The organism is Streptomyces sp. NPDC001568 (genome assembly GCF_042893755.1).
In the GTDB taxonomy this organism is placed as follows: Bacteria; Actinomycetota; Actinomycetes; order Streptomycetales; family Streptomycetaceae; genus Streptomyces.
Genome location: NZ_JBIAVF010000015.1, coordinates 115,344 through 230,686, shown reverse-complemented (window position 1 = coordinate 230,686; position 115,343 = coordinate 115,344). Strand labels below are relative to the sequence as shown.

Here is a 115,343-nt window from a genome sequence, read left to right as displayed (position 1 = left end):
GACCCGTACGGGCGCTCCTGGCCGAGCCGGCCCCGCGCGTCAGCCGCGCGGCGCCGCCCCGCGCTGCTTCAGCATGTCCGCCATCAGGGTGAGCTCGGACTGCTGGGCCTCCACCATGCCCTGGGCCAGCGCCCGCTCCGCCGGGGTCTGGCACTGGCGCGCACAGCCCTCCGCCATCGCGACGCCGCCCTTGTGGTGGTCGGTCATCAGCTGGAGGTACAGCACCTCGGCGTCCCGACCGCCGGCGGCGCCGAGCCGCGTCAGCTCCTCCTTCGTGGCCATGCCCGGCATGATCGCGCCGGACCCGGCGGACCCGGCGGACCCGGCGGAACCGGCGGACCCGGTCGCCGCCCCGGTGGGCGTGGCGCCGTGACCCGAGTGCGCGCCGTGCCCGGACGTCCCCGCGGAACCCGCGCCCCGCGTCCCCATCCACGACATCGGCGGCTCGTCGGACACCACCTTCGGCAGCCCCCACAGGTCCAGCCAGCCCAGCAGCATGCCGCGCTGGTTGGCCTGGGTGTTGGCGATGTCGTAGGCGAGGCTGCGGACCGCCTCGTCCTGGGTGCGGTCGCGGACGACGAACGACATCTCCACCGCCTGCTGGTGGTGCACCGCCATGTCCCGGGCGAAGCCCGCGTCCGGCGAGTGCAGCCCCGGAGCGCGGGCCGCGCCGCCGCCCGAACCGCCGCTCGCGGTGGCGACCGTGGCCCCGACCGCGAACAGCACGGCCAGGACGACGGCCGCGCCCGCGGCCCAGTACGTACGGTTCACTTGCCGGTCAGCCCGTTCGTGCAGGCGGCGCCCGGCTCGGGGGTCTGCGCGCCCATCACGTACTTGGTGAAGAACTGCTCGACCCGGGGGTCGGCCGCGCTCTCCACCGTCACCTGCTTGCCCCACGCGCTGAGCATGATCGCGCCGGTCTGCTCCTTGACCGGGCTCATCAGCGTGTACGGGAGCTTGCTCACCTTCGCGGAGAGCTTCTCCAGGTCATCCTTGGGAGCCTTGTCGTTGTACGTCACCCAGACCGCGCCGTGCTCCAAGGAGTGGACGGCGTTCACCTCGGGCACCGGCTCCGTGTAGACGTCGCCGTTGCAGTTCATCCAGCGCGGGTGGTGGTCCCCGCCGACGGGCGGGTTCATCTCGTACTTCACCGGCGTCTCGACGTGGTTGCGGCCGAGCTTCTTCGCGTCCCACTCCTGCTCGCCGCTGACCGGGTTCTTGACGGCCGCGGCCTTGGCCTTCGCCGCCGCCTCGTCCTTCTGCTTCTGGTCGATCAGCACCCACGCGCCGAAGCCGACGAGCCCGGCGACGATCGCCGTCGAGGCCGTGATCGCGATGATCTTGTTACGCCGGTCGCGTGCTTTGTCGGCGCGGCGCATCTCGGCTATGCGCGTCTGGCGGGAGTGCTGGTCTGGCGTCCTGCTGGCCATGTGCCCTGGTTCCTTCTGCTGAGGGGGGTGTCGGGGTCGAACCTGTGGTGCGGCGCGGGACCCGTCAGGTCCGCAGCACCTGCAGGGCGTGCAGGTCGGGGGCGCGGGCGAGCGTCCCGGGCGTGCGGACCGGCCCCGTGGCAGCCGTACGGGCGACGTGCCCCGGACCGGCCCCCGCCACGGCCACGGCGGGCGGCGGGGCCGGTGGTACGGCCGGCGTCATCCGGGACAGCGGCGAGCAGCCGGGCAGGTCGTACGGGGACACGCAGACGGCGTGCGCGGGCTGCGCCCCTACGGGGGCGGACTGCGCCCGTACGGCGTCCGGGACGTGCGCGTCGGCGGGCCGCACGCACAGGAAGGCCACCCCGGCCGCCACCGAGAACGCGATCAGCAGGAGGACGGCAGCGCGGCGCACGGGCGTACGCCCGCGTTCCCCGCGCCCGATGTGCTCCCCGGCCCCCATGGGCGCCGATGGTAATGCTCATGACCGGTCCGCGGTCAGTGCGGGGTGTCATCACCTTTCGGGGGTGCGTAATGTGGCGGAAACCACCGCTGGCGATACTGGGCCGGCCCGACTGTGCCCACCCGCTCCTCGGGGCGGTGGTGCACAGGCCGTCTGAACTGCGAGGATGAAGGCATGGACAAGCAGCAGGAATTCGTCCTCCGGACGCTCGAGGAGCGCGACATCCGCTTCGTGCGCCTGTGGTTCACCGACGTACTGGGCTTTCTGAAGTCCGTCGCGGTCGCACCGGCCGAGCTGGAGCAGGCCTTCGACGAGGGCATCGGTTTCGACGGCTCGGCGATCGAGGGCTTCGCCCGGGTCTACGAGTCCGACATGATCGCCAAGCCGGACCCGAGCACGTTCCAGATACTGCCGTGGCGCGCCGAGGCCCCCGGGACCGCCCGGATGTTCTGCGACATCCTCATGCCGGACGGCTCGCCGTCCTTCGCGGACCCCCGCTACGTCCTCAAGCGCATCCTCGCCAAGACCTCCGACCTGGGCTTCACCTTCTACACCCACCCGGAGATCGAGTTCTTCCTGCTGAAGGACAAGCCGCTGGACGGGTCCCGCCCGGTCCCCGCGGACAACTCCGGCTACTTCGACCACACCCCGCAGAACGTCGGCATGGACTTCCGCCGCCAGGCGATCACCATGCTCGAATCGATGGGCATCTCGGTCGAGTTCAGCCACCACGAGGGCGCCCCCGGCCAGCAGGAGATCGACCTCCGCTACGCCGACGCGCTCTCCACGGCCGACAACATCATGACGTTCCGCCTGGTCATGAAGCAGGTCGCCCTCGAACAGGGCGTCCAGGCCACCTTCATGCCGAAGCCGTTCTCGGAATACCCGGGCTCGGGCATGCACACCCACCTCTCCCTCTTCGAGGGTGACCGCAACGCCTTCTACGAGTCGGGCGCCGAGTACCAGCTCTCGAAGGTCGGCCGTTCCTTCATCGCCGGCCTGCTGAAGCACGCCGCGGAGACCGCCGCCGTGACCAACCAGTGGGTCAACTCGTACAAGCGCATCTGGGGCGGTTCCTCCCGCACGGCGGGCTCCGGCGGCGAGGCGCCCTCGTACATCTGCTGGGGCCACAACAACCGCTCGGCCCTGATCCGCGTCCCGATGTACAAGCCGGGCAAGACGGGCTCCTCGCGCGTCGAGGTCCGCTCGATCGACTCCGGCGCGAACCCGTACCTGACGTACGCCGTCCTCCTCGCGGCGGGCCTCAAGGGCATCGAGGAGGGCTACGAACTCCCGGCGGGCGCCGACGACGACGTCTGGGCCCTCTCCGACGCCGAACGCCGCGCGATGGGCATCGAACCCCTCCCGCAGAACCTCGGCGAGGCCATCTCCCTGATGGAACGCAGCGAACTGGTCGCGGAAACCCTCGGCGAGCACGTCTTCGACTTCTTCCTGCGCAACAAGAAGCAGGAGTGGGAGGAGTACCGGAGCGAGGTCACCGCCTTCGAACTCCGCAAGATGATGCCGGTGCTGTAGGCGCGGCCCAGCCCCTCCGGGCCGGCGGTCGACGACCGCCGGCCCGTAGTCGTCCGTCGTACGGGTTCGCGCCCCCGCACCCGAGGAGCCGCCCGTGGTCGTGCACACCGCCGCACCGCTCGTCGGGGCGGTCCCCGTACCCGAACGGGTCTGGTACGCCTCCTACGGTTCCAACATGCACATGGACCGCCTCGCCACGTACCTCGCGGGCGGCACCCCGCCCGGAGCGACGCGCACCTACCCGGGCTGCCGGGACCACCGGGCGCCGGAGCGTTCGATCGCGCTCGAACTGGACGGCTGCCTCTACTTCGCGACGGAGTCCCTGGTGTGGACCGGGGGCCGCGCGTTCTACGACCCGACGGCCCCGGGCCGCACGCGCGCCCGCGCCCACCTGCTGACGACCGGCCAACTGTCCGACATCGCCGCCCAGGAGATGTACGGGCGCCCCGGCACGGACCTGGACCTGACGGCGGTCCTGCGCGACGGCCGCGACGAAGTCGGCACCGGCCGCTACGAGACCCTGATCTGCCCGGGCACGATCGAAGGCATCCCGGTGGTCACGTTCACCGCCCCGTGGACCCTCCAGGACGTCGAAGTCCGCGCCCCGTCGGCCGCGTACCTGCGCCACCTGGCCGGAGGCCTCCTGGAAGCCGGCCCCTGGCAGGACCACGACATCGCCGCCTACCTCGCGTCCCGCCCGGGCGCCGCCGACACCTGGACCCCGGCCCGGATCCACACCCTCCTGACGACCACCCCGGGCGAAACGACCGGCAACGCCCCCCGCCCAGGTCCGCGGCCCTGAAGACCGCCCGGGTCCGTTCGTCCGATGGGCCGGACTCGGTGAAAGCGCTGCGACCGAGCGGCTGAGCCGAACAACGCCCCAGCCCACGAAGCTGCTCCCCGCATCCGCGGGGATGGTCCTCGGGTGCGGGTGCGGGTGCGGGTGCGGGTGCGGGTGCGGGTGGGCGGGGATCGGGCGTTACGGGGTCGGGTCGGGGGTTGCCGGGTGCCAGGTGGGGGTGGGGCCGGCCGTGGTGGTGTGGAGGCGGGCGTCCAGGCCCAGGACCGCCGTCGTGACGCCGCCGCCGGGCTCCTGGACGGCCGCGGGGGCGCCCGCGTAGAGCATGCGGGACTCCGTCCACGCGGGCGGTCCGCCCAGCGGGGCCGCGGCGATGGTGCCCGTGTCGGCGCGGCCCGTGACGAGGCGGCCCGCGACGCCGACCGCTCCGTAGCCGGCCCGGCCACCGGCCTCCGCGAGGGCGGAGACCTGCGGGGCGGCGGGGCCCGCGGTGACCAGGGCGCTGCGGACGACGCCCGAGTCGGGGCGGCGGAACCAGAGGCGGACGCCCGCGCCCTCGGGGGTCGCCGTGAGGGGGACCGTGGTGGCGGGGAGCGCGGTGGGGAAGGGACCGGCGAGCGGGGCGCCGGGGGAGGGCTGCGTCCAGGCGAGTACGGACTTGGCGGTGGTGGCGTAGACGTGGCGCCGCCCGGCCGCGTCCACCACGGCCACCGGGTCGCTCTGCAGGTCCTCGCCGCCCAGGCGCTGCCAGTCGGTGAAGCCGCCCGACGGTTGCTGGGTGCTCGCGCGCAAGGTGCGGCGGGTGTCGCGGAGGTAGACGGTGAGCCGGCCCGCCGGGTCGACGGCGGCGGCCGGGGCGCTGATCGCCGAGGTGCCGGGTTCGTCGCCCGTCTCGGGGGTGCCGAGCGACTGCCACTGCGCGAACGGCCCGTCGGGGGCGGTCTGGACGGCGAGCACGACCTCGCGCCGGTAGTCGGCCGGTCGGGGCCCGAGCGTGGTGCGGGTGGCGAGGACCGCGACGCGGCCGTCGGGCAGGCGGGCCGTGGTGGCGCCCGGGTCGATGCCCGTTCCGGGGAGCAGGGCGGGGCCCGTCCAGGCACCGGCGCGGTCGCGGGTCCAGACGGCCATCCGGCCGTCCAGCGCGGTGAAGGCCCAGAGCCGGCCGGGCGTGCCCTCGGTCAGCCAGGAAGTGGTGTCGGCGCGGGCGTAGCGCAGGGACTGGGCCCAGTTGCGACCGGTGGGGCTGCCCGCCACCTTGCGGTCGCCGCAGCCCGACGGGCTGCCGCAGTGGTCCGAGCGGTCCTGCCACGCGTACGTCCGCAGGTAGCCGGTCTTCGTCTCGGCCGTCTGCGGGTCCAGCGAGTGGGGCAGGGCGCCGTTGTGGTAGCCGAGGTAGTTCTGCACGGAGAAGCGGGGGCGGTCCGTGACCCGCTCCGCGTACGCGGCGGTGGCGGCCTGTACGAAGCGGGCGCCGTACATGTGGTCCTGGTGGTCGGTGTACTTGCCGGTCTGCTCGTACCGCCCGGGCGTCGGGTCCTGCATCCGTATCGTCGTCGGCCGGTACTGCTCCAGAACTCCGGATATCGCCTGTATCGCCTGGTCCTTGGTGTACGTGAACGGCTGCTTGACCGGTGTTCCCGACGCCAGTTGGGCTTCGAGCGCGGGTATGTCCCCGTTCCACAGGCCGCGCAGGCTGTCCGGGTTCTTCCCGGCCGGGCTGCGCGCCTCGCGCAGTTGGAGCCAGACGAGGTGGATCTCCGGCCGGGCGACGAGGACGTCGAGCTCGGCCTCTCCGCCGCCCGCGGTCGGTATGACCGTACGCTTCCACGCGCCGGCGCGGTCGCCGGTGGCCATCTGGGAGTAGGCGGAGCGGATGCCGTTCTGCCGGGCCTCCGCGTAGTGGGCGCGGTCGGCCGGCTGCTCCGGGTCCTTGGCCTCGCCGCCCCGGGCCTCGTTGCGACCGTCGGCCTCGCCGGAGGTGAGGTAGGCGGTGGTGACCCGGGTCCCGGCGGTGAGGGACCGGCTGAGGTCGGGGTTCATGAAGAACAGGTCGTCGTCCGGGTGGGCGACGACCTGCACCACCGTTCCGGCCGTGGTGCTCGCCGGGACGAAGGGCAGCGTGCCGCGCGCGTCGGTCGCCTCGGCGGAGGTCTGTTGGCCCGAGGCGACGGCGAGCACACCGGTGGCGCCCAGGGTGAGCATGGGCAACACGGCCGCGAGGAGGAAGCGGCGGCGGGAAACGGGCATCGGGCACGCCTTGAAGTCGTTCCGGGCGGGAAGAACCGCTGTTCAGTCAATGAGAGGCGAAATCGGGGGAGTTGGTTCACCGATTCCGCCGATGACGCATGCTTTCCGAAAACGACCGGGTGTGATGATGCCCGTTGGGGTCCGGAGCCGCGCATGCGCCCGGATGGTGGACCGGACCGATCGGCGGCCGAACAGCAAGGAACGCCCCCCCCGAAGAGGGGCGTTCGTCGCGATCGGTGCGGAAGCGGAAAGCCGTCGCGATCGGTGCGGAAGCGGAGGTTTCGGGCGATTCCTACGGCGCGGTGTTGCTCGGTCCCACCGGCATCCACGGCGCCAGGTAGGCGTTCGCACCGCCGGAGGCCCCGGCGCCCCGGGAATCATCCACGCCGCCCGTGTCCCCCGCCTCGCCCGAACCCCCGGCGCCGTCCGGCCCGTCCTGCCCGCCCGAACCGTGCGTCGAGTCCGTCGAGTCCGCCGAGTCTCCGTAGTCCGCCGAGGATGTGACGTACAGCCGCGCGTCGAGCCCGACGACCGCCAGGCTGACCATGTTCTTCCCCGTCATCGTGCTGGACGGCGCGCCGACGAACATCAGCGGCGAGCGCCGCCACAGGTGCCCCGGCCCGAGGTCCGAGCCCAGCTGCCCGCCCGCCGACCGGCCGGCGAGGAGGTGTCCGCTCGCCGTCACGGCGCCGAAGCCCTGGAGCCCGCCGAGGTCGGTGACGCCGTTCACCTTCAGTCCGTCCTCCGCCGTCATCAGGGCGGTGCGAACGTTGCCCGAGCCCGGCTTGCGGAACCACAGCCGCACCCCGTCCTCGCGGCCCGCGGCCGTCAGTGGCACCGTCGTCTCCGGCAGGCCGGTGGCGGTGGCCGGGCCCAGCGCCGCGCCCGGCTCCGGCTGCGCCCAGCCCGTCACGGACCGGGTGGTCGCGGCGAACACCATCAGCCGCCCGGCGTCGTCCGTCGCCGTGACGGGGGTGCCGTGCAGGTCGGCGCCGCCGTGCCGCTCCCACGGCCCCCAGTCGCCGTCCGCCCCCTGGGTCCGGCCGCGCAGGGTGTACGCGCCGTCGCGCACGTACACCGCCATCCGACCGGCGCCGTCGACCGACACGGCCGGCGCGCTGATGTCGGACGTCCATTCCTCGTCGGTGGCCTCCGGCGTGCCCAGCGACTCCCACTCCCCGAACTGCTCGGAACCCGGCTCCCGTTGGACGGCGACGACGACCTCGCGCCGATAGTCGGAGGGCGCCTCCCCGAAGGTGGTCCGGGTGCCGAACGCGGCGATCCGGCCGTCCTTCAACGTGGCCGTCGATATGCCCTGGTCCATCCCGGTTCCGGGCAGCAGTCGCGGCCCGCTCCAGCGGCCTATCAGCCCGGTCCGGTGCCAGAGCGCGACCTGGCCGTCGAGCACCTTGAAGGCCCAAAGGCCCTGCTGCGCGTCCGAGGTCAGCCAGGAAGTCCCGGTGCCGCGCGCGTAGTTGATGGAATCGGTCCAACGGTTGCCCGCCGGCCGGTCGGCGACCTTGAGGTCCCCGCAGCCGGCCTCGCTGCCGCAGTGGTTCTGCCCGTCCAACCAGGCGTACGTGTCCAGGATGTCCAACTTCGCACGGGCCTCGGCGGGGTCGAGGGAGCTCGGCAGCGAGCTGTTGAAGTAGCCGACGTAGTTCTGCGTCGCGAAGTGCGGCCGGTCCTTGACCTCCCGCGCGTACGCCGCGCTCGCCATCTGCACGAACCGGGCGCCGTAGAAGTGGTCCTGGTGGTCGGTGTACCGCTTGGTGTCCGGGGTCCGGCCGGGCGTGGGGTCCTGGGTGCGGATGGTGGTCGGCCGGTAGCGGGCGAGGATGCCCGCGAGGGTCCGTACGACCTGGTCCTTCGTGTACGTGAACGGCTGCTTGACGGGGGTCCCGGAGGCCAGCATCGACTCCAGGTGCGGGACCTTGCCGTCCCACAGGCCGTGCAGGCTGTCGGGGACGTCCCGGTAGACGTGGCCGGCCTCGCGCAGTTGCAGCCACACGAGGTTGACCTCGGGCTTCGCGACGAGGACGTCGACCTCGGCGTGCGCGCCGCCGACGGTCGGTACGACGGTCCGCTTCCAGGCGCTGCTGCGGTCGCCGGTGGCCATCTTGGCGTAGGCGGCGCGGATGCCGTTCTGGCGGGCCTCGGCGTAGGCCGGTTTGTCGGGGCGGGTGGAGGCGCCCTTGGTGGAGCCCGCGTTGACGCCGTCGGCCTCGCCGGAGGTGAGGTAGACGGAGGTCACGGGGTGGCCGGCGGCTATGGAGTACCGCAGGTCCGGGTTCATGAAGTACAGGTCGTCGTCGGGGTGCGCGACGACCTGGAGCACCCGGCCCGGATCCGGGAGCCCCGCGGCGGTGGCGGTGGTGGCCCGGGAGTCGGCGGTGGTGGGCGTGTCGAGACCGGCGAGGGCCTCGTTGCCGCGCAGGACGAGCATGCTCCCGGCGACGGTGGCCGCGCAGAAGGCGACCACCTTGACGATCCGGCCGAGCCGACGGTGGTGGGCGAGGGCGTGCCCGTCCACGTGCCCGTTGCCGTGGCCCTCCACGTACGCGCTCGGAGCGTGCTCGCCGGACGCGGCCGGCTCGGCCACGGACCCCTCGCTGCCGCTCCGTCCCCCGGCGCAGTCGCCCCGAGGGTGCCACGCGCAGGTGTCCGGCGCCGTGCGCGGCTTGATCACGGACGGACGGGTGGTCGGGGACGGCTCGTGCCCGGGCCGCTTTCCGTCCGGTGCGGCCGACGGCGTCCCGGCCCGGTCCGAGGCCCGACCCGCGAGCCGCTCCGAGCCCCGACCCGCGGTCCGGACCGCGGTCGGTGCCGCGCCCCGTGACCCGGCGCCCGGGGGCGCCCCGGTGCGGGCGGCGGGTACGGGACCGGCGGGACCCTTGGGGCAGGGGGGATCGAGGAGGGGGCGTCCTTCGGACATGGGGCTCCTCGTGGCCGGTCAGCCGGGGACCGGGCCCCTTGGCGCATAGATCTACAAGTATTCAGAAAATCTGATAATCCGCCTCATGATGTGCGCCACGGCGCGCCGGTGAATCGAACGCCGCTCCGGCTAGGCTCACCACAGACCTGGCCGGGCCACCGGCCGCGACGGACGCGGGAGGCGGCGGGATGACAGTCCCGGGACGCAGGAGCAGCACCTTCATCAGGCTGCTGCGCAGCGGTTTCACCGACCCCTCCGCCGCGGCCCGGCTCCTGGACGCCGACGCGCTGGCCTCCGTACGCACCGACCCGGTGCTCCTCGACGCCCTCGGTGCGACCGCCGACCCGGACCTCGCCCTGCGCGGCCTCGTACGCCTCGCGGAGGCGCAGCCGCCGGACCAGCTGCCGGGGCTCCTCGACACCCTGGTCAGCGCCAAGCCCCTGCGTGACCGGCTCCTCGGCGTGCTCGGCGCCTCCGAAGCGCTCGCCGACCACCTGGCGCGCCACCCCCGGGACTGGCTCGCCCTCGTCACCTACGAGGCCGCCGACCTGCACCCGGGCCTGCCGGAGTTCGAACAGGGGCTCGCCGACGCGCACGACCCCGTCGCCCTGCGCGTCGCCTACCGCCGCTGCCTCCTGTCCATCGCGGCGCGCGACGTCTGCGGCACCACCGACGTCGCCCAGACCGCCGCCGAACTCGCCGACCTCGCCACCGCCACCCTGCGCGCCGCCCTGCGCATCGCGAGCGCCGCCGCCCCCGAGGACGCCGCCCGCTGCCGGCTCGCCGTCATCGCGATGGGCAAGTGCGGCGGCAACGAACTCAACTACGTCTCCGACGTCGACGTGATCTTCGTCGCGGACGCCGCCCCCGGCGCCGACGAGGGCAAGGCCATCCAGTCCGCCACCCGGCTGGCCTCCCACCTCATGCGGATCTGCTCCGAGACCACCGTCGAGGGCACCATCTGGCCGGTCGACGCGAACCTGCGCCCCGAGGGCCGCAACGGCCCCCTGGTGCGGACCCTGGCCTCCCACCTCGCCTACTACCAGCGCTGGGCGAAGACCTGGGAGTTCCAGGCCCTGCTCAAGGCCCGCGCGGTCGCCGGCGACCCCGGCCTCGGCGTCCAGTACATCGCGGCCATAACGCCCCTCGTCTGGCAGGCCGCCGAACGCGAGAACTTCGTCGCCGACGTCCAGAAGATGCGCCGCCGCGTCGTCGACAACATTCCCGCCGCCCAGGTGGACCGGGAGCTGAAACTCGGCCCCGGCGGCCTGCGCGACGTCGAGTTCGCCGTCCAGCTCCTCCAGCTCGTCCACGGCCGCGGCGACGCCACCCTGCACTCCGGCACCACCCTGGACGCCCTCCACGCCCTGGCCGCCGGGGGGTACGTGGGCCGGACCGACGCCGCCCAGCTCGGCGACGCCTACCGGTTCCTGCGCGCCATGGAGCACCGCATCCAGCTCTACCGGCTGCGCCGCACCCATCTGGTCCCCGAGGACGAGAACGACCTGCGCCGCCTCGGCCGCTCCATGGGCCTGCGCACCGAACCGGTCGCCGAGCTCAACAAGGCCTGGCGCCGGCACGCCTCCGCCGTCCGCCGGCTGCACGAGAAGCTCTTCTACCGGCCGCTCCTCGACGCCGTCGCCCAGCTCACCCCCGGCGAGACCCGGCTCTCCCCGCGCGCCGCCGGCCAGCGCCTCGAAGCCCTCGGCTACGCCGACCCGGTCGGCGCGCTGCGCCACCTCGAAGCCCTCGCCTCCGGAGTCAGCCGCAAGGCCGCCATCCAGCGCACCCTGCTGCCCGTCCTCCTCGGCTGGTTCGCGGACTCCGCCGATCCGGACGCCGGCCTCCTGAACTTCCGCAAGGTCTCCGACGCCCTCGGCAAGACCCCCTGGTACCTGCGCCTGCTGCGCGACGAGGGCGCAGCCGCCGAGAACCTCGCCCGCGTCCTGTCCGCCGGCCGCCTCGCCCCCGACCTGCTGATGCGCGCCCCCGAGGCCGTCGCCCTCCTCGGGGACCCCGAGAACCTCCGGCCGCGTACGCACGAGGCCCTGGAGCAGGAGGTACTGGCCGCCGTCGGCCGCGCCGAGAGCGGCGAGGCGGCCGTCGCGGCCTCCCGCGGGGTCCGGCGCCGCGAACTCTTCCGCACCACCGCCGCCGACATCATCGCCTCGTACGGAACGGAGGACAGCCCGGCCGAGACGGACCACGGCGCGCTCGTCGACCGGGTCGGCGAAGCCGTGTCCGACCTCACCGCCGCCACCATCGCCGGAGCCCTGCGCGCAGCCGTCCGCGACCACTGGGGCGAGACCCTCCCCACCCGCTTCGCCGTCATCGGCGTCGGCCGCTTCGGCGGCCACGAACTCGGTTACGGCTCCGACGCCGACGTCCTGTTCGTCCACGAACCCCGCGAGGGCGTCGACGAACAGGAAGCGGCCAAGGCCGCCCAGACCGTCATCTCCGAGATGCGACGGCTCCTCCAGCTGCCCACCGCCGACCCGCCGCTGCTCATCGACGCCGACCTGCGCCCCGAGGGCCGCTCCGGCCCCCTCGTGCGCACCCTGTCCTCGTACGCCGCCTACTACCGCCGCTGGTCGCTCACCTGGGAGAGCCAGGCGCTGCTGCGCGCCGTGCCGGTCGCCGGGGACGACGAACTCGGCAGCCGCTTCATCGACCTGATCGACCCCCTGCGCTACCCGGTGGAGGGCCTCGGCGAGGAGGCCGTCCGGGAGATCCGCCGGCTCAAGGCGCGGATGGAGACCGAGCGGCTGCCCCGCGGCGCCGACCCGACCCTGCACACCAAACTCGGCCGCGGCGGCCTCAGCGACGTCGAGTGGACGGTCCAACTCCTCCAGATGCGGCACGCCTGGGCCGAGCCGGGCCTGCGCACCACCCGGACCCGCCGGGCGCTGTCGGCCGCCCACGCCGCCGGGCTGATCCCGACCGAGGAGGCCCAGATCCTCGACGAGGCCTGGGTGCTCGCCACCCGGGTCCGCAACGCCGTCATGCTGGTCCGCGGCCGGGCCGGGGACACCTTCCCGTCCGAGGCCCGCGAACTGGCCGCCGTCGGCCGGTACCTCGGCTATCCGGAGGGCAGGGTCGGCGAGATGCTGGACGACTACCGCCGTACGACGCGCCGCGCGCGGGCCGTCGTCGACGACCTCTTCTACGGATCCTGAGCCGCCGGCCCCTCTACGCCCGCGCCGCCCGCAGGGCCCGGGCGTGCGCGAGCAGCGCTTCGAGGCCCAGGTCGAACGCCGCGTCGGCCCGCCCCGGCCCGCCCGCGGCGAGCGCCCCGGCCAGCAGCGGGGTCTGCGGCGAGGGCTCCCACATGGCTTCGGGGGCCGCCAGGTCCAGCGCGGAGCCCAGCACCAGGTTCTCCAGCGCGGTCAGCAGTGGCATCACCTGCTCCTCGCCGAACCCGGCCGCGAGGAGCAGCGCGACCGCCCGCTCGTACTGGGCGAGCACGGCCGGGGCCCGTACCGGCGTGGTCATCAGCAACGGGATGGCGCGCGGGTAGGCGGCGAACGCCGCCCGGTAGGAGCGGGCCCACTCCTCCAGCGCCCGGTCCCAGGGGGTCAGGGCCAGCGCGGAACCGGCGATCGAGGCGCACACCCGCTCCCGGATCAGCTCCACCACCGCGGCCCGGCCGTCCACGTGGTGATACAGCGAGCCCGTCTGCACCCCGAGTGCCCGGGCAATCTGCGGAACACTGAATTCCCCTTGTTCCGCCACCAGTTGCAGGGCGGTCGTGGCGATCCGCTCCCGGTCGAGCAGGGGGGTGCGCGGCCGTGCCATCGGTGTTCTCCCGCCGTGAGGTCTTCCCGTACGCCAGAACCGGAGGCTACATTGCCGCAAACCGAAAGCCTTTAGGTTTTCGGATTCCCGCCGCCTGCCGTTCGCAGAAGGGTGCCCCCGCATGCCCGAAACGCCGGAACCCGCGCCGAGACCAACGCCCGACCCCGGTCCGTCCACCCCCGCGCCCGCCGGGTCCGCCCTGCGCCGCGGCGCCCTCGGCACCGCCGACATCTCCTTCTTCGTCGTCTCCGCCGCCGCACCGCTGACCGTCATGGCCGGCGTCGCGCCCGTCGCGATTCTCCTCGGCGGCATCGGCGCCCCCGCCGGATACCTCCTCGCCGGCCTCACGCTCACCGTCTTCGCCGTCGGCTTCACCGCCATGAGCCGCCACGTCAGGAACGGCGGCGCCTTCTACGCCTACATCGCGCGGGGCCTCGGCAAGCGCGTCGGCATCGGCGCCGCCCTGCTCGCCCTCATCGGCTACAACGGCATGGAGATCGGCGTCTACGGCCTCCTCGGCACCACCACCGCCGACACCGGCCACGCCCTCGCCGGCGTCGACATCCCCTGGCTACCGGTCTCCCTCGCCGGGCTCCTGCTCATCTGGTACGGCGGTTTCCGCTCCATCGACTTCGGCGCGAAGCTCCTCGGCGTCCTCCTCGTCGCGGAGACCGGGATACTCGTCCTCCTCGCCGTCGGCGTCCTGGCCGAAGGCGGCGCCCACGGCCTGTCCGCCGCCTCCTTCACCCCCGACGCGGTCCTCGTCCCCGGCACCGCCGCCGTCCTGGCCTTCGCCTTCGCCGCCTTCACCGGCTTCGAGTCGACCGTCATCTACCGCCGCGAGGCCCGCGACCCCGACCGGACCATCCCGCGCGCCACCTACATCGCCGTCGCCTTCCTCGGCCTCTTCTACGCCTTCATCGTCTGGACGGTCATCCAGGCCTTCGGCGCCGAGGAAGTGGTCACCGCCGCCGCCGAGGACCCGGGCGGCCTGTTCTTCGCCGCGATCACCACCTACGTCGGCCCGTGGGCGGCGGACCTCATGCACGTCTTCATCGTGACCAGCGTCATCGCCTCCCTCCTCGCCTTCCACAACGCCATCAACCGCTACGTCCTCGCCCTCTCCGAGGAGGGCGTCCTGCCCGCGGCCCTCGGCCGCGTCCACCCCCGCCACGGTTCCCCGTACCTCGCCGGAGCCGCCCAGACCGTCCTCGGCGCGGTCATCGTCCTCGCGTTCGCGCTCGCCGGGGCCGACCCGTACCAACAGCTCCTGCTCTGGGTGAACACCCCGGGCATGATCGGCCTCATGGCACTGATGCTGCTCGCCGCCATCGCCGTACCGGTCCACTTCCGGCGCCACGCCCACGACGAGGGACCCTGGCGCACCCTGGTCGCGCCGGTCACGGCGGCCGTCCTGCTGGCCGTCGCGATCTTCCTCGTCGTCTCCAAGGTCGGCCTCTTCACCGGAGCCTCCACCACCGTCAACACCGTCCTCGTGGCCGTCGTCCCCGCCGTGTTCCTCATCGGTCTCGGCCTCGCCCAGCGGCTCAAGGCCCGCCGCCCCGAGGTCTACGCCCGCTTCGCCGAGGACCCGGCGGAAGCGGAGGCCGCAGCCGCAGCCGCAGTCGACGTCGAAACCGAAGTCCCCCTCACCTCCCTCGAAGGAGCAGAGCCGTGCCCGCTGCCGACACCGTCCTCACCGGAGCCCGAGTCCGCACGCTCGACCCCGCCCGCCCCGAAGCCGGTGCGGTAGCCCTCCGCGACGGACAGATCGTCGCCGTCGGCCAGGAGAGCGACGTACGCGACTGGAGCGGACCCGGCACCGAGGTCGTCGACCTGGCCGGAGCCACCCTCACCCCCGGCCTGACCGACGCCCACAGCCACCCCGTGTGGGGTGTCGAGATGGCCGCCGGAACCGACCTGTCCGCCGTCCGCGACCTCGACGAACTGCGCGCCGCCCTGCGCACGGCCGAGCGCGGCCCCGGCGGCTGGGTCCTCGGCCACGGCCTCGACCACAACGCCTTCGGCGGCCGTCCCGTCGACCGCGCCCTCGTGGAGGAGGCCCTCGCCGGCGCCCCCGCCTTCCTGCGCCTCTACGACGGCCACTCCGCCCTCGCCACCGGCCCGGCCCTCGCCGCCGCGGGCATCACCGGACCCCGCGCGTTCGCCCAGCGCTCCGAGATCGTCTGCGACGCCGACGCCACGGGCGCCGTACGCCCCACCGGACACCTCGTCGAGCACGCCGCGATGGCCCTCGTCGGCGCCGTCGCCCCCAAGCCCACCGCCGCCACCCGCCGCGCCCGTCTCCTCACCCTGCTCGACGAGATGGCCGCCACCGGCCTCACCGGCGCCCACGTCATGGACCTCGGCGACGGCGACGTACCCGCCCTCCTCGCCACCGTCGAGTACGAGGGCGACCTGCCGCTGCGGCTGCGCCTGGCCCCCTGGTGCATGCCGGGCGCGAGCGACGAGGAACTGGCCGAACTGATCGAGCTCCAACTCGCCGGCGGCCGCCACTGGCAGGTCGGCGGCGTCAAGTTCTTCATGGACGGCACCGTCGAGGGCGGCACCGCCTGGCTGGAGCACGCCGACTGCCACGGACAGGGCACCGACGCCTTCTGGCCCGACCTGCCCGCCTACGCCCGCGCGGTACGCATCCTCGACACCGCCGGGGTCCGCACCGCCACCCACGCCATCGGCGACGCGGCCGTCCGGCACGTCCTGGACACCGTCGCCTCCCTCGGCGCGCACGGCGCGATGCGGCACCGCGTCGAACACATCGAGACCGTCCCCGACGACCAGCTCAAGCGGTTCGCGGAACTCGGCGTGATCGCCTCCATGCAGCCCCCGCACACCGCCTACACCCGCGCCGACCACACCGACGAATGGTCCAAGCGGCTCGGCGACGAGCGGGCCGCCCGGGCCTGGCGCTGCCGAGACCTACGGGACGCGGGCGCGGTCCTGGCCCTCGGCTCCGACTGGCCCATCGCCCACCACGACGCCCGCCAGGTCCTCGCGACGGCGCTGCGCCCGCGCGGCGCGGCAGCCGCCGGTCGCTACCTGACGGGGCTGATGGCACTGGAGGGCATGACCTCGCACGCCGCGCTCGCCGCGGGGGAGCAGCGCGTGGCCGGCCGGATCGCCCCCGGCTACCGGGCGGACCTGACGGCCTTCGCCCTCGACCCGGTCACGGCCGCACCGGACGAACTGGCCGAGGCCCCGGTCCGCCTCACGGTCTCGGGCGGCCGGATCACCCACCGAGACCAAGGGCGCTGACCCGGCCGGGGACCGCAGCCGCAGCCGGGCGGCGGGCACCGGACCCGGTGCCCGCCGTCCGGCAGGCACTGTTGCGCATGCGAGCGAACTGACGGATGGTCGGCAGCGAACTCCACCGGAATACGGCTGCCGTTCGCCTGGTGTACGCGCCGCCGCCATACCCGGCTCCCGCCCCGGTTTCCCCGGGGCGCTGTCCTTGGGAACGGTCAACACCCTCGAAGCAAAGCAGAGGTCACTCTCGCCATGGCAGAACTCAACCGCCGCCGTTTCCTCCAGCTCACCGGTGGCGCCGCCGCCCTGAGCCTGCTCAACGAGAGCATCGCGCGCGCCGCCTCCATCCCCGCGCAGGGGACGACCGGAACCATCGCCGATGTCGAGCACATCGTGGTCCTGATGCAGGAGAACCGTTCCTTCGACCACTACTACGGAGCCCTGCGCGGCGTCCGCGGCTTCGGTGACCCCCGCCCCGTGACCCTGCCGAGCGGCAAGTCCGTCTGGCACCAGAGCGACAATGCGGGCAAGGAGACACTGCCCTTCCGCCCGCCGTCGGACGACCTCGGCATGGAGTTCCTCCAGGGCCTCAACCACGACTGGGCCGGCGGACAGAGCGCCTTCAACAAGGGCAAGTACGACAACTGGGTGCCCGCCAAGACACCGGCCACGATGGCCCACCTGACGCGCGAGGACATCCCGTTCCACTACGCCCTCGCCGACGCGTTCACCATCTGCGACGCCTACCACTGTTCGTTCATCGGCTCGACCGACCCCAACCGCTACTACCTCTGGTCGGGCCACACCGGCAACGACGGCAAGAACGGCGGCCCGGTCCTCAACAACGCCGAGGCCGGTTACGACTGGACCACCTACCCCGAGCGCCTGGAGGAGGCCGGCGTCTCCTGGAAGGTCTACCAGGACATCGGCAACGGCCTCGACGCCGCCGGCTCCTGGGGCTGGATCAACGACGCCTACCGCGGCAACTACGGCGACAACTCGCTCCTCTACTTCAACAAGTACCGCAACGCCCGACCCGGCGACCCGCTCTTCGACAAGGCCCGCACCGGAACCGACGCCAGGACCGGCGAGGGCTACTTCGAGCGGCTGCGCGCGGACGTCACCGCCGGCACGCTGCCCCAGGTCTCCTGGATCGCGGCCCCCGAGGCCTTCAGCGAGCACTCGAACTGGCCCTCCAACTACGGTGCGTGGTACATCGCGCAGGTGCTGGACGCGCTGACCTCCAACCCGGACGTCTGGGCCCGTACCGCGCTGTTCATCACCTACGACGAGAACGACGGATTCTTCGACCACGTCGTCCCGCCGTACGCCCCCGCGGACGCGGGCCAGGGCCTGTCGACCGCGCCGACCGCACTGGACGTCTTCCCCGGCAAGGCCGGCTACGTCGCCGGACCGTACGGTCTGGGGCCGCGCGTGCCCATGCTCGTCGTCTCCCCGTGGAGCACCGGAGGCTACTCCTGCTCCGAGACGTTCGACCACACCTCCGTGCTGCGCTTCATGGAGCAGCGCTTCGGTGTGCACGAGCCCAACATCTCGCCCTGGCGCCGCGCCGTCTGCGGTGACCTGACCTCGGCCTTCGACTTCGCCCGCAAGGACACCGCCACGGTGTCGCTGCCCGACACCGGTGCGTGGGCGCCGCAGGACCGCGAGCGCCACCCCGACTTCCGGGCCACCCCGCCCGCCGTGGGCGCCATGCCGCGCCAGGAGAAGGGGGTGTGCCGCACCCGCCCGCTGGGCTACGCCCCGTACGTGGACGGCTCGGCGCTCACCGGCGAGGGCAAGTTCCGGCTGACGTTCAGCGGCGGCCCGGACCTGGGTGCGCAGTTCTACGTCACCGCGGGCAACCGGACCGACGCCCCCTGGACGTACACCACCGAGGCCGGCAAAACGATCTCGGACACCTGGAACACCCGCTACTCGGCCGGTCGCACCGACCTGACCGTCCACGGCCCGAACGGTTTCCTGCGCGGCTTCCGCAACCCCGGCACCACCGCGGGCCCCGAGGTCTCGGCCCGCCACAACGCCACCACGGGAAACCTGGACCTCACCCTCACCAACGCGGGCGCCTCGACGGCGACGCTCACGGTCACCAACGCCTACGGCGGCGGCCCCAAGCGCCTCACGGTCGCCAAGGGCGCCACCGTCACCCACAGCGTCTCCCTGAAGAACACGAAGCGCTGGTACGACGTGACGGTCACCTCATCCGAGGTCGCGGACTTCGGCCGCCGCTTCGCCGGCAAGGTGGAAACCGGTGCGGCCGGCCTGTCGGACCCGGCGATCCTCACGGAGCAGTCGTCCTGATCCCGGCGCTCGTGGAGCAGCCGGCCCGCGGGCCCGCGGCGCTCGTGGAGCGCCCGCAAGGGCGGCGCCGACGCCCGTACCCGCCTCAGGCGCGGGTGCGGGCGCGGAAGCGGGTCAGCAGCGCGGCGGCCGGATGCGGTCCGGTGTGCACGGGGTGGCGCGGCAGCCGGTGCGGCAGTGCGCCGTACCAGGCCCGCGAGACGCCGTAGCCGAAGGCCAGGCAGATCATCCCGCCGACCGCGTCGAGCCAGAAGTGGTTGGCCGTGGCCACGATGACGACGAGGGTCGCCGTCGGGTACAGCAGGCCCAGGATCCGGGCCCAGGGGGCCGAGGCGACCGCGAAGATCGTCAGCCCGCACCAGAGCGACCACCCTATGTGCATGGACGGCATCGCCGCGTACTGGTTGGACATGTTCTTCAGGTTCCCCGAGGCCATGGAACCCCAGGTGTGGTGCACGAGCACCGTGTCGATGAAGTCCTGCCCGTTCATCAGCCGGGGCGGCGCGAGCGGGTACAGGTAGTAGCCGACCAGGGCGACGCCCGTGGTGGCGAAGAGGATCAGGCGGGTCGCGGCGTACCGCCCCGGATGAAAGCGGTAGATCCACACGAGCACGCCGATGGTCACCACGAAGTGGAGGGTGGCGTAGTAGTAGTTCATGCCGACGATCAGCCACGTCACCGAGTTGATGCCGTGGTTGACGCTCTGCTCCACGGCGATGCCCAGGCTGCGCTCCAGCTCCCAGATCCAGTCGGCGTTCGCCAGCGCGGCGGCCTTCTGCTCGGGCACGGCGTTGCGGATCAGCGAGTACGTCCAGTAGCTGACGGCGATCAGCAGGATCTCGAACCAGATGCGGGGCCGGCGCGGGGCGCGCAGCCGCGTCAGGAGGGTGCGTTCGGACGCCGGACGGGCCTCGTGCTCGGTCACGGGGGGTGACGAGAGGTCCGTCCGGGTTTCCAGTGTCTTCACGCTCGCTTCACCCATGGGGAGAGAGTCTGCCAGATGAGATCTCCCCTCCGATCATCCCTCGGGACGGTCTTGGGGACGGGGGGATCCGCCCTGCGGACTACACCCCGGCTCCTACCGGTTCCCACCGGCTCTCAGGGGGCGGGGGCTTCCCGCAGCCTGCGCTGACCGGGCCCCGAGGCGGTCGAACCGCGGACCACCAGCTCGGGCAGGAAGACGAACTCGCTGTGCGGGGCCGGCGTACCGCCGATCTCCTCCAGGAGGGTCCGTACCGCCGCCTGCCCCATCGCCTGGACCGGCTGCCGGATCGTGGTCAGCGGCGGATCGGTGAACGCTATGAGGGGGGAGTCGTCGAAGCCCACGACCGACACGTCCTGCGGGACGCGCAGTCCCTGTTGCCGGGCGGCGCGGATCGCGCCCAGCGCCATCATGTCGCTCGCGCACACCACGGCGGTGCAGCCCCGGGAGATCAGCGCCGACGCCGCGGCCTGACCGCCCTCCAGGGTGTAGAGGGAGTGCTGGATCAGCTCCTCCGCCTCGGCCTCGTCGAGCCCGAGCCGCTCCTTCATGCCCAGCCGGAACCCCTCGATCTTGCGGAGCACCGGTACGAACCGCTTCGGGCCGACCGCCAGACCGATCCGAGTGTGCCCGAGCGCCGTCAGGTGGGTCACGGCGAGCTGCATGGCGGCCCGGTCGTCGGGGGAGACGAAGGGGGCCCGCACCTTGTCGGAGAACCCGTTGATCAGGACGTACGGGACGCCCTGGCCGCGGAGTTGGTCGTAGCGGCCCATGTCGGCGGTGGTGTCGGCGTGCAGCCCCGAGACGAAGATGATCCCGGAGACGCCGCGGTCGACCAGCATCTCGGTCAGCTCGTCCTCGGTGGACCCGCCGGGCGTCTGCGTGGCCAGCACCGGGGTGTACCCCTGCCGGGTCAGTGCCTGCCCGATGACCTGGGCGAGCGCCGGGAAGATCGGGTTGTCCAGCTCGGGCGTTATCAACCCGACGAGCCCCGCGCTGCGCTGCCGCAGCCGTACGGGACGCTCGTAGCCGAGGACGTCGAGAGCGGCCAGCACGGACTCACGGGTGCCTGCGGCCACACCGGGCTTGCCGTTGAGCACGCGGCTGACTGTGGCTTCGCTGACCCCCGCCTGGGCTGCGATGTCGGCTAGCCGTGCGGTCACGGGATTGGACTGTACCGGGCGCGCGTTCAGATTGCCCACCACGTGCAGGAATCCGCGGGGAGCAGGACCGTACGCCCGTCCGTCCGCACCGGCGAGCTCGACAGGACGGGCCGCCCCGGGGCCGGCAGCTCCACCGGCTCCGGCCCGGTGTTGACGGTGCAGGCGAAGCCGGGCCGGGTGAAGAGGAGGACGCCCTCGGGCGCCGGCAGCCACTCCATGCCGCAGGGGGCGGGGGCCCCGGGAGCGCGGGCGCCGGGAACGGCGGCCTCCGCCGCGCGGGACGACGGTTCGGGGGCGTCCGCTGCCGGCCGGCCGGCTTCCGGGGCGCCCAGGCCCGGCATCGCCCGGCGCAGTTCCAGGGCGGCCCGGTAGAGCTCCAGGGTGGAGTGCGGGTCCCCGGTCTGGGCGGCCAAGCTCAGCCCGGCCCAGTCGGCGGGCTGCGGGAGCCAGCTGCCGGAGCCGCCGAAACCGTACGGCGGCTCCTCGCCGCACCAGGGCAGCGGGATCCGGCACCCGTCACGGAGCCCGTCCTGCCCGGCGGCCTCGCTGTCGCCCCGGTCGTCGGCGGCATCGCCGCTCCCCGACGCGACGGGGGAGCCCGCCTGGCGCGGGATCCGGCCGCGGCGGAACGCCGGGTCGCGGCGGACCCCGTCGGGCAGGTCGGTGACCTCGGGCAGCCCCAGTTCCTCCCCCTGGTACACGTACGCCGAACCGGGCAGGGCCAGCATCAGCAGCGCCGCCGCCCGCGCCCGGGCCAACCCCTGGGGCCCGCCCCCGTACCGGGTCACGTGCCGCACGACGTCGTGGTTGGACAGCACCCACGTGGTCGGCGCCCCCACCGAGGCGGTCGCCGCCAGGGACTCGTCGATGACGGTCCGCATCGCGGCCGGGTCCCACGGACAGTTCAGGAACCGGAAGTTGAAGGCCTGGTGCAGCTCGTCGGGCCGTACGTACAGCGCGAGCCGCTCCGAGGTCGGCGCCCACGCCTCGGCGACGCCGATCCGCTCGCCCCCGTAGGAGTCCAGGAGCCGGCGCCAGGAGCGGTGGATCTCGTGGACCCCGTCCTGGTCGAAGAAGGGGAGCGGCTCGGTGCCGATCAGCGTGGCCTGCGCGCCGCGGCCGATGTCGGGCAGCCCGGGCGCCTTGACCATGCCGTGGGCCACGTCGACGCGGAAGCCGTCCACCCCGAGGTCCAGCCAGAACCGCAGGACCGACGCGAACTCGGCCGCCACCTCCGGATGCTCCCAGTCGAGGTCCGGCTGCTCGGGAGCGAACAGGTGCAGGTACCAGTCCCCGTCCGGCACCCGCGTCCAGGCCGGGCCACCGAAGACGGACTCCCAGTCGTTCGGGGGCCGCGCCCCGTCCGCGCCGCGCCCCGGCCGAAACAGGTACCGCTCCCGGGCGGGGCTCCCCGGCCCGGCGGCGAGGGCCTCCAGGAACCAGGGGTGCTGCTCGGAGGTGTGGTTCGGCACCACGTCCACGATGACCCGCAGGCCGAGCGCGTGCGCGGCGCGGACCAGGTCGTCGGCGTCGGAGAGGTCACCGAAGAGCGGGTCGACGGCGCGGTAGTCGGCGACGTCGTAGCCGCCGTCGGCCTGGGGGGAGACGTAGAAGGGGGTCAGCCACACCGCGTCCACGCCGAGCCGGGCCAGGTGCGGGAGCCGCTCGCGGACCCCGCGCAGGTCTCCGACCCCGTCGCCGTCGCCGTCCGCGAAGGAGCGCACGTAGACCTGGTAGATGACGGCATCGCGCCACCAGCCACCGCTCGTGGACGGGTTGCTGGAAGCGCTTGCAAGCCCGGGGGCCGTCAACTCATGGGTCATATCGGGGTCAACGCGGGTACACACCCCATGGTTGCGGGCCTGGTCACTCGAAGGTGGGTCGAACTAACAGCAAGCTGCGGCAACCGTCCGGACACACGGATGTAACGATCACCGCGTCTTGCAGAAAATTGCCGCAAGCTCTTTCGGTCGGCTTTCAGTCTTGTTACGTTCTCGGCAACTCGGGACCGCAGGGACGCGGCCGGGATCATCGAAGGAGTTCATATGCGGCGTGGCATAGCGGCCACCGCGCTGGTCGCGGCCCTGGCGCTCGCGGCAACGGCTTGCGGCGGGGACACGGACAGCAAGGACGCCGCCGGGGACACCAAGGCCGGCGGCGAACTGAGCGGCACGGTCACCTGGTGGGACACCTCGAACGAGGCCGAGAAGGCGAGCTTCCAGAAGATCGCCGAGGCGTTCACCGCCAAGCACCCGAAGGTCACGGTCAAGTACGTCAACGTCCCGTACGGCGACGCGCAGAACAAGGTCAAGAACGCCTTCAACTCCGGCGCCGAAGCCCCTGACGTGATCCGCGCGGACGTCGGCTGGGTCGCCGACTTCGCCTCCCTCGGCTACCTCGACGAGGTACCCGCCGAGACGGCCAAGAAGATCGACGCCGAGTTCCTGCCGCAGGCCGCGGCCAGCGGCAGGTTCGAGGGCAAGACCTTCGCGGTCCCGCACGTCATCGACACCCTCGGCCTCTTCTACAACAAGAAGATGCTCGCGGACGCCGGCGTCCAGCCCCCCACCACGCTGGAGGAGCTGAAGACGGCCGCCACCGCCATCAAGGCGAAGAGCGGCAAGACCGGTCTCTACCTGCGCGGCGACGACTCGTACTGGTTCCTCCCCTTCATCTACGGCGAGGGCGGCGACCTCGTCGACGCCAAGAACAAGACCGTCACCGTCGACAACCCCGCGGGCGTCAAGGCCTTCAAGGCCGCCCGCGACCTCGTCACCTCGGGCGCCGCGGTCACCAACGCCACCGACGGCTGGACCAACATGCAGACGGCCTTCAAGTCCGGCGAGGCCGCCATGATGATCAACGGCCCGTGGGCCGTCGCCGACACCTACGCCGGCGAGCAGTTCAAGGACAAGGCCAACCTCGGCGTCGCCGCCGTCCCGGCCGGCTCCGCCAAGGCGGGCGCCCCCCAGGGCGGCCACGACCTCGCCGTGTACGCCGGTTCCAAGAACCGCGCCGCCGCGCACGCCTTCGTCGAGTACCTCACCTCCCAGGAGGTGCAGGTCCAGTCCGCCAAGGAGCTGAGCCTGCTGCCGACTCGTACCGCCGCCTACGAGCAGCCGGACGTCAAGAGCAGCGAGATGGTCCAGTTCTTCAAGCCGGCCGTCGACAAGGCCGTCGAGCGCGCCTGGATCCCGGAGAACGGCTCCCTCTTCGAGCCGCTGAAGGTCGAATACACCAAGGCCGTCACCGGCACCTCCACCCCGGAGGAGGCCGCCAAGGCCGCCGGAGCCGAGTTCCGCAAGATCCTCAAGGGCTGGAATTGACGTACCCCCCGGCCGCCTGGCGGCCGGGGATTCCCTCTGCGGTCTGGTGACCGCCGTGGTGGCTTCCTGTTTCATCGCGCTGTGCAGGGATCACTCCCGGTCCTACCGGCGCTCCGCAGGCGTTTAGCCTGTCCGCCCGCCCGGCGGCCAGGGTGTTGATGGCGGCGTTCTCGTCGCGATCGTGGACGGTCTGGCAGTTCGAGCAAGTCCACTGACGAATATGAAGGGGTTTGGGGCCGTCCTTATGTCCGCATGTCGAGCACACCTGGGAAGTCGGCACGAAGCGGCCGATCTTCCCGAAGTGCCTGCTGTGCTTGGCGGCCTTGTACTCCAGCATGCTGACGAACGAGGCCCAGCCGGCGTCGTGGACGGACTTGGCCACCCTGGTACGACCGAGCGCGGACACCGCGAGATTTTCCACGTACACCGCTTGGTTGTCACGGATGATGCGTGTGGAGACTTTGTGGTGCCAGTCCCGGCGGCGGTCGGAAACCCTGGCGTGTTGCTTGGGGAGCTTGACGCGGGCCTTGGCGTGGTTCTTCGAACCCTTGGCCTTCCGCGACAGGTCTCGCTGCGAGCGCTTGAGTTTTCTCTCCGCCCGGCGCAGGAATTCCGGACTGCCGATCCTGGTGCCGTCGGAGAGCACAGCGAACGTCGTCAGCCCCAGGTCGATGCCGACTTCCGTGTCCACCTCGGACAGGGACTCGGGCTCGGTGTCCACGACGAAACTGGTGAAGTACCGGCCGGCTGGGTCCCTGACCACGGTCAGCGAACTGGGCGCGGCAGGCAAAGCCCGGGACCACTTCACTTTCAGGTTCCCAACCTTCGCCACGTACAGGCAGCCATTGCTGGTCAGCGAGAAGGCGTTTCGGGTCAGGCGGATCGACTGTCGAAAGTCCTTTTTCGACTTGTATCGTGGCGGAGCCATCTTACGGCCCTTCGATCTCCCGCCGGCCGAGTCGAAGAAGTTTTTGAACGCACTGTCCAGATCTCGCAGGGACTGTTGCAGCACCACCGCCGAAACGTCGGCGAGCCAGGCCCGGTCCGGCGTGCGTTTGGCCTGGGTGATGTGCTCCTTGGACAGATCCTTCGAGCTCACGTACGGAAGACCTGCCTCGTACGCCACCATGCGTGCACGAAGACAGTCGTTCCAGACAACCCTGGCGCACCCGAAGGCCTGCGCCAGCGCCTGGCGTTGCGGGGCGTTCGGATATACCCGGAAGTTGTATCGGAGCTTCACGAGTACGACTCTATGTCCGAGACACGCAGCATAGTTCGAAAGGCTCGAAGGATGCACAAATTGGCGGCTTCGGTCGCATTTGTGATGAGGCAGGGACGAAATATGTCCATACCGGAACTGACGCAAAGGCAGGCCCACTGATATGGCTGCTCACACCAGCCAGTCGGTGGCGAAGGCCGCGGACGGGGAAGCCGGTACCACCGGTCCCGTCCGCGGCCGGAGCCGCAGGACTGACAGCGACAGCACCGGCGGCGCACGCCCCGGCCTCAAGCGGGCCCTCGCCACGCACTGGTACGCCTGGACGATGATCGCCCCGGTCGTGCTCGTCCTCGGCGTGATCATCGGCTGGCCGCTCGTCCGCGGCGTCTACCTGTCGCTGACCGACGCCAACGAGCGCAACGTCGCCCGCACCATCGGCGTCCGCCACATCGAGGCGACGTACGAGTTCGTCGGCCTCGACAACTACGTGGCCGTCCTCGGCGACCCGGTGTTCCTGCAGCGGCTGGTGTGGACGGTGGTGTGGACCGTCGCGTGCGTGTCCATCACCTTCGCCCTGGGCCTCGGCCTGGCCAACATGCTCAACCGACCGTTCCGGGGCCGCGCCGCCTACCGGATGGCGCTCATCCTCCCCTGGGCCGTCCCCGGCTTCGTCTCCGTCTTCGCCTGGCGGTTCCTCTTCAACCGCGACAACGGCATCCTCAACAAGGTCCTCGACGGCGGCGGCATCGCCGCGATCCCGTGGCTCGACGACCCCACCTGGGCCAAGTTCTCCGTCATCGCCGTCAACGTCTGGCTCGGCGTCCCCTTCATGATGGTCGCCCTGCTCGGCGGGCTGCAGTCCATCCCCGGAGAGCTCTACGAGGCCGCCGAGATGGACGGCGCGACCCCCTGGCAGCGCTTCCGGCACATCACCCTGCCCGGACTGCGCGCGGTGAGCATGACCGTCATCCTGCTCTCCACCATCTGGACCTTCAACATGTTCCCGGTGATCTTCCTGCTCACCCGGGGCGGACCGGGCGACTCCACCGAGATCCTCGTGACCCAGGCCTTCCGCGAGGCCTTCATCGCCAGCCCGCGCGACTTCGCCGGCTCCGCGACCTGGGGCGTCCTCATCCTGGCCCTGCTCATGATCTTCGCGCTGGTCTACCGGCGCTCGCTGCGCAAGCAGGGAGAGGTGTGGTGACCGTGACCACTTCCACGACCGCCGACACCGGGACCGCCGTGAGCGGCGGGAAGGCGGGAGCGCCCGCCGCGGCGAAACCCGCCCGCGCCCGCGGCAGCCGCTCCCCGCTCGCCTCCTTCGCGCTGCACGCCACCCTCGTCGGCGCGTCCGTGATCGCCGTCTTCCCGGTGCTCTGGATCCTGCTGACCTCGCTGAAGCCCGCGCAGCACGCCATCACCACCGACTTCGTCAAGGAACCCACCCTCGCGAACTACGGCCACCTGCTGGAGGACACCCACTTCCTCAGCTGGTTCGCGAACTCCGTCCTCGTCGCCGGCGTCACCACGGTGCTCGGCGTGTTCATCGCCGCCACCACCGGATACGCCGTCAGCCGCTTCAAGTTCCCCGGCATGAAGCCCCTCATGTGGACCCTGCTCGTCACGCAGATGTTCCCCATGGCGATCCTCATCGTCCCGCTCTACAACCTGATGGGAGAGCTCGGGCTGCTCAACCAGCCGCTCGGCCTGATCATCACGTACCTCACCATCGCCGTGCCGTTCTGCGCGTGGATGATGAAGGGCTTCTTCGACACCATCCCCATCGAGATCGACGAATCCGGACGCGTCGACGGACTCAACCCCTTCGGCACCTTCTGGCGGCTGATCCTCCCGCTCGCCAAGCCCGGCCTCGCCGTCACCGGCTTCTACGCCTTCATCACCGCCTGGGGCGAAGTCGCCTACGCCTCCGCCTTCATGGTCGGCGAGGAGAACCTCACCCTGGCCGGCGGACTCCAGACCTTCGTCACCCAGTACACCTCCAACTGGGGAGCGATGAGCGCGGCCTCCGTCCTCATCGCGATCCCCGCGGCCGTCTTCTTCCTCTTCGCCCAGCGTCACCTCGTCGCCGGGATGACGGCAGGCGCGACCAAGGGCTGACCACCCCGATTCGCCGACCATCCGCGCCCGTCCGCTTCACCTCCCGGCCCGACCTCTCCAAGGACGACATGACCCAGCACCTCGCCGACGCACTTCCCGCCCCGACCGGCACCCTGCCCGGTTGGTGGAGAGAAGCGGTGATCTACCAGGTCTATCCGCGCAGCTTCGCCGACTCCAACGGGGACGGCATGGGGGACCTCGAAGGCATCCGCACCCGACTGCCCTACCTCAAGGAGCTCGGCGTCGACGCCGTGTGGCTGAGCCCCTTCTACGCCTCCCCGCAGGCCGACGCCGGCTACGACGTCGCCGACTACCGCGCCATCGACCCCATGTTCGGCACCCTGCACGACGCCGACGCGGTGATACGCGAAGCCCACGACCTGGGCCTGCGCATCATCGTCGACCTCGTCCCCAACCACTGCTCCGACCAGCACGAATGGTTCAAGCAGGCGCTGCGGGAAGGGCCCGGCACCCCGCTGCGCGAGCGCTTCCACTTCCGCCCGGGCCGCGGGGCCGACGGCGAGGAGCCCCCGAACGACTGGGAGTCCATCTTCGGCGGACCCGCCTGGACCCGCGTCGCCGACGGCGAGTGGTACCTGCACCTCTTCGCCCCCGAACAGCCCGACTTCAACTGGGAACACCCCGCCGTCCAGGACGAGTTCCGCTCCATCCTGCGGTTCTGGCTCGACCTCGGCGCCGACGGCTTCCGCATCGACGTCGCGCACGGCCTCGTCAAGGCCCCCGGCCTGCCCGACCTCGGCCGCGACGAACAGCTCAAGCTGCTCGGCAACCAGGTCCTGCCCTTCTTCGACCAGGACGGCGTCCACGAGATCTACCGGTCCTGGCGCACCGTGCTGGACGAGTACGCCGGCGACCGCATCGGCGTCGCCGAGGCCTGGACCCCCAGCGCCGACCGCACCGCCCTGTACCTGCGCCCCGACGAACTCCACCAGGCGTTCAACTTCCACTACCTGAACACCGGTTGGGACGCCGAGGCGCTGCGCGGCGCCATCGACGACTCCCTCGACTCGATGCGGCCCGTCGGCGCCCCGACCACGTGGGTGCTGTCCAACCACGATGTCGTGCGCCACCGCACCCGCTTCGGCAGCCTGGAGCGGGCCCGCGCCGCCGCGCTGCTCATGCTGGCCCTGCCCGGATCGGCGTACGTCTACCAGGGCGAGGAGCTCGGGCTGCCCGAGGTCGTGGACCTCCCGGACGAGGTCCGCCAGGACCCGTCCTTCTTCAAGGCCAACGGGCAGGACGGCCTGCGCGACGGCTGCCGCGTCCCGATCCCGTGGTCCGGCGAGCAGGCCCCGTACGGCTTCGGCGACGGCGGCAGCTGGCTGCCGCAGCCCGCCGAGTGGGCGGGCCTGAGCGTCGAGGCGCAGACCGGCGACCCGGCGTCCACCCTGGAGCTGTACCGGGCCGCCCTGCGGATCCGCCGCGAGGAGGCCGACCTCGGCGCGGGCGACCACGTCGAGTGGCTGCCCGCCCCCGCCGGGGTGCTGGCGTTCCGCCGGGGCCGCTTCGTGTGCACCGTCAACACCACCGGGGAGGCGGTCGCGTACGCGGCTCCGGGCGCGGTGCTGCTCGCCAGCACCGACCTCGACACCGCCGCAGTCCCGCACGGGGTCCTGCCCGCCGACAGCGCCGTGTGGTGGCGGGGGTGACTTCCCCGCTGCGGCTGACGGACATCGCCGCGCAGGCCCAGGTCAGCGAGGCGACCGTCAGCCGCGTGCTCAACGGCAGGACGGGCGTGGCCGCCGGCACCCGGCACAAGGTGCTGGCGGCGCTCGACCTGCTCGGCTACGAACGGCCCGTACGGCTCAAGCGCCGCAGCAACGGCCTCGTCGGGCTGCTCATCCCCGAGCTCACCAACCCGATCTTCCCGGCGTTCGCCCAGGTCATCGAGCAGGCGCTGGCCGGGCACGGGTACACGCCGGTGCTGTGCACGCAGACACCGGGCGGGGCCACGGAGGACGAACTCGTCGAGCAACTGGAGGAGCGCGGCGTCACCGGCATCGTGTTCCTGTCCGGGCTGCACGCCGACGCGCACGCCGACCCGTCGCGTTACCGGAGACTGGCGGCGCGCGGCGTGCCGTTCGTCCTGATCAACGGGTTCAACGAGGGCATCAGCGCGCCCTTCGTCTCGCCGGACGACCGGGCGGCCGCCGACATGGCCGTCCGGCACCTGGAGGAACTCGGGCACCGGCGGATCGGCCTGGCGATCGGGCCGACGCGGTACGTGCCGTCGGCGCGCAAGGAGCAGGGGTTCCTCGCGGCCGTCCCCTCGGCCGAGGAGGAGGGGCTGATCCAGCGCACCCTGTTCACGGTGGAGGGCGGCCACGCGGCCGGCGGGGCCCTCCTCGACCGGGGCTGCACCGGCATCGTGTGCGGCAGCGACCCGATGGCACTGGGCGTCGTACGGGCGGCCCGCGAGCGGGGGCTGCGGGTTCCGGAGGACGTGTCGGTGGTCGGCTTCGACGACTCCCCGCTCATCGCGTTCACCGACCCGCCGCTGACGACGGTCCGCCAGCCGGTCCGCGCCATGGCCACGGCGGCCGTCGGCGCCCTCCTCGAAGCGGTGGCCGGCACCCCGGTCCAGCGCACGGAGTACGTCTTCCAACCGGAACTGGTGGTACGCGGCTCAACGGGCCCGGGGCCGGGGGAGTAGAGGGGCGGGGGTGTAGGGGCGGGGCCTGAGGGGGCGGGGGTGGTGCGTTGGTCGGGCCATCCGGGGCGGGGTGCCCGTGATCCGGGTCAGGGAAGGTTTGGGGGGTTCCCGCCGGTCTCATCGTCTCTCCGCGTCGGGCCGGTCCCTCAAGGGCGCTCCCTTCGGTCGCGTCGCTTCGCGATGGCCTTCGGCCACCCTTGACCGACCGACCCGCCACGAAAATCCGAAGACCGACGGGAACCCCCCAAGAGAACGGTCACGGGTCAGAGGAGCAGGGACGGGTCCCTCAGTGACGAGACGAGGGACCGGGCGCTGCCAGGCCGGGCATTCGGGCGCGCCGTACCTTCCCCGGGGCCACGACCACGCCCCACCCACCGGACGAGGCAGATCGCTACGCGTTTCTCGCGGCCGGTGTCCTACGGCTGTCCGGTGGAGAGAACCGGCTCAGTCAACGGACTTCTCGATGGCCTCGAAAATGTCGGCGTCGGTTTCCTGCTGCCAGGTGGGTAGTTCGGGCCAGTCGGCGACGTACCCGGGCTTCGGGTCCTCGAACTGCTTGTACATCTGGGCCGTCCAGCACGTCGCGACGAACCGGCCCTTCTGCTCGCGTGACAATCGGGACGTGTGGCCGCCGCTGAGCTTCACGAACTGCCGTACCTGTTCGTAGACGGAGCCGGCCGCCTCGCGCTCCCACTGCGGCGTATCGGCCCACGGTGTGACGTAGCCCGGCTTGGGCTCCCCGGGAAAATGCTGGTGGACGCCCGCGATCCACGTCTCCCGGAACAATCGTGCGCCTTCGGTCTGTGGCATGCCGACCCTTCTCCTCACGGTGTGTTCAGCATGGCGATGCCCGCTCCCAGCTCTGCCACGCGACGGTCGTTCCTCATCGGGCCGAACTCGTCGCACAGCGCCAGGAGTCTACGGGCGATATAGCCGGATGATGAGGCCCGCGCCAGATGGATGGCCTGCCATCCGTACGCGATGAGCTGTTCAGGATCGCGCCGCCTTGCCCCGACGGCGGCCAGGTCCGCGAGCACGACGCCCTTGCGACGGTAGGACTGTCCGGACAGCAGAACGGCTTGATGCAACGCGGAGTTCAGCGTCTCCTCTGCCGCGTCCAAGCGGCCGAGCTTCAGGTACCGGGCTCCTCTCTCCTCGGCGAGTCGTGTTCCGTCGAATCGCAACCAACCGCCATTGGTGCTGTCGGAAGCGAGGTCGCGGACCTTCTCCGCTCGGTCCAGTGCATGTTCGCAAGCACTCAGGTCACCAAGGCCCGCGTAGGCCTCCGCCTGGACCGACGCGACCCACTGGCGGGTGGACAGACTGCTGTTTCCTCGTCCGGCCAACCGCTCGGCCGCGTCGAGCATCTGTGCCGCCTGACCGTAGCGCTGCTCGGACATGTCCACATAGGCGTGGCGAACGAGGGCGCAGGCCCACAGGTCGTATGCGTCCGCGTCCTTGCTGACGGAGGCCGCGAGCGTGTAGGAAGCGGCCGCATCGGCGTACCTGTTGCTGTCGAAGGCGACTTCACCTGCCATTTGGAAGAGATCGGCAGCGGCACTCAGGAGGAGGCGGGAATTGCCTCGGCCGGCGGACAGTGCCTCGTTCAATGTCGTCAGCTGGTCACGAATGATCGTGTAGACGGAGCCTTTGGAGCGGGCCAGTCGATAGACCTGCCAAAGGTGGGCGTTCATCAGCTCGAAGTCTGCAGGCGTTCCCCTTGCCGCCCCGCCCGAGAGGGCGTCGGCATCGTCCAAAGGGAAGGAAGAGAGCGCCCCGCTGATCGTGAGAATGCGGAGGAATTCGCGGCGGATCATCTCGTCGAGGTCTCCCGCGGTCGGGTGGTCACTGCACTGCTTCCCCGGGGCCTCAAAGCCTGCGGCTCGTGGCTGGGCGAGGAGGTCTTCGAGCTCTTGGAGGCTGATCCCGAGGGTGGTTGCCAGGCGTCGTCGCTGGGGTGGTTGCGGCTCGACCTTGCCGCTTTCCCAGCGCCCGACCGTCGTACGGTCCACGCCGAGCAGTTCGGCCAGTTCCTCCTGACTGTAGCCCAGGGCCCTCCGCCGTCCAGCAAGTCCCATTCCGGTCCCTTCTCGCAGTTCGGAACCTCGTGCACGGATCTGCGTCAAGCCTGCCGCATCGATGCTGTGGAGTCCGCCGACTTCCGTCGGTTTCCTTGGACTTGTAGCGAACGGGTCGTCGAGTCGGGAAAGGGATGAGCCATGGCAATGGATGGCACGGAGGGTCTGCCTTCGGGCGGGCCCGGTGGGCTCCAGCCCCTCGTGAGGGCCCACGGCGCGGGCTGGGGAGCGTGTTTCGGGATCAGCGAGGAACTGCTTGAGCGGGCACATGCCGGTTGGGAACTCTTCGCCTTCTCCCTTGAGGAGTCGGTCGATGAGTGAGCGGTACGAGTACGTGCCCCATCGGCTCCTGCGTCGCCGGGTTCGCGATGTCGCCTCCGGCGTCGAAGGCGAACTGATGGCCGTGGTCAACGAGAACGTCTCGGATACGGCAGTGGAGCGCTGGATGGAGCTGGCCTACATACGTGCCGAGTCCGGTCGTGAATTCACCACCTCGGTCGCCAACGTCGCCCCCGCCGCTGACCGGCCCCAGGCGGCTCGCGGACGCTGAACCGGGCGAAGAACGCACGGATCTGAAGCGCCTTGGCCGTCTGATGGGCCCTGAGGCCGATTTCCTCGTCCTGACGGGCGGGTAGGGGCGCTTGGCCGCGCTCGTGGACCGGCCGCAGGTCCTCCGCCCTCCCCGCACGCCCGGCCTGGCGGCGCCCGGCCCCTCGCCTCGTCACTGAGGGACCCGTCCCTGCTCATCTCTGCCCCGTGACCGTTCTTTTGGGGGGTTCCCGGCGGTCTTCGGCTTTCCGGGACGTGCCGGTCGGTCAAGGGTGGCCGAAGGCCATCGCGTAGCGACGCGACCGGAGGGAGCGCCCTTGAGGGACCGGTACGGCACGGGGAGACGATGAGACCGGCGGGAAGCCAACAAACCCGCTCTGATCCGGAGGAGTTGAACTCCGCACCCGGTGGGCCGACCGGCTGCTCGGCTCGGGGCCGGAAACAAATCTGCAACCTCTTGCGCAAACTCTTGCAACACTCCCGGCCTGGCTCTACGGTCGCGTGCAATCCCCACCTCTACGCCAGGAGGCCCCCGCATGCCTGTCAGAGCCGCCAGAGCTGCAACCCTTTTCGCCGTCGCCGCAGTTGCCGCCGCCGGGACCCTCACCGCCCAGGCGCCGCAGGCGCGGGCCGCCGCGCCCGGGGAGCGGGACGTGACCGCCGTGCTCTTCGAGTGGCGGTTCGACTCCGTCGCCAAGGCCTGCACCGACAGCCTCGGACCGGCCGGGTACGGGTACGTCCAGGTCTCGCCGCCCCAGGAGCACGTCCAGGGCAGCCAGTGGTGGACCTCGTACCAGCCCGTCAGCTACAAGATCGCCGGACGGCTCGGCGACCGGGCCGCCTTCAAGGCCATGGTCGACGCCTGCCACGCCGCCGGCGTCAAGGTCGTCGCCGACTCGGTCATCAACCACATGGCGGGCCCGGCGGACGCGGGCGCGACCCACACCGGGACCGGCGGGAGTTCGTACACGAAGTACGACTACCCCGGCCTCTACTCCGGCGCCGACATGGACGACTGTCGGGCGACGATCTCCAACTACCAGGACCGGGGCAACGTCCAGAACTGCGAGCTCGTGCAGCTGGCCGACCTGGACACGGGGGAGGACTACGTACGGGGGCGCATCGCCGGGTACCTCAACGACCTGCTCTCCCTCGGCGTCGACGGGTTCCGGATCGACGCCGCGAAGCACATGCCGGCCGGTGACCTCGCGAACATCAAGTCCCGGCTGACCAACCCCGGCGCGTACTGGAAGCACGAGGCCATATTCGGTGCGGGCGAGGCCGTCTCGCCGAGCGAGTACCTCGGCAGCGGCGACGTCCAGGAGTTCCGCTACGCCCGTGACCTCAAGCGGGTCTTCCAGAACGAGAACCTCGCCCACCTGAAGAACTTCGGCGAGGCCTGGGGCCACATGCCCTCCGCGCAGAGCGGCGTGTTCGTCGACAACCACGACACCGAGCGCGTCGGCGACACCCTCAGCTACAAGAACGGCTCCGCCTACACCCTGGCCAACGTCTTCATGCTGGCCTGGCCCTACGGCTCCCCGGACGTGCACTCCGGCTACGAGTGGTCCGACAAGGACGCCGGCCCTCCCAACGGCGGTACGGTGAGCGCCTGTTACGCCGACGGATGGAAGTGCCAGCACGCCTGGCGCGAGATCTCCTCGATGGTCGGCTTCCGCAACGCGGCCCGCGGCCAGTCCGTGACGAACTGGTGGGACGACGGGGGCGACCGGATCGCCTTCGGGCGCGGCGCGAAGGCGTACGTGGCCATCAACCACGAAGGCTCCGCGCTCACCCGCACCTTCCAGACCTCCCTGCCGGCCGGCGCCTACTGCGACGTGCAGAGCGCTCGCGCCGTGACCGTGGACGGTTCGGGCCGCTTCACCGCGACCCTCGGCGCGGGCACCGCGCTCGCCCTGCACGTCAACGCCCGTACCTGCGGCGCAACCCCGGAGAACCCGTCCCCGACGACGGGAGCCTCCTTCGCCGTCACCGCGACGACCGTGCCCGGGCAGAACGTGTACGTCACCGGCGACCGGGCCGAGCTCGGCAACTGGAACCCGGCGTCCGCCCTGAAGCTCGACCCGGGCGCCTACCCCGTCTGGAAGCTCGACGCGGCCCTCCCGGCCGGTACGGCCTTCGCCTACAAGTACGTGCGCAAGGACGGCGCCGGGAACGTCACCTGGGAGAGCGGCGCCAACCGTACGGCCACCGTCCCCGCGAGCGGCAAGGTCACGCTGACCGACACCTGGCGCAACTGAGCCGCCGTCCGCAGACCAGGGCCGCCCGGCACCCATCGGACCCGCCACCGCCGGGCGGCCCTCCACCCCGTGACCGAGGAGAACCCGCCTTGATACGCCCCGTCGCAGGAGCGCTCGCCGCCGCACTGGCCGTGACGCTCCTGCCCGTCCTCCCGGCGGCGGCCGCCGCACAGGCCCCCGCCCCGCCCTCGGACGCGAAGTTGGCCACCACGCCGGCCCGGCACGACCTGACCCGGGAACAGTTCTACTTCGTCCTGCCCGACCGGTTCGCGAACGGAGACCCGCGCAACGACCGCGGCGGCCTGACCGGCACCCGGCTCCAGACCGGTCTGGACCCGACGGACAAGGGCTTCTACCAGGGCGGTGACCTCAAGGGCCTCACCGACCGGCTCGACTACATCAAGGGTCTCGGCACCACCGCCATCTGGATGGCGCCGATCTTCAAGAACCAGCCGGTCCAGGGCGAGGGCAAGGACGCCTCGGCGGGCTACCACGGCTACTGGATCACCGACTTCACGCAGGTCGACCCGCACTTCGGCACCAACGCCGACCTGGAGAAGCTGATCGACAAGGCGCACGGGAAGGGGATGAAGGTCTTCTTCGACGTCATCACCAACCACACCGCCGACGTCGTCGACTACCGCGAGGGATCCCACTCCTACCTGTCGAAGGGCGCGTTCCCCTACCTGACCAAGGACGGCGTCCCCTTCGACGACGCCGACTACGCCGACCACGCCGACGCCAAGGGCAGGGACACGTTCCCGAAGGTCGACGCGGAAGCCTTCCCCCGCACCCCCTTCGTCCCCGACGCGAAGAAGAACGTCAAGGTCCCCGCCTGGCTGAACGACCCCACCATGTACCACAACCGGGGCGACTCCACCTTCGCCGGCGAGTCCTCCGAGCAGGGCGACTTCTCCGGGCTCGACGACCTGTGGACGGAGCGTCCCGAGGTCGTCAGCGGTATGGAGAAGATCTACGAGAAGTGGGTCAAGGACTTCCGGATCGACGGCTTCCGCATCGATACGGTCAAGCACGTCAACACCGAGTTCTGGACCCGGTGGGCCACCGCCCTCGACGCGTACGCCGCCGAGCGCGGCCGCGACGACTTCTTCATGTTCGGCGAGGTCTACTCCGCCGACACCGCCGTCACCTCCCCGTACGTCACCCGAGGCCGCCTCGACGCCACCCTCGACTTCCCGCTCCAGGACGCCATCCGCGCCTACGCCTCCCAGGGCGCGGCAGCCGGCCGGCTGGGCTCCGTACTCGCCGACGACTACCGGTACACCACCGACAAGGCGAACGCCTACGAGCAGGTCACCTTCCTCGGCAACCACGACATGGGCCGCTTCGGGACCTTCCTGAAGCAGGACCGGCCCGGGGCGGGGGAGCAGGAGCTCCTCGACCGCTACCGGCTCGCCAACGAGCTGATGTTCCTCTCCCGGGGCAACCCGGTGATCTACTCCGGCGACGAGCAGGGCTTCACCGGCGCGGGCGGCGACAAGGACGCCCGCCAGCCCCTCTTCGCCTCCCGGACCGCCGACTACCTGGACGACGACCAGCTGGGCACGGCCCGTACCCACGCGAGCGACGCCTACGATCCGCAGCACCCGCTGTACCGGCAGATCGCCGCCCTCGCCCGGCTCACCGAGGCGCACCCGGCCCTGCGCGACGGCGTGCAGAGCGAGCGCCTCGCCGACGGCCCCGTGTACGCCTTCGCACGGACCGACGCCCGCACCCGGACCGAGTACCTGGTCGCCGCGAACAACGCTCCCGAGGCCCGCACCGTCGAGATCGACGCCCCCGCCGGCGCCCAGTACCGCCTCCTGTACGGGGGCACCGCCCTGGTCCGCGCCTCCGCGGCCGGCAAGCTCACCGTCCCGCTGCCCGCGCTCGGCTCGGTGGTCCTGCAGGCCGTGGCGCCGCTCGCCGCGCCCACCGTCAAGCCCGCTCTCACCCTGAAGGCCCCGGCGCCCGGCGCCACCGGAACCGTCGAGCTGTCCGCCGAGGTCACCGGCGGCGGCCTGAACCGGGTCGTGTTCGCCGCGCAGACCGGCACCGGGAAGTGGCAGGTCCTCGGCTCCGCCGACCACGCCCCGTACAAGGTCACCCAGCACGTCACGGCTCCGGCCGGGACGCCCCTGCGCTACAAGGCCGTCGTCATCGACTCGGCGGGACGCACGGCCGGCGCCCTCGCCGCCTCCGTCGCCGGGCAGGCGCCGCCGAAGGAGACCCCGACCGCCACCCAGCGCGACTACGCGGTCGTCCACTGGAACCGCCCCGACGGCGACTACGCGAACTGGCGGCTGTACGCCTGGGGAGACGTGGCCGACGGCGAATCCACTCCGTGGCCGGAGGGGCACGCCTTCACCGGCCGCGACGCCTACGGAGCCTTCGCCCACGTCAAGTTGAAGCCCGGGGCCTCCTCCGTCAGCTACCTCGTCATCGACAAGGACGGCAACAAGGACGTCGCCGGCGACCGCACCATCGACGTGACGAGGACCGGTGAGATCTGGCTCGAACAGGGCAAGGAACCCGCCCGAACCGAGCCTCCCGCCCAACCGCCGCAGGACACGACCAAGGCCGTCCTGCACCACCAGCGCCCCGACGGCGCCCACGACGGCTGGGGCCTGCACGTCTGGACCGGCGCCGCGAACCCCACCGACTGGTCGAAGCCGCTGATGCCCGCCCGGTTCGACTCCTACGGAGCGGTCTACGAGGTGCCCCTCGCGCCCGACGCCACCAGCCTGAGCTACATCCTCCACAAGGGCGACGAGAAGGACCTGCCCACCGACCAGTCCCTCGACCTGAAGGCCACCGGCCACGAGGTGTGGATGCTGGCCGGCCGCCGGACGTACCTGCTGCCGCAGCCCGCAGGATCGGCCGCCGCCCTCGACCTCACCAAGGCCGAAGCCGTCTGGATCGACCGGGACACCGTCGCCTGGAAGGCACCCGCCGCAGCCGCCTCCGTACAACTCCTCGCCTCCCGCGAGGGCCGGATCACGGCGGACAACGGCGTCCTGCGCGAAGCCGGCGCCGGCCGGCTACGGCTGAACCGCTCCGAACTCACCGCCGCCCAGAAGCAGAAGTTCCCGCACCTGGCGGCGTACCCGGCCTTCACCGTCGACCCCCGCGACCGCGACCGCGTACGGCAGGCCCCGCGCGGCCAGCTCGTCGCGAGCGCCCGCGCCGCGAACGGCGCCGTCCTCGCCGCCACGGGCGTCCAGCTCGCCGGCGTCCTCGACGACCTGTACGCGACGAACACCGCCCTCGGCCCCGTCTTCAAGGACGGCCGACCCACCCTGTCCGTGTGGGCGCCGACCGCCCAACAGGTCGCCCTCGAACTCGACGGCCGCACCGTGCCCATGCGCCGCGACGACACCACCGGCGTCTGGTCGGCGCGCGGCGAACGCTCCTGGACCGGCAAGCCCTACCGGTACGCCGTGACCGTGTGGGCGCCCAGCACCCGCCAGGTCGTCCGCAACCTCGTCACCGACCCCTACTCCACCGCCCTCACCGCCGACTCGACGCACAGCCTCGCCGTCGACCTCGCCGACCCGAAGCTCGCCCCGCCCGGCTGGAAGGACCTGCGCAAGCCGGCGGCGGTCCCCTTCACCTCCGCCCAGATCCAGGAACTGCACGTCCGGGACTTCTCCGTCGCGGACCGCACCAGCAGCCACCCCGGCCAGTACCTGGCCTTCACCGACACCGGCTCGGCCGGCATGAGGCACCTGCGCGACCTGGCCGCCTCCGGCACCTCGTACGTCCACCTGCTGCCGGCCTTCGACATCGGCACCATCCCGGAGAAGCCCGCCGACCGCACCGAACCCGCCTGCGACCTCAAGGCGTACGCCCCCGACAGCGCGGAGCAGCAGGCCTGCGTGACGGCCGCCGCCGCGAAGGACTCGTACAACTGGGGCTACGACCCGCTGCACTACACCGTGCCCGAGGGCTCGTACGCGAGCGACCCGAACGGCACCGCCCGTACCGTCGAGTTCCGCAGGATGGTCCAGTCGCTGAACGGGGCCGGGCTGCGCACCGTGATGGACGTGGTCTACAACCACACCGTCGCCTCCGGGCAGGCCGACACGTCGGTACTGGACCGCATCGTCCCCGGCTACTACCAACGGCTCCTCGCCGACGGCGGCGTCGCCACCTCCACCTGCTGCGCCAACACCGCTCCCGAGAACGCCATGATGGGCCGGCTCGTCGTGGACTCCCTGGTCACCTGGGCCAAGGAGTACAAGGTCGACGGGTTCCGCTTCGACCTGATGGGCCACCACCCGAAGGACAACATCCTCGCCGTCCGCAAGGCCCTCGACGCCCTGACCCCCGCCAAGGACGGCGTCGACGGCAAGAAGATCGTCCTCTACGGGGAGGGCTGGAACTTCGGCGAGATCGCCGACGACGCCCGGTTCGTCCAGGCCACGCAGAAGAACATGGCGGGCACCGGCATCGCCACCTTCTCCGACCGGGCCCGCGACGCGGTCCGGGGCGGTGGCCCCTTCGACGAGGACCCGCGCGTCCAGGGCTTCGCCTCCGGCCTGTTCACCGCTCCCAACGCCTCACCGGCCAACGGGACCCCCGCCGAACAGCGCGCCCGGCTCCTGCACTCCCAGGACCTGATCAAGGTCGGATTGTCCGGGAACCTCGCCCCGTACACCTTCACCGACACCACCGGCCGCCTCGTCAAGGGCTCCGAGGTCGACTACAACGGCTCCCCGGCCGGTTACGCGGCAGCGCCCGGCGACGCCCTCGCCTACGTCGACGCCCACGACAACGAGACCCTCGCCGACGCCCTCACCTTCAAGCTCGCGCAGGGCACTTCACCCGCCGACCAGGCCCGCATGCAGGTCCTGGCCATGGCCACCGCCGCCCTCTCGCAGGGCCCGGCCCTCTCCCAGGCGGGCACCGACCTGCTCCGCTCGAAGTCCCTGGACCGCAACTCCTACGACAGCGGGGACTGGTTCAACGCCCTGCACTGGGACTGCCGGGACGGCAACGGCTTCGGCCGGGGCCTGCCGCCCGCGGCCGACAACCAGTCGAAGTGGACGTACGCGAAACCCCTGCTCACCGGCCCGGCCCCCGGCTGCGCCGAGATCACCGCGACGTCGGCCGCCTACCGGGACCTGCTGCGGATCCGTACGACGGAGAGCGCCTTCGCCCTCACCACGGCGGACGCCGTCCAGTCGAAGCTGGCGTTCCCGCTCTCGGGCCCCGAGGAGACGCCCGGCGTGATCACCATGACCCTCGGGGACCTGGTGGTCGTCCTCAACGCCGCCCCCACCGCCCAGCGCCAGCGCGTCCCCGCCCTCGCGGGCACCGCGTACGCCCTGCACCCCGTCCAGCGGTCGGGCGCCGACCCGGTGGTCAAGTCCGCCTCGTACGACGCGACGAAGGGGGAGTTCACCGCGCCGGCCCGCTCGGTCGCCGTCTTCACACGACGGTGAGCCGGTCCAGCCGCTTCTCCAGCAGGATCACCCCGTAGAACCTGCCGTCCGCCCCCTCCTTGTGGGGGAACTCCCCGACCACCCGGTAGCCCGCGTTGCGGTAGTACGCGAGGAGCCGGGGGTTGGTGGAGACGCAGTCCAGCCGGACCCGGGCCAGCCCGGACCGGGCGACGCGCCGCTCGACGTGTTCGAGCATGCGGCGTCCGGTCCCGGCCGGAGCGGTCCGACGGTCCACCATCAGCCGGTGCACGTACCCCGCGACCGGCGGCTGGACCCCCCACGCCTCCTCGTCGGACCACCACAGCTCGTACGCCCCGACGATCCGCCGGTCGGGGTCACCGGCGAGCCACACCTCGCCCTCGCGCATCTTCCTCACGAAGTGCGCGGCGTCCTTCTCACCGGGCTTCCACTGCTCGATCCCGCGCTTCTGCATCCACCGGGCGGCCTGGTCGTACAGGTCGACCAACGTGCCGACGTCCTTCTCCACGGCCCGACGGAACAGGATCTCGTCGTCAATGATCACGCGGGCATTATCGCCACAGCGGTGATCATCCGGTCGCGGGCACCCCGCCGCAACCGTCACCTTCGCCGGAGCCGTCACCCTCGCCGGCCACCGCGCCGCTGCCGGGCACCAGGGCGACCAGCCGCGTCACGAGCTCACCGAACGGCCCGTCCGCCGGCTCGTGCACGAGGATCTGCCCCAGGATCCCCGCCATCTCCGCGTCGTACGCGGCACTGACCGCGGCCAGCGCCGCGAAGTCGTGCACCAACTGCAACTCCAGCTCGGCCCGCGGAATGCGTCGCCCGTCAAGCCAGATCAACGCCGTCGACTCGGCGAGCGACACCCACGAGCGCACCACCAACTCCAGCCGGGCCGGCGGCTCCTGCACCCCGATGTGCGCGACGATCTGCTCGTACGCGGCTTGGCGCACCTCGTCGATCATCGCGTTCGCCCGGCTGCTGCCGGCCGCCGGACCACCGCGCATCAACGCCGAGAAGCCGGGCCCGTGATCGTCCACGAACGCGAAGTACCGGCCCATGACCCGCAGCAAACGCGTCCCGAGCGGCCCCTCGTGCGGCTCCACGAACCGCTGCGCCAAATCGTCCGCGGCCCGCCGCAGGGCGGCCTCGTACAGACTGAGCTTGCCGGGAAAGTAGTGGTAGACGAGCGGCCGCGATATCCCGGCCGCCGCCGCGATCTCGTCGATCGACACGTCGTCGGGGGAGCGGTTGCTGAACAGCTCCAGGGCCACCCCGATCAGCTGCTGCCGCCGCTCCTCGACTCCCATCCTGCGCCGCACCCCGGTTGTCATGCCGACACCCTACTCGCGCCACGGGACGGGAGCCGGGCCCCCACCGGCCGTTACAGGTCCAGGACCAAGCGGTCCGCGGCGGCCCGGGAGACGCACAGGAGCATGGAGTCCGCGCGCTCGCCGTCGGTGAGGAGCTCGTCGCGGTGATCGATCTCCCCCGCCAGCACCCGGTGTTGGCAGGTGCCGCAGAAGCCCTGCTCGCAGGAGTAGGGCGTGTTCGGGAGCTCCCGGCGGACCGCCGTCAGGGCGGACTCGTCCGCCGCGACCTCCACCGTGCGCCCCGAGCGGGCCAGTTCCACCGTGAAGGGCCGCGCCGGGCCGCCCGCCGCCGGGGCGAACCGCTCCAGACGGACCGTCGAGGGGTCCGCCACCGCGTCGGTGACGGCCCGCATCAGGGCGTCCGGGCCGCAGCAGTGGACGAGGGTGCCCGGCGCGAGCGCCGCCAGTGGGCTCAGGTCGGGCAAGCCGCTCTCGTCCTCGGGCAGGACCGTGACCCGGTCCCCGTACGCCGCGAGTTCGGGCAGGAACGGCATCGAGGCGCGCGAGCGGCCCCCGTACAGGAGCGTCCACTCGGCGCCGGAGGCCGTCGCCGCGCGGAGCATCGGGAGGATCGGGGTGATGCCGATGCCGCCCGCGACGAAGACGTACGAGGGCGCGGGCGCGAGCTCGAACCGGTTGCGGGGCGGGCGGACGTCCAGCTCCGCGCCCTCCACCAGTTGCGCGTGCGCCTCGCGGGAGCCGCCCCGGCCGTCCTCGATCAGGCGGATCGCGATCGTGTACCGGCCGACCTCGGCGGGGTCCCCGCACAGCGAGTACTGGCGGACCAGGCCCGACGGGAGGACGACGTCCACGTGCGCGCCCGGGGCCCAGGACGGCAGCTCGGGGGACTCCAGGACCAGCCGCAGCACGCCCTCCGCCGGCTCCGTACGGGAGACGATCAGCGTGCGCAGCAGCCGGCGCGGGGAATGGCCCGACACCGGGTTCTCCAGCGCGGGCAGCGGCCACAGCGGGGAGCGGCGGATCCGCCGGCCCAGCGCGCGGCGCGTCAGGAACGCGGCGCCGGCCACGGCCGTCACGGTCAGGGCCCGCCTCACGGCCGGACTCCGCCGTTGGCGCCGGGCGAGGTGGCCAGGTAGGCCTCCGCCTGGGCGGTGGACCCCTCCTGGGAGGGATGGTAGGTACGGGAGAGGTACGTCGGGATCGACCTGGCCATCGCCCCGGCGGAGGGCAGGACCCCCTGCTGTCCCGCTCGGAAGAACTGCCCCAGGGAGGCTCTCGCGGCCGGCAGGTGCGGATCGTTCTCCATGAAGAATCGGGCGCCGCGCTGCCACAGGAACACCAGGGCCGTGAAGGCCGTCGCCCAGGTCCGGGCGCGGCGGCGGTAGTTGCCGTCCACGTGCATGAACAGGTCGAAGGCCACCGAGCGGTGCTCCACCTCCTCGGCGCCGTGCCAACGCAGCAGGTCCAGCATCGTCGGGTCGGCGCCGCGCCGGTCCAGCTCGTCGGCGTTGAGTATCCAGTCGCCCAGGAACGCCGTGTAGTGCTCGATCGCGGCGATCATCGCGACCCGCTCCATCAGCCACCACCTGCGGGCGCGCCCCGGCGGCAGGGTCCGGTCGCCGAGGAGCTTCTCGAACAGCCAGTCCACCTGGGCGGTGTACGGGGTCGGGTCCAGGCCCAGCCGCTTCAGGTGCGGGAGCACGTCGTCGTGCGCGGTGGCGTGCATCGCCTCCTGCCCGATGAAGCCGATGACGTCCGCCCGCAGCCGTTCGTCCGTGATGTACGGGAGGACCTGCTTGTAGACGTGGACGAACCAGCGCTCACCGGCGGGCAGCAGCAGGTGCAGCACGTTGATGGTGTGCCCGGCGAAAGGATCGCCGGGCAGCCAGTGCAGCGGGGTGTCCTGCCAGGAGAAGGAGACGTTCCGCGGCTGGAGGTCCGTCTGTTCCGACGCCACGGGGGCGGGCACGAGCGGCGTATTAGACATGGCGTCAATGTACTGATGGGTACCGGAGAGGAAAACCCCTCCGGCACGCCAATCTGCCACACCCCGCGAGCTCCCCCGCCGGGGTCTCCAAAGAGACGGCCTAGCGCAGCACTCCCGCCTTCGTGCCGTCCGTCAGCTTGCCCGAGAGGTCGACCTGAGCCCCCTCCGGAGCCTTCACGGCCAGCCGGTTGCCCGTCGCCGAACCGCTGGCACCGCCCGACACCGACAGCGACGCGAACTGCGCGCTGCCCGCCGCCAGTACGTACCAACTCCCCGCCCGGGACTTCCACAGCACCCCGGCCAGCACCCGCGGCTCCCGGGGCCCGCAGGCCGCCGACCCCTCCGCCTTCGCCGCCTGGGCCGCCAACGGGGCCCCCGGGGCCAGGAACTGCGCCTGCACCCGGTCCGACCCGCCCTGCCAGGTCTCGGCCCGCGTGCACAGCCAGGTCGCCGTCCCGTCGTTCTCCGGCAGCGGCTGCTTCGCGTACGTCCAGGCGTTGACGCTGCGCACACCGTGCGAGCGGACGGAGGGAAGCAGGCAGGCGATCCTCGACCACTCGCCCAGTTCGGCCGCCTCCGACACGTCCCGCGCGGCCCCCGGCGCACCCGACGTCAGCCGGGCCGGGGTCAGCTCACCCAGGTCCGTGACCAGCCGGGTCGCCCCGTCACCGGTCAGCGCCATGGCGTTCCAACCGGTGCAGCTGCCGCTCGGAGCGGGACTCGCCACCGGCGGGGTCATCCCCTCCGGCGTCAGCTTCAGCGCCACCGGCGCCTCGGCGGGCTTGAGGAGGTCCCGCAGCGCGGCGCCGGTCACCCACGGGGCCGTCAGGTAGCGGACGTTGCCGTCGACCCGGCTGAGCACCAGCCCCGTCGCGGTGTCCGCCGACGCCCCGTCGGTCCGGGCGAAGTCGAGGGCGGCCCCCGCGGTCCCGGCGCGCGGCTCCGCGTACCGGACCACCCGCAGCCCGTCGTACAGCAGCACCACCACCGCTTGGTCGACGGCCCCCGCGAACAGCAGCTGCGGCGGCCCCATCGGCGGCCCCGACGGGGTCCCCGGCGTCGCCGACACCACCACCGACTTCCCCGGCCGGGCCCAGACGGCCAGCGCCCGACGCAGCAGCTCCTTGTCGTCGGCGCGGTCGCCGCGCGCCGGCCAGGCGGAGTAGTCCGTACGGGAGGAGGTGCGCCACAGCGTCGCCGAAGCCCGCACCAGCTGCCCGGGATCCAGGGCCTGCTCGGCCGCCGCGTTCAGCGCGTACGGCGGAGCGGCCGGCCCGTCGGAGCCCCAACCACCACCCGGCAACGCCAGCAGCGCCCCGCACACCGCGAGGGCGGCGGCCGCCGCCAGCCCGGCCCGGGTGAACCGCCGGCGGCGCAGCAGGTCGGTGGGCCGGGCCTGGAGCACGCACGGATCGAACTCGGGCGAAGCGAACAGGGCGTCGTGCGCGGGATCCCCGGACTCCGCGACCGCCGCCGCCGGATCGGCGACCCCGGCCTCGGTGAGCACCCGGAGCACGTCCGGCTCCGCCAGCCCCTCCACCGCCCGCAGGACGCAGGCCGCCCGACCGGGCCCGTTCAAGGTCGCCAGCCACTGGTCCAGCGCCAACTCCTCGGCCCCGCCCGACCTCGGGAACAGCCGCAGCCCCCACACCTGGGGGAGCAGCGGCGGCACCTGCCCGCGCAGCGGGAGCGCCCGGAAGCTCAGCGGGATCCCCGCCTCCAACGCGGAGCGCAGCACCCGCAGCCGGACGTACGCGTACCCCGACTCGGGCCCGTCCGCCCCGCCGCGCTGTGCCGGGACCCCGCCGCGCACCAGGGCGGCGTCGGCCTCCGCGGCCCGCCGACCGCGCGGCAGGGCGCGCTGGGCCAGCGAATGGGCGGTCAGGACCCGCCGGTTGCGGCCGAGGGCGGGCGGCAGCACCAGATAGGCGAGCCGCACCAGCCGCGGGTAGTGCTCGACGATGGCGGCCTCGGCCTGCTCGACGTCGGGAGGCAGGGGGCGGGTGGCGGTATCCGGCGCAGTCACGTTCAGCAGAACGAGCGATTCGTCGGATGGTCACCCGTCCCCAGCGCACACGTTCGGACGAACCGGGCGCCCGGGAACGCTCCGTGTCTCCCGGGCCGCCGGGCCGTCGGGCCGCCCGGCCGTCGGGGACGCGGCGGGGTGTCAGGCGACGAGCTTGGTCCGCAGCGCCTCGACGGTCTCGTCGGACACGCCCAGTCCCTCGCGCACGTACTTCTCCATCGACCCGTAGCGGGTGCGGACCTCGTCGAGACCGGCCTCCAGGTAGGAGGGGAACACCCCGATCAGGGCGAGCGCGATGTCCGGGTCCCCGCCCGCCGCGGTGAAGCCCTCGATCATGGGGGCGAAGGCCGCCTTGACCGCCGGGTTCACCGACAGGTACTCCGCCATCAGGGTCTCGTCGTCCGCGCCGAGCAGCGCCAGGATCAGCGTCGCACCCCACCCCGTACGGTCCTTGCCCGCCGTGCAGTGGAAGAGCAGCGGACCCGACTCCGGATCGGCCGCCTCGACGAGCAGCGTGCGGTACGCGGCCTGTGCGGAGCCGGAGCTGACGAACGACCGGTAGACCGACCCGAAGAGTTCCTGCGCCCGGCCGCCCCCCAGGTGCTCCTCGGCCACCACCGGATCGGCGAGCAGGTCCTTGAGCTGGGTCGCGGCGGGCATCCTGCCGTCGTTCATCTTGTCGGCCAGCACGTCGCGCACCACCAGCCGGGCCCCCTGCGGCAGCCGGTCGGGGTGGTCGGCTCGCTCCGAGTCGCTGCGGAAGTCGATGACCGTACGCAGTTCCAGCGCGGCCACCACCGGGTCGGCGGCCAGGTCGAGCCGGTCGAGGGAGCCCGAGCGCAGCACGAGTCCGGGCCGGACGGTCCGGCCGCCGGCGAGCGGGGTGCCACCGAGATCGCGGAGGTTGGCGACGGTGGTGGAGGGCGTGGCGGTCATCGTGGCGTCTCCAGCGGTATGCGCGAGGTGTGGATTACTCGTGTCATTCAGATCATTCGTATCATTCGGGTCACGCAAGAGCGGTATTCCGATGAGCCGGTCCCACATGCCGGGCGAGTACCGGTCGGCCGAGCGCCGGTCGGCCGAGCGCCGGTCGGTCCACGGGCGGTCGGCCCACGGGCAGCCGGTCCCATATCAGGGAGAGTCCGATCCCCAGGCCCAGCGCCGCGAGGTGCCCGGCGTCGGTGAAGCTCCGCTGCCGGCGCAGGACCGGCTGCGCCGCGAGCGCCGACAGCCCCACCCGGGCCGCGTTCCGTACGGTCCCGCGCGGCAGCGCCGAGGTCAGGGCGCCGAGCACGGCGTTGAACCCGTAGCTCGTGCCCACGTCCACGGCGCCGCGGGTCGCGCGGTCGGTGGTGCGCCGCAGCACGCCGTGGACGAGCAGGGTCGCGCAGGTGTGCCCGAAGAGGAACACGGCCACCGTCCACCAGGCCCCGTACGCGTACTCGGCGTACCCGAGCACCGCCACCAGCAGCAGCGCGTAGGGCAGCGGCATCGGTTCCTCGACGACGAAGGCGCTGCTCAGCAGGGTTTCCCAGCGTCCGGTCGAGAGATTGTCCACGTTTGTCGAACAACCGAGCAGGATCCGGTCGCGGCGCTCCGGACCCAGCCGGTCCAAGGCGTGGGCGCCGAGTTGCACTCCTGCGGCGTACACCGCGCCGAAGGGCAATGACCATGACCATGGCAATGGATTCACCCGCTCATGATCGGACACCGCCCTGCCGGCGGCAGCACCGGGCCCCGTGCGAACATGACCGGAACATGTCCGGAACCCCCGCGCCGATGCGCGTCGTGCGGGCCGCGATGTTCGCGGCCGTGTGCGTGGCATTGGGTGCGCTGGGGCATTCGTACATGTCCGGGATGAATGTCCCCGTCGGTACGCTGGCCGCGGCCTTCGCCGTGACGGGCGCACTCGCCTGGCTCGCGGCCGGCCGGCGACGCGGCCCCACCGGGATCGGCGCCGCCCTGCTCGGCGTGCAGGCCGCGCTCCACCTCAGCTTCTCCGCCGGCCAGGCGCACGTGTCCGCCCCGCCGTCGCCCCCCGGCCACGACCCCGCGCACGCGACGCCGGCAGGGGCCGGCGAGGTGGGCCGTCCGGCGGTCGGTCCGGTCGGGGGAGCGGGCCACGGGACACCGGGCGCGGGCAACGGCGTGCCGAGCACGCCACATGGCGGGGCCGGCACGGCACATGACACGCCCGCCGCGGCCGACGGCTTGGCCGGAACGGCCGGCGCGACCCACGACATGGCCGCGCCCGGCATGACCGGCATGACCGGGATGACGGACGGGGCGGCGGGGGCGGCCGGCATCCACGACGGCATGACCGGCACGTACGACGGCCTGGCCGCCCTGCCGGCCGTGCCCGCCCTGCCCGGCATGCACGACATGGCCGACGGCATGCAGGGCATGGCCGCCCTGGCCGGCCACGGCGGCCTCGGCATGATCGCCGCGCACGTCCTCGCCGGACTCTTCTGCGCCGCCTGGCTGGCCCGGGGCGAAGCCGCCGTGTTCCGGCTTGTCGGCGTCCTCGGCGCGAGCGCGCTGCTGGCGGCCCGGCCGCTCGCCCGCGCCCTCGCACTGGTCCGCACCCGGGTGGCCCTCGTACCCCGCCCGCCCGCGCACTGCGCCCCGTGCGACCGGCCGCGCCGGCTCCGCGGCGCCGTCCACGCCCACACCGCGGTGCGCCGCGGGCCGCCCGGCCGGTGGAACACCCGCGCCACGGCCCCCGGCCGTCCTGCCCGCGCCTGACCGGCGCACCTCCTCGGCGAGGGGGGCGAGACCTGGGGCCACCCACCCATGCCTTCGCCAACCTGAGGACCGACATGTCTCTCGACGTGCTTCCGGACGCCCCCACCGGGGATCCCGCCGCACCGCCGAAGCGCACCGGCGGCACCTGGGCCGCCCTGCGCCCGCTGCTCCTGCGCCTCCACTTCTACGCGGGGCTGCTCATCGCCCCGATCCTGTTCCTCGCCGCCACCACCGGCCTGCTGTACGCAGGTTCCTGGCAGGCCGAGAAGATCCTCTACTCCGACGAACTGACGGTCGCCCGGGTCGGCGAGAGCGCCCTGCCGCTCAGCGCCCAGGTCGGGGCCGCCCGCGCCGCCGCGCCCGAGGGCAAGGTCCTCGGCGTGTGGCCCGCGCCCGAGGAGGAGGCGACCACCCGGGTGATCATGGAGAGCCCGGGCCTCGGTGAGGGCGAGACCCTCACCGTGTTCGTCGACCCGTACACCGCCGACGTGCGCGGGCAGCTCACCACCGCCGGCGACGCGCTGCCGCTGCGGGCCTGGCTCAGCGAGTTCCACTCCAGCCTCCAGCTCGGCGAGTTCGGCCGGAACTACAGTGAACTGGCCGCGAGTTGGCTGTGGGTCGTCGCCCTCGGCGGCCTCGCCCTGTGGATCGGCCGCCGCCGCTCCCGCAAGGCCCACCTCGTCGTCCCCGACCGCAAGGCCACCGGCCGCCGCCGGACCTTGTCCTGGCACGGCACCGTCGGCCTGTGGGCCGTCGCCGGACTCGTCGTCCTCTCCGCCACGGGCCTGACCTGGTCCCGCTACGCCGGTGAGAACATCGGGCAGCTCCAGGACCGACTCGGCGGAGCCACTCCCTCCGTCGCCGCCGCCCTGAACGGCGCCGCGGGCGGCGCCGACGAACACGCCGGGCACGTCATGACGGAGGGCATGGAGATGCCCCCGCCGCCGCCCACCGCCGACATCGGCATCGACCGTGCCGTGGACGCCGCCCGGGCCGCCGGGGTGGACGCGAGCCTGCGCGTCACCCTCCCCGCCCAGGGCAAGGGCTACGTCGTCAAGGAGGCCGACAAGCAGTTCCCGGTGCACCTGGACGCGGTCGCGGTGGACCCCGCCGACGGTCGGGTCATGGACGAACTCCGCTTCGCCGAGTATCCGTTGCTCGCTCAGCTGACGCGCTTCGGCATCGACCTCCACATGGGCCTGACCTTCGGGCTCGCCAACCAGCTCGCCCTGGCCGCGCTCGCCGCCGCCGTGATGTTCCTCGTCGTGTGGGGCTACCGGATGTGGTGGATGCGCCGCCCGACCAAGGAGCGCAAGCTGTCGGTGGGACGTCCGCAGCCGCGCGGCGCCTGGCGGAAGCTGCCGGTCACCCTGCTGCTGCCGCTGGCCGCCGTGACCGCGCTCATCGGATGGTTCGTCCCGATGCTCGGCATCAGCCTGCTCGTCTTCCTCGCGGGTGACGTGCTGCTCGGCTTCGTGGCCGCCCGCCGCCGGGCCGCGACGCCCGAGCCGCAGGCCTAGTACGCGACCGCTCGCGCAGGTGGGCCCGCACTCCCCCCGGAGAGTGCGGGCCCACCGTCGTTCCGGAGACCGGCCGCTTCCGGCCCAAGAGGCCGCGGGCCGGTCAACACACCTCTCAGGGCGCGTACTTGTAACCCACCCGGCGGACCGTCTGGATCGTCCCGCGGTGCGCCGCGCCCAGCTTGCGGCGCAGCCGGGCGATGTGGACGTCGACCGTCCGGCCGTCGCCGACGTGTCCGTAGCCCCACACCGTCGTGACCAACTGGTCCCGGCTGTGCACCCGGTGGGGGTGGGCCACGAGGTGGGCGAGCAGTTCGAACTCCAGGTAGGTCAGGTCCAGGACCTGACCGTCCACCTCGGCGGTGCGCTGCGCGGAGTCGATCCGCACGAGCTCGTCCCCGGTGGCCGTCGGGGCCGCGGGGGCCGGGAGGGGGACGGACTGCGGGGCGAAGGTGATCGGCGGCTGCTGGTCGGCCGGTACGAGCACCAGGTAGCCGACCATCGGCGGGTTGCCCGGCAGCGTCGGCAGGGTGTGCTGGGGCGCGGGCAGCCAGGTGGCGCCCGGCGGCAGCAGGTCCACGACGCGGGCCACCTCGTCCCGGTCGACGGCGCGCAGCCGATGGCGGGGACTGGGCGGGAAGGTCAGGGGAGCGTTGGTCGCAGCGGAGGCGGCAGAAGTGATGGAACGGGTGTTGGTCATGAGTGGTCAGCTCTTTCACGCGGAGTGGTCGGCAGGAGACGTACGTACGTCGTCGTTGTCGTACCGCGCAGACCGAAGGCCTCGGGCGGGTCTGTCGGGAGGTCCCGGAAGGCTTTAGAGGGCCGGCGCGTTCTTCGCGCGGCAACACACCCGGTCGAAATCGTGATCCTGACGGGAGGGCCAGAACGGCTCGAGGTCGCTGCGACCTGTCGAGGTGTGCGGGTGGCTGGCCATGACGCATATTGAAGCAGATGTGCGGGCCCGGGGCAGGCCCTATCTCACCTGATGGAGCGGAATCTCATATTCCGCAATCAAGGTTTCGTCAAGACGTCACAATCCCGACAAACAGTCAACCGACGAGGGGCTTCCGCCCGTCCGCATCGGTGACCCGTACCGAATCCTGGGCAGATCCGTCCCACGCCCACGTCGGGCCCACCCCGTCCAGAACCGGCCCCCGGCCGCCCCGATGCGCCCGCCCTCCCGCGGGGGAGGACGGGCGCATCGGTCCGTCGGGGGGCGTGTCAGGGGCCGGTCTCAGACCAGGCCGTCCTTCTTCAGGCCGGTGCAGCAGGTGTCCGTGATCAGCCGCGTCACCACGTACGGGTCGACGTTCGCGTTCGGACGGCGGTCCTCGATGTAGCCCTTGCCGTCCTTCTCCACCTGCCACGGGATGCGCACGGAGGCGCCGCGGTCGGAGACCCCGTAGCTGAACTCGTTCCACGGGGCCGTCTCGTGCAGCCCCGTCAGGCGCTCGTCGATGCCCGCGCCGTAGTTCTTGACGTGGTCCAGCGGCTTCGAGCCCTCACCCAGCGCCTCGCAGGCCGAGATGATCGCCCGGTAGTCCTCGCGCATCGCCTTCGTCGAGAAGTTGGTGTGCGCGCCCGCGCCGTTCCAGTCGCCCTTGACCGGCTTCGGGTTCAGCGTCGCCGACACGTTGAAGTCCTCGGCGGTGCGGTACAGCAGCCACCGCGCGATCCACAGCTGGTCCGAGACCTCCAGCGGACCCACCGGGCCCACCTGGAACTCCCACTGGCCCGGCATGACCTCGGCGTTGATGCCGGAGATGTTCAGGCCCGCGGCCAGGCAGTGGTCGAGGTGCTTCTCGACGATGTCCCGGCCGAAGATCTCGTCCGAACCGACACCGCAGTAGTAGCCGCCCTGCGCCGCGGGGAAGCCGTTGACCGGGAAACCGAGCGGGCGGGCGCCGTCGAAGAACGTGTACTCCTGCTCGATGCCGAAGATCGGCGCCTGCTCGGCGAACTCCTCCGCGACCGGGCGCAACAGCGCGCGGGTGTTCGACGCGTGGGGGGTCATGTCGATGTTCATGACCTCGCACAGGACGAGCAGGTGGTCGCCGCCGCGGATCGGGTCCGGGCAGGAGAACACCGGCTGGAGCACGCGGTCCGAGGCGTGGCCCTCGGCCTGGTTCGTGCTGGACCCGTCGAAGCCCCAGATCGGCAGCGCCTCGCCGTCCGCCAGGATCCTCGTCTTGGAGCGAAGCTTCGCCGTCGGCTCGGTGCCGTCGATCCAGATGTACTCAGCCTTGTAGCTCACGGGCCCCATCCTGACTCTGCGGGTGCTGCGGATCGCCATGGTGTTCTGCGCAGCGTCCCCCGGCGCGATTTCTCATCCGTTGCCCGTGTGTGAACCCCGTGTTACCGAGGTTTACACCGCAGGTCGAACGGGTTGTGCGGGTTGGCGACCGCACACCCGTCCGGGTGCGGCAGACTGGGCGCGTGAGCATTTCGTACGATTTGAACTCCGCCGACGGCGCCCCCGAGGCAGCCCCCGGCCCAGCCCCCCACCAGGCGCCCGGAACCCCCCGACCCCGCATCGGCCTGCTCGGCACCGGCCCCTGGGCCCGCCGCACCCACGCCCCCGCCCTCGCCGCCCACAAGGGCTCCGAGTTCGCCGGGATCTGGGGCCGGCGGCCCGAAGCGGCCGCCGAGCTCGCCCAGGAGTACGGCGTGAAGGTGTACGAAGACCCCGACGCCCTGTTCGCCGACTGCGACGCGGTGGCCTTCGCCCTCCCCCCGGACGTCCAGGCCCCCCTCGCCGTCCGCGCGGCCGCCGCCGGCTGCCACCTGCTGCTCGACAAACCCGTCGCCACGACCGTCGAGGACGCCCGCGCCGTCGCCGACGCCGCCGCCCGGCACCAGGTCGCCTCCGTCGTCTTCCTCACCCTCCGCTTCGCCGAACCCACCGCCGGATGGGTCGACGAACAGGCCGGCCGCACCGGCTGGTTCACCGCCTCCGCGCACTGGCTCGGCGCCGTCTTCCCGCCCGACGGCGCCCCCAGCGCCTACGCCGACTCGCCCTGGCGCAAGTCCAAGGGCGGCCTGTGGGACGTCGGCCCGCACGCCCTGTCCGTCCTGATCCCCGTCCTCGGCGACGTCACCGCCGTCACCGCCGCGCGGGGCCCCTCCGACGTCGTCCAGCTCACCCTGCGCCACACCTCGGGCGCGGCCAGCACCGCCGTGCTCAGCCTCGGCGCCCCGCAGGCCGCCGCCGGGGTGGGACTCGAACTGCGCGGGGCCGAGGGCGTCTTCGCCCTCCCCGACTGGAGCGACGTACCCGCCGCCTACGGCCGCGCCGTGGACGCCCTCCTCACCGCCGCCCGCACGGGCGTCCCCGACCCGCGCGGAGCCGCCTTCGGCGCCCGCCTGACGGAAATCCTGGCGGGGGCGGAGGACCAACTCGAGGGGTGAGGGGCACTCACGATATTCAGTTGATCGTCCCTTTACCCAGCGGTGTAGAAAGAGGTCGCAAAGGATTGTCCGAGCAAACTCGTATGATCCGTTGATCCACACACCATGCTTTCCCGGGGGGAAACACACCCATGCACACCCATGTGCTCCGCCGTGCGCTCGTGGCCCTGCTCGCCGCCTCCGCCGTGACCCTGATGGTCCCGGCGTCGGCGTCGGCCACCGACCCCGGTCAGTGCAGGACCGGCGGGGGCGGCTTCACCTCCGCCCTGAAGCCCGGTGAGCGCCTCGAATCGGGCGCGAGCCTGGTTCCGACGCCCGGCAAGCCCGAGCTCGTCATGCAGCCCGACGGCAACCTCGTCATCTACCTGGTCAGCAGGCCGGGCGGCTACAAGCTCCCGCTGTGGAACAGCGGCACCTACGGCAATCCCGGTGCGTACGCCACCATGCAGGAGGACGGCAACTTCGTCATCTACCGCAAGGGCGGCGGCCCCCAGCAGGGCGGCGGGATCTGGCAGACCGCCACCTACGGCAGCCGGACCGACATCAACATCGGCGCCACCTTCGTGGACGACGGCCGACTCGTCGTGACCGGCCGCAGCGAGGACTACTACTGGACCACCGAGACCATCGAGCAGCACGTCAGGGTCTGCGCCTCGGACATGTCCTGGGACCAGGGCTACTGGGCCCAGTCGGCGTCCGTGTGGCTGGTGCTCCAGCAGGACAACAACCTCGTCATGTACCGCAAGAGCGACGGCAAGGCGATCTGGGGCAGCGGTACCTACGGCAGCCGGAACAGCCTGACCCTGGAGATCAGGGACAGCGGCGACCTGGTCCTGCGCGAATACGACCGCAACGAGACGGTCCGCTGGCGCAGCGGAACGGCCGGCAACAGCGGCGCCTACGCCCTCCTTCAGGACGACGGCAACTTCGTCGTCTACAAGAAGGACGGCGGCCCCGGCAAGGGCGGCGCCCTCTGGAACACCGGCACGTACAACAAGATCTGACCGACACCACGGGGGATACATCCATGCGTCACCGCCTGCTCCGCAGCGCGTTCATATCCGTCCTCGCCGCCTCGGCCCTGGCCTCTTTGGTCCCGGCGACGGCGAACGCCGCACCCGGCCCCCGGCCCGGGATGGCCGAGTGCGACGAGCCCTACGACCGGCGGGAAACCGTCCTGAACGCGGGCCAGAGGCTCGCCCCGGGCGAGAAGATGACCAACCCGACCGGGGCGACCGAGCTGACCATGCAGCCGGACGGCAACCTGGTGCTGTACGCCCTCGGCAACCCGGGCGGCTACAAGCTCCCGCTGTGGAACAGCGGTACCTACGGCAACCCCGGCGCCTACGCCACCATGCAGGCGGACGGCAATTTCGTCATCTACCGCCAGGGCGGCAGCGCCCAGACCGGCGGCGGCATCTGGCACACCGCCACCTACGGCGACCGGGCCGAGATGACGCCCGCGGCCAAGCTGGAGGCGAACGGCAACTTCAAGGTCATCGGCCGCAAGGACAACGAGTGGGGACTGCACTGGTCGTCCCTGCGCCGGGAGATGACGACGAAGATCTGCGCGGAGGACCCGACGCACGAGTACCGCTACTGGTTCACGGGCGACTGGGCCCAGTCCGCCACGGTGTGGCTGATGATCCAGGAGGACAACAACCTCGTCATGTACCGCAAGCGGGACGGGAAGGCCATCTGGAACAGCGCCACCCACAGCACGGGCTTCTCGGTCCTGGAACTGCGCATGGGCACCGACGGTGACCTGTTCATGCGCGACTGGATGGGCGGGAGCAAGGTCGTGTGGCGTGCCAACGGGGCCGGCAACCCCGGCGCGTACGCCCTCCTCCAGGACGACGGCAACTTCGTCGTCTACACGAAGGACGGCGGCCCCGACAAGGGCGGCGCCCTCTGGCAGAGCGGTACCTGGAACCAGGGCTGAGCCCGGCCGCGCGGCCGGCCCGTGATGACCGCGGGCCGGCCTTCGGCTAGGCCTTCGCCTTCCGGGTCCGGGAGAGTGCCTCGTGGACCGCTTCGTCCGAGCGGGCGATGACGGCCGTGCCGTCCTCGGCGGTGATGATCGGGCGCTGGATCAGCTTCGGGTGTGCCGCCAGGTGGGCGATCCAGCGCTGCCGGGCCGTGTCGGTCTCCTCGCGCGGCAGGTCCCGTACGCCGGTCTCCCGGGCCAGCGGGTCGGAGGTGCGGGTGATGTCCCAGGGCTCCAGACCGAGGCGTTCCAGCACCGCGCGGATCTCGTCCTCGGACGGCACGTCCTCCAGGTACCGGCGGACCGTGTAATCGGCGCCTTCCGCGTCCAGCAGGGTCAGCGCGCTCCGGCACTTCGAGCAGGCGGGATTGATCCAGATCTCCATGGCCGCCAGCCTAGTTGGACTCCGTCCGGCCAGGGCTTTTGTCAGTGCCCCCCGGTAAAATCGAAGGAGAACGACAGGAAGCCAACTACTGTTTGGGAGGCTGTAGATGGCCGCTGCCGCTGTCATTGAGATGCCCAGGAAGAAGCCGCTGCCCGCGGGTCTGCCCCGGGAGTGGTACGAGAGCCACAACCGCCGCCTGAAGGCGATGCGGCTCGCGATATCCCTGCTCGACACCGGGACCTACGACGTCAAGCGCGCGACCAACCGCAAGATCCGCACGATGGCGGTACGGGTGGGCATCCACCGCCCGTCCAACCTCACCTGCAAGATGGTGCGCTCCTTCATCCGCGACGTTTCATGACGCTGCGATGACGTCCGGTCCGCCGACGAAGCCGGATGCGTCGGCGGACTCGGCGGACTCGGCGGACTCGGCGGTCCGGGCGATCCCGGCGGCCCCGTCCCGCTCCGGCGGTACGCCGACCACCGTGCCGCCGCCGTCGTTCCCCACGAAGTCGATGGAGCCGGTCCGCGCCACGGCGGGGGTCGAGGCGGCGGCCCCGCCGCTGCGGCCCGCGGATTGTCCGGAGTGGTCGCCCGCCCCGTACCCGAGCAGCATCGCGCCGGTGAGCAGGCCGGCGGCGGTGGCCGCGGCGGCGACCGCCGCCATGCGCTTCCTGTGCTTGCGCGGTGCGTGCATCGGGGCCTCGTCTTTCCGTGCTCGGGTCGGCGTCGTGGTGGTCGCGGCTGTCGTCGCGCTGCCGAGCGAAACACGGAAACCGGGCCGTGGCCCGCACTGTTACCAACTGATCATCCGATCAGTACGGGCCGGTCACGCCGCCTCGCGGAGCCCGTCCCTCCGCACCCACCGACAGCATCAGCAGGGCCACGTCATCGCGCGGACCGCCGTCGGTGAAGGCCGCCAGGTCCTTCCACACCGCCCGGACCAGGCCCGCCGGGTCGCTCGCCAGCACCGGAATCCGGCTGGCCAGCGGATAGAAGTTGCCGCCGGCGTCGCGTGCCTCCGTGACCCCGTCGGTGTGCGCGAGCAGCCGGTCGCCCGGCACCAGCCGCAGTTCGGTCACCGGGGGGAGGGCCGGGCCGGCCAGCCCCAAACCCAGCGGAGGGCCCGGTTCCACCGTGACCTCCGAGGCCACGAAGTCCCGTAGCAGCAGGACGGGGGGATGCCCGCACGACACGATCCGTACGAGATCCAGCCCGGTCGGGAATTCCAGCAGCACGGCCGTCGCGAACAGCTCCGGATGCTCCACCGCTTCCGCGGCGGCGTCCGCCACCAGGCGTCGGTCGAGCCGCGACGCGACGTCCACCAGCTCCCGGTCGTCCAGCACCGCCTCGCGGAAGGCGCCGAGCAACGCGGCCACCGTCCCGACGGCGGTCAGCCCGTGGCCCTGGACGTCGCCCACGACCGCCCGCACCCCGAACGGACCGGCCCGCACGTCGAACAGGTCGCCGCCGACGAGCGTGCCCTGCTGGGCCGCCCGGTAGAGACCGGCGCACCGCACCGGACCCACCCGGTCCGGGACGGGTGGGAGCACCGCCAGCTGGGCCGCCTCGGCGACCGTACGGACGCTGACCAGCTGGGTGTCCCGGCGGTGGCGCACCCAGGCGATGACCACGCTGAGCAGCCCGACGACGGCCACCGTGGCCAGGTCGGAGCCCTGCGCGTGCCCGACGCCGAGGTCGGGGAAGGCGAGCAGCACGAGCACCAGCGCGGCGAAGACGGCCGTGCCGGCGGCGCCGTAGGAGAACGCGGCCACCGCGGGGAGGGCCGCCAGGAAGTAGCCGAGCTCGACGTTGCCGGGCGTCAGCCACTGGGCGCAGCACAGCGCCACCAGGGCCACGGCGGGCGCGAACCGGGCCCAGCGCGGCGGCGGGGCACCGTGCAGCCTGCCCGGATCCTCCCAAGCGCGTCTCACCCCTCCACCCTGGTACGCGGTCCCGGGCCGCGCACGCCGGGTGGCCCCTCGGGGCGTCGCCCGGGACAGTGGAGCGGTGACGGATACCAGCGCGGCCATCAGTACCCGCCTGAACTGGCTGCGGGCGGGCGTGCTCGGTGCCAACGACGGGATCATCTCCATCGCGGGCCTGGTCGTGGGCATGGCCGGCGCCACCACCTCGCGCACCGCGATCCTGACGGCGGGGGTGGCGGGGCTGCTGGCGGGCGCGCTGTCGATGGCGGCGGGGGAGTACGTGTCGGTCAGCTCGCAGCGGGACTCGGAACGGGCCGCGCTGGACGTGGAGCGGCGGGAGCTGGCCCAGCAGCCGGAGGAGGAGCTGGACGAGCTCACCGACCTGCTGGCCGAACGGGGCCTCGGCCGGGAACTGGCCCGGGAGGCGGCGGTCCAGCTCACCGAGCGCGACGCGCTGCGGGCGCACGCGCGGGTGGAACTGGGCATCGAGCCGGACGAGCTGGCGAACCCGTGGCACGCGGCGCTGGCCAGCCTGGTGGCGTTCACGGTGGGGGCGCTGCTGCCGCTGCTGGCGATCGTCCTGCCGGGGGCGTCGGCGCGGGTGCCGGTGACGGTGGCGGCGGTTCTCGCGGCGCTCACCCTGTGCGGGGTGGTCAGCGCCCGCCTGGGCGGGGCGCCGACGCTCCGCGCGGTGCTGCGCAACGTCACGGGCGGCGCCCTCGCGATGGCCGTCACGTACGCGGCCGGCACGGTGCTGGGCACCACCTGACGCCCCCGATCCGAGCCCCCGACGGCCCCGACCCACCCGGAAGCCCCTTGACCCGGCCCCCGGGCGTTCGCGCCTCAATCGCCGGCGAGGCCGGGATTGGCGCCTGCGGGGCCGATTCGGCGGGACGTCGACCGGGGCGGGCCGCCCAGGTCGGGGTCGGGGACGGGGTGGGGTGTCGTCAGGGACTAAAACGTGATTTGTTGGCGCCCACTCCCGCCCCACCGACGCAGCCCGGGACAGGGCGCCATAAATCATGCCCGTCCCGGACGACACCCCACCCCGGCACCGGCCCCGACCCACCCGCAGCCCTACCCCGGCACCGGCCCCGACCCACCCCCGCAGCCGAACCGGACCCGGACCCCCGACCCACCCGCAGCCCCCACGAGGGTCGGCCGTCGGTGTCGGGGAGTTGCGCGGTACCGCCCGGCCAGGGCAGCGGCAGACTGGGCCCATGCGTATCGCCATCACCGGATCCTCCGGACTCATCGGTCAGGCCCTCGTCCAGTCACTCCGCGCCGACGGCCACGACGTGGTGCGCTTCGTGCGTCGCGCGCCCGCCGGACCGGACGAGGCGCGGTGGGACCCCGCGGCCGGCCGCGTCGACCCCGCCGGGCTCGCCGGGTGCGGGGCCGTCGTGCACCTGGCGGGGGCCGGCGTCGGGGACCGTCGCTGGTCGGCGGCGTACAAGAGGGAGATCCGCGACAGCCGCGTCCTCGGGACGGCCGCCATCGCGCAGGCCGTGGCCGCCCTGGACAGCCCTCCGCCCGTCCTGGTGTGCGGCACCGCCGTCGGCTACTACGGCGACACCGGCGACCGCCCCGTCGACGAGACCGCGCCGGCGGGGCACGGCTTCCTCCCGTCCGTCTGCGTGGAGTGGGAGGCGGCGGCGGCCCCCGCCCGCGACGCCGGCGTGCGTACCGTGTTCGCCCGTACCGGGCTGGTGGTCGCGGCCGAGGGCGGGGCGTGGGGGAAGCTGTTCCCCGTCTTCCGGGCGGGCATCGGCGGCCGGCTCGGCAACGGCCGCCAGTACTGGTCGTACATCTCGATGCACGACGAGATCGCCGCCCTGCGGCACCTGATCGACACCCCCGAACTCTCCGGCCCGGTGAACCTGACCGCGCCCGAGCCGCTGACCAACCGTGAGATCACCGCCGCCATGGGCCGCGTACTGCACCGCCCCACCCTGTTCCCCGTACCCGCGCCGGCCCTGCGGGTCGCGATCGGGGAGTTCGCCGACGACGTGCTGGGCAGTCAGCGGGTGCGCCCGGCCCGCCTGCTGGAGTCGGGCTTCGTCTTCCGCCACCCCGGCATCGACGACTCGATCAGGGCGGCTCTGGCCTGAGCCCCACCGGGGCCCCGCCCGGCCCCGCCCGGCCCCCCCACCCCGGGCGCCCGAAAGGCGCCCCCCGCGCCCACGTGCGACCGTTCGTGACCCGTATGCGACCGCCATGCGACCGAAGTTGTGCGCAATACCCCACCGGACTCGGGTTCTCCTGGAGCCCGTTGGGGGAAGGAGGTTCCCACACAGCCGCGCCGACCTCGGGGAGGGGCACGTGCTCAGCAGCACACACCATGCCGCGCACCACACCGCACAGCTCGCGGACGTCGTCATCGTAGGAGCCGGAGTCTCAGGACTCGCGGCCGCACACCACCTGATCGCGGCGGGGGTCACGGTCACCGTCCTGGAGAACGCCGACGATCCCGGAGGCCGCATGGCCACCGAATCGGCCGACGGGTTCCGCCTCGACCGGATCGGGCAGCTCCTCAACACCTCGTACACCGAACCGGCCCGCACCCCCGGTCTGGAGGGCCTCACGCTGCGGCCCTTCGCCCCCGGGGTCCTGGTGCACGGAGTCGACGGCAAGCAGCAGCGCGCCGGGGCGCTCACCCCGGCCCGCGCGCTGGCCAGCGGTTCCCTCGACCAGGCCCGGCTCAGCGCCGCCCTCGGCCGGCTCGCCGCGCTGCCCGAGGAACGGGTGCTGGCCCGGCCGGAACGCTCGGCGCTCACCGCGCTGCGCTCCCGCGGCCTGCCACCGCGCACCGTGAACGGGGTCCTGCGCCCCCTGCTCTCCACCCTGCTCCGCGACCCGGACCTCACCACCTCCAGCCGCGTCGCCGACCTCGCGCTGCGCACCTTCGTCCGGGGCCGGCTCGCCGTGCCCGAGGGCGGGGCCGCGGCCTTGCCGCGGCTGCTCGCGGCGTCCCTGCCGCCGGGCACCGTACGCACCGGCGTCCGGGTCCGGTCGGTGGCGACCAGCCTGGTCACCACCGAGGAGCACGGTGACTTCCGCTGCCGTTCCGTGGTCCTCGCGACGGGCGCCCGGGCCGCGGCCGAGCTGCTGCCGGGGTTGCGGGTGCCGCGCTTCCACGAGGTGACCGTCATCCACCACGCGACCCCCGCGCCGCTGCCCTGGGACGGTTCGCTGCTCCTGGACGCCGACCCGAAGTGGCCGCTCGCGCACACCACCGTGATGAGCGCGGTCGACCCGAGCCGGGCGCCGACCGGCCGCAGCCTGGTCACCACCACCGTCCACGGCGCACCGCCCCCCGCTCGGACGGTGGCCTCACGGTTGGCCCGGCTCTACGACACCTCGACCCGTGACTGGGACCTGCTCGCCGTGCACCACACCCCGGAGGCCGTGCCCGCGATGCCCCCGCCGTACGACCTGCGGCGCCCGGTGCGGGTCCTGGCGGGGCTCTACGTGTGCGGGGACCACCGCGACTCCAACACGGTCCAGGGCGCCCTGCACTCCGCCCGCCGGGCGGCCACGGCCCTGCTGCGCGACTTCGGGATCCCGCTCCCGGCCGCCCCGGAACCAGCCCTTCCGGCGGTGGCCTGAGAACCACCCCGGCCAAGGCCCGGTCCCACCCGCGGGGGCCGGGCCTTCCGCACGCCCCGCCCGGCCCAACCGGGCCAGGACCCGACCCCCGCTCAGGGCCCGGCCCCCGCTCAGGACAGTGCCGCCACCCGGTCCCGGTACGTCCGCACCGCCGACGCGTCCCGGTACGGCTCCAGCCGCCGCTCGAAGTCCCGTACGTACTCCACCGCGCGCACCGACCGCATCTCCATCGCCTGCTGCGCCGCCTCCGCGCCCAGCGCGCACGCCTGGTCCAGTTCGCCCAGCCCGAGCCGGGCCGTGGCCAGCACCACCCGGCAGAACAGCCGGGACCGCGCGTAGCCGGGCGAGCGCAGTTGCAGGGAGCGTTCCGCGTGCTGGGCGCAGGCCCGGTACTGCTGGAGGTCCCGGTGGCAGTGCCCGAACTCGTCGGCGAGCTGCGCCTCGTCGAAGAACCGGGCCCACGGCGGTACGTCGTCCCCCGGCCGGCCCGCGCCCAGCGCCCGCTCGGCGCGGACCAGGGAGGCCGTCGCCGACCGCACCTCGCCGAGCACCGCGTGCCCGCGCGCCTCGGCGGCGTGCAGCAGCGCCTGCACCACCGGCGGGGGCCCCGAGCCGACACCCTGCTGGGCGACCCGGGCCAGCTGGACGGCCTCGCGACCGTGGCCGAGGTAGACCGCCTGCCGGCTCATGGTGACCAGCACGTACGACCCGTACGGCCGGTCCCCGGCGGCCTGCGCGAGGCGCAGCGCCTGGACGAAGTACCGCTGGGCGAGTCCGTGCGCGGCGATGTCGTACGAGGTCCAGCCCGCGAGCCGGGTCAGGTCGGCGGCGGCGGAGAACAGCCGCCGCCCGGTGGTCTCGCCGTAGGTGCCGCGGAGCATGGGTTCGGCCTCGTGCTCCAGGTAGCGCACGAGGGCCTGGCGGGCGTGGCCGCCGCCGTAGGCGTGGTCGAGCGTGCGGAACAGTTCGCTCACCGAGCGCAGGGCCGCGATGTCCCCGCCGGTGACCCGCTGTCCGGGGCCGCGGTCGACCTGCCGCTGCCGGGGCACCGAGGCGCGGCCCTGCGCGGGGACGCGGGAGGCGACGCTGTCCGCGCCGCGTCCGACGCGTTCGTCGGCCCGGCCGATGAGCCAGTCCCGGCTGGGCACCACGAGGCCGGCCGGGGTGAAGGCGATCTTGCGCAGCTCGGCGTGCGATCCGGAGTCCTTGCGCCACAGCCCGCTCGCGATGTCCACGGCCTCCTCGGGGGTGGCCGCGAACTCCAGCCCGGCGTAGACCGGCGCGCACGCGTCGAGGCCCAGGTCCTGCGCCGACAGCCGTCGCCCGAGGCGCCGGGTGAAGACCTCCGCGATCAGCGCGGGGGTGGTGCCGCGGGGCTGCTGGCCGCGCAGCCACCGGGTCACGGAGGTCTTGTCGTAGCGCAGGTCCAGACCGTGCTCCAGGCCGAGTTGGTCGACGCGGCGGGCGAGCCCGGCGTTGGAGAACCCGGCTTCCGCGATCAGCGCCGCGAGCTGCCGGTTGGGGACGCGCTGGGCAGGTCGTTCCGTCATCTGCTCCACGGTTTCCTGACGTGACGGACCGGAGTCCCGGCCCTGTGAACGGCGTGAATGTAGCGGCGAACTCCGCCCGCACCGCCCTCTCTGCCCCACATTCATCCGATCGTGTGCAGAATGGGTAGGGCTCTTTACGGACCGGCCGGTGACCTCCGCGTACGCTGCGGCCCATGACCCGCCGGCCCCACGGGGCTCACCACCCCGACGCGTACGCGGAATCCACAGCTCCGCTGCCCGCTCCCGAGCTCACCGAGGCCGAGTGCCGTCGGTGCGGCACCTACATCGCGGGGCTCGACGGCCGGTACGCGTGCGGGGTGTGCGGCTGGGTCAACGACCACTCCGAGGGCCACCGCCGGCTGCCGCGGGCCGACGAGGACCCGGACCTCCCGCGCAAGGGGCGCAAGCGCCCCGAGCGCCCCCCGGGCCCGCCGCCGGAGGCCCGCACACTGCTCGGACCCGGGCGCTGAAGCCCGGGACACCGGGGGCCTGAAGGAGCCCGCGGGAGCCGCCGTACCCTTGGCCGGGTGCGGTACGTGCACACAGCAGGTTCAACGAGGAGGCGCTGCGGTGACTGAGCTTCGGTTTGTCCATCTGGGCTTCGGGCCGGAATCGGTCGAGTACACCGAGGCCTGGGAAGAGCAGCGGCGCGTCCACGCCGCCCGCTTCGCGGACGAGATCGAGGACACCTGCCTGCTGGTGGAGCACCAACCGGTGTACACCGCAGGCCGGCGCACCGACCCGAGCGAGCGCCCCCTCGACGGGACGCCCGTCATCGACGTGGACCGCGGCGGCAAGATCACCTGGCACGGGCCGGGTCAACTGGTCGGCTACCCGATCATGAAGTTGCCCCGCCCGGTGGACGTCGTCGCGCACGTCCGGCGCCTGGAGGACGCCCTGATCCGCACGGCGGCCGAGTTCGGCCTGGAGACCACCCGCATCGAGGGCCGCTCCGGGGTCTGGGTGCTCGGCGACCCCGTCGAGGAGCGCCCGAAGATCGGTGGGCTCTCCCTGGAGTTCGATCCCCGGCTGCACGACGAGGAGTTCGACGCCCGCCTGAACGGGCCCGAGTACGCCCCCTCCAACGCCGGCCAGCGCCGCGAGGACCGCAAGCTCGCCGCCATCGGGATCCGCGTCGCCAAGGGCGTCACGATGCACGGTTTCGCGATCAACGTGAACCCCGACAGCACCTGGTTCGACCGGATCATCCCCTGCGGCATCCGGGACGCCGGTGTGACCTCGCTCTCGTACGAACTGGGCCGCGAGATCACCATCGCCGACGTGCTGCCCGTCGTGGAGCGGCACCTGAAGGACGTGCTGGAGCAGGCCGAGCTGCGACCCCGCGCGATCGAGCCGGCCGTGGGCTGACGCCCCCGGGAATGCGTCCGGCGGCCCCCAGGTTGGCCGACGTAAGAGCGTATGAAATTACGGGCGTACCCTGGTGGGCGCCGAAGAATCGAAGTCACAGGGAGCCGGTCGTGTCCGCAGTCGCACCCGACGGACGCAAGATGCTGCGCCTCGAAGTCCGCAACGCCCAGACCCCCATCGAGCGCAAGCCCGAGTGGATCAAGACCCGGGCGAAGATGGGACCCGAGTACACCAAGATGCAGGCCCTGGTGAAGGGCGAAGGACTGCACACGGTGTGCCAGGAAGCCGGCTGTCCGAACATCTACGAATGCTGGGAGGACCGCGAGGCCACCTTCCTCATCGGTGGCGACCAGTGCACCCGGCGCTGTGACTTCTGCCAGATCGACACGGGCAAGCCCGAGGCCCTGGACCGGGACGAGCCGCGCCGTGTCGGCGAATCCGTGGTCACCATGGACCTGAACTATGCCACCATCACCGGTGTCGCCCGCGACGACCTGCCCGACGGCGGCGCGTGGCTGTACGCGGAGACGGTCCGCCAGATCCACCAGCAGACGGCGCACCGCGAGAGCGGTCACACCAAGGTCGAGCTGCTCGCGCCGGACTTCAACGCGGTCCCGGAGCTGCTGGAGGAGGTCTTCGCCTCCCGCCCCGAGGTCTTCGCGCACAACGTCGAGACCGTGCCCCGCATCTTCAAGCGGATCCGCCCGGGCTTCCGCTACGAGCGCTCCCTCGACGTGATCACCAAGGCCCGCGAGTACGGCCTGATCACCAAGTCGAACCTGATCCTCGGCATGGGCGAGGAGCGCGAGGAGGTCAGCGAGGCGCTGCGCGACCTGCACGCGGCCGGCTGCGAGCTCATCACCATCACCCAGTACCTGCGGCCCTCGCCGCGGCACCACCCCGTCGAGCGCTGGGTGAAGCCGGCGGAGTTCGTGGAGCTGGCGAAGGAGGCCGAGGAGATCGGCTTCTCCGGCGTCATGTCGGGCCCCCTGGTCCGCTCCTCGTACAGGGCGGGACGCCTCTACACCCAGGCGATGGAGAAGCGAAGCCGAGCCGGAGCGTAGGTTGCGGGTTCGCCCGAGGTACGAGGGCGGGCGCGCGGCCGTAGCGGTGGCGAGGCGGAGCTCGACGGGGTTTGTGTGAAGCGAAGCCGAGCCGGAGCGTAGGTTGCGGGCGATGTGAAGTCGTTCACATAAACCTACCAAGCAGTAACACAGTGTCGACGCGGCCCCTAGGCTCTTATCGGGAGAGCCTGGGGGCCGCGTCAATATTTCATCACGTTTGACCGGCCGGTCATGCCCTGGTAACACCAGTCAGTGACGCTGGGTCCACGCACCGCACACGCCCATCGATGCGAGCTCCGAGAGAGGGACCGACATCATGCAGGCCGCGCCCGTACGCGCCATCGCCATTCCGTCCGTAGCCGAGGCCTTCCGCGGCATCGAGTCGCTGCTCATGAGCGGCGCCCGCCGCAACGCCTGGACGGCGGTCCTGGAAGACCGTCGCAGGGCGAAGGACCGGGTCGAAACCGAGCACGTACTCGAGGCCGCGGCTACCCGGACCCCGCGGGCCACGTAAACTTCGCCTCATGGCGAGGAAGTCAAACGCAGAGACTGCTGCGAACCCCGGGCGACTGAAGCAGATCGCCCTGACGTACAAGATGACGCGCAAGGCCGACCCGAAGGTCGGTCTGATCGTCGCGGGCGTGGGAATCGTCACCTTCGGTGTCTTTCTTGCGATCGGCTTCCTGATCGGTCACCCGGTTTACCTGGGCATCCTGGGCTTCCTGGTGGCGTTCCTGGGGATGGCGATCATCTTCGGGCGACGGGCCGAGCGTGCTGCCTTCGGGCAGATGGAGGGACAGCCGGGCGCTGCCGCGGCCGTACTGGACAACGTGGGACGGGGCTGGTCGACCACCCCGGCCGTCGCGATGAACCGGAACCAGGACATCGTCCACCGGGCCGTCGGCAAGGCGGGCGTGGTCCTGATCGCCGAGGGCAACCCGAACCGGGTGAAGACCCTGCTCGCGGCCGAGAAGAAGAAGCTGGCCCGGATCATGCCCGACGTCCCGGTGCACGACTTCATCGTCGGTACCGGCGAGGGCGAGGTGCCGCTCAAGAAGGTCCGTACGACGTTGCTGAAGCTGCCGCGCGTCCTGTCCGGCCCGCAGATCACCCAGGTCAACGACAAGCTCCGGGCCATGGGCGACCTCATGAGCAACATGCCGGTGCCGAAGGGTCCGATGCCCGGACGTGGCGGCTCCGCTCGCCCGCCCCGCGGACGCTAGTGGCCTAGAGGGCCGCTCCGCTTTCCGTATACGACGGGGCGGAGGCCCGCCGCACGACACGCGGCGCACGTACGACGCAGGGGCGCCCCCGAAGCCATCCGGCCCGGGGGCGCCCCTGCGTCGTACCCACCTCGCGTGCCCGCCGCTCCGCCTGCGTGCCCGCCCGGAGGCGGAGCCTAGATGCGGACCTGGACCGCGCCGGCCAGCCGGTCGTGCAGGCCGCGTCCGTCCCGGTCCCAGACGAGGGCCGGGATGACCAGGGCCAGCAGCACCGTACGGATCACCACGCGGACGATGCCGAGGCGGTTGCCGTTCTGCCCGATGACGCGGAGGCCGAGGATCCGCTTGCCGGGGGTGAAGCCCACGGTGCCCACGGTGAGGATCGTCAGGGCGACGAAGAGCCCCAGCGTCCAGTTGCGGGTGGCGGCCAGGTCGCCACCCGTGATCAGTCCGTATGCGATGAGCTGGCAGCCGACCCAGTCGATGAGCACCGCGCCGATCCGACGGCCGAAGCGGGCCACGGAGCCGGGCCCCGACTGGGGCAGACCGAGCTGCTGGCCCCGGTACCCGAAGTCGACGCCCATGTCCTCGGCGGCCGCACGGGGGCCGGAAAGCCAGGATCCGATTGCTTGCCTGTTGTCCACTCGACCACGGTACCGGTGGTGCTCCATCGACCTCCGACGGGACCCTGGTTAACTTGTGCGAAACAAATGGGTCATGCTTGAGAAATCCCGTCTGCTTATGGTCGGGTCAGCGTGCGGCACCGCACTGACGCACCACGAGCTATAAAACCCGCCCCTGCCCCGGGGCCGGGAGTAGGAGGAGTTGGATGTTCCAGAACGCCGACGAAGTGAAGCAGTACATCGAGGAGAACGACGTCAAGTTCGTTGACGTCCGCTTCTGCGACCTGCCTGGTGTGATGCAGCACTTCACCATCCCGGGGCGGGCGTTCGACCCGAACGAGGAGCTCGCCTTCGACGGCTCCTCGATCCGCGGCTTCCAGGCGATCCACGAGTCCGACATGGCGCTGCGTGCCGACATCAGCACCGCGCGTCTGGACCCGTTCCGCAAGGACAAGACGCTCAACATCAACTTCTTCATCCACGACCCGATCACGGGCGAGGCCTACAGCCGTGACCCGCGCAACATCGCGAAGAAGGCCGAGGCGTACCTCGCCTCCACCGGCATCGCCGACACCGCGTACTTCGGCCCCGAGGCCGAGTTCTACGTGTTCGACAGCGTGCGCTTCGCGACCACCGCGAACGAGAGCTTCTACCACATCGACTCCGAGGCCGGCGCCTGGAACACCGGTTCCGAGGAGAACAACCGTGGTTACAAGGTCCGCTACAAGGGTGGTTACTTCCCCGTAGCCCCGGTCGACCACTTCGCCGACCTGCGCGCCGAGATCTCCCTCGAACTGGACGCCCAGGGCCTCCAGGTCGAGCGTCAGCACCACGAGGTCGGCACCGGCGGCCAGGCCGAGATCAACTACAAGTTCAACACGCTGCTCGCCGCGGCCGACGACCTGATGCTCTTCAAGTACATCGTGAAGAACGTCGCCTGGCGCAACGGCAAGACCGCGACCTTCATGCCGAAGCCGATCTTCGGTGACAACGGCTCGGGCATGCACGTGCACCAGTCGCTGTGGGCGAACGGCGACCCGCTGTTCTACGACGAGGCCGGCTACGCGGGCCTGTCGGACACCGCCCGTTACTACATCGGCGGCATCCTCAAGCACGCCCCGTCGCTGCTGGCCTTCACGAACCCGACGGTGAACTCCTACCACCGCCTGGTTCCGGGCTTCGAGGCGCCGGTCAACATGGTGTACTCGCAGCGCAACCGTTCCGCCGCGATGCGCATCCCGATCACGGGCTCGAACCCGAAGGCCAAGCGCGTCGAGTTCCGCGCGCCGGACCCGTCGTCCAACCCGTACCTGGCCTTCGCGGCGCTGCTGCTCGCGGGTCTCGACGGCGTCAAGAACAAGATCGAGCCGATGGAGCCGATCGACAAGGACCTCTACGAGCTCTCGCCCGACGAGCACGCGAGCGTCCCGCAGGTCCCGACCAGCCTTGAGGACGTCCTCAAGGCCCTGGAGGAGGACCACGAGTACCTCCTGGCCGGCGGTGTCTTCACCCCCGACCTCATCGAGACCTGGATCGACTACAAGCGCACGCACGAGATCGCCCCGATCGCGCAGCGTCCGCACCCGCACGAGTTCGAGCTGTACTTCGACCTCTAGGTCGTAGCCCCGAAACAGCGGGTCATGCCTGATGGGAGGCCCCCCGCCGCACTCCACGGAGTGCGGCGGGGGGCCTTTCCGCTTTGACAGGTCGTCCCGGTCGAGTGAGGGTTGAAATGACCTAAAAGCCGGATAAGCGAGACACGTTCGGAGGTGCATGAAGATGCGCCGCAGGATCATCGCCACAGTCGTCGCCGGGGCCGCGGGGCTCACTCTGGGCCTCCTGCCCGTCGGCAGTGCATCGGCAGCGGTCACCGGGGGCGGGGGTGGAGGCGGAGGCGGGGGAGGCTGGTGCGACTCGCGCTACGACGACTGCTGCGACCGGAACTGGGACAGCCGGTACTGCGCGGCGGGCGTCGGCGGCTGGTACGACCCGAACTGGCGCGACAACTACTACAACTCGAACTACTACGACTCCGACTGGCGCGGCCACGACCGGTACGACTCGGACCGGTACGGCGACTGGAACCACTACGACTCCGGCGGCTACGGCGGGTACGACGGCAACTGGAACGACGGCTGGGGCGGCGGGTACCGCTACAACGACTAGCGGTACGCCCGCCGCACCGGCCGGAGCCGCCGCACCCGCCGGACCCCCGGCGCCTAGTCCGCCGGGCCCCGCAGCAGCGGCATCGCGCCGGTGAGGTCGCGCAGGCAGCGGACCGCCATTTCGGCGGGGGAGCCGGGTCCCGCCACGGGGGCGTCGGTGGTCGACCAGAGCTCCAGCGAGATGCGGATCGCATCGGTGGCGGCCGCTGCCAGCAGGCGTACGGGCAGGGGCTCCGCCCCCGGCCCGACGAGCCGGGCGATCACCGGGACCAGGCGCTCCTCGGAATCCTGGTTCACCCGGTACCAGACCGCCCGCAGGGCCTCGTCGCCCGCGGCGGCACGCAGCAGTCCGCGGGTCACCTCCAGCCCCTCCTCCACCGCCTGGGAGTCGCTGAGAGAGCGGGTTATCGCCCGTGCCAGGGCTTCCCCCAGCGGGGTCCCCGGGTCCTCCTCCGCGAGCAGGGCCCGCCAGGCGTCGCCGCCGCCGGCGAGCAGCGGGGCCACGGCCTCCTGCTTGTTGCGGAAATAGCGGTAGAACGTGCGCAGCGCGACGCCCGCGCGGTGGGCGATGTCTTCGGCGGTGGTGCCGTCGGGGCCGTGTTCGGCGAACAGTTCGCAGGCCGCGCGGGCGATGTCGAGCTGGGTGGCGGCTTTGCGGCGCTCGGTCAGCGACTGGGTCCCGGGACCGCTCTGGGGGGAGTACGGACGAGGAGATCTCACAGGTGAAGCGTACCGTCCGACATGTGGGCGATTGCATGCATTGACAGTCTGGCAAAACGTGCCATGGGGTCGGTACGCTTCGCCCCATGAACCGTTACGAAGGACGTCGCGTCCTCATCACCGGCGGCGGCTCCGGCATCGGCCGGGCCACCGTCCACCGCATCCTCGCCGAAGGCGGCCGCGTACACGCCGTGGACGTGAACGAAGCCGGGCTCGACAGCACGACCGACCGGGCCGCGGCCGACGGCCACGCCGACCGGCTCAGCACCGCCGTACTGGACATATCCGACGAGGCCGCGGTGAAGGCGGGCGTCGCCGCCGCCGTCGACGCCCTCACCGGCATTGACGTACTGGTCAACGCGGCGGGCATCCTGCGCTCGGCGCACACCCACCGGACCACCCTCGACTTCTGGAACAAGGTCATCGCGGTCAACCTGACCGGCACCTTCCTGATGATCCGCGAGTCCCTCCCCGCGCTCCTCGCGGGCGAGCAGCCGGTCGTCGTGAACTTCAGCTCCACCTCGGCGTCCTTCGCCCACCCCTACATGTCCGCCTACGCGGCCAGCAAGGGCGGCATCCAGTCCATGACCCACGCCCTGGCCGCCGAGTACAGCAAGCAGGGCCTGCGCTTCGTCTCCGTCGCCCCCGGCTCGATCGAGAGCGGCATGACCACCGGGAACGGCCCCGGCCTGCCCGAGGACACCGACTGGAGCCTGTTCACCAAGCTCGCCCCGGCCCTCGGTCAGGGCTTCGCCGGCCCGCAGGCCGTGGCCGGAGTCGTCGCCATGCTCGGTTCCGAGGACGGCGCGTTCATCACCGGCACCGAGATCCGCATCGACGGCGGCACGCACTACTAGTCCGTCCCACCGGGTGCCGACCGGCCCGGGGATCAGCCCCGGAAGCGGTCCCAGAGCCGGGGGAAGCGCTCCGCGAGCACGGCTTCGTCCTCGAAGTCCAGCGCAGTGCCCTCCGGCTCGGCCGGCTGGAGCGGCACGCCGAGATCCGGGGCCACCGCACCGGTCAGCTGCTCGTACGCCTCGTCGGCCGCGTACCCGAGCTCCTCGCCGTCCCCGTCGATCTCCTCGTCGAACTCGCCGAGCAACTCCGCCAGGTGGTCCGGGTCGTGCACCCCGCCCTCGAAGACCTCCCGGCCCTGGCCGATCAGCCAGCACCGGAAGTAGTCGAAGGCGTCGTCGCTCGCCCCGTCCAACAACACCCAGGCGGCGCCCCACAGGTCCCAGGTGTACGCGCGGTTGTAGCGCGACTCGAAGTGCCGCGCGAAGTCCAGCACGGAGTCCGGGTCGAGCAGTGCCAGCCGCTCGACGAGCAGCTCGGCGTGTTCCTCGGGGTCGCCCTCGGCGGCCTCGCGGGTACGGTCGACGATCTCCCAGAACTCCGTCTCGTCCATCACCGCTCCAGCATCACGGGTCCACCCCCGCGCCGCCACCGCTCATACGGCCAAAGGCCGGTGACCGACCCCCACACGGCCGCACGGCCCACCCCAAAACGCCGCGAGGCGGCCCGTCCCCTCCTGGGCGGGCCGCCTCGCGGGCGGTCGTGCGGTGCGTCGCGGCCTACAGGCCGTAGCGCTCCCGGGCCTCCTTGACGGAGGACGCCGGGACCTCGCCGCGGCGGGCGAGCTGGGCCAGGGCGGCCACGACGATCGACTGGGCGTCGACACCGAAGTGACGGCGGGCGCCCTCACGGGTGTCGGACAGACCGAAGCCGTCCGTACCCAGCGAGGTCCAGTCCTGCTCCACCCACTGGCTGATCTGGTCCGGGACCTGACGCATCCAGTCGGAGACGGCGAGCACCGGGCTCGTGACGCCCTCCAGCGCGCGGGTCACGTACGGGGTGCGGAGTTCGCCGCGCAGCAGCGCCTCGTCGCACTCCAGCGCCTCGCGGCGCAGCTCGCCCCAGGAGGTGGCGGACCATACGTCGGCGGACACGTTCCACTCGGCGGCGAGGAGCTTCTGCGCCTCCAGCACCCAGTGGATCGCCGTACCGGAGGCCATCAGCTGGACCTTCGGGGCATCGGCGGCCGGGGCCGCCTCCGCGAGGTCGGCCGCCGTGTTGAAGCGGTACAGACCCTTGAGGATGCCTTCCTCGACGCCCTCGGGCATCGGGGGCTGCACCTTGGGCTCGTTGTAGACCGTCAGGTAGTAGAAGACGTCTTCCGGCTTCTCGCCGTACATCCGGCGCAGACCGTCCTTGACGATCACCGCGATCTCGTACGCGAAGGCCGGGTCGTAGTTCAGCGACGCCGGGTTCGTGGACGCGATCAGGTGCGAGTGGCCGTCCGCGTGCTGGAGGCCCTCACCGGTCAGCGTGGTGCGACCGGCGGTGGCGCCGACGATGAAGCCCTTGCCGAGCTGGTCGGCGAGCTGCCACATCTGGTCGGCGGTGCGCTGCCAGCCGAACATCGAGTAGAAGATGTAGAAGGGGATCATCGGCTCGCCGTGCGTCGCGTACGACGTGCAGGCGGCGATGAAGTCGGCCATGGCGCCGGCCTCGGTGATCCCCTCGTTGAGGATCTGGCCGTCCTTGGCTTCCTTGTAGTACATGAGCTGGTCGCGGTCGACCGGCTCGTACGTCTGCCCCAGCGGCGAGTAGATGCCGGCCGACGGGAACAGGGACTCCATGCCGAAGGTACGGGCCTCGTCGGGGACGATCGGCACCCAGCGCTTGCCGGTCTCCTTGTCCCGCATCAGGTCCTTCACGAGCCGGACGAAGGCCATGGTGGTGGCCATCTCCTGCTTGCCGGAGCCCTTGAGCAGCGGGGCGAAGGAACGGTCGGCCGGCGCCGGCAGGGCGACGTGCTTGACGTTGCGGGCCGGGGCCGGACCGCCGAGCGCCGAGCGGCGCTCGTTCAGGTACTGGACCTCGGGGCTGTTCGCGCCCGGGTGGCCGTAGGGGACGACACCGTCGGCGAAGGCGCTGTCCGGGATCGGGAGGCCAAGGAGGTCACGCATGTCCTTGAACTCGTCGATCGTCAGCTTCTTCATCTGGTGGTTCGCGTTCTTCGACTCGAACCCGGCACCCAGCGTGTAGCCCTTGACGGTCTGCGCGAGGATGACCGTCGGCGCGCCCTTGTGCTCCAGGGCGGCCTTGTACGCGGCGTAGACCTTGCGGGGCTCGTGGCCGCCGCGGGAGGTGTGGAAGCACTCCGCGATCTTCGCGTCGGACAGCACGCCGGCCAGCTGCACGAGCTCGGCGTTGGCGCCGAAGAAGTGCTGGCGGATGTAGGCCACGTCGCGGGTCGCGTACGTCTGGAACTGAGCGTCGGGTACCTCGCGCAGGCGGCGTACCAGGGCGCCCGTGGTGTCGAGCTGGAACAGCTCGTCCCAGGCGGAGCCCCACAGCGACTTGATGACGTTCCAGCCGGCGCCGCGGAACTGGGCTTCCAGCTCCTGGACGACGCGGAAGTTCGCGCGGACCGGACCGTCGAGGCGCTGCAGGTTGCAGTTGATGACGAAGGTCAGGTTGTCGAGCTGCTCGCGGGAGGCCAGGGCCAGGGCGGCGGTCGACTCGGGCTCGTCCATCTCGCCGTCGCCCAGGAAGGCCCAGACGTGCGAGTTGGCGGTGTCCTTGATGCTGCGGTTCTGCAGGTAGCGGTTGAAGCGCGCCTGGTAGATCGCCGACAGCGGGCCGAGGCCCATGGAGACCGTGGGGAACTCCCACAGCCACGGCAGGCGCCGCGGGTGCGGGTAGGACGGCAGGCCGTTGCCGCCGGACTCCTGGCGGAAGTTGTCGAGCTGCTGCTCGGACACGCGTCCGTCGAGGAAGGCGCGGGCGTAGATGCCGGGGGAGGCGTGGCCCTGGATGTAGAGCTGGTCGCCGGATCCGTCGGCCTCCTTCCCGCGGAAGAAGTGCTGGAAGCCGGTCTCGTACAGCCACGCGGCGGAGGCGAAGGTGGCGATGTGGCCGCCGACGCCGTACTTGGAACCGCGGGTCACCATGGCGGCCGCGTTCCAGCGGTTCCACGCGGTGATCCTGGCTTCCATCTCCATGTCACCGGGGAACTCGGGCTCCGCGGAGGTGGGGATGGTGTTGACGTAGTCCGTCTCCAGCAGCTTCGGCAGGGCGAGGCCGGCGGCCTCGGCGTGCTGGAGCGTACGGCGGAGCAGGTATTCGGCGCGGCGCGTACCGGCGGCCTTGGCGACGGCGTCGAGTGAGGCCGCCCATTCGGCGGTCTCCTCGGTGTCGCGGTCCGGGAGCTGGTCGAGCTCGCTCGGAAGCTTTCCTACGGGGTCGGACATCGGTGTGCGCCGCCTTCCGGACAAAGGAGAGGTGGTGGTGATAAGAACCCTGACGGGCAGGACAGGGTCATTGGACCCGGTGGGGTCCGCGTTGACTGTAAAGCGCTGATCGATGATCGATCAAATAAAAGTGACAAATAAATGTCACTCCGGCGAAAGTCGGCACCCGGTGCCAGCGATCGAGGCACGGCGTGCCCGTGGATCGAGTGCACGACAGGGCACCGGAGGACCCCTGGAGATCCGCTCGAAACCGCAGGTCGGAGACGGTTTCGCCAGCGGACGGAAGAGTGCCCCGGGCCGGTCCGGCGGGCCGTGTTCAGGCGCGCGGGGCGCAGCCGAGAACGTGCCGCTTCACGAGCAATCCGATGTCCGGATCCTGGGACCGAAAAGCCGCCACGAGGGCTTCGTGCTCCTCGGCGTAGGACTTCTGGACGGTTCCCAGCCACCGGATGGACAGGGCCGTGAACACCTCGATGCCCAGCGACTCCCAGGTGTGCAGCAGCACGCTGTTCCCGGCGGCCCGCACCATCTCCCGGTGGAAGCCCACGGTGTGCCGCACCTGCGCGGTGCCGTCCTCGGTGCGGTCGGCCTCCCACAGGGCCGCCACGTGCGGCTCCAAGGCCGTGCAGTCGGCCGCCAGCCGGGGCGCCGCCAGCTCGGCGGCGATCTGCTCCAACCCGGCCCGTACGGGGTAGATCTCCTCCAGGTCGGCCGCGGACAGGTTCCGTACGCGAACGCCCTTGTTCGGCGCCGACTCGATGAGCCGCAGCGTCTCCAGCTCGCGCAGGGCCTCGCGCACGGGCGTCTGGCTGACCTCCAGCTCCACGGCGATGCGGCGCTCCACGATCCGCTCGCCGGGCTTCCAGCGGCCGCTGACGATCCCCTCCACGATGTGCTCGCGGATCTGCTCGCGCAGCGAGTGCACGACGGGTGGGGTGATCATCGGCTCTTCATCTCCTGTGGGGGCACGCGGGGCCTGATGCCGTAGACAATACGGCGGCGTGGCCTGCTGCGATGCGTTCCTTGCGGGTGACGCTTCGTGAGGCTCGTTACAACGCCGAAGCCCCCGCCCGGACGAATCCGGGCGGGGGCCTCGTATACGGCGTTTCGGTCCGGGGACCTTACAGGCCGAGCTCGACCTCGAACTCGCCGGCCTCGAGGATCGCCTTGACGGCCGAGAGGTACCGGGCCGCGTCCGCGCCGTCCACCAGGCGGTGGTCGTAGGACAGGGTCAGGTACGTCATGTCGCGGATGCCGATGTTGGTGCCCTCGGCGGTCTCGATGACCACCGGACGCTTGACCGTGGCACCGATGCCCAGGATGGCGACCTGGTTCGGGGGCACGATCACCGTGTCGAACAGCGCACCGCGCGAGCCGGTGTTGCTGATGGTGAAGGTCGCGCCCGACAGCTCGTCCGGCGTGATCTTGTTGCCGCGGACCTTGCCGGCCAGATCGGCGGTCGCCTTGGAGATGCCCGCCAGGTTGAGGTCACCGGCACCCTTGATGACCGGGGTCATCAGGCCCTTCTCGGAGTCCACGGCGATGCCGATGTTCTCCGAGTCGAAGTAGGTGATGGTGCCCTCGTCCTCGTTGATCCGGGCGTTGACGACCGCGTGGGCCTTCAGCGCCTGGGCCGCGGCCTTGACGAAGAACGGCATCGGGGACAGCTTGACGCCCTCGCGGGACAGGAAGCCGGCCTTGGCCTTCTCGCGCAGCTTCATGATCTTGGTGATGTCCACCTCGACCACGGAGCTGAGCTGCGCCTGCGAGTGCAGGGCCTTCATCATGTTGTCGCCGATGACCTTGCGCATGCGGGTCATCTTGACGGTCTGACCGCGCAGCTCGGAGACCGCGGCGGCCGGAGCCTTGGCGGCGGGAGCGGCAGTCGCGGCGGCCGGAGCGGCGGCAGCGGCCTTCGCGGCCTCGGCGGCGGCGATGACGTCCTGCTTGCGGATGCGGCCACCGACACCGGTGCCCGAAACCGTGGACAGGTTGACGCCGGACTCCGAGGCGAGCTTGCGCACCAGCGGGGTCACGTACGCGCCCTCGTCGCCGGCCGGGGCCGGAGCGGCGGGAGCGGCCGGGGCCGCGGCGGCCACGGGCGCCGGAGCGGCCGGAGCCGGAGCCGCGACCGGAGCGGCGGCGGCCGGAGCGGCAACCGGAGCCGGGGCGGCGGGAGCCGGGGCGGCAACCGGAGCCGGGGCGGCCGGAGCGGCCGGAGCGGCGGGAGCCGGAGCGGCGGCCGGAGCCGGGGCGGCGGCGGCCGGGGCAGCCGCCGGAGCGGCACCGGCGGCTCCGATGACGGCCAGACGGGCGCCGACCTCGGCGGTCTCGTCCTCGGCCACCAGGATCTCCAGCAGGGTGCCGGAGACGGGGGCGGGGATCTCGGTGTCGACCTTGTCCGTGGAGACCTCGAGCAGCGGCTCGTCGGCCTCGACGGACTCGCCGACCTCCTTCAGCCACCGGGTGACGGTGCCCTCGGTGACGGACTCGCCCAGGGCGGGCAGTACGACATCGGTGCCGGACGCGGCCGGAGCGGCCTCGGCGGCCGGAGCCGCGGGGGCCTCGGCGGCAGGAGCCTCGGCGGCCGCGGGGGCCTCGGCGGCGGGTGCCTCGGCGGCCGCGGGGGCCTCGGCGGCCGGAGCCTCAGCGGCCGGAGCCGCGGCCGGGGCGGCGTCGCCGGAGCCGTCGTCGATGACGGCCAGCTCGGCGCCGACCTCGACGGTCTCGTCCTCGGCGACCTTGATGGAGGCCAGGATGCCGGAGACGGGCGACGGGATCTCGGTGTCGACCTTGTCGGTCGAGACCTCGAGCAACGGCTCGTCGGCCTCGACGCGCTCGCCCTCGGCCTTCAGCCAGCGGGTGACAGTGCCCTCGGTGACGCTCTCACCGAGCGCCGGAAGGGTTACGGAAACCGACATGGTTTCAGTTGCTCCTAACGAAAGTGCGGAAGTGGTCGTCGCGCCCGCGAACGATCAGTCGTGTGCGTGAAGCGGCTTGCCGGCCAGGGCCAGGTGGGCCTCGCCGAGCGCTTCGTTCTGGGTCGGGTGGGCGTGGATGAGCTGCGCGACCTCGGCCGGCAGGGCTTCCCAGTTGTAGATCAGCTGGGCTTCGCCGACCTGCTCGCCCATGCGGTCACCGACCATGTGGACGCCGACCACGGCACCGTCCTTGACCTGGACGAGCTTGATCTCGCCCGCGGTCTTCAGGATCTTGCTCTTGCCGTTGCCCGCCAGGTTGTACTTCAGGGCCACGACCTTGTCCGCACCGTAGATCTCCTTGGCCTTGGCCTCGGTGATGCCGACGGACGCGACCTCGGGGTGGCAGTACGTCACGCGCGGGACACCGTCGTAGTCGATCGGGACGGCCTTCAGGCCGGCCAGACGCTCGGCGACGAGGATGCCCTCGGCGAAACCGACGTGCGCGAGCTGGAGGGTCGGGACGAGGTCACCGACGGCGGAGATGGTCGGCACGTTGGTCTGCATGTACTCGTCGACCAGCACGTAGCCGCGGTCCATCGCGACGCCCTGCTCCTCGTAGCCCAGGCCCTGCGAGACCGGACCACGACCGATGGCGACCAGCAGCACCTCGGCCTCGAAGGTCTTGCCGTCGGCGAGCGTGACGCGGACGCCCGACTCGGTGTACTCGGCCTTCTCGAAGAAGGTGCCGAGGTTGAACTTGATGCCGCGCTTGCGGAAGGCGCGCTCGAGGATCTTCGAGCTGTTCTCGTCCTCGACCGGGACGAGGTGCTTGAGGCCCTCGATGACGGTGACGTCGGTGCCGAAGGACTTCCACGCCGAGGCGAACTCGACGCCGATGACGCCGCCGCCCAGGATGATCGCGGACTCGGGCACGCGGTCCAGGACCAGCGCGTGGTCCGAGGAGATGACGCGGTTGCCGTCGATGTCGAGACCCGGCAGGGACTTCGGCACGGAGCCGGTCGCCAGGAGCACGTGGCGACCCTGGATCCGCTGCCCGTTGACGTCGACGGAAGTCGGGGAGGAGAGGCGGCCCTCACCCTCGATGTAGGTCACCTTGCGGGAGGCGACCAGCCCCTGCAGGCCCTTGTACAGGCCGGAGATGACATCGTCCTTGTACTTGTGCACTCCGGCGATGTCGATGCCCTCGAAAGAGGCCTTGACACCGAACTGTCCGGCTTCGCGTGCCTGGTCCGCGATCTCACCGGCGTGCAGCAGAGCCTTCGTGGGGATGCAGCCGTTGTGCAGGCAGGTGCCGCCGAGCTTGTTCTTCTCGATCAGCGCAACGTCGAGACCCAGCTGGGATGCGCGGAGAGCCGCGGCGTAACCGCCACTGCCACCGCCGAGGATCACCAGGTCGAAAACGGTGCTGGCGTCGTTCGCCACGTCACGTCCTCCATGCATGTGCGCCGGGCACCGGTCCTCTGTGACCGGGCGGCGGCTGGTATTCGGCCGCTTGTTTCTTCGGCCCTGTGGTGGGGGCCCTGTCCTGCCGAGAACCCATCTTCGCATTTGTCGGGGGAACGCGGGACGCCGGGCCCCCGGGGTGGACCGTCGTTCCGCCCGAAGTAACGGTTACCCATGCGTAGAAACCTACTGATCCTCGACGTTTCTTCCAGAGCGAACGCGCCCCGGGCCCCTCGGCGGGATCCCGGGGCGCGCTGCCGCTCGTGAAACGGGTCTCGGGGAGGGAACGTCAGCCCAGGTCCCCGGTGGCGGTGCGCTCGGCCAGCCGCACCAGGGTGCGCACGGCGGAACCGGTGCCGCCCTTGGGGGTGTAGCCGTACGGGGCGCCCTCGTGGAAGGCCGGGCCCGCGATGTCGAGGTGGGCCCAGGTGATGCCCTCGCCGACGAACTCCTGGAGGAAGAGACCGGCGACCAGGCCGCCGCCCATCCGGACACCCATGTTCGCGATGTCGGCGGTGGGGGAGTCCATGGTCTTGCGCAGGTCCTCGGGGAGCGGCATCGGCCAGGAGGCCTCGCCGACCTCGTCGGCGATCTCGTGGATCGAGGTGCGGAAGGCGTCGTCGTTGGCCATGATGCCGAAGGTGCGGTCGCCCAGGGCCAGCACCATGGCGCCGGTCAGGGTGGCGACGTCGACGATCGCGTCCGGGTTCTCCTCGGAGGCCTTGGTCAGCGCGTCGCCCAGGACCAGGCGGCCCTCGGCGTCCGTGTTGAGGACCTCGACGGTCTTGCCGCTGTACATGCGCAGCACGTCACCGGGCTTGGTGGCGGAGCCGGAGGGCATGTTCTCGGCCAGGGCGAGCCAGCCGGTCACGTTGACCTGGAGGCCCAGCTTCGCGGCCGCGACGACGGCGGCGAACACGGCGGCGGCGCCGGCCATGTCGCACTTCATCGTCTCGTTGTGGCCGGCCGGCTTCAGGGAGATGCCGCCCGAGTCGTAGGTGATGCCCTTGCCGACGTAGGCGAGGGTCTTCTCCGCCTTGGGGTGGGTGTAGGACAGCTTGACCAGGCGCGGCGGGTTCTCGGAGCCCTTGCCGACGCCCATGATGCCGCCGTAGCCACCCTTGACGAGGGCCTTCTCGTCCAGGACCTGGACCTTGATGCCGTTCTCCTTCGCGGTCGCGGACGCGACGGCGGCGAAGGCCTCGGGGGTGAGGTCGTTCGGCGGGGTGTTGATCAGGTCACGGGCGATGTTGACCTCGGCCGCCACGACGGAGGCGCGCTCGGCCGCGGCCTTGTGCTCCTTGTCGCGGGGCTTGGCGCCCAGCAGCGTCACCTCGGTGAGGGGCTGCTTGGGGCCGGAGTTCTTGGCGCCCTTCTTCTCGCCGCCCTGGTAGGCGGTGAAGGCGTACGCGCCCAGCAGCGCGCCCTCGGCGACGGCGGTGACGGCGGAGGCGTCGTCCAGGGGCAGGGCGAAGGCGGCCTTCTTGGCGCCGTGCAGCGCGCGGGCCGCGGCGCCGGCGGCGCGGCGCAGGGCCTCCTCGTCGAAGGACTCGTCCTGCTCGGGCACGGGGCCCAGGCCGACCGCCAGCACGACCGGGACCTTCAGGCCGGCCGGGGCGGGCAGCTTGGTGGTCTCGCCTTCGGCGCCGGAGGCGCCGAGCGCGTCGAGCACGGCGGCGAGCTTTCCGTCGAACGCCTTGTCCACGGCCTCGGCGCCGGCGGCCACGACGGGGCCCTTGGGGCCCTTCGCCACGCCGACCACGAGGGCGTCGGCGCGCAGCGTCGCCGCGCCGGCAGTGCTGAGAGTCAGAGCAGTCACGGTGGTGAAGTCTCGCTTCCGTTTTATGTGTGTGGGCGCTGCGGTCACGTCGGGATCGCCGGCCGTTCCGCAGCGATCGTATTCCGGGCCCGACGGCCGCCGGAAATGAGCCTACGCGTAGGCACTCGTCCGTACGTCACTCGAAGGTTTGGCAAGTTGTTCGATCAAGACGGCATCAGGTTCACCCATCTGTGGCCTCTGTTCCAGGTTTGCCCTTGAGGCCTGACGGGGTCCGAAAGACTCGAGCCACTCTCGCAAGGGGACGCGGGGTTCCTTTGCATGATTTCCACAGAGCCTCCCAGGCCCGGCCCACCCCACAGGGTCGTGTCGAGGGACGCCTGCGGGGGGAAGGCCGAAATGGTCAACAAGAACCGGATGAACAGGGTTGCCGCAGCGATGGCGGCAGCGGCCCTGATGTCCGTCGCAGTACCCGCCGCCGCCGCCGAGGCGGCCGTGGCACCGCGCGTCGATCTGAAGGTGCTGGTCGTCGACGACGGCGGCAGCTCGGTCGAGGCGATCACCGCGGAGCTCCGGGACACCGGAGTGCCGTACACCCGGGTCGATCTGGGCAGCGCGAGCCGGCCGGTCATCAACGCCGCGTTCCTCAGCGACACCGTGGACGGGCGGCCGCGGGCGAAGTACCAGGGGGTCGTGCTGCCGAACGAGAACCCGTTCGGCAGCGGTTCGGCCGAGGCGACCGCCCTCGCCTCGTACGAGACGACGTACGGGATCCGTCAGGTCGACGCCTACACCTGGGCCCACCCGGGCGTGGGCCTGGAGTACACCGACAACGGCGGCTACGGCGGCCGGCTGGACGGCACGCAGGCCGCGGTCACCGCGGCCGGCAAGGCGGGGCCCTTCGGGTACCTCGGCGGCCAGGTCGAGTTCGAGGACAACTCGCCGCTCATCCTGGAGAGCTACGGGTACATGGGCAAGCCGAGGGCCGGCTACACCAGCCTGCTCGACGCCCCCGTCCCGGGCGGCGCCGGCCGGGCCTCGCTCGTCGGCGAGTACACCCACGACGGGCGCAGCGAGCTGGTCGTCACCTTCGGCTACAACCAGCACCAGCAGCAGTACCGGCTGCTGGCCCGGGGCATCGTCGAATGGCTGACGCAGGGGGTCCACCTCGGGCAGAGCCGCAACTACTTCGCCGTCCACGTCGACGACGTGTTCGCGCCCGACGCCCGCTGGAACAAGGACCTCAACTGCACGCCCGGCGACTACGCCTGCGCGGGCGGCGAGGGCCAGGAGAGCACGATCCGGATGACCGCCGCCGACGCGCAGTACGCGGCGCAGTGGCAGACGTCCAAGAACTTCAAGCTGGACATGCTCTTCAACGCGGGCGCCGGCGAGGAGTGGAAGGCGGAGAACGGCGGCGTCGACGCGATGACCGCGCAACTGGTCGCGGACCGGGCCAAGTACCGCTGGATGAACCACACCTACACGCACCCGTTCCTCGGCTGCGTGCAGGACGTCACCACCGTTCCGTGGACCTGCACCAAGAACGCCCAGGGCGCCATCAACTGGATGAGCCGCGCGGAGATCTCCGCGCAGATCCGCGACAACAACAACTGGGCGGCCGCCAAGGGCATCACGACCGACCGCACCGAGCTCGTCACCGGCGAGCACTCCGGCCTCAAGACCGCCCCGCAGCAGCCCCAGGACAATCCCAACCTGGCCGGCGCGCTCGCGGACAACGGCGTGAAGTGGGCCGGTAGCGACAACTCCCGCGAACCGGCGCAGCGGGCGGTCGGGGCCGCCCTGACGGTCCCGCGGCACCCGATGAACGTGTACTACAACACGGGCACCAACGCGGAGATGGCCGACGAGTACAACTGGATCTACACCAGCCGGGCCGACGGCGGCAGCGGCGCCTGCGAGGACAACCCGGGCACCTCGACCTGTCTGCCCGCCCCGCTGAACGTCAACTCCGGCTACCTGGAATACGTCGTCCCGCAGGAGGCACGTACCGCGCTGCGGCACGTGCTGGCCAACGACCCGCGGCCGCACTACGTCCACCAGTCCAACCTGGCCGAGGACCGGACCCTGTACCCGGTGGTCAACCGGGTCCTGGACACCTACCGGGCGCTGTACGCGCCGAGCGCCCCGATCGTGAACCAGAGCATGAAGGACACCGGCGTCGAGCTCAGCCGTCGCGCGGCCTGGGACAAGGCCCTGGCCGAGAACAAGGTCACCGCGTACCGCATCGGCAAGGACGTCACCGTCAAGGCGCCCTCCGGCGTCGTCGCCCCGGTGACCGCGCCCAACGGCACGAAGAAGCAGCTCCTGCTCGGCACCGCGGACTTCGGCACCGCGTACGCCGGCGCCCGTTCGGCCTGGACGGCTCCCGAGCTGCTCCAGTCGGCGGTCACGCTCAAGCTCCTCTGACCGACGGGCCGTACCGTCCGGCCCGAGCAAGCCGCCCACTCGTTCCACCTTGCGCCGGCGCACCGTGATCCATCGGGCGCCGGCCCCTTTTCCGTCCTGGGGGGACACACCGCATGAGCCATGGGCGTCATGTCACCATGCTCACCGAAGGCACCTATCCACACGTTCACGGGGGCGTCAGCACCTGGTGCGACCAACTGGTCCGCGGCATGCCGGAGGTGGACTTCAACGTCATAGCCCTGACCGGCTCCGGGCGCGAGCCGGTCACCTGGGAACTGCCGCGCAACGTCTACCGGCACACGGCCGTCCCGCTCTGGGGTCCGGCCCCGTCCAGGACCCGGCGGTCCACCCTGCGCGGCAGGGCCCACCGTCGCTTCACCGAGACGTACGAGAACTTCCTGCTCTCCCTGATCGACCCCGCCCGCGGCGGGTTCTCCGAGGCGCTGGGCGAGATGGCCGAACTGGCCCGTGCCGGACGGCTCGCGCCGGCCCTGCGCTCCGAATCGGTCCTGCGCCTGCTGATGAACGCCTGGACCCGGCCCGGACTCGTCACCGCCGAGGCCGAGCCCACCATCCACGACGCGCTCACCGCCACGGACCTGCTGGAACACGCCCTGCGCCCGCTGTCCGTGCGGATCCCGCCCGACAGCGTCGCGCACGCCGTCAGCAGCGGCCTCGCGACGCTCCCCGCGCTCGCCGCGAAACGCCTCGACAAGGTGCCCTTCCTGCTCACCGAGCACGGCATCTACCTGCGCGAGCGCTACCTCGGCTACCGCACCGCGGCGCAGCGCTGGCCCGTCAAGGCCCTCATGCTCGGCTTCTACCGCGAGCTGAACACCGAGGGCTACCGGCAGGCCGACCTGATCACCCCGTGCAACCAGTACAACCGCCGCTGGGAGGAGCGCGGAGGCGCCGACTCCGAGCGGATCCGCACCGTCTACAACGGGGTCGACCCGCACGCCTTCCCCGAGGCCGGCCCCGAACCCGAGGTGCCCACGCTCAGCTGGTGCGGACGCGTCGACCCCATCAAGGACCTCGAAACCCTCATCCGGGCCTACGCGTTCATGCGCGAGGAGATGCCCGAGCTGCGGCTGCGCCTCTTCGGCCCGGTCCCGGCCGGCTGCGAGGAGTACCGCACGCGCCTGGAGAAGCTCGGCGCCGAACTCGGCGTGAGCGACGGCATCACCTACGAGGGCCGCATCGATCAGGTCGCCACGGCCTACGCGGCGGGCAGCATCGTGATGTTGTCCAGCATCAGCGAGGGGTTCCCCTTCAGCATCATCGAGGCCATGTCCTGCGGCCGCACCACGGTCTCCACCGATGTCGGGGGAGTGCGCGAGGCCGTCGGCGACACCGGACTCGTCGTCCCTCCCCGGGAACCGGAGACCATGGCCCGGGCCACCCTGGCGCTGCTGCGCGACGACGAACGCCGCCTCGAACTGGGCCGGATGTCCCGCAAGCGGGTCGTCGAGAAGTTCACCCTCCACCAGTCCGTGGACGGCTTCCGGCACATCTACCGGGAACTCGCCGGCCAGCCCGTCCTGCCCGTCCACGAGGGCGACACCTGGACGCAGCGGCTCGCCGACCCCTGGTACAAGGAACTCGCGGCCGACGGGAGCCTGTGGTGAGCGGCTCCCTCTGGCTCAAGCCCCCCGGCCCCGACGGGGCCCGGGGGCCCGGCCCCGGATCCTCCCCGGGCGGTCGCCGCGCGCAGCGGCCGGCCGACCTCGACGGCGCCCTGCCGGCGATCCCCCGGCCGCGCCGGGAGGCGCCCGCCGCCGACCCGATGGACGAACTCGCCGAGCGGCTTGACCCGTTCATCTCGGCGGCCGTCCACCCCGATGAGATCGCCGCGATCCTCGAATCCGACGGCATGACCGACGAGTACATCCGGCTCACCTACGGCCGGCACGACTCCTTCGGTCTCGCCGAGGAGCTGTACGACCGGGTGCCGCGTTCCTTCCCGGAGCCGGACCGCGTCGGCGACCCCTGGAAGGTGTCCCTCACCGCCTGCCTGCTGCGCGGGGTGATCTTCGCCCTGCCCGGCCTGGCCTACCTGCTCGGCGCACCCCTGCTCGACGGCCCCCAGGACCGGCTCGGTCTGCCCGCCGGCACCCTGACCCTGCTCGCCGGAGCCCTCATCGGCTGGGTCTGGGACCAGACCCTGTCCCACCGGGCCTACTCCTGGCTCGGCCTCGGCGACCGGGCCGCCGCCGGGCGGACCCTGCTCGTCGGAGCCCCCGCCGGGGCCCTGCTGGGCACCGCCGCCGCGCTCGCGGTGCCCGGCGGGCCGCCGTTCTCGTACGCCTTCGCCGCGGGTCAGGCCCTGTACGTGGGGGCCGCGACCGTCCTGCTGGTCCTCGGTCGGGAGCGGGTGCTGCTCGCCGCGCTCGCCCCGATGGCCGCCGGGGCGCTGCTGGCCCTCGTCGTCGACCTGCCCGTCCCGGTGCGGGTCACCCTGCTCGTCGTGTCCCTGCTGGCCGCCTGCACCCTCGCCGTACGGGAACTGCCGCTGGCGGCCGGGCTGCGGGCCGCAGGCCGCCGGGTCCGCGGCTGGACCCGGCACCGCTCGGGCGAACGCGGTCCCGTGCGCTGGCAGATGCTGCGCGGCGCCGAGGAGGAGTACACCCGGCGCGGACCCCGCATCGGGGACTCCGTCCCGTACGGCGTCTTCGGCCTCGGCACCGGCCTGCTCGTGCTGTACGCCGCGCTCGGGGAGGTCCTCGCCGGGGGGCCCGCCGAGGCGGTCGCCGCGCCCTCCGCGGTCGCCCTCACCCTCAGCATGGGCCCCGCCGAATGGCTCCTGCACCGGTTCCGCAGCGGCAGCCTCGCGGGACTGCGGGCGGCCCGCTCGACCCGCGCCTTCCGACGCCGGATGCTGACCACGCTGTCCCGGTGCCTGGCCACGTACCTGGCGGTGCTGCTCGTGCTCGGCGTCACCGGCACCGTGCTGTGGCCCGACGCCCCCGGCCTCACCGGGCTCCGCGTCGCGACCCTGCTCCTCCTCGGCGCCGTGATGTGGACCGGGCTGCTGTTGCAGTCCTTCGGGGCGGTCCGGCCCGCCGCCGTGGTCTGCGCCTCGGCGGCCGTCGCCCAGAGCCTGGCCCTGCTGGTGGGGGTCGGACAACCGAGGCTGGTCCAGGTGATGGTCGCCGCGACCGCGGCCGCGGCCCTGGCCGTCCTCGTCTGCCTGCTCCTCGGCCGGGCGACGGCCCACCGGTGAGCGACTCCCGCGACCCCTTCGACTTCGACGCGAAGGGCCGACCGTACGAGAAGAAGGACCCCATGCTCCTGGTGCCCCTCTACGAGCACCCCGCCGACAGCCCCGACGCCTGGGAGCGGCTGATCCGCGCCGCGGGCCGGCTGCACTCGGTGGTGCTGAACCCCGACAGCGGCCCGGGCGCGGCCCGCGACGAGCGGTTCGCCGCCGTCGCCGAACGCCTCCGCGAGGCCGGCGTGGCCGTCCTCGGGTACGCCGACACCGACTACGGGCGGCGCCCGCACGGGGCCGTCGTCCAGGACCTGCTCCGACACCGCGACTGGTACGACACCGACGGGGCCTTCCTCGACCAGGCCGCCGCCGGGCCGGAACTCCTGCCGCACTACACGCGCCTCGCCGTCGCCGCCCGGGCGGCCGGCGCCCGTACGCTCGTCCTGAACCACGGGGTCCACCCGCACCCCGGCTACGCCGGGCTCGCCGACCTGCTCGTCACCTTCGAAGGGCCCTGGGACGCCTACCGGGACGCGGCCACCGCCCCGCCCTGGACCGCCGACCACCCCGCGCAGCGCTTCTGCCACCTCGTGTACGCCGTCCCCCCGGACGCGCCCGCCGCCGAACTCGCGGCGCAGCGCCGGGCGGGGGTGCACTGCGCGGTCCCCGGTACGGGGGCGCACCCGTGGGGGACCTTGCCGTACGCCTTGGAGGCGGCCGGATGAAGCGTTTCGCCGCCCTGTTGGTCACGGCGCTGCTCCTGCTCACGGCCTGCTCCTCCGAGCCGGACGACGAGGGCCCGACGCCGGGCCCGGACCCGGCGCCGGGGGAGCGCTGGAGGCCCGCGCCGGGCACGGGCTGGCAGTGGCAGCTCAGCGGCAGGCTCGACACCTCGATCGACGTGCCGGTCTACGACGTCGACGGGTTCACCACCACCAAGGAGCAGGTCGCCGGGCTGAAGAAGGACGGCCGCCGCACCATCTGCTACCTGTCCACCGGGGCGTGGGAGGACTTCCGGCCCGACGCGAACGACTTCCCGAAGGCGCTGCTGGGCAAGGGCAACGGTTGGGAGGGCGAGCGCTGGCTCGACATCCGCCGGCTCGACGCGCTCGAACCGCTCATGGCCGCCCGGTTCGACATGTGTCGGGACAAGGGCTTCGACGCGGTGGAACCCGACAACATGGACGGCTACGACAACGCCTCCGGGTTCCCGCTCACGGCCGACGACCAGCTCGCCTACAACCGGTTGATCGCCCGCCTCGCGCACGACCGGGGACTGTCGGTCGGCCTGAAGAACGACCTCGACCAGATTCCGCAGCTGGTCGGCGAGTTCGACTTCGCGGTCAACGAGCAGTGCGCCGAGCACCGCGAGTGCGAGCGGCTGACCCCGTTCATCGAGGCGGGCAAGGCCGTGTTCCACGTCGAGTACGAACTGCCCGCGGACCGCTTCTGCGCGCGCTCCAGGGAGTTGAGGCTCAGCTCCCTGGAGAAGAAGTACGAACTGGGCACCTGGCGCAAGGCCTGCTAGGGCGGGCGGCGCCCCCTCGCCGTACCGGCCCGATCAGGCGGGGAGGATCGCGTGGACGCGGTAGCCGCCGCCGAAGCGGGGGCCCGCGAAGCAGGAACCGCCGAGGGCGACGGCCCGTTCGCGCATGCCGAGCAGGCCGTGCCCGCCGTGCGGGTCGACGGGCTCCGGCGAGGGGTCGGCCCCGTCGCCGCCGTCGTCCAGCACGGTGACCTCCACCGAGGCGCCGACCCGCACCACGCTGACCTCGGCCCGGGCCCCCGGGCCGGCGTGCTTGCGGACGTTGGTCAGCGCCTCCTGGATGACCCGGTAGGCCGTCAGGTCCACGGGCGAGGGCAGCGCCGCCCGCTCCCGCCCCAGCTCCACGAACACCTCCACCGGCAGGCCGGCGTTGCGGAAGGTGTCCAGCAGCTCGTCCAGCACGGCCAGTCCGGGCGCCGGCTCCGTCGGGGCCTCCGGGTCACCGGACTGCCGCAGCAGGCCGACGGTGGCCCGCAGCTCGTTCAGTGCGCAGCGGCTGGCCTCCCGTACGTGGGCGAGGGCCTCCTTGGCCTGGTCCGGACGCCGGTCCATGACGTGCGCCGCGACGCCCGCCTGCACGTTGACCAGGGCGATGTGGTGGGCCACCACGTCGTGGAGGTCCCGGGCGATGCGCAGCCGTTCCTCCGCGACCCGGCGCCGGGCCTCCTCCTCGCGGGTGCGTTCGGCCCGTTCGGCGCGTTCCCGGATCGCGTCGACGAAGGCCCGGCGGCTACGGACGGCGTCGCCGGCCGCCGCGGCCATCCCGGTCCAGGCGAAGATGCCGAGGTTCTCCTGCGCGTACCAGGGCAGCGGGCCGGCCAGCATGGCCACGCCCGTCAGCCCGGCCATGGTGAGCAGACCCGTCCGCCAGGTCGTGGGCCGGTCGGTGAGCGCCGCCACCGTGTACAGGGCGATCACCGCGCACATCACGACGGGCGCCCGCGGCTCGCCGGTCGCCAGCTCCAGCAGCGACAGCCCGCAGGTGGCGGCGAGTACGGCGCGCGGCCGTCTGCGCCGCTCCACCAGGGTCGCCGCGCCGAGCAGCATCAGCAGCAGGGACAACGGTTCCGGGGCCCGGGTCCCGAAGGTGGGACCGTGCGGTCCGTGCGGATCGGCGAAGGACCCGACGACCATCGCCACGAACGCTCCGACCGCGAGACCTGCGTCGGTGGCCAGCGGATGGGCCCGCAGCCACTGCCGGGTGCGGGCGAACGGCCCGGGGTCTGTGCTCACCCGCACAAGGTACGGGCTGCCGCGCGGCCCGCGCCGGTCAGGCGTGCCGCGGGGGAGGCGGCGGCGGGGGCCGCTGCCCGAGCGGTGTCCGGGAGCGGGCGGGACCCCACTTGGCCCGGATCGCGCACAGCGCCATGACGGCGGCGATGGCCGCCAGGTGCTCCTTGCCCGCCAGGTTGTTCTTGAAGACCACCTCGCCGATCATCACGAGGACCACCAGGGCCCCGGTGAGGTACGCCCGGTAGCGCCAGCACACGTAGATCGCGAGGCCCACGACGGCCGCGGACGGCCCGGTGTCGTTGACGATCAGGTCGGACTCCGGCAGGCCGAGGGGGTGGTCGGTGCCCAGCGAGAGGCCGATCCGGGCGTACGTGGTGCCGGCGAGGGTGGCGACGTAGCCGATGAGCAGGGTCCGCCACCAGCCGATGCAGATCTCCGAGATCCCGAAGACCAGCAGGATCTGGGCGAGCGCGCCCCACACGGGCAGGTCGAGCGCCGGCACGAACAGCGACAGCGGGGTGCGCAGGAGCGCCAGCCACAGGGGATCGGCGGCTTTGACCGAACCGAGGTTCTGGACCGGTTGGAAGCCCCAGGAGGTGTTCTGCACGATCTGGAAGACGGACGTCAGGCACACCGCGCCGATCGTCATCGGGACGGCCCGCCACCCGTCCCGTACGAGCGCGTCCCGGACGGTCCCGAACAGGGGACCCCACTCGCGGTGGGCGAAGCGTCGCAGGGGGCCCGTCGTCCGCGCTGTCACCTAATCGTCTCCAGATGTCTGCGGTGCAGCCACTTCGGCAGGCCGGGTGCCTCCAGGAAGCCCTCGGCCCGGCCCGCGGCGATGCCGATCCGCAGCAGGTCGGAACTCTTCTCGAAGAGCATGAACCGCGGTTCCCAGATCGGCCGGTATTTGGCGTTGGCCCGGTAGAGGGACTCGATCTGCCACCAGCGGGAGAAGAAGCTCAGCAGCGAGCGCCACATGCGCAGCACCGGACCCGCGCCGAGCCTGGACCCCCGCTCGAAGACGGAACGGAACATCGCGAAGTTCAGCGAGACCTGTGTGACCCCGATCTCCTTGGAGCGTTCCAGGAGTTCGATGACCATGAACTCCATCAGGCCGTTCTCGGAATCGCGGTCACGGCGCATCAGGTCGAGGGAGAGCCCCTTGGGTCCCCACGGCACGAAGGACAGCACGGCCCGCAGCTCGCCGTTCCCGTCGGTGCACTCCAGCATCACGCACTGGCCGTCGTCCGGGTCGCCCAACCGGCCCAGTGCCATGGAGAAGCCGCGCTCGGTCGCGCCGTCGCGCCAGTCGTCGGCCCGCTCCAGCAGGACCTTCATCTCGGCGTCCGGGATGTCGCGGTGCCGGCGGATCCGGACGGTGTACCCGGCCCGCTTGACCCGGTTGTAGGCCTGGCGGACGGTGCGCATGGCCCGGCCCTCCAGAGTGAACTCGGCGGTCTCGACGATGGCCTCGTCGCCGAGTTCCAGCGCGTCCAGGCCGTGCCGGGCGTAGATCTGCCCGGCCTCCTCGCTCGCGCCCATCACGGCCGGCACCCAGCCGTGCTCGCGGGCCTGCGCCAGCCACGGCTCGATCGCCCCGGGCCACGCCTCGGGGTCGCCGATGGGGTCGCCGGAGGCCAGCGAGACCCCGCCGACGACCCGGTAGGTGACGGCGGCCTTCCCGGTGGGGGACCAGATGACGGACTTCTCGCGGCGCAGCGCGAAGTAGCCGAGGGAGTCGCGGTCGCCCTGCTTGGCGAGCAGCGCCCGCAGTCGTTCCTCGTCCTCGGCGGTGAGCGGGTCGACGGCCCGGCGCGAGCGGAAGGCCGCGAACAGCACGGCGAGCAGCAGCAGCATCGACATCACGTTGATGAAGACGTCGACCCAGCCGGGCGTGGTGATCGCGTTGTACGCCCTGTCGTCGGGCGCCAGGGTGATCAGCCGCATCACGCCGTACCGCCAGCGGGCCAGGAACGTCGCGTCGGTCCGGTCGGCGTCGGTGTTGGTCGCGCCGACGAGGAGGGCGGCGATCAGCGAGGTGACGAGCAGGCCGACGGCGCCGACCGCGGTCGCCAGTTTCGGGTTCGAGCGGTCGCCCTTGGCGTAGAACTCGTGGCGGCCCAGCAGCAGGGCGCCGACGAAGGCGGCGGTCAGGGCGAGCGAGACCCAGTTCTGCGCGTGGTCGCGGAACTCCGGGTAGCAGAAGTCGAGTTCGCCGCCGGTGCAGGGGGCGAGGGCGGCGACCGCGAAGGCCAGCAGCAGCAGTCCGCTGACGACGAGGTTCAGGATCCAGGCGGCCCGCTTGCGACGGCCCATGGTGACCGCGAGCAGCAGCGAGAACAGTCCGGAGGCGAAGCCGGCGGTGAGCAGGTACGGGGTGTAGAAGTCGGCGGTGTTGTGCCGACGCAGGTCCTGGCCCAGCGACAGCCACACCGCGCTGAGGAAGTTGACGAAGGTGACGGCCCGCAGGTACCAGACCGCGAAGCCCGCGGCGCGCCGCGAGCGGGGGGTCCCCCTGCGGGTCTCCGGCCTCCCGGCGGGGTCGCCGCCGGAATCCTTCCTGCCGTTGGCACCCTTGCCGGCCGCCTGATCGAGGCTCCGGTCGGTCTCTGCGCTGGTCAAGCGGACCTCTCCCATGAAAAGCGATGATATGGGGCATCGCAGTCCACAGGCGTCGCGGGCGCCGCGACCGGTCAGGTCCGCGGTACCCGTCGCCTCAGTCCACCGGCGCTTCCACGACCCGTTCCGGCAGGTCCGCCGCGAGCGCGGCTGCCGCCTGGACCAGGGGGAGCGCCAGCAATGCCCCGGTTCCCTCTCCCACTGTGACGCCGTGGTCGAGCACAGGGTTGAGCGCCATCCGATCGAGCGCCTTCGCCTGGCCCGGTTCGCCGCCGGCCTGGCCCGCCAACCACCAGTCCGGAGCGCGGAACGCGGCCCGCTGGGCGACCAGTCCGCACGCCGCCGAGACGACACCGTCGAGGATGACCGGCGTACGGCGCACCGCGCACTGGAGGAGGAACCCGGTGATCGCGGCGACGTCCGCGCCGCCGACCGTCGCCAGCAGGGCCACCTGGTCGCCGAGGACCGGACGGGCCCGGCGCAGCGCGTCACGGATCGCCGCGCACTTGCGCATCCAGGTCAGGTCGTCGATCGCGACCCCGCCGCGGCCGGTGACCACGGAGGCGTCCGTGCCGCAGAGCGCGGCGACGAGGGTGGCGGCCACCGTGGTGCCGCCCACGCTCAGGTCCCCGAGGACGACGAGGTCCGTACCGGAGTCGGCCTCCTCGTCGGCGATGCGGATGCCGAGCTCCAGGGCGGCCCGCGCCTCCTCGATCGTCAGCGCGTCCTCCCGGTCGATCCGTCCGCTGCCGCGCCGGACGCGGTGGCGCACCACGTCCTCGGGGAGCAGTTCGGGATCGCAGTCCAGGCCCGCGTCCACGATCCGTACGCCGGCGCCGAACCGGCCGGCCAGGATGGCCACCGGGCTGTTGCCGTCGAGGACGGAGCGGACCAGTTCGTGGGCGGTGCCGGCGGGCCGGGCGGAGACGCCCTCGGCGGCGATCCCGTGGTCGGCGGCGAACAGCACGACGCGCGGCCGCTCCACGGGCCGGACCGGGACCCGGCCCTGCGCCGCGGCCAGCCACTCGGCGAGGTCGTCGAGCCGGCCCAGGGCGCCGGGCGGCACCACCAGTCGCTCACGGCGATCCTCGGCGTCACGCCGGACGCCCCCGTCGGGGCGCTCGATCAGATCGGAGAAGTCGTCGAGATTCAGCGTGGTCATCTGCCAGAGCGTACAGCCGGTGAGGCCCTGCCCAAGCCCCCTGCGCGCGGGGTCGGCGGGCCCGTCCGGGACCGGTTCGGCCGGGGTCGGGCCCGAGGTCCTGTCGTCGAACTCGCGTCCCCCTGGGGACGTCCGGCCCGAGGGGAACGCGCTACTCCTTGAGCACCGCCACCTGCCCCGCGACGACCAGCAGGACGTGTTCGCACTCGCCGGCCACCGCGTTGTTCAGCCGTCCCAGTTCGTCACGGAACCGGCGCCCCGACGCCGTCGCCGGCACCACTCCCGAACCCACCTCGTTGCTGACCAGCACCACCGGGCGGCGGGTCGCGCGGACGGCCGCCACCAGGTCGGCGACCCGCTCGCGCAGCCGCTTCTGCCCATCGGTCGCCCACACCGCGTCGTCCCAGGCGCCGACCCGGTCCATGGCGTCGGTCAGCCACAGTGCGAGGCAGTCGATCAGCAGGGCCGGCCCGGACGCCTCCAGCAGCGGTACGAGGTCGCAGGTCTCCGCCGTCCGCCAGCTCGCCGGCCGCCGCTCCCGGTGCAGACCGACCCGCTGGGCCCACTCCGAGTCACCGTCACGGGCGCCGCCCGTGGCCACGTAGACCACTTCCGGGTAGGCGGCCAGCCGCCGCTCCGCCTCGAAGGACTTGCCCGAGCGGGCCCCGCCCAGCACCAGGGTCCGGCGCGGCACGTCCGGCCCCTCGTGGTAGTCGCCGACCACCACCGTGGTGCCGTCCGGCACCACCCGCGCTCCGGCGGCCGCGCAGCGGCGCTCCAGTTCCCGCCCCGGAGGGGTGTCGTGGTCCAGGTGCACGGCGATCACGTCGGTGGCCGGGCCGATCGCCCCGCTCGCCCGCAGTCGCGCCAGCGCCTCGGGCCGGCCCGACACGTCGGCCAGCACCATGTCGTACGCGCGCCGCGCCTTCGTCCCGTTGGTCCCGGCCGGCGCCCCGCCCGGCGGCAGGTACAGCAGCCGGCTGCCGTCCGGGCCGGTGACGTCGTAGCCGGTGCCCGGCGCGTCCATCGGGACCGCCCGCACCCGGTGCCCGCTGATCACGGTGACCTCCCGCCCGTCCGGGACCCGCCCGGCCGCCGGCAGCCCCGGCGGCAGCTCGACGGGAGGCCCGTCGTGCGGATGGGTGAGCAGCACCTGCCGTACGCCGGCCAGCGAATGCCCCGCCCGGGCTCCGGCCAGCACGGCCCCGGGGGTCAGGTCGAGCAGCAGCGCCCCGTCCACGAGTACGGCGGTCGCGGCGCGGGACCGGCTGCCCACGGAGACCGCGCAGGCGGCGCAGGGACAGCCGGGGCGGGGCAATCCTTCGGGTGTACCGGTGCCGAGCAGAGTGAGTTCCACACGGAGATCCTCCCGCGTCGCCGGGACTGGTGCGCGCCCGGTTACTCTGCGGGCACACTCAACGTGCAAGAGCGGACGAGCAGCGGAGGCGGACATGGCGTGGACGTGGCGGTTCGAGACGGCCGAGGGCACCGAGACCAGTCCGGCGGTGACACCGGAGGAGTTCACCACGCAGGGGGACGCGGAGTCCTGGATCGGTGAGTACTGGAAGGACCTGCTGGAGGGCGGTACCGAGCAGGTGAAGCTGTCCGACGACACCGGCACCGAGCTGTACACGATGAGCCTGCGAGCGGCTCTCGACGCCTGATCCGGCGCCCAGGAGCGTCCGTCCCCGGCCCGAGGGTCGGGGACGGACGTTCACGGGGTCGTGTTATCCGCGGACTCCGCAGAGGTGGAGCAGCGCCGCGACCGCGCGGTACGGGTCGGTCCGCCCGGCGCGTTCCTCGGCGGCGAGCAGCCGCTCCAGTTCCTCGTCGTGCGGCAGTTCGTTGCCGGCTTCGGTGCCGTCGGTGAAGACACGCACCCCGTACCAGGTGTTCAGGGGCGCGCCGATGCCGGACAGGGTCGCCGTCAGACCGGCCAGCCGGTCGGCCCGTACGGCCAGGCCGAGCCGGTTCGTGTAGTCGACGGTGTCGAAGGCGGCCAGCGCGGCCGTCCAGTCGCCGGATTGGCCCGGACGCATGGCGAGGGCGTCGCCGTTGCGCACGAGCAGGGACAGCAGGCCGCCCGGGGCCAGCATGCGGGCGAGCCCGGCCAGCATGGCGTCGGGTTCGGCCACGTACATCAGGACGCCGTGGCAGAGCACCACGTCGAAGCTGCCCGGGCCGAAGTGGGCGCCGGTCTCACGACCGTCGCCCTCCAGCAGCCGGACCCGGTCGCGGATCCCGGCGGGTTCCGCGGCCAGCGCCGCCCGCGCGACCTCCAGCATCCCCGGGTCCTGTTCCAGGCCGGTGACCATGTGCCCGGCGCGGGCCAGGCGCAGCGCCTGCGTGCCCTGACCCATGCCGACATCGAGGACCCGCAACCGCTGCCCGACCGGGAAGCGGTGCGTGATCTGTTCCTCGACCTGTCGGCCGACGAGTTCCTGGCGGACGGCGTTGCGCAGCCCGCCGAGGCCTTCGAGCCAGAGCCGGGCGCCGCCGGCGAAGCCGTCGCCCGACGTCCCGGCCGGTCCGGGCGTCCCTCCGGTCAGGGCCGTTCCCCGCGCTTGACCTGGGGCTTCGGCAGGCGCAGCCGGCGCATCTGGAGGGTGCGCATCAGGCCGTACGCGACGGCGCCGCGGCGGGGCTCGTCCGCGAAGCGCTCGTTGAGGGCCTTGCGGAGCCGGAACACGAGGCCGATGGAGTCGATGATGATCAGGACGATCACGCCGAGCCACAGCATCAGGGCGATGTTCTGGATCGACGGCACCCGGACCATGCTCAGCACCAGGATGATCACCGCCAGGGGCAGGAACATCTCGGCGACGGAGAAGCGGGAGTCCACGAAGTCGCGGACGTACCGGCGCACGGGGCCCTTGTCACGGGCGGGCAGGTAGCGCTCGTCGCCACTGGCCAGCGCCTCGCGCTGCTTGGCCATCTCTACGCGACGGCGCTCACGGGCTCGCTTGGCGTCCTCCTTGCGATTGCCGGTCGAGGCCACCACGGCCTTGCGCTGCGACTGGGCCACAGCACGCTTCGGCGTCGGGCGGCCCTTCGGGGCCTGCGGGTCACGGGGCTGCGAGAGGTCGGCGCTCACCTTGTCGGTGGCGGCGGCCTTCTCTTCCTTGGAGGAGCGGCTACCAAACACAAAACACAAGCCTACGTGGTCGAAGGCACGCGCCCCACCCCGGCGGGGAACGATCCGGCAACGGCGGGCGTCTTCCCAGTAGCGGTTCCCCGTGGGCACTCCCGGGTATCCCCGGAGCATCCGGGGTTCTCGGGGATCACCTACTCCTTACGCCTGACACGGTGCGGGCGTAGTCGTCCTGGAGGAGGAGCGCATCCGTACTCGATCAGTGCGGTAATAGAGGCAGGGCCCGTACTGTGGTCCTGTCGGTGACCTTGAGCGAAGTCCGTCAGAAGGGGGCGCGCGAAGCCCATGAGCGGTGTCATGAAGCGTATGGGGATGATCTTCCGCGCGAAGGCGAACAAGGCCCTTGACCGGGCCGAGGACCCGCGCGAGACCCTTGACTACTCGTACCAGAAGCAGCTGGAACTGCTGCAGAAGGTGCGCCGCGGCGTCGCCGACGTGGCGACCTCCCGCAAGCGGCTGGAACTCCAGCTGAACCAGCTCCAGGGGCAGTCGGCCAAGCTGGAGGACCAGGGTCGCAAGGCCCTCGCCCTCGGCCGCGAGGACCTGGCCCGCGAGGCCCTGTCCCGCCGGGCCTCGCTCCAGCAGCAGGTCAGCGACCTGGAGGTGCAGCACCAGACCCTTCAGGGCGAGGAGGAGAAACTGACCCTCGCCGCCCAGCGGCTGCAGGCCAAGGTGGACGCCTTCCGCACGAAGAAGGAGACCATCAAGGCCACGTACACCGCGGCCCAGGCGCAGACCCGGATCGCCGAGTCCTTCTCCGGCATCTCGGAGGAGATGAGCGACGTCGGCCTCGCGATCCAGCGGGCCGAGGACAAGACCGCCCAGCTCCAGGCCCGGGCCGGGGCGATCGACGAGCTCCTGGCGTCCGGCGCGCTGGACGACCGGAGCGGACTGGGCTCCAAGGACGACATCCAGGCCGAACTGGACCGCCTCTCCGGCGGCACCGACGTCGAGCTGGAGCTCCAGCGCATGAAGGCCGAGCTGGCGGGCGGCCCGTCGGCCCAGCAGCAGGCGATCGAGGGCAGCGCCCCCGGCGAGGGCCGGCCGTCGCAGACCAAGCACCGGTTCGACAAGCAGTAGGACGGGGCCCGTCATGATTGTCCGCATCATGGGGGAAGGTCAGGTGGAGATGGCCGACAGCCACTTCACCGAGCTCAACAAGCTGGACGACGAACTGCTCGCCGAGATGGAGCGCGGCGACGAGGAGGGCTTCCGGCGCACGCTGGGCGCCCTGCTCGAAGCCGTCCGGCGCCTCGGCGCGCCGCTCCCCGACGACGCGCTGGAGCCCTCCGAGCTGATCCTGCCCGGCCCCGGAGCCACGCTGGACGAGGTCAAGGACATGCTGAGCGACGACGGCCTGATCCCGGGCTGACCGCGCACGCGGCCGGTCCTGGCCGTCGGCCGACCGGGACACCGACGTACGAAGGGCCCGCCCCCTGCCCGAGGGGGCGGGCCCTTCGCGTACGGCCGTACGGTCCCGGTCACCGAGGCCCCTCCGGTTTCTCCAGGGCCGCCCGCTCCGGGTCCGGCGTCCCGCCGATGAAGTTCTCGAAGCGGCGGCGCGGGTGCGCCCACCGCCGGTCGTGGTGGAAGGCGCGCAGCCCGGCCTTGGCCCGGGCGCGCGGGCGGTTCACGTAGAACCTCTTGGCGTACGGGGAACCGGGCCGGGCCAGTCGTACCGCGCCGATCAGCGCCACGAAGGGCACCACCAGGCCGAAGATCGCGGTGCGGGCCTTGCCCTTCCACAGGGCGATCAGGGTGAGGAAGAAGTTCGTGGCGGTGTTCATGACCACCAGCCCGCGGTTCTGCCGCTCGTCCGCGGTCAGTTCGTTGACCCCGAACGGCAGGAAGCCGCCCAGCACCAGCGCCACCAGCGCCGCCGTGACCACCACGATCTCCACGCTCTTGCGGCCCTGCTCGCTCCAGTACACGTCGTCGAGGTGCAGGATCAGCGCGAACTCGTCCAGCACCAGGCCGGCGCCGAGCCCGAAGAGCACCGCCGACAGGGCCGCCCCGAAGCCGTGCCGGCCGCTGCCGACCGCACCGAACCCGCCGATGATCACGAGGATCACGCCCGGCACCACGTGGTGGACGTGGACACCGCCCGGGGTGATGTTCTTGAAGGGGCCCCGGCCCGCGCGGATCAGCCGCGTGATCACCCGGGTGACGAGGAACGAGGTCACGAAGGACAGCAGGGCGAGGAGCAGCGGGAGCTTCCCCGGTTCGACGATGTTGCGGTACCACCAGTGACCCATCGCACCAGCTCTCTGTGTGGCGGCTCCCGATTTGGCACGTAATACGCAATTTACCGCCCGGCGCGAGCGGGTAGCGTTCCCGCCGATGAAAGATTCGTTCGACGATCCGCCCCCCGTCCCGCCCGGCGAGCGCGCCTCCCTGCCCGACGGGCTCCGCTTCGCCTTCGGCACGCTGACCGTGCTGCCCGCGCGCATCACCCGCTGGGACCGTCCGGCCGCCCGGACCGGCATGGCCTGCGCCCCCGTCGTCGGGCTCGCCGTCGGACTGCTCGCCGCCGTGCCCGGCGTCCTGCTGCTGCTCCTCGGCGGCGGCCCGCTGCTCGCCGCCGCGGTGACCGTCGCCGTACCGGCCGCGCTGACCCGGGGCCTGCACCTCGACGGCCTGGCCGACACCGCCGACGGACTCGGCAGCGCCAAACCCGCCGACGCCGCCCTGCGGATCATGAAGCAGTCCGACATCGGCCCCTTCGGGGTCATCGCCCTGCTGATCGTCCTCCTCGTGCAGACGGCCGCCCTCGCCGACGTGTACGCCGACAGCTGGGTCCGGGGCGCGCTCGCCGGCGTGGCCGCCGCCGTCGCCGCCCGGCTCGCCATGACCCTCGCCTCCCGCGAAGGGGTCCCCGCCGCCCGACCCGAGGGACTCGGCGCGGCCGTCGCGGGCGTCGTCCCGAGCCGCACGGCCCTGGCCGTGACCGGCCTGGTCACGGCCGCCGCCGCACTGGCCGCCCTCCCGCTGGGGGGCCTGCCCACGGCCCTCCAGTACGCCGTCTCGGTCCTGGCGGCCCTGGCCGCCGCCGAGCTGCTGCTGCGCCGCTGCGTGCGCCGCTTCGGCGGCGTCACCGGCGACGTCTTCGGGGCCGTCTGCGAGGTCGCCGCCACCACCGCCCTCGTCCTCCTCGCCCTCGGCTGACCCCGGCCCCGCACCCGTCCCACCGGTCACGGAGCGGGGCCGTGTACGTTCGGGGCGTGGACCAGAGCGCGGAGCAGACCCAGGACGGCGGCCCCATCAGGGTGCTGCTCGCCGACGACCAGGCGCTGCTGCGCAGCGCGTTCAAGGTGCTCGTCGACTCCGAGCCCGACATGCTCGTCGTCGGCGAGGCCTCCGACGGCGCCCAGGCGTACGCCCTCGCCCGCGAACGGCGCGCCGACGTCGTCCTCATGGACATCCGGATGCCCGGCACCGACGGCCTCGCCGCCACCCGCATGATCAGCGCAGACCCCGACCTCGCCGGGGTCCGCGTCGTCATGCTGACCACCTTCGAGGTCGACGAGTACGTCGCCGCCGCCCTGCGCGCCGGCGCCTCCGGCTTCCTCGGCAAGGGCGCCGAGCCCGACGAGCTGCTCAACGCCATCCGTGTCGCCGCCGCCGGCGAGGCCCTGCTGTCCCCGGCCGCGACCAGGGGGCTGATCGCGAGCTTCCTCGCCCAGGGCGGCCACGCCGAGGCCCCCACCACCGGCTCCGCGCACGCCGAACGGCTCGCCACCCTGACCGGTCGTGAGCGGGAGGTCCTCGTCCACGTCGCCGCGGGCCTGTCCAACGACGGCATCGCCGCCCGCCTGGAGGTCAGCCCGCTGACCGTCAAGACCCACGTCAACCGGGCCATGGCCAAGCTCGGCGCCCGGGACCGGGCCCAACTGGTGGTCGTGGCGTACGAATCGGGCCTGGTGCGGCCCCGCTCCGACTGATCCGCGGGGTGATCCACCGGGCCGCGCAGTAGAACGGACTACTGCGGGTGCGGTATGCCGCACATAAGGACGGGACCTGGGGGCGACGCAGCCGCGCCCGCGCGTGCGAAAGTCTTGGACTGCCTCGCGTGTGCCCGACGGCATGCCCTCGTATACGTCACTGCAGAGAGATCCCACCCATGTCCTGGCTGTCCCGATTCAGCCTTGCCCAGAGAGCGTTGGTCGGCCTGGTGTCGATCGTCGCGCTCGTCTTCGGCGCCATAGCCATCCCTCAGCTCAAGCAGCAGCTGCTGCCCTCCATCGAACTGCCCATGGTGTCCGTGCTCGCGCCGTACCAGGGCGCCTCGCCGGACGTCGTCGAGAAGCAGGTCGTCGAGCCGATCGAGGCCACCCTCAAGGGCGTCGACGGCATCACCGGCATCACCTCCACCGCGAGCGAGGGCAACGCCCTCATCCGGGCCACCTTCGACTACGGCGACAGCGGCACCAAGCAGCTCGTCGCCGACGTCCAGCAGGCCGTCAACCGGGCCCGCGTGCGGCTGCCCGCCGAGGTGGACCCGCAGGTGGTGGCCGGATCCACCGACGACATCCCGACCGTGATCCTCGCCGTCACCTCCGACAAGGACCAGCAGGCGCTCGCCGACCAGCTGGAGCGCTCCGTCGTCCCCGTCCTGGAGGACATCGACGGCGTCGGTCAGGTCAGCATCGACGGGGTCCGGGACCTCCAGGTCACCGTCACCCCCGACAACGCCAAGCTCGCGGCCGCCGGCCTCGACGGCGCCTCCCTCGCCAAGGGCCTCCAGGCGGGCGGCGCGGCCGTCCCCGCCGGTTCCTTCGACGAGGAGGGCAAGAACCGCACCGTCCGCGTCGGCGCCGGCTACACCTCGCTCGCCCAGGTCGAGGACCTGCGGCTGAGCCCCGGCACCGGGAAGCCGGCCGTCCGCCTCGGTGACGTCGCCGCCGTGAAGCAGGAGCCGGCCGCGGCCGATTCCATCACCCGCACCAACGGCAAGCCCAGCCTCGCGGTCGTCATGACGATGGACAAGGACGGCAGCGCCGTCGCCATCTCGGACGCCGTCAAGGACAAGCTGCCCGAGCTGCGTTCCACCCTCGGCTCCGGCGCCGACCTGACCGTGGTCAGCGACCAGGGCCCGGCCGTCGCCAAGTCCATCTCCAGCCTCACCACCGAGGGCCTGCTCGGCCTGGTCTTCGCGGTGATCGTGATCCTGGTCTTCCTGGCGTCGCTGCGTTCCACCCTGGTCACCGCGGTCTCCATCCCGCTGTCGGTGGTCCTCGCGCTCATCGTGCTGTGGACCCGCGACCTGTCGCTGAACATGCTCACGCTCGGCGCGCTCACCATCGCCATCGGCCGGGTCGTCGACGACTCGATCGTGGTCCTGGAGAACATCAAGCGCCACCTCGGCTACGGCGAGGAGCGCGAGGCGGCGATCCTCACCGCGGTCAAGGAGGTGGCCGGCGCGGTCACCTCCTCCACCCTCACCACCGTCGCCGTCTTCCTGCCGATCGGCCTGACCGGCGGCATGATCGGCGAACTCTTCGGATCGTTCTCCCTCACCGTCACCGCGGCCCTGCTGGCCTCGTTGCTCGTGTCGCTGACGGTCGTTCCGGTCCTGTCGTACTGGTTCCTGAGCGCGCCGAAGGGCGTGGTCGCCGGGGACGCCGAGAGCGCCGCCAAGGCCCGCCGCGAAGCCGAGGAGAAGGAGGCGAACAGCCGCCTCCAGCGCTTCTACGTACGGGTCCTGGGCTTCGCCACCCGCCGCCGGCTGACCAGTGTGTCCCTCGCGGTGGTCGTCCTGATCGGCACGTTCGGGATGACCCCGCTGCTGAAGACCAACTTCTTCGACCAGGGGGAGCAGGACGTCCTGACGGTCAAGCAGGAACTGGCCCCCGGCACCTCGCTGTCCGCCGCGGACGAGTCCAGCCGCAAGATCGAGAAGCTGCTCGGTTCGGTGGACGGCGTCAAGAGCTACCAGGTCACCGTGGGCTCCTCCGGCTTCATGGCCGCCTTCGGCGGCGGCACGGGCTCCAACCAGGCCTCGTACCAGGTGACGCTGAAGGACTCCGGCGACGCGGAGGCCGTCAAGAAGCGCATCGAGGGCGGCCTGGCGAAGCTCGACGGCATCGGCAGCACCCGCATCGCCGCCGGCGACGGCTTCGGCAGCCAGAACCTCAGCGTGGTCGTCAAGGCCGGCGACGCCGCCACCCTGGCGAAGGCCGCCGAGCAGGTCCGCACCGAGGTCGCGGCCCTCAAGGACGTCGCCGACGTCCAGAGCGACCTGGCCCAGTCGGTTCCCCGCATCTCCGTCACCGCCACGCCCAAGGCCGCCGACGCGGGTCTGGACCAGGCGATGCTCGGCGCGGTCGTCGCGCAGGCCGTCCGGGGCAACCCGGCGGGCAAGGCCGTACTGGACGACACCGAGCGGGACATCGTCATCCGCTCCGCCCGCCCGGCCACCACCCTGGCCGAGCTCCAGGCCCTCCAGGTCGGTCCGGTCAAGCTCGGCGACATCGCCGAGGTCAAGGTCGTGCCCGGCCCGGTCGCGATGACCCGGATCGACGGCGCCCGCGCCGCCACCATCACCGCCCGGCCCGTCGGCGAGAACACCGGCGCCGTCAGCTCCACCCTCCAGACGAAGATCAAGGCGCTGGACCTGCCGGCCGGGGCCTCGGCCTCCATCGGCGGCGTCTCCGAGGACCAGGACGAGGCCTTCGGTTCGCTCGGCCTGGCCATGCTCGCGGCCATCGCGATCGTCTTCATGCTGCTGGTCGCGACGTTCCGCTCGCTGGTCCAGCCGCTGATCCTGCTCGTCTCGATCCCCTTCGCGGCCACCGGAGCGCTCGGCCTGCTGATCCTCACCGGCACCCCCATGGGCGTCCCGGCGATGATCGGCATGCTGATGCTCATCGGCATCGTGGTGACCAACGCGATCGTCCTGATCGACCTGGTCAACCAGTACCGCGCACAGGGCCTCGGCGTCGTCGAGGCGGTCGTCGAGGGCGGCCGTCACCGGCTCCGCCCGATCCTGATGACCGCCCTGGCGACGATCTTCGCGCTGCTCCCGATGGCGCTCGGCGTCACCGGCGAGGGCGGGTTCATCTCGCAGCCGCTCGCGGTGGTGGTCATCGGCGGTCTGGTCAGCTCCACCCTGCTGACGCTGCTGCTGGTGCCGACCCTCTACACGATGGTCGAGCTCCGCAAGGAGCGTCGCCGGGCGAAGAAGGCGGCCCGCCGGGCGCCCGTCCCGGCGCCGACCGACAGCCAGGACCCGGTCAAGGTCTGACCCGAGCGCCCCGTCCCACCCGTCCCGGCCCGGAGGCCCGCGTCACGGACCTCCGGGCCGGGTCCCGGGCCCTGCGGCGGCACACGCCGCACCGCGCCGCTCGTACGCGAAAGGGGCGCCCCCGAGGGGGGCGCCCCTTTCGCATGCCGTCGGCGGCCGGGCCGCTACGGCAGGGACAGCATCCGCTCCAGGGCGAGCTTGGCGAAGCTCTCCGTCTCCTTGTCGACCTGGATCCGGTTGACGAGGTTGCCCTCGGCCAGGGACTCCAGGGTCCACACCAGGTGGGGGAGGTCGATGCGGTTCATCGTCGAGCAGAAGCAGACCGTCTTGTCGAGGAAGACGACCTCCTTGTCCTGCGCAGCGAAACGATTCGCCAGGCGACGGACCAGGTTCAGCTCGGTACCGATGGCCCACTTCGAGCCGGCCGGGGCCGCTTCCAGCGCCTTGATGATGTACTCGGTCGACCCGACGTAGTCCGCCGCCGCCACGACCTCGTGCTTGCACTCGGGGTGCACCAGGACGTTCACACCGGGGATGCGGGCGCGCACGTCGTTGACCGAGTCCACCGAGAACCGGCCGTGGACCGAGCAGTGACCGCGCCACAGGATCATCTTGGCGTCGCGCAGCTGCTGGACGGTCAGGCCGCCGTTCGGCTTGTGCGGGTTGTAGAGCACGCAGTCGTCGAGGGACATGCCCATGTCGCGGACGGCGGTGTTGCGGCCGAGGTGCTGGTCCGGCAGGAAGAGGATCTTCTCACCCTGCTCGAACGCCCAGTCCAGGGCCTTCTTCGCGTTGGACGACGTGCAGATCGTGCCGCCGTGCTTGCCGGTGAACGCCTTGATGTCGGCGGAGGAGTTCATGTACGAGACGGGGACGGTGACATCGGCGATGCCCGCGTCCGTCAGGACGTCCCAGCACTCCGCGACCTGCTCGGCGGTGGCCATGTCGGCCATCGAACAGCCCGCCGCGAGGTCCGGCAGGACGACCTTCTGGTCGTCGGAGGTCAGGATGTCGGCCGACTCGGCCATGAAGTGGACGCCGCAGAAGACGATGTACTCGGCCTCCGGCTTGGCGGCGGCGTCCTTGGCCAGCTTGAAGGAGTCGCCGGTGACATCGGCGAACTCGATGACCTCGTCACGCTGGTAGTGGTGGCCGAGGATGAACACCTTGTCCCCGAGCTTCTCCTTGGCCGCGCGGGCGCGCGCCACGAGGTTCGGGTCCGACGGCGAGGGCAGGTCGCCGGGGCACTCCACCCCGCGCTCGCTCTTGGGGTCGGCCTCGCGGCCGAGCAGCAGCAGGGCAAGGGGCGTCGGCTGGACGTCCAAGGGCTGGGCGGTGGTCACGACACGCACCCTTTCTGTTCTGCGACTGGGAACTTCGTTGCGACTTCTCGTCTATTTGACGTTATCTATCATAACCGCTTCACGTCACTTTGACGATGCCGATAGTGTCGATGTGACGCATTCGCCCGCCCGGGCCGCTCCGCCGACGGTCCCGTTCACCGGGTCCGCCCACCCGCCCGCGTGGGTGTGCGAGCATGAATGTCGGAAACAAGAAGCAGGACCCGGAATGAATCCGCGGTCCCGCTGGTTGCCACCGACGGCAAGAGTCCGACGTTTCCCCAGCCTCCGGCGGGGAGCCGCCCACTTCGGGAGTGAATGCAGATGTCCGTACAGGACGACAAGACCACTGTGAGCGACGGCATCCTCCTGTCCGACGCCGCCGCCGAGAAGGTCAGGACCCTGCTGGAGCAGGAAGGCCGCGAGGACCTGGCGCTGCGCGTCGCCGTCCAGCCCGGCGGTTGCTCCGGCCTGCGCTACCAGCTCTTCTTCGACGAGCGCTCCCTCGACGGTGACGTCGTCAAGGACTTCGACGGGGTCAAGGTCGTCACCGACCGGATGAGCTCCCCGTACCTGCACGGCGCCTCGATCGACTTCGTCGACACCATCGAGAAGCAGGGCTTCACCATCGACAACCCGAACGCCACGGGCTCCTGCGCCTGCGGCGACTCGTTCAGCTAGTCCGGCCGCGCCGGCCCCGCCGGTACAGCCGACGAGGGCCCGGGACCCGGTCGATTCGACCGGGGCCCGGGCCCTCGTGTGTTTTCCGGAGCCGTTACTGGCGGGGGAGCGGCTTGCCCGTCGTCGCGTCGACCACCTTGCGGTCGCCGAGCGGCTGCTTGAGCGTCACCGTCGCGGACATCTCCTGCGCGATCATGATGCAGGCGCCGCCCGGCTTGTTCGGGGTGTCGGTGATCTTCACCAGGACCGAGGGGCCCTCCTCGCGCGCCTCCACGGCGTAGGTGCTGCACGCCCCGCCCCAGAAGTTCACGGTCAGCTTCCGGTCGGCCTCGGCGTACGAGAACCCGGGCACGGTACGTCCCTGCGGGGGCACCGGAGTCCCGCCGCCCTCGGCGGCCGCCGGCTCGACCACGGTGTGGCCCGCTCCGCCGGACTTGCCGGCCACCTCGAACAGCCAGGCCGGCACCAGGCCCCGGCCGCCGTCGACCGTCCCCGGCGCCAGGCCGAGCACGGCTCCCCGCACGGATTCCGTCCGCGGCGGCTTCATCGGACGCGGCTCCGGGTTGCACGGCACGGTGTCCGTGGCCCCCACGGGCGTGTCCGGGGTCAGCGGGACCGAGGTCGCGCAGCCGCTCGGGTCCGGGCTCGTGCCGTCGCCCGTGTTGCGGGCGTTGAGCCGGGCCAGCGCCTCGACGGCGCCGACCACGGGCCGCTCCCCGGACCGGACCGGGGCCTTCAGCTCACCACTGCCGGCCACCACCCGGGAGTCCGCGCCCACGCTCACCTTGCTGGACCAGCCCTGGGTCGCCAGCCCGCCCACCACCGGGTCGGCGCTCACCACCCGGACCGCCCCCTGGACGAGCCGGGCGTCCACCTTGGCGTCGCCCTGGCCCGCGGCCGCGAGCACCGGCGCCGCGGCGGCCCTGGCCGCCTCCTCCGACACCGGCTTGCCCGCTTCGCCGCCCGGTGCGACGGGGGAGTCCTTCCCGCCCTGCGGCAGGGTCGCCGGACCGCAGGTGTCCTTGCCCCGTACGCAGTCGTCGCCCGCGCCGTTGCCGGAGCCGTCACCCGTGCCCGGGACGCCCTGGAAGCGGGAGAAGCTCCAGGTGCCGGGGGCCTGACGGGTCACCGTGAGCCGGGGGCCCGAGCCGTCGGCGCTCCCGCCCACCTGCCAGACGTCACCGCCGAGCCGGGGCGCGCCCTCGATGCCCAGGGCCTTCGCGAGCCGGGCCACCTCGTCGGAGGTGACCTCGCCGGACGCCGCGAAGGCCGGCGCCGACCCCGGCGCCTCCGGCAGCGGCACGTCCGCCGTGTAGGTCACCCCGGAGCCGGCGGGGTCCGGCTCCCCGGGGGCGATGCCGGGTCCCGTGGGAGTCCCCGCCGCCTCGCGCGGCGCGGAGGCCGCGCTGTCACCCGTTCGGCTGCCACCCGTACCGCCGCCGTGGGCCGTCGAGGCCCAGTAGGCCGTGCCGCCGCCGGCCAGCAGGACGGCGGCCGCGATCGAGCCGATGGCCCAGGACGGCCGCCGTCGTGTGGGGCTTGATGTGTCGGGTTGTTCGCTGGTCACCGATTCGCTCCTTCGCCAGTCCCGCGGTACGTGATGCGGGTGTGACGTGGCCGCGGCGAAACCGGTTCCCCCGGGATCTTCCCGGGGGCGGACTCAGTCCCCGTACGCCGCCGTGGAGGCGATCAGCCGGGCCGAGTCCGGCGGAACGCTGACGCCGTGGATCTGCGAGGGCGCCACCCGGACCGGCCGGGGCCCCTCCGGGACCGTCCAGTGCGGAGCCATCCGGGCGCAGTCGCCCAGCAGCCGTGCGAAGCCGGGCCGCGCGTCGGCGGCGTACTCGACGTGCCCGAAGCCATCGGTGTAGGTCATGGGGGCACGTTAAGCACGCCACGACGAGTGAAGGAAGTCCTACTACGGGGTAGTTTCTGCCGGTCGGCCGCAGGGCCGCGACCGGGTAGTTTTGACTGTCCCCTTGCCGTCCTCCGCAGGAGCGTCCACGCCGTGCGCATCGCAGTCACCGGCTCCATCGCCACCGACCACCTCATGACCTTCCCGGGCCGTTTCGCGGACCAGCTGGTCGCCGACCAGCTCCACACGGTCTCCCTCTCCTTCCTCGTCGACAACCTCGACGTCCGGAGAGGCGGAGTCGGCCCGAACATCTGCTTCGGCATGGGTCAGCTCGGCACCCGCCCGATCCTCGTCGGCGCGGCCGGCTCGGACTTCGACGAGTACCGCGCCTGGCTGGAACGGCACGGCGTCGACACCGACTCCGTGCGCATCTCCGAGGTGCTGCACACCGCCCGCTTCGTCTGCACCACCGACGCGGACCACAACCAGATCGGCTCCTTCTACACCGGCGCCATGAGCGAGGCCCGGCAGATCGAGCTGAAGTCCGTCGCCGACCGGGTGGGCGGCCTCGACCTCGTCCTCATCGGCGCCGACGACCCCGAGGCGATGCTCCGCCACACGGAGGAGTGCCGCACCCGCGGGATCCCCTTCGCCGCGGACTTCTCGCAGCAGATCGCCCGCATGGACGGCGAGAACATCCGCACCCTGATGGAGGGGGCGACGTACCTCTTCTCGAACGAGTACGAGAAGGGCCTCATCGAGTCGAAGTCCGGCTGGACCGACGAGGAGATCCTCGCCAAGGTCGGCACCCGCGTCACCACCCTCGGCGCGCAGGGCGTGCGCATCGAGCGGGTCGGCGAGGAGCCGATCGTCGTCGGCTGCGCGGAGGAGACGGCGAAGGTCGACCCGACCGGCGTCGGCGACGCGTTCCGCGCGGGCTTCCTGACCGGGCTCGGCTGGGGCGTCGGCCTGGAGCGGGCCGCGCAGGTCGGCTGCATGCTCGCCACCCTCGTCATCGAGACGCTCGGCACCCAGGAGTACACCCTGGCCCGGGCGCACTTCATGGAGCGCTTCACCAAGGCGTACGGCGACGCCGCGGCCTCCGAGGTCCGCGCCCACCTCGCGTCCTGACGCGGGCGCACCACCCGGTGACGGCCCCGGTCCGCCTCCCACGGCGGGCCGGGGCCGTCCCGTTCGGCTCAGACCAGACGGCGCACCGTGTACGCCACTCCCGCCGGCCGGTCCGCCTCACCCAGGTACGCGTGGCCCCGCATCACGCACCAGGCGGGGATGTCCAGGCGCGCGACCTCGTCGTCGGACAGGACGGTCACCGTCCCCCCGACCTGGACGGTGCCGATCGCCCGGGCCAGCTCGATCACGGGCTGCGGGCACCGCAGCCCGAGGGCGTCCACCTCCAGGGACTCCGCGACGGGCGCCGGCGACGGCGCTTCCAAGACGCCGAGCTTCTCCCGCACGCCCGCCACCGCGCCCGGCAACACGTCCAGGAAGCCGTTGACCTGATCGGCGGTGGTGCCCGGCGGCAGGGACACCCGCACGTTCCCCTCCGACAGCACCCCCATCGCCCGCAGCACGTGACTGGGGGTCAGCGTGGAGCTCGTGCAGGAGGAGCCGGACGACACCGAGAAGCCGGCCCGGTCCAGCTCGTGCAGCAGGGTCTCGCCGTCGACGTACAGACAGGAGAAGGTGACCAGGTGCGGGAGCCGGCGCTCGGCGTCGCCCACCACCTCCACGTCCGGGACCAGTCGGGCCACCCGCCGCCGGATCCGGTCCACCAGGATCCGCAGCCGGGCCCCCTCCGCCTCGGCCTCCGCCCGTACGGCCCGCAGCGAGGCCGCCGCCGCGACGATCGCGGGCAGGTTCGCGAAGCCGGGGGAGCGGCCCGACTCCCTTTCGTCGGCGGGGCCTTGGGGGGAGAAGCGGGCCCCCTTGCGGACGGCCAACAAGCCCACCCCGGGCGGCCCGCCCCACTTGTGCGCGCTCGCCGCGAGCAGGGACCACGCCCCCTCGACCGGCCCCCAGCCCAGCGACTGCGCCGCGTCCACCAGCAGCGGCACCCCGGCCGCCGCGCAGGCCTCGGCCGTCCGCGCCACCGGCTGGACGGTGCCGACCTCGTGGTTGGCCGACTGGAGACAGGCCAGCGCGGTGCCCGGGGTCAGCGCGGCGGCGTAGGCATCGGGGCCGACCGCGCCCAGCCGGTCCACCGCAACCTCCGTCACGGTGCCCCCGGCCGCGGCGTGCGCGTCCGCCGCGTGCAGTACAGAACTGTGTTCGACCGCCGATACGACCAGATGGTTTCCGACCCGCCGCCGCCCCGCGAGGGCCCCCGCGACGCCGGTGTGAACCGCGTGCGTCCCCGAAGGAGTGAACACGAGCTCGTCGGGGCGGCAGCCCACGGCCTCGGCCGCCGCCTCGCGCGCCGCGTCCAGCAACAGCCGCGCGCGCCGACCCTCCCGGTACAGCCGGGCCGGGTCCGCCCAGCCCTCGTCCAGGGCGGCCTGCAGGGCCTGTCGGGCCACGGGGTGCAATGGGGCGGCGGACGCGGTGTCGAAGTACGGCATCGGGCCACGCTAACCCCCACCCCGCGACGGCCCGGGTCAGGGGCCGTCAGATGTCTTCCGGAGCGCGCCATTCAGGGCCGGATGGCCCGTCCCCCGTACGGCGGATCCACCCCTTCGGGGTCAGTAACGGCGCGTTGGGCACCCTCCCCGCGCGACCCCAAATAGCGTCCAGTAGGGTTTGGTCCGCATAAACATCCAAACCCCTGCCTGCGTCAGGGCCGGCGACCGACCCGAACACGGCCGCGGCCGGCCGCGCGGGCCGAGACTCTCGGGAAGGCGCTACGTGAGTCCCTACGGCTCCGACCGCTCGCCGCGGCGCCCGATGCGGCGGAAGCTGCTGCAGGCGCTGACTGCGGGCGTGGTCCTGGCGACCGCCACTGGTTGCTCGTACACCTGGAAAGACTTCCCCCGCCTCGGAATGCCCACCCCGGTCACGGAGGAGGCGCCTCGCATCCTCTCCCTGTGGCAGGGATCCTGGGCGGCCGCTCTCATCACGGGCATCCTGGTGTGGGGCCTGATCATGTGGAGCGTCATCTTCCACCGGCGTAGCCGGACGAAGATCGAGGTCCCCGCGCAGACCCGGTACAACATGCCCATCGAGGCGCTGTACACCGTGGTCCCGCTCATCATCGTCTCGGTGCTCTTCTACTTCACCGCGCGTGACGAGTCGAAGCTGCTCTCCCTCTCCGCCAAGCCGGCGCACACGATCAACGTGGTCGGCTTCCAGTGGAGCTGGGGCTTCAACTACATCGAGAACGTCGACGGCGACGCGGCCACCCCCCGTTCGAGGGAGCTGCCGAAGCAGTCGGGCGCGGCCGAGAACGCCGCGCCGAGGACGACGACGGTCCCCAAGGAGCTCGACTCCATCCCGGACCGTTTCACCAAGGACTTCCCGGCGGGCGCCGAAGGCGTCTACCAGAAGGGCGTCCCCAGCGACCGGAACCCGCAGACCGGGAACCCGGGGCCGACCCTCTACCTGCCCAAGGGTGAGAAGGTCCGCTTCATCCTGTCGTCGAACGACGTCATCCACTCGTTCTGGGTGGTGCCCTTCCTGTTCAAGCAGGACGTCATCCCCGGTCACACCAACGTCTTCGAGGTGACTCCGTCGCAGGAGGGCACCTTCATGGGCAAGTGTGCCGAGCTGTGCGGTGTCGACCACTCCCGGATGCTCTTCAACGTCAAGGTCGTCTCCCCCGAGAAGTACCGGGAGCACCTGAAGGAGCTCGCCGAGAAGGGTCAGACCGGCTTCCTGCCGGCCGGCATCAAGCAGACCGACCCGGCCCGGAATGCGGAGATCAACAAACTGTGAGCATCCTCAACGAATCTCAGGGTGCCGCCGCAGCCGACTCGTACGAGAACGAGCTGCCGGTACGGCGCAAGCAGCCGGGCAATGTCGTCGTGAAGTGGCTCACCACCACCGACCACAAGACCATCGGCACGATGTACCTGGTCACGTCGTTCGTGTTCTTCATCATCGGCGGGATCATGGCGCTCTTCATGCGCGCCGAGCTGGCCCGACCGGGCACGCAGATCATGTCGAACGAGCAGTTCAACCAGGCGTTCACCATGCATGGCACGATCATGCTGCTGATGTTCGCCACCCCGCTCTTCGCGGGTTTCGCCAACTGGATCATGCCGCTGCAGATCGGCGCGCCCGACGTGGCGTTCCCGCGGCTGAACATGTTCGCGTACTGGCTGTACCTCTTCGGCTCGACCATCGCGGTGGCCGGCTTCGTCACCCCCTCGGGTGCCGCCGACTTCGGTTGGTTCGCCTACTCCCCGCTGTCGGACGCGGTCCGCTCGCCGGGCATCGGCGCCGACATGTGGATCATGGGTCTGGCCTTCTCCGGCTTCGGCACGATCCTCGGTTCGGTCAACTTCATCACCACGATCATCTGCATGCGCGCCCCCGGCATGACGATGTTCCGCATGCCGATCTTCACCTGGAACGTGCTGCTGACCGGTGTCCTGGTCCTGCTCGCCTTCCCGGTGCTGGCCGCCGCGCTCTTCGCGCTGGAGGCCGACCGTAAATTCGGTGCGCACGTATTCGACGCGGCCAATGGCGGCGCATTGTTGTGGCAACACCTCTTCTGGTTCTTCGGGCACCCAGAGGTGTACATCATCGCGCTGCCATTCTTCGGAATCATTTCCGAGGTCATTCCGGTCTTCTCGCGCAAGCCGATGTTCGGTTACATCGGTCTGATCGCCGCGACGATCGCGATCGCCGGCCTTTCGGTGACCGTGTGGGCGCACCACATGTACGTGACCGGCGGTGTGCTGCTGCCGTTCTTCTCCTTCATGACGTTCCTCATCGCGGTACCGACCGGTGTGAAGTTCTTCAACTGGATCGGCACGATGTGGAAGGGCTCCTTGTCCTTCGAGACACCGATGCTCTGGGCCGTCGGCTTCCTGATCACCTTCACCTTCGGTGGTCTGACCGGCGTCATCCTGGCCTCGCCCCCGATGGACTTCCACGTCTCCGACTCGTACTTCGTCGTCGCGCACTTCCACTACGTCATCTTCGGCACCGTGGTCTTCGCGATGTTCTCCGGATTCCACTTCTGGTGGCCGAAGTTCACGGGCAAGATGCTGGACGAGCGCCTCGGCAAGATCACCTTCTGGACGCTGTTCATCGGCTTCCACGGCACCTTCCTGGTGCAGCACTGGCTGGGCGCCGAGGGCATGGCGCGCCGTTACGCGGACTACCTGGACGCCGACGGATTCACCGCGCTGAACACGATCTCCACGATCAGCTCGTTCCTGCTCGGCCTGTCGATGCTGCCCTTCATGTACAACGTCTGGAAGACGGCGAAGTACGGGAAGAAGGTCGAGGTCGACGACCCGTGGGGCTACGGCCGTTCGCTGGAGTGGGCGACCTCCTGCCCGCCGCCGCGGCACAACTTCCTCACCCTGCCGCGGATCCGTTCCGAATCCCCGGCGTTCGACCTGCACCACCCGGAGATCGCGGCCCTCGACCACCTCGAGGACCACGGCGCCGGCACCAAGGCCGTCAGCGGTGGCAAGGAGGCCGGCAAGTGAAGATCCAGGGCAAGATGTTCCTCTGGCTCTCCTTCTTCATCCTGATCATGGCCGTCGTGTACGGCGTGTGGTCGAAGGAGCCCGTCGGCACCACCGCGCTCTTCCTGGCCTTCGGCCTGAGCGTCATGATCGGCTACTACCTGGCCTTCACGGCCAAGCGCGTGGACGAGATGGCCCAGGACAACCTGGAGGCCGACGTCGCCGACGAGGCGGGCGAGCTGGGGTTCTTCGCCCCGCACAGCTGGCAGCCGCTCTCGCTGGCCATCGGTGGCGCCTTCGCGTTCATGGGTGTCATCTTCGGCTGGTGGCTCATGTACTTCTCGGCCCCGATCATCCTGATCGGCCTGTGGGGCTGGGTGTACGAGTACTACCGCGGTGAGAACCAGAACCAGTAGGACCCGGCCGGACCGGCGGGACCTCGCGGCGATCGCCGCACACCTGGGGCCCGGACACCTCTTCGGAGGGGTCCGGGCCCCTCGTTTGCAGTCATCCCGCGCGCCGTAATTGTCATATCTTCATAGCGTTGGCTCCATGAAGCACTCACCGCGTCTTTGGACGGTACTCAGCTGCTCCCTGCTGGTCGCGTCCCTCGGGGCCGGAGCCACCGCATGCGGGTCCGGCGAGAAGAACCCGCTGTCAGTCCGCCCGTACGACGCGGGCGAGCACGTCGCCTTCAACCTGGCCCCCGGCGGCCGCCCCGCCGACCCCGACAAGCCCCTCGAAGTCACCGTCAAGGGCAACGAGTCCCGGATCACCGACGTGACCGTCGTGGACACCCACGGACGGCGCCTCGCGGGTGAACTCTCCGCCAAGGGCGACCGCTGGCACAGCACCGGCCCGATGGCCGCGGGCGTCCACTACGCGGTCACCGTGACCACGGAGAACGAGCGCGGGGCACAGGGGCAGCGCACGCTGGCGTTCGACACCACCCCGGCCGACGGCGTCCTCAAGGTCGAATTCGGCCCGGACGAGGGCAAGTACGGCGTCGGACAGCCCATCACCGCCGAACTCAACGAACCCGTCAAGGACAAGGCCGCCCGGGCCGTCGTGGAACGGGCCCTGGTCGTCGACGCGGCGGACGGAGTCGAGGGCGCCTGGCACTGGATCGACGACAAGAACCTCCACTACCGGCCCAAGGACTACTGGCCGGCCAACACCAGCGTCACCGTACGGAGCAACCTGGAAGGCGTCCGGGTCTCCGACGAACTCCACGGCGCCGCCTCGAAGCCGCTCAAGATCGACTTCGGCGACCGGGTGGAGGTCACCACCGACGCCTCCTCGCACTACATGACGTTCCGCCGGAACGGAGAAGTGGTCACGACCCTTCCGGTGACCACCGGCAAGCCCGGCTTCTCCACCCGCAACGGCATCAAGGTGGTGCTCGGCAAGCAGTACTACGTCCAGATGCGCGGCGACACCGTCGGGATCGGCGGCAGCGAGTACTACAACCTGCCCGTCTACTGGGCGACCCGAGTCACCTGGAGTGGTGAATACGTGCACGCCGCGCCGTGGTCCGTCTCCTCGCACGGCGTCGCCAACGTCAGCCACGGATGCACCGGCATGAGCACCGGCAACGCCGCCTGGTTCTACGAGAACATCACCGAGGGCGACATCGTCAAGGTGATCAACAGCATCGGCGACGACATGGACATCTTCGGCAACGGCTTCGGCGACTGGAACATGGACTGGAAGGACTGGAGGGAGGGCAGTGCCCTCCTCAAGGGCACCCAGGAAGGCCGCAGTCCCATCGACCAGGCCCGCCTGCGCCCGACCGTCTAGGAAACCGACCACAAGCCCCACGAGCGCCCCTGAGGGGCTCGTGGGGCTTGTGTGTCAGTTCTAGGCGTCCAGGGACAGCCGGGGCCGCAGGAGGCCCGCCAGGACCTCCGGGAAGTCCACCGGATCCACCGGAAGGGTGACAGCGGCGTCCGCACGGCTCCACGTGGCCAGCCAGGCGTCCTGCGGACGCCCCATCAGCAACAGCACCGGGGGACACCGGAAGATCTCGTCCTTGATCTGCCGGCACACGCCCATGCCCCCGGCCGGAACCGCCTCGCCGTCCAACACGCAGACGTCGATGCCGCCCTCGTCCAGTGCGGTCAGGACCGCCGGAAGCGTCGCGCACTCCAGGAACTCCACCGGCGGCAGGTCCGCCGCCGGCCTGCGACCGGCCGCGAGCCGCACCTGCTCCCGGGTGCCCGCGTCGTCGCTGTAGACCAGAACCCGCGCAGTCGCCCGCATTTCGTTCCTCCACGTGTCCGTGAATCACGCTGATGATGCGCGGGATGCTACTCCGTCCGACCCGCTGTCAACATCGGTTCGCACAGCCCCGCCCGAGACACCGGAAGGACGATCTGATGGGCCGTTCGGGCCTTGCACACCCCCCTGACACTCCGAACGGCACCCCCCGGGGTGAGGGCGGGATAAGCGACCGACATAATGTCGGTCGTGGCGACAGCAACGACAGTAGATACCGGGCACGCGCACCCGACGGTCAACCGGCCGAACCTCGTCAGCGTCGGAACCATCATCTGGTTGAGTTCCGAGCTGATGTTCTTCGCGGCCCTCTTCGCGATGTACTTCACCCTGCGATCCGTG

95 protein-coding genes (1 of these 95 only partly in view) are annotated in these 115,343 nt (G+C 71.9%); 49 read left to right on the top strand and 46 right to left on the bottom strand.

What is annotated here, in order from left to right:
• Positions 1-39: 39 nt before the first annotated feature.
• The 3 genes from ACFY0I_RS27215 to ACFY0I_RS27205 form a co-directional block, all read right to left on the bottom strand.
• Positions 40-771, bottom strand: coding sequence for a DUF305 domain-containing protein (locus ACFY0I_RS27215; protein ID WP_388900757.1), 732 nt, complete (start codon positions 769-771; stop codon positions 40-42).
• The gene (locus ACFY0I_RS27210) at positions 768-1,430 is read right to left on the bottom strand and encodes a DUF3105 domain-containing protein (protein WP_388900755.1); all 663 of its coding nucleotides are present in this window, start codon (positions 1,428-1,430) and stop codon (positions 768-770) included. The genes ACFY0I_RS27215 and ACFY0I_RS27210 overlap by 4 nt, the downstream gene beginning before the upstream one ends.
• A 64-nt stretch (positions 1,431-1,494) precedes the next feature.
• Positions 1,495-1,893: a hypothetical protein gene (locus ACFY0I_RS27205; protein ID WP_388900753.1), complete on the bottom strand. Its 399-nt coding sequence runs from the start codon at positions 1,891-1,893 to the stop codon at positions 1,495-1,497.
• Positions 1,894-2,067: 174 nt separating this feature from the next.
• On the opposite strand from ACFY0I_RS27205, the gene glnA (ACFY0I_RS27200) reads away from it, so the two are divergent.
• A complete protein-coding gene (gene glnA, locus ACFY0I_RS27200; RefSeq protein WP_388900751.1) occupies positions 2,068-3,429 on the top strand; it encodes a type I glutamate--ammonia ligase in 1,362 nt (453 codons plus the stop codon).
• A gap of 94 nt (positions 3,430-3,523) precedes the next feature.
• Positions 3,524-4,231 (top strand): histone deacetylase, encoded by a 708-nt coding sequence (locus ACFY0I_RS27195; RefSeq protein WP_388900749.1) that lies wholly within the window; start codon positions 3,524-3,526, stop codon positions 4,229-4,231.
• Positions 4,232-4,408: 177 nt separating this feature from the next.
• Here the strand turns inward: ACFY0I_RS27195 and ACFY0I_RS27190 are convergent, their stop codons facing one another.
• Both ACFY0I_RS27190 and ACFY0I_RS27185 read right to left on the bottom strand, forming a co-directional pair.
• A complete protein-coding gene (locus ACFY0I_RS27190) occupies positions 4,409-6,475 on the bottom strand; it encodes a PIG-L family deacetylase (RefSeq protein WP_388900747.1) in 2,067 nt (688 codons plus the stop codon).
• Positions 6,476-6,767: 292 nt separating this feature from the next.
• Positions 6,768-9,077, bottom strand: coding sequence for a PIG-L family deacetylase (locus ACFY0I_RS27185; RefSeq protein ID WP_388900745.1), 2,310 nt, complete (start codon positions 9,075-9,077; stop codon positions 6,768-6,770).
• Positions 9,078-9,598: 521 nt separating this feature from the next.
• Between ACFY0I_RS27185 and ACFY0I_RS27180 the strand changes: the two genes are divergently transcribed.
• A complete protein-coding gene (locus ACFY0I_RS27180; RefSeq protein WP_388900744.1) occupies positions 9,599-12,586 on the top strand; it encodes a bifunctional [glutamine synthetase] adenylyltransferase/[glutamine synthetase]-adenylyl-L-tyrosine phosphorylase in 2,988 nt (995 codons plus the stop codon).
• A 13-nt stretch (positions 12,587-12,599) separates the two neighbouring features.
• Here the strand turns inward: ACFY0I_RS27180 and ACFY0I_RS27175 are convergent, their stop codons facing one another.
• Positions 12,600-13,205 (bottom strand): TetR/AcrR family transcriptional regulator, encoded by a 606-nt coding sequence (locus ACFY0I_RS27175; RefSeq protein ID WP_388900742.1) that lies wholly within the window; start codon positions 13,203-13,205, stop codon positions 12,600-12,602.
• Between the two features lie 121 nt (positions 13,206-13,326).
• Between ACFY0I_RS27175 and ACFY0I_RS27170 the strand changes: the two genes are divergently transcribed.
• The 3 genes from ACFY0I_RS27170 to ACFY0I_RS27160 all read left to right on the top strand — a co-directional run bounded on the left by ACFY0I_RS27170 (position 13,327) and on the right by ACFY0I_RS27160 (position 18,794).
• Positions 13,327-14,958 carry an APC family permease gene (locus ACFY0I_RS27170; RefSeq protein WP_388900741.1) on the top strand — a complete coding sequence of 544 codons (1,632 nt, stop codon included), beginning with the start codon at positions 13,327-13,329 and terminating at the stop codon, positions 14,956-14,958.
• Positions 14,880-16,481, top strand: coding sequence for an amidohydrolase (locus ACFY0I_RS27165; protein WP_388900739.1), 1,602 nt, complete (start codon positions 14,880-14,882; stop codon positions 16,479-16,481). The genes ACFY0I_RS27170 and ACFY0I_RS27165 overlap by 79 nt, the downstream gene beginning before the upstream one ends.
• Before the next feature lie 243 nt (positions 16,482-16,724).
• Positions 16,725-18,794 (top strand): phosphocholine-specific phospholipase C, encoded by a 2,070-nt coding sequence (locus ACFY0I_RS27160; protein WP_388900737.1) that lies wholly within the window; start codon positions 16,725-16,727, stop codon positions 18,792-18,794.
• Positions 18,795-18,879: 85 nt separating this feature from the next.
• Here the strand turns inward: ACFY0I_RS27160 and ACFY0I_RS27155 are convergent, their stop codons facing one another.
• The 3 genes from ACFY0I_RS27155 to ACFY0I_RS27145 all read right to left on the bottom strand — a co-directional run bounded on the left by ACFY0I_RS27155 (position 18,880) and on the right by ACFY0I_RS27145 (position 22,762).
• A complete protein-coding gene (locus ACFY0I_RS27155; RefSeq protein WP_388900736.1) occupies positions 18,880-19,776 on the bottom strand; it encodes a phosphatase PAP2 family protein in 897 nt (298 codons plus the stop codon).
• A gap of 116 nt (positions 19,777-19,892) precedes the next feature.
• On the bottom strand, positions 19,893-20,939 hold the full coding sequence (locus tag ACFY0I_RS27150) for a LacI family DNA-binding transcriptional regulator (RefSeq protein WP_388900734.1): 1,047 nt from the start codon (positions 20,937-20,939) through the stop codon (positions 19,893-19,895).
• Positions 20,940-20,965: 26 nt separating this feature from the next.
• Complete coding sequence (locus tag ACFY0I_RS27145) at positions 20,966-22,762, bottom strand: glycoside hydrolase family 13 protein (RefSeq protein ID WP_388900733.1); 1,797 nt, start codon at positions 22,760-22,762, stop codon at positions 20,966-20,968.
• A 222-nt stretch (positions 22,763-22,984) separates the two neighbouring features.
• Between ACFY0I_RS27145 and ACFY0I_RS27140 the strand changes: the two genes are divergently transcribed.
• Positions 22,985-24,265: an extracellular solute-binding protein gene (locus ACFY0I_RS27140; RefSeq protein WP_388900731.1), complete on the top strand. Its 1,281-nt coding sequence runs from the start codon at positions 22,985-22,987 to the stop codon at positions 24,263-24,265.
• On the opposite strand, the gene ACFY0I_RS27135 is transcribed toward ACFY0I_RS27140, so the two are convergent.
• Positions 24,249-25,505, bottom strand: a complete 1,257-nt coding sequence (locus ACFY0I_RS27135) for an RNA-guided endonuclease InsQ/TnpB family protein (RefSeq protein ID WP_388900730.1) — start codon at positions 25,503-25,505, stop codon at positions 24,249-24,251. The two genes, ACFY0I_RS27140 and ACFY0I_RS27135, sit on opposite strands and share 17 nt — an antisense overlap.
• A gap of 142 nt (positions 25,506-25,647) precedes the next feature.
• Between ACFY0I_RS27135 and ACFY0I_RS27130 the strand changes: the two genes are divergently transcribed.
• The 4 genes from ACFY0I_RS27130 to ACFY0I_RS27115 all read left to right on the top strand — a co-directional run bounded on the left by ACFY0I_RS27130 (position 25,648) and on the right by ACFY0I_RS27115 (position 30,276).
• Positions 25,648-26,688 (top strand): carbohydrate ABC transporter permease, encoded by a 1,041-nt coding sequence (locus ACFY0I_RS27130; RefSeq protein ID WP_388900728.1) that lies wholly within the window; start codon positions 25,648-25,650, stop codon positions 26,686-26,688.
• A 38-nt stretch (positions 26,689-26,726) separates the two neighbouring features.
• Positions 26,727-27,602: a sugar ABC transporter permease gene (locus tag ACFY0I_RS27125; protein ID WP_388900801.1), complete on the top strand. Its 876-nt coding sequence runs from the start codon at positions 26,727-26,729 to the stop codon at positions 27,600-27,602.
• Positions 27,603-27,670: 68 nt separating this feature from the next.
• Entirely contained in the window at positions 27,671-29,272 is a 1,602-nt protein-coding gene (locus ACFY0I_RS27120; RefSeq protein ID WP_388900726.1) for a glycoside hydrolase family 13 protein, read from the top strand.
• Positions 29,260-30,276, top strand: coding sequence for a LacI family DNA-binding transcriptional regulator (locus ACFY0I_RS27115; protein WP_388900724.1), 1,017 nt, complete (start codon positions 29,260-29,262; stop codon positions 30,274-30,276). Before ACFY0I_RS27120 ends, ACFY0I_RS27115 begins: the two co-directional genes overlap by 13 nt.
• A gap of 444 nt (positions 30,277-30,720) precedes the next feature.
• Here ACFY0I_RS27115 and ACFY0I_RS27110 read toward each other — a convergent pair whose 3' ends face one another.
• Together ACFY0I_RS27110 and ACFY0I_RS27105 are read right to left on the bottom strand one after the other, a co-directional pair.
• Positions 30,721-31,086, bottom strand: coding sequence for a hypothetical protein (locus ACFY0I_RS27110; protein ID WP_385572162.1), 366 nt, complete (start codon positions 31,084-31,086; stop codon positions 30,721-30,723).
• 14 nt (positions 31,087-31,100) lie between these two features.
• Complete coding sequence (locus tag ACFY0I_RS27105) at positions 31,101-32,354, bottom strand: multiprotein-bridging factor 1 family protein (protein ID WP_388900722.1); 1,254 nt, start codon at positions 32,352-32,354, stop codon at positions 31,101-31,103.
• A gap of 313 nt (positions 32,355-32,667) precedes the next feature.
• Between ACFY0I_RS27105 and ACFY0I_RS27100 the strand changes: the two genes are divergently transcribed.
• The 3 genes from ACFY0I_RS27100 (at position 32,668) to pulA (ending at position 40,611) form a co-directional block, all read left to right on the top strand.
• The gene (locus ACFY0I_RS27100) at positions 32,668-32,904 is read left to right on the top strand and encodes a hypothetical protein (protein ID WP_388900720.1); all 237 of its coding nucleotides are present in this window, start codon (positions 32,668-32,670) and stop codon (positions 32,902-32,904) included.
• Between the two features lie 535 nt (positions 32,905-33,439).
• On the top strand, positions 33,440-35,164 hold the full coding sequence (locus ACFY0I_RS27095; RefSeq protein WP_388900718.1) for a carbohydrate-binding module family 20 domain-containing protein: 1,725 nt from the start codon (positions 33,440-33,442) through the stop codon (positions 35,162-35,164).
• 89 nt (positions 35,165-35,253) lie between these two features.
• The gene (pulA, locus tag ACFY0I_RS27090) at positions 35,254-40,611 is read left to right on the top strand and encodes a pullulanase-type alpha-1,6-glucosidase (protein WP_388900716.1); all 5,358 of its coding nucleotides are present in this window, start codon (positions 35,254-35,256) and stop codon (positions 40,609-40,611) included.
• Here pulA and ACFY0I_RS27085 read toward each other — a convergent pair.
• The 7 genes from ACFY0I_RS27085 to ACFY0I_RS27055 form a co-directional block, all read right to left on the bottom strand.
• Entirely contained in the window at positions 40,598-41,134 is a 537-nt protein-coding gene (locus tag ACFY0I_RS27085; protein ID WP_388900714.1) for a GNAT family N-acetyltransferase, read from the bottom strand. The genes pulA and ACFY0I_RS27085 overlap by 14 nt on opposite strands.
• 25 nt (positions 41,135-41,159) lie before the next feature.
• The gene (locus ACFY0I_RS27080; protein WP_388900712.1) at positions 41,160-41,924 is read right to left on the bottom strand and encodes a TetR/AcrR family transcriptional regulator; all 765 of its coding nucleotides are present in this window, start codon (positions 41,922-41,924) and stop codon (positions 41,160-41,162) included.
• A gap of 50 nt (positions 41,925-41,974) precedes the next feature.
• Entirely contained in the window at positions 41,975-43,018 is a 1,044-nt protein-coding gene (locus ACFY0I_RS27075) for a PDR/VanB family oxidoreductase (RefSeq protein ID WP_388900710.1), read from the bottom strand.
• Entirely contained in the window at positions 43,015-43,911 is an 897-nt protein-coding gene (locus tag ACFY0I_RS27070; RefSeq protein WP_388900708.1) for a metal-dependent hydrolase, read from the bottom strand. Before ACFY0I_RS27070 ends, ACFY0I_RS27075 begins: the two co-directional genes overlap by 4 nt.
• Positions 43,912-44,011: 100 nt before the next feature.
• Entirely contained in the window at positions 44,012-45,937 is a 1,926-nt protein-coding gene (locus ACFY0I_RS27065; protein WP_388900707.1) for a hypothetical protein, read from the bottom strand.
• A gap of 141 nt (positions 45,938-46,078) precedes the next feature.
• The gene (locus tag ACFY0I_RS27060) at positions 46,079-46,873 is read right to left on the bottom strand and encodes a tyrosine-protein phosphatase (protein ID WP_388900705.1); all 795 of its coding nucleotides are present in this window, start codon (positions 46,871-46,873) and stop codon (positions 46,079-46,081) included.
• Between the two features lie 70 nt (positions 46,874-46,943).
• Positions 46,944-47,588 carry a rhomboid-like protein gene (locus tag ACFY0I_RS27055; RefSeq protein ID WP_388900704.1) on the bottom strand — a complete coding sequence of 215 codons (645 nt, stop codon included), beginning with the start codon at positions 47,586-47,588 and terminating at the stop codon, positions 46,944-46,946.
• Between the two features lie 107 nt (positions 47,589-47,695).
• On the opposite strand from ACFY0I_RS27055, the gene ACFY0I_RS27050 reads away from it, so the two are divergent.
• Both ACFY0I_RS27050 and ACFY0I_RS27045 read left to right on the top strand, forming a co-directional pair.
• Positions 47,696-48,682, top strand: coding sequence for a hypothetical protein (locus ACFY0I_RS27050; RefSeq protein ID WP_388900702.1), 987 nt, complete (start codon positions 47,696-47,698; stop codon positions 48,680-48,682).
• A 74-nt stretch (positions 48,683-48,756) separates the two neighbouring features.
• A complete protein-coding gene (locus tag ACFY0I_RS27045; protein WP_388900701.1) occupies positions 48,757-50,202 on the top strand; it encodes a PepSY-associated TM helix domain-containing protein in 1,446 nt (481 codons plus the stop codon).
• A gap of 115 nt (positions 50,203-50,317) precedes the next feature.
• Here the strand turns inward: ACFY0I_RS27045 and ACFY0I_RS27040 are convergent, their stop codons facing one another.
• Both ACFY0I_RS27040 and glnII read right to left on the bottom strand, forming a co-directional pair.
• Complete coding sequence (locus tag ACFY0I_RS27040) at positions 50,318-50,902, bottom strand: winged helix-turn-helix domain-containing protein (RefSeq protein WP_388900699.1); 585 nt, start codon at positions 50,900-50,902, stop codon at positions 50,318-50,320.
• 534 nt (positions 50,903-51,436) lie between these two features.
• Positions 51,437-52,456, bottom strand: a complete 1,020-nt coding sequence (gene glnII / locus ACFY0I_RS27035; protein WP_388900698.1) for a glutamine synthetase — start codon at positions 52,454-52,456, stop codon at positions 51,437-51,439.
• 278 nt (positions 52,457-52,734) lie between these two features.
• On the opposite strand from glnII, the gene ACFY0I_RS27030 reads away from it, so the two are divergent.
• The 3 genes from ACFY0I_RS27030 to ACFY0I_RS27020 all read left to right on the top strand — a co-directional run bounded on the left by ACFY0I_RS27030 (position 52,735) and on the right by ACFY0I_RS27020 (position 55,552).
• The gene (locus tag ACFY0I_RS27030) at positions 52,735-53,610 is read left to right on the top strand and encodes a Gfo/Idh/MocA family protein (RefSeq protein WP_388900800.1); all 876 of its coding nucleotides are present in this window, start codon (positions 52,735-52,737) and stop codon (positions 53,608-53,610) included.
• 131 nt (positions 53,611-53,741) lie between these two features.
• Positions 53,742-54,614, top strand: coding sequence for a hypothetical protein (locus tag ACFY0I_RS27025; protein WP_388900697.1), 873 nt, complete (start codon positions 53,742-53,744; stop codon positions 54,612-54,614).
• A gap of 23 nt (positions 54,615-54,637) precedes the next feature.
• Complete coding sequence (locus tag ACFY0I_RS27020; RefSeq protein ID WP_388900695.1) at positions 54,638-55,552, top strand: hypothetical protein; 915 nt, start codon at positions 54,638-54,640, stop codon at positions 55,550-55,552.
• A 46-nt stretch (positions 55,553-55,598) separates the two neighbouring features.
• On the opposite strand, the gene ACFY0I_RS27015 is transcribed toward ACFY0I_RS27020, so the two are convergent.
• Positions 55,599-55,982 carry an ArsC/Spx/MgsR family protein gene (locus ACFY0I_RS27015; protein WP_388900694.1) on the bottom strand — a complete coding sequence of 128 codons (384 nt, stop codon included), beginning with the start codon at positions 55,980-55,982 and terminating at the stop codon, positions 55,599-55,601.
• Between the two features lie 106 nt (positions 55,983-56,088).
• On the opposite strand from ACFY0I_RS27015, the gene ACFY0I_RS27010 reads away from it, so the two are divergent.
• Entirely contained in the window at positions 56,089-56,343 is a 255-nt protein-coding gene (locus tag ACFY0I_RS27010) for a hypothetical protein (protein WP_388900692.1), read from the top strand.
• Here the strand turns inward: ACFY0I_RS27010 and ACFY0I_RS27005 are convergent.
• Both ACFY0I_RS27005 and ACFY0I_RS27000 read right to left on the bottom strand, forming a co-directional pair.
• A complete protein-coding gene (locus ACFY0I_RS27005) occupies positions 56,338-56,679 on the bottom strand; it encodes a hypothetical protein (RefSeq protein ID WP_388900690.1) in 342 nt (113 codons plus the stop codon). The two genes, ACFY0I_RS27010 and ACFY0I_RS27005, sit on opposite strands and share 6 nt — an antisense overlap.
• Positions 56,680-56,797: 118 nt before the next feature.
• Positions 56,798-57,916, bottom strand: a complete 1,119-nt coding sequence (locus ACFY0I_RS27000; protein ID WP_388900689.1) for a PP2C family protein-serine/threonine phosphatase — start codon at positions 57,914-57,916, stop codon at positions 56,798-56,800.
• Between the two features lie 76 nt (positions 57,917-57,992).
• On the opposite strand from ACFY0I_RS27000, the gene ACFY0I_RS26995 reads away from it, so the two are divergent.
• From ACFY0I_RS26995 to ACFY0I_RS26985, 3 genes are all read left to right on the top strand, one after another.
• Positions 57,993-58,679: a VIT family protein gene (locus ACFY0I_RS26995; protein WP_388900688.1), complete on the top strand. Its 687-nt coding sequence runs from the start codon at positions 57,993-57,995 to the stop codon at positions 58,677-58,679.
• Between the two features lie 451 nt (positions 58,680-59,130).
• On the top strand, positions 59,131-60,021 hold the full coding sequence (locus tag ACFY0I_RS26990) for a TIGR01777 family oxidoreductase (RefSeq protein WP_388900686.1): 891 nt from the start codon (positions 59,131-59,133) through the stop codon (positions 60,019-60,021).
• A gap of 211 nt (positions 60,022-60,232) precedes the next feature.
• Entirely contained in the window at positions 60,233-61,519 is a 1,287-nt protein-coding gene (locus ACFY0I_RS26985; RefSeq protein ID WP_388900684.1) for an FAD-dependent oxidoreductase, read from the top strand.
• Between the two features lie 110 nt (positions 61,520-61,629).
• Here the strand turns inward: ACFY0I_RS26985 and ACFY0I_RS26980 are convergent, their stop codons facing one another.
• Positions 61,630-63,069 (bottom strand): regulator, encoded by a 1,440-nt coding sequence (locus ACFY0I_RS26980; protein ID WP_388900683.1) that lies wholly within the window; start codon positions 63,067-63,069, stop codon positions 61,630-61,632.
• 173 nt (positions 63,070-63,242) lie between these two features.
• Here ACFY0I_RS26980 and ACFY0I_RS26975 point away from each other — a divergent pair, with 173 nt between their 5' ends.
• The 5 genes from ACFY0I_RS26975 (at position 63,243) to ACFY0I_RS26955 (ending at position 66,724) form a co-directional block, all read left to right on the top strand.
• Positions 63,243-63,539 carry a hypothetical protein gene (locus tag ACFY0I_RS26975; protein WP_388900681.1) on the top strand — a complete coding sequence of 99 codons (297 nt, stop codon included), beginning with the start codon at positions 63,243-63,245 and terminating at the stop codon, positions 63,537-63,539.
• A 100-nt stretch (positions 63,540-63,639) separates the two neighbouring features.
• Entirely contained in the window at positions 63,640-64,437 is a 798-nt protein-coding gene (gene lipB, locus ACFY0I_RS26970) for a lipoyl(octanoyl) transferase LipB (protein ID WP_388900679.1), read from the top strand.
• A gap of 110 nt (positions 64,438-64,547) precedes the next feature.
• Positions 64,548-65,501: a lipoyl synthase gene (gene lipA / locus ACFY0I_RS26965; protein ID WP_281210005.1), complete on the top strand. Its 954-nt coding sequence runs from the start codon at positions 64,548-64,550 to the stop codon at positions 65,499-65,501.
• Between the two features lie 316 nt (positions 65,502-65,817).
• The gene (locus tag ACFY0I_RS26960) at positions 65,818-66,015 is read left to right on the top strand and encodes a hypothetical protein (RefSeq protein ID WP_281210004.1); all 198 of its coding nucleotides are present in this window, start codon (positions 65,818-65,820) and stop codon (positions 66,013-66,015) included.
• A gap of 10 nt (positions 66,016-66,025) precedes the next feature.
• Positions 66,026-66,724 carry a DUF4191 domain-containing protein gene (locus ACFY0I_RS26955; RefSeq protein WP_388900677.1) on the top strand — a complete coding sequence of 233 codons (699 nt, stop codon included), beginning with the start codon at positions 66,026-66,028 and terminating at the stop codon, positions 66,722-66,724.
• 176 nt (positions 66,725-66,900) lie between these two features.
• On the opposite strand, the gene ACFY0I_RS26950 is transcribed toward ACFY0I_RS26955, so the two are convergent.
• Entirely contained in the window at positions 66,901-67,368 is a 468-nt protein-coding gene (locus ACFY0I_RS26950; protein ID WP_388900676.1) for an RDD family protein, read from the bottom strand.
• A gap of 185 nt (positions 67,369-67,553) precedes the next feature.
• Here ACFY0I_RS26950 and glnA (ACFY0I_RS26945) point away from each other — a divergent pair, with 185 nt between their 5' ends.
• Both glnA (ACFY0I_RS26945) and ACFY0I_RS26940 read left to right on the top strand, forming a co-directional pair.
• Positions 67,554-68,963 (top strand): type I glutamate--ammonia ligase, encoded by a 1,410-nt coding sequence (gene glnA, locus ACFY0I_RS26945; RefSeq protein ID WP_031148608.1) that lies wholly within the window; start codon positions 67,554-67,556, stop codon positions 68,961-68,963.
• A gap of 163 nt (positions 68,964-69,126) precedes the next feature.
• A complete protein-coding gene (locus tag ACFY0I_RS26940) occupies positions 69,127-69,513 on the top strand; it encodes a hypothetical protein (RefSeq protein ID WP_388900674.1) in 387 nt (128 codons plus the stop codon).
• Positions 69,514-69,566: 53 nt separating this feature from the next.
• On the opposite strand, the gene ACFY0I_RS26935 is transcribed toward ACFY0I_RS26940, so the two are convergent.
• Positions 69,567-70,232 (bottom strand): TetR/AcrR family transcriptional regulator, encoded by a 666-nt coding sequence (locus ACFY0I_RS26935; protein WP_388900673.1) that lies wholly within the window; start codon positions 70,230-70,232, stop codon positions 69,567-69,569.
• A gap of 86 nt (positions 70,233-70,318) precedes the next feature.
• Between ACFY0I_RS26935 and ACFY0I_RS26930 the strand changes: the two genes are divergently transcribed.
• Complete coding sequence (locus tag ACFY0I_RS26930) at positions 70,319-71,089, top strand: SDR family NAD(P)-dependent oxidoreductase (protein WP_388900671.1); 771 nt, start codon at positions 70,319-70,321, stop codon at positions 71,087-71,089.
• Positions 71,090-71,121: 32 nt separating this feature from the next.
• On the opposite strand, the gene ACFY0I_RS26925 is transcribed toward ACFY0I_RS26930, so the two are convergent.
• The 6 genes from ACFY0I_RS26925 to ACFY0I_RS26900 all read right to left on the bottom strand — a co-directional run bounded on the left by ACFY0I_RS26925 (position 71,122) and on the right by ACFY0I_RS26900 (position 80,695).
• Positions 71,122-71,640, bottom strand: a complete 519-nt coding sequence (locus ACFY0I_RS26925) for a DUF4240 domain-containing protein (RefSeq protein WP_388900670.1) — start codon at positions 71,638-71,640, stop codon at positions 71,122-71,124.
• A 166-nt stretch (positions 71,641-71,806) separates the two neighbouring features.
• Complete coding sequence (aceE, locus tag ACFY0I_RS26920) at positions 71,807-74,491, bottom strand: pyruvate dehydrogenase (acetyl-transferring), homodimeric type (protein WP_388900668.1); 2,685 nt, start codon at positions 74,489-74,491, stop codon at positions 71,807-71,809.
• 316 nt (positions 74,492-74,807) lie between these two features.
• A complete protein-coding gene (locus tag ACFY0I_RS26915; protein ID WP_356883254.1) occupies positions 74,808-75,431 on the bottom strand; it encodes a GntR family transcriptional regulator in 624 nt (207 codons plus the stop codon).
• A 181-nt stretch (positions 75,432-75,612) separates the two neighbouring features.
• Complete coding sequence (gene sucB, locus ACFY0I_RS26910) at positions 75,613-77,412, bottom strand: 2-oxoglutarate dehydrogenase, E2 component, dihydrolipoamide succinyltransferase (RefSeq protein WP_388900667.1); 1,800 nt, start codon at positions 77,410-77,412, stop codon at positions 75,613-75,615.
• A gap of 54 nt (positions 77,413-77,466) precedes the next feature.
• Positions 77,467-78,855 (bottom strand): dihydrolipoyl dehydrogenase, encoded by a 1,389-nt coding sequence (lpdA, locus tag ACFY0I_RS26905; RefSeq protein WP_362877246.1) that lies wholly within the window; start codon positions 78,853-78,855, stop codon positions 77,467-77,469.
• A gap of 310 nt (positions 78,856-79,165) precedes the next feature.
• Complete coding sequence (locus tag ACFY0I_RS26900) at positions 79,166-80,695, bottom strand: leucyl aminopeptidase (protein WP_388900665.1); 1,530 nt, start codon at positions 80,693-80,695, stop codon at positions 79,166-79,168.
• A gap of 357 nt (positions 80,696-81,052) precedes the next feature.
• Here ACFY0I_RS26900 and ACFY0I_RS26895 point away from each other — a divergent pair, with 357 nt between their 5' ends.
• The 5 genes from ACFY0I_RS26895 to ACFY0I_RS26875 all read left to right on the top strand — a co-directional run bounded on the left by ACFY0I_RS26895 (position 81,053) and on the right by ACFY0I_RS26875 (position 87,822).
• A complete protein-coding gene (locus ACFY0I_RS26895) occupies positions 81,053-83,083 on the top strand; it encodes a hypothetical protein (protein ID WP_388900663.1) in 2,031 nt (676 codons plus the stop codon).
• A 113-nt stretch (positions 83,084-83,196) separates the two neighbouring features.
• Positions 83,197-84,711 carry a GT4 family glycosyltransferase PelF gene (gene pelF / locus ACFY0I_RS26890; RefSeq protein ID WP_388900661.1) on the top strand — a complete coding sequence of 505 codons (1,515 nt, stop codon included), beginning with the start codon at positions 83,197-83,199 and terminating at the stop codon, positions 84,709-84,711.
• On the top strand, positions 84,708-86,306 hold the full coding sequence (locus ACFY0I_RS26885; RefSeq protein WP_388900660.1) for a hypothetical protein: 1,599 nt from the start codon (positions 84,708-84,710) through the stop codon (positions 86,304-86,306). Before pelF ends, ACFY0I_RS26885 begins: the two co-directional genes overlap by 4 nt.
• Positions 86,307-86,368: 62 nt before the next feature.
• A complete protein-coding gene (locus ACFY0I_RS26880; RefSeq protein ID WP_388900798.1) occupies positions 86,369-87,019 on the top strand; it encodes a spherulation-specific family 4 protein in 651 nt (216 codons plus the stop codon).
• Positions 87,016-87,822, top strand: a complete 807-nt coding sequence (locus ACFY0I_RS26875; RefSeq protein WP_388900658.1) for an endo alpha-1,4 polygalactosaminidase — start codon at positions 87,016-87,018, stop codon at positions 87,820-87,822. The genes ACFY0I_RS26880 and ACFY0I_RS26875 overlap by 4 nt, the downstream gene beginning before the upstream one ends.
• A 33-nt stretch (positions 87,823-87,855) precedes the next feature.
• On the opposite strand, the gene ACFY0I_RS26870 is transcribed toward ACFY0I_RS26875, so the two are convergent.
• The 5 genes from ACFY0I_RS26870 to ACFY0I_RS26850 form a co-directional block, all read right to left on the bottom strand.
• Complete coding sequence (locus tag ACFY0I_RS26870) at positions 87,856-89,073, bottom strand: sensor histidine kinase (protein WP_388900656.1); 1,218 nt, start codon at positions 89,071-89,073, stop codon at positions 87,856-87,858.
• Between the two features lie 37 nt (positions 89,074-89,110).
• A complete protein-coding gene (locus ACFY0I_RS26865; protein WP_388900654.1) occupies positions 89,111-89,833 on the bottom strand; it encodes a hypothetical protein in 723 nt (240 codons plus the stop codon).
• A complete protein-coding gene (locus tag ACFY0I_RS26860; protein WP_388900652.1) occupies positions 89,830-91,713 on the bottom strand; it encodes a phosphatidylglycerol lysyltransferase domain-containing protein in 1,884 nt (627 codons plus the stop codon). Before ACFY0I_RS26860 ends, ACFY0I_RS26865 begins: the two co-directional genes overlap by 4 nt.
• A 79-nt stretch (positions 91,714-91,792) precedes the next feature.
• Positions 91,793-92,857, bottom strand: coding sequence for a nicotinate-nucleotide--dimethylbenzimidazole phosphoribosyltransferase (gene cobT, locus ACFY0I_RS26855; RefSeq protein WP_388900650.1), 1,065 nt, complete (start codon positions 92,855-92,857; stop codon positions 91,793-91,795).
• Between the two features lie 151 nt (positions 92,858-93,008).
• The gene (locus tag ACFY0I_RS26850) at positions 93,009-94,214 is read right to left on the bottom strand and encodes a bifunctional adenosylcobinamide kinase/adenosylcobinamide-phosphate guanylyltransferase (protein ID WP_388900648.1); all 1,206 of its coding nucleotides are present in this window, start codon (positions 94,212-94,214) and stop codon (positions 93,009-93,011) included.
• A gap of 94 nt (positions 94,215-94,308) precedes the next feature.
• Between ACFY0I_RS26850 and ACFY0I_RS26845 the strand changes: the two genes are divergently transcribed.
• Positions 94,309-94,521, top strand: a complete 213-nt coding sequence (locus ACFY0I_RS26845; protein ID WP_388900647.1) for a hypothetical protein — start codon at positions 94,309-94,311, stop codon at positions 94,519-94,521.
• A 63-nt stretch (positions 94,522-94,584) separates the two neighbouring features.
• Here the strand turns inward: ACFY0I_RS26845 and ACFY0I_RS26840 are convergent, their stop codons facing one another.
• Entirely contained in the window at positions 94,585-95,319 is a 735-nt protein-coding gene (locus tag ACFY0I_RS26840; protein ID WP_388900796.1) for a class I SAM-dependent methyltransferase, read from the bottom strand.
• 83 nt (positions 95,320-95,402) lie between these two features.
• Complete coding sequence (locus tag ACFY0I_RS26835) at positions 95,403-96,011, bottom strand: DUF3043 domain-containing protein (RefSeq protein ID WP_388900645.1); 609 nt, start codon at positions 96,009-96,011, stop codon at positions 95,403-95,405.
• Between the two features lie 282 nt (positions 96,012-96,293).
• On the opposite strand from ACFY0I_RS26835, the gene ACFY0I_RS26830 reads away from it, so the two are divergent.
• Positions 96,294-97,088 carry a PspA/IM30 family protein gene (locus ACFY0I_RS26830; RefSeq protein ID WP_388900644.1) on the top strand — a complete coding sequence of 265 codons (795 nt, stop codon included), beginning with the start codon at positions 96,294-96,296 and terminating at the stop codon, positions 97,086-97,088.
• A 13-nt stretch (positions 97,089-97,101) separates the two neighbouring features.
• On the top strand, positions 97,102-97,380 hold the full coding sequence (locus tag ACFY0I_RS26825; RefSeq protein WP_388900642.1) for a hypothetical protein: 279 nt from the start codon (positions 97,102-97,104) through the stop codon (positions 97,378-97,380).
• Between the two features lie 109 nt (positions 97,381-97,489).
• Here ACFY0I_RS26825 and ACFY0I_RS26820 read toward each other — a convergent pair whose 3' ends face one another.
• Complete coding sequence (locus ACFY0I_RS26820) at positions 97,490-98,263, bottom strand: hypothetical protein (protein WP_388900640.1); 774 nt, start codon at positions 98,261-98,263, stop codon at positions 97,490-97,492.
• 85 nt (positions 98,264-98,348) lie between these two features.
• Between ACFY0I_RS26820 and ACFY0I_RS26815 the strand changes: the two genes are divergently transcribed.
• The 3 genes from ACFY0I_RS26815 (at position 98,349) to ACFY0I_RS26805 (ending at position 103,251) form a co-directional block, all read left to right on the top strand.
• Positions 98,349-99,173: an adenosylcobinamide-GDP ribazoletransferase gene (locus ACFY0I_RS26815; protein WP_388900639.1), complete on the top strand. Its 825-nt coding sequence runs from the start codon at positions 98,349-98,351 to the stop codon at positions 99,171-99,173.
• Positions 99,174-99,229: 56 nt separating this feature from the next.
• Entirely contained in the window at positions 99,230-99,949 is a 720-nt protein-coding gene (locus ACFY0I_RS26810) for a response regulator (protein WP_388900637.1), read from the top strand.
• A gap of 179 nt (positions 99,950-100,128) precedes the next feature.
• Positions 100,129-103,251, top strand: coding sequence for an efflux RND transporter permease subunit (locus ACFY0I_RS26805; RefSeq protein ID WP_388900635.1), 3,123 nt, complete (start codon positions 100,129-100,131; stop codon positions 103,249-103,251).
• 164 nt (positions 103,252-103,415) lie between these two features.
• Here the strand turns inward: ACFY0I_RS26805 and nadA are convergent, their stop codons facing one another.
• Complete coding sequence (nadA, locus tag ACFY0I_RS26800) at positions 103,416-104,603, bottom strand: quinolinate synthase NadA (RefSeq protein ID WP_388900633.1); 1,188 nt, start codon at positions 104,601-104,603, stop codon at positions 103,416-103,418.
• Positions 104,604-104,915: 312 nt separating this feature from the next.
• Between nadA and erpA the strand changes: the two genes are divergently transcribed.
• Positions 104,916-105,272 carry an iron-sulfur cluster insertion protein ErpA gene (gene erpA / locus ACFY0I_RS26795; protein WP_008738845.1) on the top strand — a complete coding sequence of 119 codons (357 nt, stop codon included), beginning with the start codon at positions 104,916-104,918 and terminating at the stop codon, positions 105,270-105,272.
• Positions 105,273-105,366: 94 nt separating this feature from the next.
• On the opposite strand, the gene ACFY0I_RS26790 is transcribed toward erpA, so the two are convergent.
• Together ACFY0I_RS26790 and ACFY0I_RS26785 are read right to left on the bottom strand one after the other, a co-directional pair.
• Complete coding sequence (locus tag ACFY0I_RS26790; RefSeq protein WP_388900631.1) at positions 105,367-106,839, bottom strand: hypothetical protein; 1,473 nt, start codon at positions 106,837-106,839, stop codon at positions 105,367-105,369.
• Between the two features lie 93 nt (positions 106,840-106,932).
• Complete coding sequence (locus tag ACFY0I_RS26785; RefSeq protein ID WP_388900629.1) at positions 106,933-107,148, bottom strand: hypothetical protein; 216 nt, start codon at positions 107,146-107,148, stop codon at positions 106,933-106,935.
• A 132-nt stretch (positions 107,149-107,280) separates the two neighbouring features.
• On the opposite strand from ACFY0I_RS26785, the gene ACFY0I_RS26780 reads away from it, so the two are divergent.
• Positions 107,281-108,258 (top strand): carbohydrate kinase family protein, encoded by a 978-nt coding sequence (locus ACFY0I_RS26780; RefSeq protein ID WP_388900627.1) that lies wholly within the window; start codon positions 107,281-107,283, stop codon positions 108,256-108,258.
• 68 nt (positions 108,259-108,326) lie between these two features.
• Here the strand turns inward: ACFY0I_RS26780 and ACFY0I_RS26775 are convergent, their stop codons facing one another.
• Positions 108,327-109,706, bottom strand: a complete 1,380-nt coding sequence (locus tag ACFY0I_RS26775; RefSeq protein ID WP_388900625.1) for a cysteine desulfurase/sulfurtransferase TusA family protein — start codon at positions 109,704-109,706, stop codon at positions 108,327-108,329.
• A 283-nt stretch (positions 109,707-109,989) separates the two neighbouring features.
• Between ACFY0I_RS26775 and coxB the strand changes: the two genes are divergently transcribed.
• The 4 genes from coxB to ACFY0I_RS26755 all read left to right on the top strand — a co-directional run bounded on the left by coxB (position 109,990) and on the right by ACFY0I_RS26755 (position 114,524).
• Positions 109,990-111,015: a cytochrome c oxidase subunit II gene (gene coxB / locus ACFY0I_RS26770; protein WP_388900624.1), complete on the top strand. Its 1,026-nt coding sequence runs from the start codon at positions 109,990-109,992 to the stop codon at positions 111,013-111,015.
• A complete protein-coding gene (ctaD, locus tag ACFY0I_RS26765) occupies positions 111,012-112,745 on the top strand; it encodes a cytochrome c oxidase subunit I (RefSeq protein WP_388900622.1) in 1,734 nt (577 codons plus the stop codon). Before coxB ends, ctaD begins: the two co-directional genes overlap by 4 nt.
• Positions 112,742-113,140, top strand: coding sequence for a cytochrome c oxidase subunit 4 (locus ACFY0I_RS26760; protein ID WP_215140600.1), 399 nt, complete (start codon positions 112,742-112,744; stop codon positions 113,138-113,140). Before ctaD ends, ACFY0I_RS26760 begins: the two co-directional genes overlap by 4 nt.
• A gap of 136 nt (positions 113,141-113,276) precedes the next feature.
• Positions 113,277-114,524: an Ig-like domain-containing protein gene (locus ACFY0I_RS26755; protein ID WP_388900621.1), complete on the top strand. Its 1,248-nt coding sequence runs from the start codon at positions 113,277-113,279 to the stop codon at positions 114,522-114,524.
• 60 nt (positions 114,525-114,584) lie between these two features.
• Here the strand turns inward: ACFY0I_RS26755 and ACFY0I_RS26750 are convergent, their stop codons facing one another.
• Complete coding sequence (locus ACFY0I_RS26750) at positions 114,585-114,986, bottom strand: hypothetical protein (RefSeq protein WP_281204605.1); 402 nt, start codon at positions 114,984-114,986, stop codon at positions 114,585-114,587.
• A 198-nt stretch (positions 114,987-115,184) separates the two neighbouring features.
• Between ACFY0I_RS26750 and ACFY0I_RS26745 the strand changes: the two genes are divergently transcribed.
• A protein-coding gene (locus tag ACFY0I_RS26745; protein WP_281204606.1) for a heme-copper oxidase subunit III crosses the window boundary here: on the top strand, positions 115,185-115,343 show its 5' portion. Its footprint extends 462 nt past the window's final position; only the first 159 of its 621 coding nucleotides appear in the window; the start codon lies at positions 115,185-115,187; the stop codon falls past the right edge of the window.

Coding starts and splice junctions, on each gene's coding strand:
- ACFY0I_RS26940 (WP_388900674.1), top strand. CDS start 69,127: ATGCGCCGCAGGATCATCGCCACAGTCGTCGCCGGGGCCGCGGGGCTC.
- ACFY0I_RS26815 (WP_388900639.1), top strand. CDS start 98,349: ATGAAAGATTCGTTCGACGATCCGCCCCCCGTCCCGCCCGGCGAGCGC.
- ACFY0I_RS27050 (WP_388900702.1), top strand. CDS start 47,696: ATGTCCGGAACCCCCGCGCCGATGCGCGTCGTGCGGGCCGCGATGTTC.
- ACFY0I_RS26875 (WP_388900658.1), top strand. CDS start 87,016: ATGAAGCGTTTCGCCGCCCTGTTGGTCACGGCGCTGCTCCTGCTCACG.
- ACFY0I_RS27005 (WP_388900690.1), bottom strand. CDS start 56,679: ATGCACGCACCGCGCAAGCACAGGAAGCGCATGGCGGCGGTCGCCGCC.
- ACFY0I_RS27140 (WP_388900731.1), top strand. CDS start 22,985: ATGCGGCGTGGCATAGCGGCCACCGCGCTGGTCGCGGCCCTGGCGCTC.
- ACFY0I_RS26895 (WP_388900663.1), top strand. CDS start 81,053: ATGGTCAACAAGAACCGGATGAACAGGGTTGCCGCAGCGATGGCGGCA.
- ACFY0I_RS27170 (WP_388900741.1), top strand. CDS start 13,327: ATGCCCGAAACGCCGGAACCCGCGCCGAGACCAACGCCCGACCCCGGT.
- sucB (WP_388900667.1), bottom strand. CDS start 77,412: ATGTCGGTTTCCGTAACCCTTCCGGCGCTCGGTGAGAGCGTCACCGAG.
- ACFY0I_RS26785 (WP_388900629.1), bottom strand. CDS start 107,148: ATGACCTACACCGATGGCTTCGGGCACGTCGAGTACGCCGCCGACGCG.
- ACFY0I_RS26975 (WP_388900681.1), top strand. CDS start 63,243: ATGACCCGCCGGCCCCACGGGGCTCACCACCCCGACGCGTACGCGGAA.
- glnA (WP_031148608.1), top strand. CDS start 67,554: ATGTTCCAGAACGCCGACGAAGTGAAGCAGTACATCGAGGAGAACGAC.
- ACFY0I_RS27155 (WP_388900736.1), bottom strand. CDS start 19,776: ATGGGTGAAGCGAGCGTGAAGACACTGGAAACCCGGACGGACCTCTCG.
- ACFY0I_RS26880 (WP_388900798.1), top strand. CDS start 86,369: ATGCTCCTGGTGCCCCTCTACGAGCACCCCGCCGACAGCCCCGACGCC.
- ACFY0I_RS27010 (WP_388900692.1), top strand. CDS start 56,089: ATGGCCGCTGCCGCTGTCATTGAGATGCCCAGGAAGAAGCCGCTGCCC.
- ACFY0I_RS27145 (WP_388900733.1), bottom strand. CDS start 22,762: ATGACCCATGAGTTGACGGCCCCCGGGCTTGCAAGCGCTTCCAGCAAC.
- ACFY0I_RS27105 (WP_388900722.1), bottom strand. CDS start 32,354: ATGGGACTTGCTGGACGGCGGAGGGCCCTGGGCTACAGTCAGGAGGAA.
- ACFY0I_RS27190 (WP_388900747.1), bottom strand. CDS start 6,475: ATGCCCGTTTCCCGCCGCCGCTTCCTCCTCGCGGCCGTGTTGCCCATG.
- erpA (WP_008738845.1), top strand. CDS start 104,916: ATGTCCGTACAGGACGACAAGACCACTGTGAGCGACGGCATCCTCCTG.
- cobT (WP_388900650.1), bottom strand. CDS start 92,857: ATGACCACGCTGAATCTCGACGACTTCTCCGATCTGATCGAGCGCCCC.
- ACFY0I_RS26860 (WP_388900652.1), bottom strand. CDS start 91,713: ATGGGAGAGGTCCGCTTGACCAGCGCAGAGACCGACCGGAGCCTCGAT.
- ACFY0I_RS26805 (WP_388900635.1), top strand. CDS start 100,129: ATGTCCTGGCTGTCCCGATTCAGCCTTGCCCAGAGAGCGTTGGTCGGC.
- ACFY0I_RS27060 (WP_388900705.1), bottom strand. CDS start 46,873: ATGACCGCCACGCCCTCCACCACCGTCGCCAACCTCCGCGATCTCGGT.
- pelF (WP_388900661.1), top strand. CDS start 83,197: ATGAGCCATGGGCGTCATGTCACCATGCTCACCGAAGGCACCTATCCA.
- ACFY0I_RS27040 (WP_388900699.1), bottom strand. CDS start 50,902: ATGACCAACACCCGTTCCATCACTTCTGCCGCCTCCGCTGCGACCAAC.
- ACFY0I_RS26845 (WP_388900647.1), top strand. CDS start 94,309: ATGGCGTGGACGTGGCGGTTCGAGACGGCCGAGGGCACCGAGACCAGT.
- ACFY0I_RS27175 (WP_388900742.1), bottom strand. CDS start 13,205: ATGGCACGGCCGCGCACCCCCCTGCTCGACCGGGAGCGGATCGCCACG.
- ACFY0I_RS27070 (WP_388900708.1), bottom strand. CDS start 43,911: ATGTCTAATACGCCGCTCGTGCCCGCCCCCGTGGCGTCGGAACAGACG.
- ACFY0I_RS27130 (WP_388900728.1), top strand. CDS start 25,648: ATGGCTGCTCACACCAGCCAGTCGGTGGCGAAGGCCGCGGACGGGGAA.
- ACFY0I_RS26990 (WP_388900686.1), top strand. CDS start 59,131: ATGCGTATCGCCATCACCGGATCCTCCGGACTCATCGGTCAGGCCCTC.
- ACFY0I_RS26980 (WP_388900683.1), bottom strand. CDS start 63,069: ATGACGGAACGACCTGCCCAGCGCGTCCCCAACCGGCAGCTCGCGGCG.
- ACFY0I_RS27045 (WP_388900701.1), top strand. CDS start 48,757: ATGTCTCTCGACGTGCTTCCGGACGCCCCCACCGGGGATCCCGCCGCA.
- ACFY0I_RS27020 (WP_388900695.1), top strand. CDS start 54,638: ATGCGTCACCGCCTGCTCCGCAGCGCGTTCATATCCGTCCTCGCCGCC.
- ACFY0I_RS26825 (WP_388900642.1), top strand. CDS start 97,102: ATGATTGTCCGCATCATGGGGGAAGGTCAGGTGGAGATGGCCGACAGC.
- ACFY0I_RS27025 (WP_388900697.1), top strand. CDS start 53,742: ATGCACACCCATGTGCTCCGCCGTGCGCTCGTGGCCCTGCTCGCCGCC.
- ACFY0I_RS26925 (WP_388900670.1), bottom strand. CDS start 71,640: ATGGACGAGACGGAGTTCTGGGAGATCGTCGACCGTACCCGCGAGGCC.
- ACFY0I_RS27180 (WP_388900744.1), top strand. CDS start 9,599: ATGACAGTCCCGGGACGCAGGAGCAGCACCTTCATCAGGCTGCTGCGC.
- ACFY0I_RS27205 (WP_388900753.1), bottom strand. CDS start 1,893: ATGGGGGCCGGGGAGCACATCGGGCGCGGGGAACGCGGGCGTACGCCC.
- ACFY0I_RS27110 (WP_385572162.1), bottom strand. CDS start 31,086: ATGCCACAGACCGAAGGCGCACGATTGTTCCGGGAGACGTGGATCGCG.
- ACFY0I_RS27095 (WP_388900718.1), top strand. CDS start 33,440: ATGCCTGTCAGAGCCGCCAGAGCTGCAACCCTTTTCGCCGTCGCCGCA.
- ACFY0I_RS26830 (WP_388900644.1), top strand. CDS start 96,294: ATGAGCGGTGTCATGAAGCGTATGGGGATGATCTTCCGCGCGAAGGCG.
- ACFY0I_RS26960 (WP_281210004.1), top strand. CDS start 65,818: ATGCAGGCCGCGCCCGTACGCGCCATCGCCATTCCGTCCGTAGCCGAG.
- ACFY0I_RS27100 (WP_388900720.1), top strand. CDS start 32,668: ATGAGTGAGCGGTACGAGTACGTGCCCCATCGGCTCCTGCGTCGCCGG.
- ACFY0I_RS26820 (WP_388900640.1), bottom strand. CDS start 98,263: ATGGGTCACTGGTGGTACCGCAACATCGTCGAACCGGGGAAGCTCCCG.
- ACFY0I_RS27210 (WP_388900755.1), bottom strand. CDS start 1,430: ATGGCCAGCAGGACGCCAGACCAGCACTCCCGCCAGACGCGCATAGCC.
- ACFY0I_RS26750 (WP_281204605.1), bottom strand. CDS start 114,986: ATGCGGGCGACTGCGCGGGTTCTGGTCTACAGCGACGACGCGGGCACC.
- ACFY0I_RS27015 (WP_388900694.1), bottom strand. CDS start 55,982: ATGGAGATCTGGATCAATCCCGCCTGCTCGAAGTGCCGGAGCGCGCTG.
- ACFY0I_RS26955 (WP_388900677.1), top strand. CDS start 66,026: ATGGCGAGGAAGTCAAACGCAGAGACTGCTGCGAACCCCGGGCGACTG.
- aceE (WP_388900668.1), bottom strand. CDS start 74,491: ATGTCCGACCCCGTAGGAAAGCTTCCGAGCGAGCTCGACCAGCTCCCG.
- ACFY0I_RS27160 (WP_388900737.1), top strand. CDS start 16,725: ATGGCAGAACTCAACCGCCGCCGTTTCCTCCAGCTCACCGGTGGCGCC.
- ACFY0I_RS26775 (WP_388900625.1), bottom strand. CDS start 109,706: ATGCCGTACTTCGACACCGCGTCCGCCGCCCCATTGCACCCCGTGGCC.
- ACFY0I_RS27080 (WP_388900712.1), bottom strand. CDS start 41,924: ATGACAACCGGGGTGCGGCGCAGGATGGGAGTCGAGGAGCGGCGGCAG.
- ACFY0I_RS26930 (WP_388900671.1), top strand. CDS start 70,319: ATGAACCGTTACGAAGGACGTCGCGTCCTCATCACCGGCGGCGGCTCC.
- ACFY0I_RS26755 (WP_388900621.1), top strand. CDS start 113,277: ATGAAGCACTCACCGCGTCTTTGGACGGTACTCAGCTGCTCCCTGCTG.
- glnA (WP_388900751.1), top strand. CDS start 2,068: ATGGACAAGCAGCAGGAATTCGTCCTCCGGACGCTCGAGGAGCGCGAC.
- ACFY0I_RS27120 (WP_388900726.1), top strand. CDS start 27,671: ATGACCCAGCACCTCGCCGACGCACTTCCCGCCCCGACCGGCACCCTG.